Origin of the sequence: Curtobacterium sp. MCBD17_003 (assembly GCF_003234885.2) — a bacterium.
Taxonomy (GTDB): Bacteria; Actinomycetota; Actinomycetes; order Actinomycetales; family Microbacteriaceae; genus Curtobacterium.
In genome coordinates this window covers 3,297,057-3,398,439 of record NZ_CP126275.1, presented here as the reverse complement: position 1 = coordinate 3,398,439, position 101,383 = coordinate 3,297,057, and the positions used below count along the sequence as shown (strand labels likewise).

At 70.8% G+C, this 101,383-nt stretch carries 93 protein-coding genes (1 of these 93 running past the window's edge); 62 read left to right on the top strand and 31 right to left on the bottom strand.

Features of this window, described 5'->3' with window-relative positions; genetic code table 11:
- Window positions 1-417: 417 nt before the first annotated feature.
- The 8 genes from rpmH to DEI88_RS16095 all read left to right on the top strand — a co-directional run bounded on the left by rpmH (window position 418) and on the right by DEI88_RS16095 (window position 5,620).
- Complete coding sequence (gene rpmH / locus DEI88_RS16130; RefSeq protein WP_019181680.1) at window positions 418-555, top strand: 50S ribosomal protein L34; 138 nt, start codon at window positions 418-420, stop codon at window positions 553-555.
- 9 nt (window positions 556-564) lie between these two features.
- A complete protein-coding gene (gene rnpA / locus DEI88_RS16125; RefSeq protein WP_111035756.1) occupies window positions 565-924 on the top strand; it encodes a ribonuclease P protein component in 360 nt (119 codons plus the stop codon).
- The gene (gene yidD / locus DEI88_RS16120; protein ID WP_111035757.1) at window positions 921-1,364 is read left to right on the top strand and encodes a membrane protein insertion efficiency factor YidD; all 444 of its coding nucleotides are present in this window, start codon (window positions 921-923) and stop codon (window positions 1,362-1,364) included. The genes rnpA and yidD overlap by 4 nt, the downstream gene beginning before the upstream one ends.
- Before the next feature lie 9 nt (window positions 1,365-1,373).
- Entirely contained in the window at window positions 1,374-2,348 is a 975-nt protein-coding gene (gene yidC, locus DEI88_RS16115; RefSeq protein ID WP_111010778.1) for a membrane protein insertase YidC, read from the top strand.
- Window positions 2,345-2,884: a Jag family protein gene (locus DEI88_RS16110; RefSeq protein WP_375334607.1), complete on the top strand. Its 540-nt coding sequence runs from the start codon at window positions 2,345-2,347 to the stop codon at window positions 2,882-2,884. Before yidC ends, DEI88_RS16110 begins: the two co-directional genes overlap by 4 nt.
- 58 nt (window positions 2,885-2,942) lie before the next feature.
- Window positions 2,943-3,581, top strand: coding sequence for a 16S rRNA (guanine(527)-N(7))-methyltransferase RsmG (gene rsmG / locus DEI88_RS16105; RefSeq protein ID WP_111035826.1), 639 nt, complete (start codon window positions 2,943-2,945; stop codon window positions 3,579-3,581).
- A gap of 96 nt (window positions 3,582-3,677) precedes the next feature.
- A complete protein-coding gene (locus tag DEI88_RS16100; protein ID WP_111035758.1) occupies window positions 3,678-4,571 on the top strand; it encodes a ParA family protein in 894 nt (297 codons plus the stop codon).
- Window positions 4,571-5,620 carry a ParB/RepB/Spo0J family partition protein gene (locus DEI88_RS16095; RefSeq protein WP_111035759.1) on the top strand — a complete coding sequence of 350 codons (1,050 nt, stop codon included), beginning with the start codon at window positions 4,571-4,573 and terminating at the stop codon, window positions 5,618-5,620. The genes DEI88_RS16100 and DEI88_RS16095 overlap by 1 nt, the downstream gene beginning before the upstream one ends.
- Before the next feature lie 1,170 nt (window positions 5,621-6,790).
- Here DEI88_RS16095 and DEI88_RS16090 read toward each other — a convergent pair.
- The 5 genes from DEI88_RS16090 to murJ all read right to left on the bottom strand — a co-directional run bounded on the left by DEI88_RS16090 (window position 6,791) and on the right by murJ (window position 15,317).
- On the bottom strand, window positions 6,791-7,753 hold the full coding sequence (locus DEI88_RS16090; RefSeq protein ID WP_111035760.1) for a D-alanine--D-alanine ligase family protein: 963 nt from the start codon (window positions 7,751-7,753) through the stop codon (window positions 6,791-6,793).
- Window positions 7,754-7,836: 83 nt separating this feature from the next.
- Window positions 7,837-9,144, bottom strand: coding sequence for an aminotransferase-like domain-containing protein (locus DEI88_RS16085; RefSeq protein WP_111071971.1), 1,308 nt, complete (start codon window positions 9,142-9,144; stop codon window positions 7,837-7,839).
- A gap of 197 nt (window positions 9,145-9,341) precedes the next feature.
- The gene (gene trxA, locus DEI88_RS16080; RefSeq protein WP_111010772.1) at window positions 9,342-9,668 is read right to left on the bottom strand and encodes a thioredoxin; all 327 of its coding nucleotides are present in this window, start codon (window positions 9,666-9,668) and stop codon (window positions 9,342-9,344) included.
- Between the two features lie 96 nt (window positions 9,669-9,764).
- Window positions 9,765-10,772 carry a thioredoxin-disulfide reductase gene (gene trxB / locus DEI88_RS16075; RefSeq protein WP_111010771.1) on the bottom strand — a complete coding sequence of 336 codons (1,008 nt, stop codon included), beginning with the start codon at window positions 10,770-10,772 and terminating at the stop codon, window positions 9,765-9,767.
- A 108-nt stretch (window positions 10,773-10,880) separates the two neighbouring features.
- On the bottom strand, window positions 10,881-15,317 hold the full coding sequence (gene murJ / locus DEI88_RS16070; protein ID WP_220038149.1) for a murein biosynthesis integral membrane protein MurJ: 4,437 nt from the start codon (window positions 15,315-15,317) through the stop codon (window positions 10,881-10,883).
- A gap of 108 nt (window positions 15,318-15,425) precedes the next feature.
- On the opposite strand from murJ, the gene DEI88_RS16065 reads away from it, so the two are divergent.
- The 8 genes from DEI88_RS16065 (at window position 15,426) to DEI88_RS16035 (ending at window position 22,410) form a co-directional block, all read left to right on the top strand.
- Window positions 15,426-16,853, top strand: a complete 1,428-nt coding sequence (locus tag DEI88_RS16065) for a CCA tRNA nucleotidyltransferase (protein ID WP_111071969.1) — start codon at window positions 15,426-15,428, stop codon at window positions 16,851-16,853.
- Window positions 16,854-17,033: 180 nt separating this feature from the next.
- Window positions 17,034-17,405: a 30S ribosomal protein S6 gene (rpsF, locus tag DEI88_RS16060; protein WP_111010769.1), complete on the top strand. Its 372-nt coding sequence runs from the start codon at window positions 17,034-17,036 to the stop codon at window positions 17,403-17,405.
- 3 nt (window positions 17,406-17,408) lie between these two features.
- The gene (locus DEI88_RS16055; RefSeq protein ID WP_111010768.1) at window positions 17,409-17,957 is read left to right on the top strand and encodes a single-stranded DNA-binding protein; all 549 of its coding nucleotides are present in this window, start codon (window positions 17,409-17,411) and stop codon (window positions 17,955-17,957) included.
- Window positions 17,958-18,007: 50 nt separating this feature from the next.
- Complete coding sequence (gene rpsR, locus DEI88_RS16050) at window positions 18,008-18,268, top strand: 30S ribosomal protein S18 (protein WP_066517360.1); 261 nt, start codon at window positions 18,008-18,010, stop codon at window positions 18,266-18,268.
- A 14-nt stretch (window positions 18,269-18,282) separates the two neighbouring features.
- Window positions 18,283-18,735 carry a 50S ribosomal protein L9 gene (gene rplI, locus DEI88_RS16045; RefSeq protein ID WP_111010767.1) on the top strand — a complete coding sequence of 151 codons (453 nt, stop codon included), beginning with the start codon at window positions 18,283-18,285 and terminating at the stop codon, window positions 18,733-18,735.
- Between the two features lie 862 nt (window positions 18,736-19,597).
- Window positions 19,598-20,959: a replicative DNA helicase gene (gene dnaB, locus DEI88_RS16040; RefSeq protein WP_375334608.1), complete on the top strand. Its 1,362-nt coding sequence runs from the start codon at window positions 19,598-19,600 to the stop codon at window positions 20,957-20,959.
- Window positions 20,960-21,277: 318 nt separating this feature from the next.
- Complete coding sequence (locus DEI88_RS16475) at window positions 21,278-21,667, top strand: NUDIX domain-containing protein (RefSeq protein ID WP_375334771.1); 390 nt, start codon at window positions 21,278-21,280, stop codon at window positions 21,665-21,667.
- A gap of 530 nt (window positions 21,668-22,197) precedes the next feature.
- Window positions 22,198-22,410, top strand: coding sequence for a hypothetical protein (locus tag DEI88_RS16035; protein ID WP_181435395.1), 213 nt, complete (start codon window positions 22,198-22,200; stop codon window positions 22,408-22,410).
- A gap of 177 nt (window positions 22,411-22,587) precedes the next feature.
- Here DEI88_RS16035 and DEI88_RS16030 read toward each other — a convergent pair whose 3' ends face one another.
- From DEI88_RS16030 to DEI88_RS16010, 5 genes are all read right to left on the bottom strand, one after another.
- Complete coding sequence (locus DEI88_RS16030; protein WP_111010765.1) at window positions 22,588-24,111, bottom strand: SIR2 family protein; 1,524 nt, start codon at window positions 24,109-24,111, stop codon at window positions 22,588-22,590.
- Window positions 24,112-24,472: 361 nt separating this feature from the next.
- Complete coding sequence (locus DEI88_RS16025; protein ID WP_111010764.1) at window positions 24,473-24,883, bottom strand: ester cyclase; 411 nt, start codon at window positions 24,881-24,883, stop codon at window positions 24,473-24,475.
- A gap of 73 nt (window positions 24,884-24,956) precedes the next feature.
- Complete coding sequence (locus DEI88_RS16020) at window positions 24,957-25,886, bottom strand: VOC family protein (RefSeq protein ID WP_181435394.1); 930 nt, start codon at window positions 25,884-25,886, stop codon at window positions 24,957-24,959.
- 239 nt (window positions 25,887-26,125) lie between these two features.
- Window positions 26,126-26,548, bottom strand: coding sequence for a DUF6069 family protein (locus DEI88_RS16015; RefSeq protein ID WP_111010762.1), 423 nt, complete (start codon window positions 26,546-26,548; stop codon window positions 26,126-26,128).
- Window positions 26,549-26,668: 120 nt separating this feature from the next.
- Window positions 26,669-27,178, bottom strand: coding sequence for a MarR family winged helix-turn-helix transcriptional regulator (locus DEI88_RS16010; protein ID WP_111010761.1), 510 nt, complete (start codon window positions 27,176-27,178; stop codon window positions 26,669-26,671).
- A gap of 91 nt (window positions 27,179-27,269) precedes the next feature.
- Here DEI88_RS16010 and DEI88_RS16005 point away from each other — a divergent pair, with 91 nt between their 5' ends.
- The 11 genes from DEI88_RS16005 (at window position 27,270) to DEI88_RS15955 (ending at window position 40,080) form a co-directional block, all read left to right on the top strand.
- Window positions 27,270-27,632 carry a DoxX family protein gene (locus tag DEI88_RS16005; RefSeq protein WP_111010760.1) on the top strand — a complete coding sequence of 121 codons (363 nt, stop codon included), beginning with the start codon at window positions 27,270-27,272 and terminating at the stop codon, window positions 27,630-27,632.
- A gap of 46 nt (window positions 27,633-27,678) precedes the next feature.
- Entirely contained in the window at window positions 27,679-28,251 is a 573-nt protein-coding gene (locus tag DEI88_RS16000; protein ID WP_111010759.1) for an NADPH-dependent F420 reductase, read from the top strand.
- Window positions 28,248-29,111 carry an SDR family oxidoreductase gene (locus tag DEI88_RS15995; protein ID WP_111010758.1) on the top strand — a complete coding sequence of 288 codons (864 nt, stop codon included), beginning with the start codon at window positions 28,248-28,250 and terminating at the stop codon, window positions 29,109-29,111. The genes DEI88_RS16000 and DEI88_RS15995 overlap by 4 nt, the downstream gene beginning before the upstream one ends.
- 114 nt (window positions 29,112-29,225) lie before the next feature.
- Window positions 29,226-29,927 carry a TetR/AcrR family transcriptional regulator gene (locus DEI88_RS15990; protein ID WP_181435082.1) on the top strand — a complete coding sequence of 234 codons (702 nt, stop codon included), beginning with the start codon at window positions 29,226-29,228 and terminating at the stop codon, window positions 29,925-29,927.
- Window positions 29,924-31,627 (top strand): MDR family MFS transporter, encoded by a 1,704-nt coding sequence (locus tag DEI88_RS15985; RefSeq protein ID WP_111014265.1) that lies wholly within the window; start codon window positions 29,924-29,926, stop codon window positions 31,625-31,627. Before DEI88_RS15990 ends, DEI88_RS15985 begins: the two co-directional genes overlap by 4 nt.
- Window positions 31,628-31,750: 123 nt before the next feature.
- Window positions 31,751-32,671 (top strand): alpha/beta hydrolase, encoded by a 921-nt coding sequence (locus DEI88_RS15980; protein ID WP_111035782.1) that lies wholly within the window; start codon window positions 31,751-31,753, stop codon window positions 32,669-32,671.
- Between the two features lie 26 nt (window positions 32,672-32,697).
- The gene (locus DEI88_RS15975) at window positions 32,698-34,275 is read left to right on the top strand and encodes a sensor histidine kinase (protein ID WP_146242818.1); all 1,578 of its coding nucleotides are present in this window, start codon (window positions 32,698-32,700) and stop codon (window positions 34,273-34,275) included.
- Complete coding sequence (locus tag DEI88_RS15970; protein WP_111035784.1) at window positions 34,272-34,931, top strand: response regulator transcription factor; 660 nt, start codon at window positions 34,272-34,274, stop codon at window positions 34,929-34,931. The genes DEI88_RS15975 and DEI88_RS15970 overlap by 4 nt, the downstream gene beginning before the upstream one ends.
- Window positions 34,932-35,062: 131 nt before the next feature.
- Window positions 35,063-35,707, top strand: a complete 645-nt coding sequence (locus DEI88_RS15965) for a TetR/AcrR family transcriptional regulator (protein ID WP_284183579.1) — start codon at window positions 35,063-35,065, stop codon at window positions 35,705-35,707.
- Between the two features lie 147 nt (window positions 35,708-35,854).
- On the top strand, window positions 35,855-37,672 hold the full coding sequence (locus DEI88_RS15960) for a flavin-containing monooxygenase (protein WP_111071968.1): 1,818 nt from the start codon (window positions 35,855-35,857) through the stop codon (window positions 37,670-37,672).
- Window positions 37,673-37,872: 200 nt separating this feature from the next.
- Window positions 37,873-40,080: an MMPL family transporter gene (locus DEI88_RS15955; protein WP_111071967.1), complete on the top strand. Its 2,208-nt coding sequence runs from the start codon at window positions 37,873-37,875 to the stop codon at window positions 40,078-40,080.
- Window positions 40,081-40,420: 340 nt separating this feature from the next.
- Here the strand turns inward: DEI88_RS15955 and DEI88_RS15950 are convergent, their stop codons facing one another.
- The 3 genes from DEI88_RS15950 to DEI88_RS15940 form a co-directional block, all read right to left on the bottom strand.
- A complete protein-coding gene (locus DEI88_RS15950; protein WP_146242819.1) occupies window positions 40,421-40,612 on the bottom strand; it encodes a hypothetical protein in 192 nt (63 codons plus the stop codon).
- A 168-nt stretch (window positions 40,613-40,780) separates the two neighbouring features.
- Window positions 40,781-41,374: a TetR/AcrR family transcriptional regulator gene (locus DEI88_RS15945; RefSeq protein ID WP_111010748.1), complete on the bottom strand. Its 594-nt coding sequence runs from the start codon at window positions 41,372-41,374 to the stop codon at window positions 40,781-40,783.
- Between the two features lie 55 nt (window positions 41,375-41,429).
- Window positions 41,430-42,380, bottom strand: coding sequence for an SDR family NAD(P)-dependent oxidoreductase (locus tag DEI88_RS15940; RefSeq protein WP_258371934.1), 951 nt, complete (start codon window positions 42,378-42,380; stop codon window positions 41,430-41,432).
- Between the two features lie 109 nt (window positions 42,381-42,489).
- On the opposite strand from DEI88_RS15940, the gene DEI88_RS15935 reads away from it, so the two are divergent.
- Window positions 42,490-43,005 (top strand): AAA family ATPase, encoded by a 516-nt coding sequence (locus tag DEI88_RS15935; RefSeq protein ID WP_111027259.1) that lies wholly within the window; start codon window positions 42,490-42,492, stop codon window positions 43,003-43,005.
- A gap of 79 nt (window positions 43,006-43,084) precedes the next feature.
- Here the strand turns inward: DEI88_RS15935 and DEI88_RS15930 are convergent, their stop codons facing one another.
- Window positions 43,085-43,726: a GrpB family protein gene (locus DEI88_RS15930; RefSeq protein WP_111027258.1), complete on the bottom strand. Its 642-nt coding sequence runs from the start codon at window positions 43,724-43,726 to the stop codon at window positions 43,085-43,087.
- Between the two features lie 371 nt (window positions 43,727-44,097).
- Complete coding sequence (locus tag DEI88_RS15925; RefSeq protein ID WP_111035788.1) at window positions 44,098-45,357, bottom strand: MFS transporter; 1,260 nt, start codon at window positions 45,355-45,357, stop codon at window positions 44,098-44,100.
- 244 nt (window positions 45,358-45,601) lie between these two features.
- On the opposite strand from DEI88_RS15925, the gene DEI88_RS15920 reads away from it, so the two are divergent.
- Complete coding sequence (locus DEI88_RS15920) at window positions 45,602-46,960, top strand: MFS transporter (RefSeq protein ID WP_111010744.1); 1,359 nt, start codon at window positions 45,602-45,604, stop codon at window positions 46,958-46,960.
- A gap of 25 nt (window positions 46,961-46,985) precedes the next feature.
- Window positions 46,986-48,083 carry a zinc-dependent alcohol dehydrogenase gene (locus tag DEI88_RS15915; RefSeq protein WP_111010743.1) on the top strand — a complete coding sequence of 366 codons (1,098 nt, stop codon included), beginning with the start codon at window positions 46,986-46,988 and terminating at the stop codon, window positions 48,081-48,083.
- Between the two features lie 143 nt (window positions 48,084-48,226).
- On the opposite strand, the gene DEI88_RS15910 is transcribed toward DEI88_RS15915, so the two are convergent.
- Window positions 48,227-49,219 (bottom strand): LacI family DNA-binding transcriptional regulator, encoded by a 993-nt coding sequence (locus DEI88_RS15910; RefSeq protein ID WP_111010742.1) that lies wholly within the window; start codon window positions 49,217-49,219, stop codon window positions 48,227-48,229.
- Between the two features lie 167 nt (window positions 49,220-49,386).
- Here DEI88_RS15910 and DEI88_RS15905 point away from each other — a divergent pair, with 167 nt between their 5' ends.
- Genes DEI88_RS15905 through DEI88_RS15890 form a run of 4 tightly spaced genes read left to right on the top strand, consistent with a single transcriptional unit; the run spans window position 49,387 to window position 53,252 of the window.
- The gene (locus DEI88_RS15905) at window positions 49,387-51,126 is read left to right on the top strand and encodes a dihydroxyacetone kinase family protein (RefSeq protein WP_111071966.1); all 1,740 of its coding nucleotides are present in this window, start codon (window positions 49,387-49,389) and stop codon (window positions 51,124-51,126) included.
- Window positions 51,119-51,619, top strand: coding sequence for a ribose-5-phosphate isomerase (locus DEI88_RS15900; RefSeq protein WP_111010740.1), 501 nt, complete (start codon window positions 51,119-51,121; stop codon window positions 51,617-51,619). The genes DEI88_RS15905 and DEI88_RS15900 overlap by 8 nt, the downstream gene beginning before the upstream one ends.
- Complete coding sequence (locus DEI88_RS15895) at window positions 51,619-52,419, top strand: triose-phosphate isomerase family protein (RefSeq protein WP_111071965.1); 801 nt, start codon at window positions 51,619-51,621, stop codon at window positions 52,417-52,419. Before DEI88_RS15900 ends, DEI88_RS15895 begins: the two co-directional genes overlap by 1 nt.
- Window positions 52,416-53,252 (top strand): sugar phosphate isomerase/epimerase family protein, encoded by an 837-nt coding sequence (locus DEI88_RS15890; protein WP_111071964.1) that lies wholly within the window; start codon window positions 52,416-52,418, stop codon window positions 53,250-53,252. Before DEI88_RS15895 ends, DEI88_RS15890 begins: the two co-directional genes overlap by 4 nt.
- Before the next feature lie 116 nt (window positions 53,253-53,368).
- Here the strand turns inward: DEI88_RS15890 and DEI88_RS15885 are convergent, their stop codons facing one another.
- Window positions 53,369-54,781: an MDR family MFS transporter gene (locus tag DEI88_RS15885; RefSeq protein WP_111035792.1), complete on the bottom strand. Its 1,413-nt coding sequence runs from the start codon at window positions 54,779-54,781 to the stop codon at window positions 53,369-53,371.
- 58 nt (window positions 54,782-54,839) lie between these two features.
- Between DEI88_RS15885 and DEI88_RS15880 the strand changes: the two genes are divergently transcribed.
- Window positions 54,840-55,511, top strand: a complete 672-nt coding sequence (locus tag DEI88_RS15880) for a TetR/AcrR family transcriptional regulator (protein ID WP_111035829.1) — start codon at window positions 54,840-54,842, stop codon at window positions 55,509-55,511.
- A gap of 224 nt (window positions 55,512-55,735) precedes the next feature.
- On the opposite strand, the gene DEI88_RS15875 is transcribed toward DEI88_RS15880, so the two are convergent.
- Window positions 55,736-56,380: an NAD(P)-dependent oxidoreductase gene (locus tag DEI88_RS15875; protein ID WP_111035793.1), complete on the bottom strand. Its 645-nt coding sequence runs from the start codon at window positions 56,378-56,380 to the stop codon at window positions 55,736-55,738.
- A 138-nt stretch (window positions 56,381-56,518) separates the two neighbouring features.
- On the opposite strand from DEI88_RS15875, the gene DEI88_RS15870 reads away from it, so the two are divergent.
- Complete coding sequence (locus DEI88_RS15870) at window positions 56,519-57,382, top strand: PhzF family phenazine biosynthesis protein (protein WP_111035794.1); 864 nt, start codon at window positions 56,519-56,521, stop codon at window positions 57,380-57,382.
- Here DEI88_RS15870 and DEI88_RS15865 read toward each other — a convergent pair.
- The 6 genes from DEI88_RS15865 to DEI88_RS15840 all read right to left on the bottom strand — a co-directional run bounded on the left by DEI88_RS15865 (window position 57,379) and on the right by DEI88_RS15840 (window position 62,056).
- Window positions 57,379-57,549, bottom strand: a complete 171-nt coding sequence (locus DEI88_RS15865; protein ID WP_181434976.1) for a hypothetical protein — start codon at window positions 57,547-57,549, stop codon at window positions 57,379-57,381. The two genes, DEI88_RS15870 and DEI88_RS15865, sit on opposite strands and share 4 nt — an antisense overlap.
- 165 nt (window positions 57,550-57,714) lie before the next feature.
- Window positions 57,715-58,389 carry a response regulator gene (locus DEI88_RS15860; RefSeq protein WP_111071963.1) on the bottom strand — a complete coding sequence of 225 codons (675 nt, stop codon included), beginning with the start codon at window positions 58,387-58,389 and terminating at the stop codon, window positions 57,715-57,717.
- The gene (locus tag DEI88_RS15855; protein ID WP_111071962.1) at window positions 58,386-59,732 is read right to left on the bottom strand and encodes a sensor histidine kinase; all 1,347 of its coding nucleotides are present in this window, start codon (window positions 59,730-59,732) and stop codon (window positions 58,386-58,388) included. The genes DEI88_RS15860 and DEI88_RS15855 overlap by 4 nt, the downstream gene beginning before the upstream one ends.
- Window positions 59,719-60,756 carry a type II CAAX endopeptidase family protein gene (locus tag DEI88_RS15850; RefSeq protein WP_111072040.1) on the bottom strand — a complete coding sequence of 346 codons (1,038 nt, stop codon included), beginning with the start codon at window positions 60,754-60,756 and terminating at the stop codon, window positions 59,719-59,721. Before DEI88_RS15850 ends, DEI88_RS15855 begins: the two co-directional genes overlap by 14 nt.
- A 227-nt stretch (window positions 60,757-60,983) precedes the next feature.
- The gene (locus DEI88_RS15845; protein ID WP_111014148.1) at window positions 60,984-61,295 is read right to left on the bottom strand and encodes an AzlD domain-containing protein; all 312 of its coding nucleotides are present in this window, start codon (window positions 61,293-61,295) and stop codon (window positions 60,984-60,986) included.
- A complete protein-coding gene (locus tag DEI88_RS15840; protein ID WP_111071961.1) occupies window positions 61,292-62,056 on the bottom strand; it encodes an AzlC family ABC transporter permease in 765 nt (254 codons plus the stop codon). The genes DEI88_RS15845 and DEI88_RS15840 overlap by 4 nt, the downstream gene beginning before the upstream one ends.
- A 109-nt stretch (window positions 62,057-62,165) precedes the next feature.
- Here DEI88_RS15840 and DEI88_RS15835 point away from each other — a divergent pair, with 109 nt between their 5' ends.
- Window positions 62,166-63,122 carry a helix-turn-helix transcriptional regulator gene (locus DEI88_RS15835; RefSeq protein WP_181441216.1) on the top strand — a complete coding sequence of 319 codons (957 nt, stop codon included), beginning with the start codon at window positions 62,166-62,168 and terminating at the stop codon, window positions 63,120-63,122.
- A 7-nt stretch (window positions 63,123-63,129) separates the two neighbouring features.
- Here the strand turns inward: DEI88_RS15835 and DEI88_RS15830 are convergent, their stop codons facing one another.
- Window positions 63,130-64,416 (bottom strand): permease, encoded by a 1,287-nt coding sequence (locus DEI88_RS15830; RefSeq protein ID WP_111071959.1) that lies wholly within the window; start codon window positions 64,414-64,416, stop codon window positions 63,130-63,132.
- Between the two features lie 134 nt (window positions 64,417-64,550).
- Between DEI88_RS15830 and DEI88_RS15825 the strand changes: the two genes are divergently transcribed.
- The 10 genes from DEI88_RS15825 to DEI88_RS15780 all read left to right on the top strand — a co-directional run bounded on the left by DEI88_RS15825 (window position 64,551) and on the right by DEI88_RS15780 (window position 77,901).
- A complete protein-coding gene (locus DEI88_RS15825; RefSeq protein WP_181435084.1) occupies window positions 64,551-65,195 on the top strand; it encodes a TetR/AcrR family transcriptional regulator in 645 nt (214 codons plus the stop codon).
- Between the two features lie 72 nt (window positions 65,196-65,267).
- Window positions 65,268-67,907, top strand: coding sequence for an MMPL family transporter (locus DEI88_RS15820; protein WP_111071958.1), 2,640 nt, complete (start codon window positions 65,268-65,270; stop codon window positions 67,905-67,907).
- A 258-nt stretch (window positions 67,908-68,165) separates the two neighbouring features.
- Window positions 68,166-70,307 (top strand): MDR family MFS transporter, encoded by a 2,142-nt coding sequence (locus tag DEI88_RS15815; protein ID WP_181435085.1) that lies wholly within the window; start codon window positions 68,166-68,168, stop codon window positions 70,305-70,307.
- A 103-nt stretch (window positions 70,308-70,410) separates the two neighbouring features.
- Window positions 70,411-71,037: a TetR/AcrR family transcriptional regulator gene (locus tag DEI88_RS15810; RefSeq protein ID WP_258368646.1), complete on the top strand. Its 627-nt coding sequence runs from the start codon at window positions 70,411-70,413 to the stop codon at window positions 71,035-71,037.
- Between the two features lie 70 nt (window positions 71,038-71,107).
- Window positions 71,108-72,010 (top strand): SMP-30/gluconolactonase/LRE family protein, encoded by a 903-nt coding sequence (locus tag DEI88_RS15805; RefSeq protein ID WP_349775206.1) that lies wholly within the window; start codon window positions 71,108-71,110, stop codon window positions 72,008-72,010.
- Between the two features lie 86 nt (window positions 72,011-72,096).
- Window positions 72,097-72,660, top strand: coding sequence for a YdeI/OmpD-associated family protein (locus DEI88_RS15800; protein WP_111027238.1), 564 nt, complete (start codon window positions 72,097-72,099; stop codon window positions 72,658-72,660).
- Window positions 72,661-72,845: 185 nt separating this feature from the next.
- A complete protein-coding gene (locus DEI88_RS15795) occupies window positions 72,846-73,802 on the top strand; it encodes an ABC transporter ATP-binding protein (RefSeq protein ID WP_284183578.1) in 957 nt (318 codons plus the stop codon).
- Window positions 73,799-74,776 (top strand): ABC transporter substrate-binding protein, encoded by a 978-nt coding sequence (locus DEI88_RS15790; protein ID WP_111071957.1) that lies wholly within the window; start codon window positions 73,799-73,801, stop codon window positions 74,774-74,776. The genes DEI88_RS15795 and DEI88_RS15790 overlap by 4 nt, the downstream gene beginning before the upstream one ends.
- Window positions 74,773-76,815 (top strand): iron ABC transporter permease, encoded by a 2,043-nt coding sequence (locus tag DEI88_RS15785; RefSeq protein WP_111035803.1) that lies wholly within the window; start codon window positions 74,773-74,775, stop codon window positions 76,813-76,815. Before DEI88_RS15790 ends, DEI88_RS15785 begins: the two co-directional genes overlap by 4 nt.
- Before the next feature lie 147 nt (window positions 76,816-76,962).
- Window positions 76,963-77,901, top strand: coding sequence for an NAD(P)-dependent oxidoreductase (locus tag DEI88_RS15780; RefSeq protein ID WP_181435086.1), 939 nt, complete (start codon window positions 76,963-76,965; stop codon window positions 77,899-77,901).
- A gap of 586 nt (window positions 77,902-78,487) precedes the next feature.
- Here the strand turns inward: DEI88_RS15780 and DEI88_RS15775 are convergent.
- The 3 genes from DEI88_RS15775 to DEI88_RS15765 are packed head-to-tail and all read right to left on the bottom strand — an operon-like array spanning window position 78,488 to window position 79,337.
- Window positions 78,488-78,742 carry a type II toxin-antitoxin system RelE family toxin gene (locus DEI88_RS15775; RefSeq protein ID WP_111035806.1) on the bottom strand — a complete coding sequence of 85 codons (255 nt, stop codon included), beginning with the start codon at window positions 78,740-78,742 and terminating at the stop codon, window positions 78,488-78,490.
- Complete coding sequence (locus DEI88_RS15770) at window positions 78,739-78,987, bottom strand: type II toxin-antitoxin system Phd/YefM family antitoxin (protein ID WP_111011679.1); 249 nt, start codon at window positions 78,985-78,987, stop codon at window positions 78,739-78,741. The genes DEI88_RS15775 and DEI88_RS15770 overlap by 4 nt, the downstream gene beginning before the upstream one ends.
- Window positions 78,988-79,034: 47 nt before the next feature.
- Complete coding sequence (locus DEI88_RS15765) at window positions 79,035-79,337, bottom strand: hypothetical protein (RefSeq protein ID WP_111035807.1); 303 nt, start codon at window positions 79,335-79,337, stop codon at window positions 79,035-79,037.
- A gap of 75 nt (window positions 79,338-79,412) precedes the next feature.
- On the opposite strand from DEI88_RS15765, the gene DEI88_RS15760 reads away from it, so the two are divergent.
- Complete coding sequence (locus tag DEI88_RS15760) at window positions 79,413-79,793, top strand: nuclear transport factor 2 family protein (RefSeq protein ID WP_111035808.1); 381 nt, start codon at window positions 79,413-79,415, stop codon at window positions 79,791-79,793.
- Window positions 79,794-79,988: 195 nt separating this feature from the next.
- Here DEI88_RS15760 and DEI88_RS15755 read toward each other — a convergent pair whose 3' ends face one another.
- Window positions 79,989-84,029: a family 78 glycoside hydrolase catalytic domain gene (locus DEI88_RS15755; protein WP_284183577.1), complete on the bottom strand. Its 4,041-nt coding sequence runs from the start codon at window positions 84,027-84,029 to the stop codon at window positions 79,989-79,991.
- A gap of 242 nt (window positions 84,030-84,271) precedes the next feature.
- Between DEI88_RS15755 and DEI88_RS15750 the strand changes: the two genes are divergently transcribed.
- Window positions 84,272-85,435, top strand: a complete 1,164-nt coding sequence (locus tag DEI88_RS15750; RefSeq protein WP_111071931.1) for an MFS transporter — start codon at window positions 84,272-84,274, stop codon at window positions 85,433-85,435.
- A gap of 43 nt (window positions 85,436-85,478) precedes the next feature.
- Here the strand turns inward: DEI88_RS15750 and DEI88_RS15745 are convergent, their stop codons facing one another.
- Window positions 85,479-85,922 carry a MarR family winged helix-turn-helix transcriptional regulator gene (locus tag DEI88_RS15745; RefSeq protein WP_111037576.1) on the bottom strand — a complete coding sequence of 148 codons (444 nt, stop codon included), beginning with the start codon at window positions 85,920-85,922 and terminating at the stop codon, window positions 85,479-85,481.
- Between the two features lie 59 nt (window positions 85,923-85,981).
- Between DEI88_RS15745 and DEI88_RS15740 the strand changes: the two genes are divergently transcribed.
- From DEI88_RS15740 to DEI88_RS15695, 10 genes are all read left to right on the top strand, one after another.
- Entirely contained in the window at window positions 85,982-86,347 is a 366-nt protein-coding gene (locus DEI88_RS15740; RefSeq protein ID WP_111014221.1) for a VOC family protein, read from the top strand.
- 147 nt (window positions 86,348-86,494) lie between these two features.
- Window positions 86,495-87,007 carry a hypothetical protein gene (locus DEI88_RS15735; protein ID WP_220038145.1) on the top strand — a complete coding sequence of 171 codons (513 nt, stop codon included), beginning with the start codon at window positions 86,495-86,497 and terminating at the stop codon, window positions 87,005-87,007.
- Window positions 87,008-87,165: 158 nt separating this feature from the next.
- Window positions 87,166-87,987, top strand: coding sequence for an ABC transporter ATP-binding protein (locus DEI88_RS15730; protein WP_111014220.1), 822 nt, complete (start codon window positions 87,166-87,168; stop codon window positions 87,985-87,987).
- A 10-nt stretch (window positions 87,988-87,997) separates the two neighbouring features.
- The gene (locus DEI88_RS15725; protein WP_111071930.1) at window positions 87,998-88,918 is read left to right on the top strand and encodes an ABC transporter permease; all 921 of its coding nucleotides are present in this window, start codon (window positions 87,998-88,000) and stop codon (window positions 88,916-88,918) included.
- Window positions 88,919-89,200: 282 nt separating this feature from the next.
- The gene (locus tag DEI88_RS15720) at window positions 89,201-90,313 is read left to right on the top strand and encodes an ABC transporter substrate-binding protein (protein ID WP_111071929.1); all 1,113 of its coding nucleotides are present in this window, start codon (window positions 89,201-89,203) and stop codon (window positions 90,311-90,313) included.
- A gap of 86 nt (window positions 90,314-90,399) precedes the next feature.
- Entirely contained in the window at window positions 90,400-91,461 is a 1,062-nt protein-coding gene (locus DEI88_RS15715; protein ID WP_111037409.1) for an LLM class flavin-dependent oxidoreductase, read from the top strand.
- Entirely contained in the window at window positions 91,461-92,132 is a 672-nt protein-coding gene (locus DEI88_RS15710) for a cysteine hydrolase family protein (RefSeq protein WP_111071928.1), read from the top strand. The genes DEI88_RS15715 and DEI88_RS15710 overlap by 1 nt, the downstream gene beginning before the upstream one ends.
- Window positions 92,129-93,463: an NtaA/DmoA family FMN-dependent monooxygenase gene (locus tag DEI88_RS15705; protein WP_111071927.1), complete on the top strand. Its 1,335-nt coding sequence runs from the start codon at window positions 92,129-92,131 to the stop codon at window positions 93,461-93,463. Before DEI88_RS15710 ends, DEI88_RS15705 begins: the two co-directional genes overlap by 4 nt.
- 10 nt (window positions 93,464-93,473) lie before the next feature.
- Window positions 93,474-95,381, top strand: coding sequence for an MDR family MFS transporter (locus DEI88_RS15700; protein ID WP_258375021.1), 1,908 nt, complete (start codon window positions 93,474-93,476; stop codon window positions 95,379-95,381).
- A complete protein-coding gene (locus DEI88_RS15695) occupies window positions 95,381-95,881 on the top strand; it encodes a flavin reductase family protein (protein ID WP_111071926.1) in 501 nt (166 codons plus the stop codon). The genes DEI88_RS15700 and DEI88_RS15695 overlap by 1 nt, the downstream gene beginning before the upstream one ends.
- Before the next feature lie 112 nt (window positions 95,882-95,993).
- On the opposite strand, the gene DEI88_RS15690 is transcribed toward DEI88_RS15695, so the two are convergent.
- Entirely contained in the window at window positions 95,994-96,254 is a 261-nt protein-coding gene (locus DEI88_RS15690) for a zinc-ribbon domain-containing protein (protein WP_111011482.1), read from the bottom strand.
- Window positions 96,255-96,376: 122 nt separating this feature from the next.
- On the opposite strand from DEI88_RS15690, the gene DEI88_RS15685 reads away from it, so the two are divergent.
- The 3 genes in view from DEI88_RS15685 to DEI88_RS15675 are tightly spaced (each overlapping or abutting the next) and all read left to right on the top strand, a layout consistent with a single transcriptional unit that may run on beyond the window.
- The gene (locus tag DEI88_RS15685) at window positions 96,377-99,121 is read left to right on the top strand and encodes a hypothetical protein (protein ID WP_111071925.1); all 2,745 of its coding nucleotides are present in this window, start codon (window positions 96,377-96,379) and stop codon (window positions 99,119-99,121) included.
- Window positions 99,118-101,331 (top strand): FtsX-like permease family protein, encoded by a 2,214-nt coding sequence (locus DEI88_RS15680; protein ID WP_111071924.1) that lies wholly within the window; start codon window positions 99,118-99,120, stop codon window positions 101,329-101,331. The genes DEI88_RS15685 and DEI88_RS15680 overlap by 4 nt, the downstream gene beginning before the upstream one ends.
- Window positions 101,328-101,383, top strand: partial view of an ABC transporter ATP-binding protein gene (locus DEI88_RS15675; protein WP_111037402.1) — the 5' portion only. 829 nt of this gene lie beyond the right edge of the window; only the first 56 of its 885 coding nucleotides appear in the window; its start codon is at window positions 101,328-101,330; the stop codon falls past the right edge of the window. Before DEI88_RS15680 ends, DEI88_RS15675 begins: the two co-directional genes overlap by 4 nt.

Genomic DNA, 101,383 nt, shown 5'->3' with positions numbered 1-101,383 from the left:
GGCGCGCTCGTCTCCTCTGGTCGGTCGACGTGGACCGACGGTCGCTCCGGCCGGCTCCCGCACAGCGCCGACGTCGCCCGCGAGTCGTGGGCGGACCACTCGGCCGTACACAGGGTTGTCCACAGTGTTCTCCACGAGTCGCGGATCGTGCTCGTGCCCGGTCCCGCCGGGTGATCACGGGCCGCGCGCCCCTGGATCAACCCACTGTAATTGCTCGCGGCGCGTCGGACGCAACCGGAGTTGTCCCCAATGTGGAGAATGAGCGGTTGGTCCCGTTCGTTTGACCCAGGGCCCGTCCTCACGTACCGTTGAACGGTTGACTGCGGCCAATCGGTCGCGCCCAGAGCGTCCGTTCCCATCGCGTCAACGGACCCAACGTGACCGGACCGCCGCGAGCGTCCGTGTGGAGACGAGATCATGAGCAAGCGCACCTTCCAGCCGAACAACCGCCGCCGCGCCAAGAAGCACGGCTTCCGCGCTCGTATGCGGACCCGCGCCGGCCGTGCCATCCTGGCCGCCCGCCGCAGCAAGGGCCGCACCGAGCTCTCGGCCTAACCCCCGGGGTTGTTGGCCCGAGCCAACCGGATCGTCCGAGGTGACGACTACCGAACCGTCGTGCGTCGTGGTCGCAGGAGCGCCACGGCGCACGCCGTCGTATCGGTGGTCGTCCGTGCCGATGCCGATCCCACCCGGTTCGGGTTCATCGTCTCGAAGGCAGTGGGGAACGCGGTGACCCGGAACCTCGTCCGCCGCAGGCTCAAGGCCGTCGCCCACGAACTCGTCGTCGATCACCCTTCGGGGCTCGATGTGGTCGTCCGCGCACTGCCAGCCGCCGCGCAGGCCGGCTGGCCTACCCTCATCGCAGATGTCAGGCAGTGCTTCAGTCGGAGCACGAGCCAGAGCAAGGGTGTGAACAAGGCATGAGACGAGCACTGTCGGCCGTCGCGTTGCTCCCGCGCAACGTGTGCGTGGTGGTGCTGCGCGCGTACCGCGCGGTCGTCTCCCCGCTGTACGGCGAGGTCTGCCGGTACCACCCGTCGTGCTCGCGGTACGCACTCGAGGCCATCCAGCAGTACGGCGTCGTCGTCGGCTCCAGCATGGGCGCCTGGCGTATCGCCCGGTGCAATCCGTGGGCGGCCGGTGGCATCGACGACGTCCGGGCTCGGACCGCGCCCTATCCCGTGACCCGCTTCGGGTTCGTGCTGCCCCGCCCAGCCGGCGACACCCGCGCGCTCGGCACCCGCCGGCTCGACGGCACCCCCGTCCTGGAGACCCGCCCCGTGGACGGCACCCACCGTTCGGCCCCGCAGGCCGCCCCGACCTCCCGGCGTCGCCGGTTGACACCGCACCCCCGAAAGGCGTGACCGCTTCTCATGGAGTTCCTCGAAAACACGATCCTCTGGCCACTCAAATGGGTGGTCTCCGCGATCCTCGTCGGTTTCCATTCGTTGTTCGCGGCCATCGGCATGGACCCGAACGCCGGGATCACCTGGGTGATCTCGATCATCGGTCTGACCCTCGTGGTGCGGGCGGCGCTGATCCCGATCTTCGTCCGGCAGATCAAGAGCCAGCGGCGGATGCTCGAGGTCGCGCCGCAGCTCAAGAAGATCCAGGACAAGTACAAGGGCAAGAAGGACCAGTTCTCGCGTGAGGCCATGTCCCGCGAGACGATGGCGCTGTACAAGGAGACCGGGACGAACCCGCTGAGCTCCTGCCTGCCGCTCATCATCCAGATGCCGGTGTTCCTGAGCCTGTACTCGACGCTCCACACCGCTCAGATCGACAAGACCGGTATCGGCCTGCTGACCACGCCACTGGCCCATTCGTTCGGTGTCGCGAAGCTGTTCGGCGCTCCCCTGCACGAGACGTTCCTCAGCGCCACGGGCTGGGAGGTCCGCCTCATCGCCGCCGCGATGGTCATCATCATGACCGTCTCGCAGTTCGTCACGCAGCTGCAGATCGTGGCCAAGAACATGTCGCCGGAGACCAAGGCGAGCCCGATGTACCGGCAGCAGCGGATGATGCTCTACGTCCTCCCGCTCGTGTTCGTGTTCTCGGGTCTGAGCTTCCCGCTCGGCGTCATGTTCTACTGGCTCGCCTCGAACGTCTGGACGATGGGGCAGCAGTACGTCGTGATCCGGCGCATGCCGACGCCGGGGTCCGAGGCGGCGCTCGCCCGTGAAGCCCGGCTCGCCCGGAAAGCGCAGCGACGTGGCGCGACCGCCGGTGGCGCTCTCGCCGCCGTGAACGACATCCGCGTGACCGAGATCGAGCGTCCTCGCCCGACGACCCAGCGGCAGCAGCCGGTGGGCAAGAACCGCGCCAAGAAGAACGGGAAGAAGTCGTGACCGACGACGAGCTGCTGACCGAGGACGCGCCCGTGTCCGACGAGCCGACCACCGAGGCACCGGTCGACGACGTGGAGGGCGTCGACGACGAGGTCCGTGATGAGGGCGACATCGCTGCCGACTACATCGAGGAACTGCTCGATATCTGCGATCTCGACGGTGACATCGAGATCGAGGAGCGCGGCGGCCGCGTCTACCTCTCGGTGACCGATCAGGGTGGCGCGCTGCGGGTGCTCTCGAAGCCCGACACGGTGTCGGCGCTGCAGGAACTCACCAGGATCGCCGTACAGGCCGAGACCGGCGAATTCAGCCGTCTGATCCTCGACGTCGGTGGCTCGCGCGATGCTCGGGCGTCGGAGCTCGGTCGGCTCGTGGACACGGCCATCGAGCGGATCGAGGCCGGGTCCCCGAGCGCGGCGCTCCCGCCGATGTCGTCGTACGAGCGCAAGCTCGTGCACGATCTCGTGGCCGAGCGCGGCTTCCACTCGGAGTCCGAGGGCGAGGGCCGCGACCGGCACACGGTCGTCACGCGCTGACGTGGCTGACAGCACGGACGAGCGTTCCGCGTCTGCTGAGGGCGACGTGGAGGTCGCCGTGACCGAGAGCTTGCCGGTCGAGCCAGAGCCGGACGCTGCTTCGGCGGTGTTCGGCGACCACCTCGAGCAGGTCCGGTCCTTCACGCAGGAACTCGCGCGACGTGGCGAGGAGCTCGGGTTGATCGGACCCCTGGAACTCCCACGGCTCTGGACGCGACATATCCTCAACTCGGGTGTGGTCGGACCGCTGCTCCTCGAGGGAGCGAAGGTCGGTGACGTCGGATCGGGCGCGGGACTGCCGGGCCTCGTGCTCGCCATCATGCGGCCTGACGTCGAGATGACCCTCATCGAGCCGATGGAGCGGCGCGTCGAGTGGTTGCGTGGTGAAGCGGACCGGCTCGACCTGCAGAACGTGCGGGTGCTACGCGCCCGAGCCGAGGACGTCGCGGACGACCTCGTGCTCGATCAGGTGACGGCCCGCGCGGTCAGCGCCCTGAGCAAGCTCATTCCGATCACCGTCCCACTCGTCCGCTCGGGCGGGCAGTTGCTGCTCATGAAGGGGGCCCGGGTCGATGCCGAAGTCGATGCGGCGCGGAAGGTGATCCTCCGGAAGCGCCTGACGGATGTCGAGGTCATCGAGCTCGGTGCGGGCGTGGTGGAGGAAACGACCCGGGTCTTCCGGGCTACAGTTGACTGACGTTCCCGTGCGGAGCGTTTGGTCGAGCATCGGACGGCTGCTCGCCGCAGCCGCACCAACGTTTCACGTGGAACATCGAGGCGGGGAAGTGCATTCGTGAGTTCATCTACTGACTTCGACGCGACCACGCCACTCGCGCGCGAGATCGCCGACCTCAATCGGCGGCGACGCGCGCTCGCGACGCAGCAGTTCCCCTTGCCCGAGCAGACGCGCGTGTTCACCGTGTCGAACCAGAAGGGCGGCGTCGGCAAGACGACAACGACGGTCAATCTCGCGGCCGCGCTGGCCCGTGGCGGCGCTCGCGTACTCGTCATCGACCTCGACCCGCAGGGGAATGCCTCGACGGCGCTTGGCGTGGACCACCGCGCGGAGGTCGCCAGCATCTACGACGTGATCGTGGATGAAGCGCCACTCGCCGGCACCATGCAGCAGAGCCCTGAGTCGGAGAACCTGTTCTGCGTGCCGGCGACCATTCACCTGGCGGGCGCAGAGATCGAGCTGGTGTCCCTCGTGGCGCGTGAACAGCGCCTCCGGACCGCGCTGCAGCAGTTCCTCGACGGCGTTGACGAGCCGTTCCACTACGTGTTCATCGACTGCCCGCCGTCGCTGGGTCTGCTGACGATCAACGCGTTCGTGGCGGCCCGTGAGGTGCTCATCCCGATCCAGTGTGAGTACTACGCGCTCGAGGGACTGAGCCAGCTGCTCCGGAACATCGAGCTGATCGAGCGGCATCTCAACCCGGCGTTGCGGGTGTCAACGATCCTGCTGACCATGTACGACGGCCGGACCAATCTGGCGAACCAGGTCGCGAACGAGGTCCGCGAGCACTTCGGCGACCAGGTCCTCGCCACGCTGATCCCCCGGTCCGTGCGCATCAGTGAGGCTCCGAGCTACGGGCAGAGCGTCGTCAGCTATGACACGAATTCACCAGGGTCGCTCTCGTACTTCGAGGCGGCCGCAGAGATCGCAGCACGAGGAGCGAAGCACTGATGGCACCGAAGCGGACCGGACTCGGCAGGGGCATCGGCGCGCTCATCCCGACGAGCCCCGAGCAACAGGAGCGTCCGGTTGACGTCTTCTTCCCCACGAACACGAGTGCTGCGACCAGGGAACCCGCGACGACCGCGACGGATGCCGTCGCTGCGATCCTTGCCGACGGAGCGTCGCCGAACAGCGTCGGCCAGACCGCCGATGACTTGGTTGCCGTGCCCGGCGCTCGCCTGGCCAATCTCAACCCCCTGGACATCGTGCCGAACGCCCAGCAGCCACGCTCGGAGTTCCGCGAGGAAGAGCTCCAGGAGCTGGTCCACTCGATCCGCGAGATCGGCGTCCTGCAACCGATCGTCGTTCGTCCCATTGCGGGCGCGGCCGGAACCGAGCCGCGGTACGAGCTCATCATGGGTGAGCGACGGCTGCGGGCCACGAAGGAACTCGGCCTCGCCACCATCCCGGCGATCATCAAGGAGACGCCTGATGACGCCATGCTGCGCGATGCGCTCCTCGAGAACCTGCACCGTGCGAACCTCAACCCGCTCGAGGAGGCATCGGCCTACCAGCAGCTCCTGGCGGACTTCGGGATCACGCAGGAGCAGCTCGCCGCACGTATCGGGCGTTCGCGGCCACAGATCACGAACACCATCCGCCTGCTCCGACTGCCGTCACCGGTGCAGCGGCGCGTCGCAGCCGGTGTCCTGAGCGCTGGCCATGCTCGCGCGATCCTCTCGGCGCCCGACGCAGAGGCGATGGAGTACCTCGCCGAGAAGATCGTGAACGAGGACCTGTCTGTCCGGGCCGCTGAGGCGGCCGCAGCGGCACTCTCGGCCAAGACGCCCTCGGGGCGGCCGCGGACGGAGCCGTCCAAGCGGCAAGCTCATCTCAATGACCTCGCGGAACGCCTCGGTGACCGCCTCAACACGCGCGTGAAGATCCAGTTGGGGTCGCGCAAGGGCACGCTGCGCATCGACTTCGCAACGATCGAGGATCTCAATCGGATCCTCGAGGACCTGCGGAACGAGGCAGTCGCCGACGCAGCGTCCTGACGTTTCACGTGGAACATCGTGGGGCGCGTCGGCAGGTGGCGTCCGAAGGGGGTCTGCGGCGCTGACCACGATCGGCACGTTGCGTGGCTCGCGCCCTGATCGTGATCCTGCGCACGCCGTCCTTGGACCAGTCGAGCCGCTGGTGGGACCGATCCGGTGTGGCAACGCGGGCGCTGATGGTCGTGCGACGGCCGGGGTCGAGAGACCGGCGTGGCGGTCATGTTGCACGTGAAACCACGGCCGCCCTCCTGCTGGTCGCGCCGCAGCCGGTGCGCGTGACGCCGCGGCGTTGCGGGCGGACCGCGAACAAAGCGCGACGCGATGCAGGCGGAGGATGACTTGACGGCCGTCGCGGGGATGGAACTACGAGCACTGGGGGTCGGGTCCCCCCCGCAGATGGCAACGCCACGGCACGACGAGCGGCTTGGCCTGCGGTGTCCCGACGACGACGGACGGCAGGCCGGAGATCGCTGCAAGAGGTTGACCGCGGCGCTGGTGGCTCGCGCTCGGATGAGCGCGGGGGATCGCGCCGGGACGTTGATCGGGTCCGCCAGGATGGCAGCGAGACGGGCGGCGGTTGGGCCGTCAGGTGGGCGGCGAGTCGGGTGACGCGTGAGGCGGAGCGCGAGGCGTCGGATGGGCGGCGATCCGGGCAGCCATCCGGGCGGCGCGTGAGGGGACCACGATGGGTGATCCTCGCTGCCACCGCGGGCGTAGGCGGCCGTCGCGAGGCCGGGTGTGCGGATCGTGATCGGTGCGCCTCGGCGCGCCTCGTCGCCCAGGTGGGCCGTCCTCGGCACCCGGGCGGCGATCAGGCTACGCTCGGTGGACGCGGAGCCGGGCCACCGCAGCGCACGATCGCACAGTCGTGTCCGGCGTCCTCGCTCTGCTGTTGTTCGGCCGCCACGCAGATCGTGCTGCCGCTGGGCGCCCGGTACGCCGATCAGCTTGCTCCTGCGGGGACTACGGGGCCTCGACCGCACGCCGATCAGGACGACCGGTGGCCAACTCCGGCCGGTGCGTTCACCCTCGCCAAGCCACAGAACCGGGTCGTCTCCAACTGCGCCTGGAGCAGCCGAATGTTTCACGTGGAACGCGCGTGCACTGCGCTGCCCGGGACCGGACCGCGCTGCTCGGGACCGGGCTGATCCTTCGTGGGACAGACGACCGCTACCGGCGATGGTCGCGGATGGCCTGCTCGGCGAGCTCGGCGTAGACCCACCCGAGGTCATGACCGGAGGCCAGGAGGGCCTGCGGCACGAGCGACGTCTCGGTGAGTCCGGGAAGGACGTTCACCTCGAGGAACCACGGTGTCTCGACCGCGTCGACGATCATGTCGACGCGCGAGATGTGCCGGAGGCCGAGCGCGACGTGTGCTGCGACTGCTGCGTCGGCCGCCGCCGTTGCGGCTGCGGCCGACAAGCGCGCCGGGGTGTAGAAGGTCGTCTCACCAGCGTTGTACCGCGCCTCGTACCCGTACACGCCGGATCGCGGGACGATCTCGACGGGAGCGAGGGGCACCGGGCCATCACCGGTGTCGACCACCCCGACGGCGATCTCGGTCCCGGTGATGAGCTGCTCGACGATGACGTCGTCGCAGTAGGTGTACGCCGTGACCATCGCTCGCGGCAGATCGGCCGTGTCGTGGACCAGGGTGACGCCCTGCGCGCTCCCACCACGGGCGGGCTTGACCACGAGGGGGACCGGGTGCTCGTCCGCGATGGCCGCGAGCACGCTGACGGCGCCGAGTTCGCGGAAGACGTCGTGCGACAGGGTGACCGATCGCGGCGTGCGGACGCCCGCCCGAGCGGCGAGTGCCGATGCGGTCGGTTTGTCCCAGGCGAGGCGAGCCGAGGTGGCGCGCGAACCGACGAACGGCACGTCGAGCGCCTCGAGGATGCCGCGGAGCGCGCCGTCCTCACCGCTGGCGCCGTGGAGCGCGGGCCAGACGACGTCGGGCTGGAGTTCGCGCAGCGCGGGGAGCAGCGTCGCGTCGGCGTCCCGGAGATCGACCTGCCAGCCGTAGCCAATGAGCGAGTCGGCCACGCGTCGTCCCGAACGGAGCGAGATGTCCCGCTCGTGCGAGATGCCCCCCGCGACGACGACGACGTGACGACGGGCGAACTCCACCATGATGCGTTCCTCGAGTGCGGCCGCGCGGCGCGTGGCGTGATGAATCCCTGGTCAGGAGCGGTCGGCCGAAACGGCGACGCGGGTCAGGACATGTTCGGCGGCGGTGCCGAGACCGTCTGGGCGGCGTCGGGGACCGGCGCTGGCCGGGCGGCGGTGCCGAAGGTCTCGATGAGCTCGAGTTCGTCGTTCACGACGGTCGCGAGCCGCTTCACGCCGGTGCGGATCTGCTCCGGCGTGGGGTAGCAGAAGGAGAGACGCATCTGTCCGCCCCCGCGGCCGTCGGCGAAGAACGCGGTACCCGGCGTGTAGGCGACGAGTTCCTTGACCGCGCGGGGCAGCATCGCCTTGGAGTCGAGCTGGTCCGGCAGCGTGAGCCACACGAAGAACCCGCCGTTCGGCGTGGTCCACTGCAAGTCGGGGAGGAACTCGGCGAGAGCGGCGAGCATGGCGTCGCGGCGCTCCGCGTAGAGGCCGCGGAAGGTGGTGATCTGGGCCTTCCAGTCCGCGGCATCGAGGTACGCGTTCACGACGTACTGTCCGAACGAGTTCGGTGCGAGCACAGCGGATTCGTTCGCGAGCACGAGTTTCTCGCGGATGGCGTGCGGCGCGAGGGCCCAGCCGACGCGGAATCCCGGGGCGAGGGTCTTCGAGAAGGAGCCGAGGTACACGACGCCGTCCTCGTCGATCGAGCGGATGGCCTGCGGCGCCGGCTCGTCGAACCAGAGGAGACCGTAGGGGTTGTCCTCGAGCACGAGGATCTGGTTCGACCGGCAGATGTCGAGGATCTCGATGCGGCGTTCGCGGCTCATCGTGACGCCCGCGGGGTTGTGGAAGTTCGGGATGGTGTACAGGAACTTCATGCGCTTGCCAGCGGCCCTGAGGCGGGCGATGGTCTCGCGCAGGGCCTCGGGGACCAGGCCCTGGTCGTCCATGGCCACGTGCACGGTCTCGGCCTGGTACGAGCGGAACACACCGATCGCACCGACGTACGACGGCGACTCCGCCAGGACGACGTCGCCCGGATCGATGAACAGCCGCGTGACGAGGTCGAGGGCGTGCTGTGAACCCGTGGTGACGACGACGTCCTCGGCGCTCGCACGGACGCCCTCGAGCGCCATGATGTCGACGATGTGCTCACGGAGGGTCCGGAGACCCTGGCCGCCGCCGTACTGCAGCGCCATGGCGGCGTCGTGCTCCATGACCCGGTCGATGGACCCGGTGACGAGCTCGCGGGGGAGCGCGGACACGAACGGCATGCCGCCGGCCAGGGAGACGACCTCGGGGCGGGATGCGACGGCGAACAGTGCTCGGACCTCGGATGCGCTCAGCCCTGCGGTGCGCTGGGCGTAGGAGTCGTACCACGGGTCGAGGCTGGTTCCCCGGTCGGTCATCGCATGGTCTCCGATCACTCGGGCGCCGATCGCGGACGCCGACGCCGACGGACGGCGTTCCGGCCACGATACGGCATGCCCGTGCACGCCCGTCGGTCCCCGCGCAGGCCAGTTCCGGACGCGTGGTTCCGCGTGGACGACGGAAGCCCCGCCTCCCGGATCGGGAGACGGGGCTTCAGGAGCCGTCGGGGCTGGTGTCAGACCAGGAACTCGGCCAGGTCGGCCTCGAGCGCCGGCTTCGGCTTCGCACCGATCACGGTCTTGACGACCTCACCGCCGCGGAAGACCTTCATCGCGGGGATCGAGGTGATCTGGTACTGCATGGCGGACTGGGGGTTCTCGTCCACGTTGAGCTTGACGATCTCGATCTTGTCGCTGTGCTCCGACGCGATCTGGTCGAGGATCGGGGAGACCGCACGACACGGCCCGCACCACTCGGCCCAGAAGTCGACGAGGATCGTCTTGTCGGACTGCAGCACGTCGCTCGAGAACGACGCGTCGGTCACTGCCTTGGCGTTGGACATGGTTCCTGCTTCCTTGGGTTGGTCGTTGTGGACAACATCGGCGTCCGTGTCGCTATTCCGTCGGCCGGGAGGCACGGCGCGGCCGGGCGCGCCCGCTCAGCTGCCGACCGTGGCCGGCTCGACCGGCGAGATCGTGACGGGCTCGACCGGGACCGGACCGTCCGCCAGGGCGGCGAGCTCGGGCTCGAGGTCGGCGAGGAACTTCTCGGCGTCGAGGGCCGCCACCGTGCCGGAACCGGCCGCGGTGATCGCCTGCCGGTAGGTCGGGTCGATGACGTCACCGGCCGCGAACACGCCGGACAGGTTCGTGCGCGACGAGCGTCCGTCGACGGCGATGGTGCCCTCGGGGGCGAGGTCGACCTGGCCGTGGATGAGGTGCGTACGCGGGTCGTTGCCGATCGCGATGAACAGACCGTCGAGGGGCAGCTGCGACTCCTCGCCGGTGGTGGTGTCGCGGAGCGTGACGCCCTCCACCGAGGTCTCACCGTGGATGGCGACGACCTCCTTGTTCCACGCGAACACGATCTTCGGGTCGTTGAACGCGCGGTCCTGCATGATCTTCGACGCGCGCAGGACGTCCTTCCGGTGGATCACCGTCACCGTGTCGGCGAAGCGGGTGAGGAACGTGGCTTCCTCCATCGCGGAGTCGCCACCGCCGACGACGGCGATGTTCTTCTGGCGGAAGAAGAAGCCGTCGCAGGTCGCGCACCACGACACGCCGTGGCCCGACAGGCGCTGCTCGTCCGGGAGGCCCAGGTTGCGGTAGGCGGAGCCGGTCGCGTAGATCACGGCGAGCGACTCGTAGGTCTGGCCGCCACCGACGGTGACCTTCTTGACGTCGCCCGTGAGGTCGACGGACACGGCGTCGTCGTACAGGATCTCCGCGCCGAACTTCTCGGCCTGCTCCTGCATCTTCATCATGAGGTCGGGGCCCTGGATGCCCTCCGGGAAGCCGGGGAAGTTCTCGACCTCGGTGGTCTTGGTGAGCTCGCCGCCGGTCTCGACGCTGGACGCGACCACGAGGGGCTTCAGCTCGGCGCGCGCGCTGTAGATCGCGGCGGTCAGCGCGGCGGGACCGGAGCCGATGATGATGAGCTGGCGCATGCCTGGTGCCCTTTCGTCGTGGACGTCCTGGAGGACCGGACCGGTGCCTCCCGGTCCGATCGGATCAACACATGGTACCGGCGGCGCATTCCGCCGCTCGGCCCGCGTTCAGCGTCCGAGACGGGCCCGGAGGAGGCCCACCGCGCTTCGGATCTCGCCGTTGCGCGTGAGGACGAGCACGGCCACGTACACGACCACCATGGCGGCCGCGGTGAGCGCGAGGGTGATGAGCGCACTCGTGACGTCCGTCATCGCGAACCCGCCGGCTCGGAACGCCCCGAAGAACGCGGCGACGGCGACCCCGGCGGCCCCGGCGACGATCGCGGCGACGACGAACTGCACGTGCGAGCGCGTCACGGCGCCGCCCTCGATGCCGGCGAGGCGTCGGCGGACGATGACGAGCGCGACGACGGTCTGGGCGCTCCCGGCGAGGGTGGTCGTGATCGCGACGCCGACACCGATGGCCGAGCCGGGCAGGGCCGCGACGGCGTAGGCGCCGATGACGAACAGCCCGGACTGCACGAGCTGCATGAAGAACGGCGTGCGGTGGTCGTGGAGGGCCCAGAACACCCGCTGGATGATGAACAACATGCTGAACAGCACCAGGCCGGGCATGTAGGCGACGAGCACGAAGGCCATCGACCGGACGTCCGTGAAGGCGTGCTCGTAGATCCGGGCGAACGGGAACGCCAGGACGATGAGGGCGACCGACGCGAACACGGTGAACAGACCGACGATCCGCAGCGACTGCGACAGGTTCCGGCGGACCGCGGCGATGTCACCCCGTTCCGCGTCGTGGCTCATCCGGGTGAAGTAGGCGGTGGCGATCGACACGGTGATGATCGAGTGCGGCAGCATGAACAGCAGCCACGAGTTCTGCAGCGTCGCGTTGCCCGCGCCCGTGCCGAGGGATGCCACCCGCGACTGCACGATGCCCGCGAGCTGCGTCACCAGGATCATGAGGAACAGCCAGCCGGCCGCGGTGCCCGTCGCCTTGAGGCCCACCCCGCGCCACCGGAAGTCGGGACGGAACCCCAGGCCGGCACGACGCCAGAAGAGCAGCAGGAACGCCGCCTGCACCGCGACGCCCAGAGTGGCGCTCCCCGCGAGCACGGCGATCTTCGTCGGCGTCCAGTCGCCTGCGTCGCTGTTGAGCCCGCGCGTGCCGAAGAGGGCGATGAACACGACGAGCCCGGCGATCGCGATGACGTTGTTGAGGAGCGGCGCCCACGTGAAGGGCCCGAACACCTGGCGGGCGTTGAGGACCTCGCCGAGCAGCGAGTACAGCGCGTAGAAGAGGATCTGCGGCAGGCACCAGAACGCGAACGCGACCGCCAGTGCGGTGGTGTCGTCCGCGAAGCCCTTGCCGCCGCTGCCCGCGGACTGGCTGTACAGGTGGACGAGCAGGGGCGCGATCGCGGTGGCGACGACGGTGACGCCGAGGAACACGATGCCCCCGAGCGTGACGATCCGGTTGATGTACGCCTGACCGGCGTCGGCGTGCTGCTTCATCGAGCGGACGATCTGCGGGATGAGGACCGCGCTGAGCAGGCCGCCCGCGATGAGCGCGTAGATGTTGTTCGGCAGCTGGTTCGAGACGGCGAAGGCGTTGGCGGCGGCGCTGCCGGACTGGCCGATCGCGGCCGCGAGGACGAACGTCTTGGCGAACCCGAGGACGCGCGACACCATCGTGCCGATCGCGAGCAGGGCGCTGGCCCGGCCGAGGCCGCGTTCCGCCGGGGCGGTCGGGGTCGCGCCGCCGGTCGGGGTCGCGCCGCCGGTCGGGGTCGCGCCGCCGGTCGGAGCCGCACCGTCGATCGGGCCCGCTGCCGCGACCGCGCCCGCCCCGACGGCCGCGTCCGTCGTGCCCGGGGTGCCGGCGGTGGGTGCCGCGGCACCGATGGGGGTCCCGGCGAGTGGAGCCGTGCCTCCCGGCCGAGCGGTCTGGAGGTCGTCGGTCACGTCGTTCCGTTCTCGTGCGCCCGTCGGGCGTGCAGCGGCGACGGCGGCGGGTGTGGCGACGGCGGCGGGTGCGGCGACGGCCGTGGATACGGTGGCCGCGGGGGCGGCGGCCGACGCGGCTACCGGCTGGTCGTCGAGCGGACGGTTGGGGTCGTCGTCGTCCTCAGGAGGCGCGCCACCGGACCGGCGACGGAGGCGTCGGCGGATGTTGCGCAGGATCCCGAGGCCGAAGATCACCACGACCGCGGCTCCGGCGAGGCCGGTGATGATCGTCTCCCACTGGGCCTGCACGTTGATCTCGACCGCGCTCGGCTGCGCGACGCGCGTCCCGGTGGAACTCGTCAGGCTGAGCTGGAGCTGCACCTTGCCGTTCGCGACGGACTGCACGGGGAACGTGATGCGCGACTGCGACTCGGGCTGGACGGTGACCTGGAGCGCGTTCTTCTCGACCCGGAGGAACGAGTTCGACGGCGTGACCGTCAGGTAGACGGTCACGGGGAACTCGGACTTGTTGCGGACGGAGATCGGCAGGGACGACCGGTCGCCGAGCAGGGTGATGGAGCTCGAGTCGACGATCCCGACGGAGTCGACGACGGCGTTCGCCCGTTTCACCCGGACGGCCACGGCACGCTGCAGTCCCGCGAGGTCGGTCGTCCACGCGGTCGAGGCGAGGGCGAGCGTGTGGAGCCGGGTCGGCGCCGTGAGGTCGGTGGGGGTGGTCAGGGCGGTCGAGAACGCGGTGACGGCACTCTCGGACTGGACGAGCTGGCGGAGCTGCGCGAGGCGGTCGTCGGGCTCGGCGTGGTTGCTCACCGAGACGCTCGTCGGCGCAGTGCCGATGGTCGTCGAGAGGTCCGTGGGCGAGACCCACGGCATCGACTCGAGCGCGTCGAGCGTGTCGGACATGCGGGTCGGGTCGGTCGGCCATGAACGGTCGAACGTCAGGAGGATCGGAGCGGACGTGCTCGCCTGCCGCGTCGTCGTCGCGAGGGTGGCGGTGAGCGCCGCCATCGCGCTCTGCCACGACGCCTGATCGGGTGCGTCCGCGGCGTCGTCGAGGAGCGCGCTCAGCCGTTCGTCGGACACGAGGAGGTCGGCGGTCCCGGCCTTGGCGGAGGCGGCGACCGTGGTGTCCGCGCCGGCCGTGGTGTTCCCGTTCGCGACGATGGTGTGCTGGTAACCCCCCTTGGCGAGTACCGGGAGGTCGTCCGACGTGACGGTGTCCTCGTCCGGCCAGGCGATCGAGGGCAGCGTGTACGGGAAGTCGAGCAGGGTCTGCATCGTCGGCAGCGTGGGCGCGGCGGGTGTCGGCTCGTCGCCCGGCTGGCCCGTGCCGGGCGCCGGGGTTGCGTCGGTGCCGGCGGTCGTTCCGGTTCCGGCCGCCGTTCCGGTCTCAGCCCCGGTGCTGGTTCCGGCGCCGGCGCTCGTCCCCGTGCCTCCACCGGCCGCCGTGGACGGGCCCGCACCGGCGGTCGGCGTCGCGCTCGCGGCGGCCGCGCCGGCGCCGCTCGCACCGTCCGTCGTCCCGGTCGCGGTGGCGGTCGGCGTCGGCGTGACCGCACCGGGGAAGTGGCGTGGGTCCACGTCCTGGTCGAACGAGATCGGCGTGAAGACGCCCGGCGCTCCCGCCTGCCGGAGGCCCGTCAGGTCGGCGTCGGCGTAGGGCAGCGCGAACGTCTCGTTCCGGGCGGCGGTCAGACGGTCGAGCCAGGTCACCGCGGACTCGGGGGCGTCCTGGCCCAGGAGCCGGATCGAGACGATGATCCGCGGGTCGATGCCGATCGCGACGTTGTGGTCGATGGCGGCGTCGAGCTGCGCCGTGAGCGTGCCGTCGACGGCGGTGTCCGCGGCGAGCTCCGACGCCGACAGCGTGGTCGAGGTCGTCGCGGGCACGGTGATCGGCATCACGACGGAGACGTCCGTGGGCTGCTGCGTCAGCGACGGGTACCAGGTGATGGCCGAACGGCCGACGACGTCGACCGAGCCCGACGCGTACGAGACCGCGAGGCGGCGCGCGCCGAACGAGTAGCCGTCGAGGCCGACCGTGGCCGACGGGATCGTGATGTCGGTCATCGTGACCGTCTGGTGCGCGGGGACCACCGGGACGTCGAAACTCGACAGGTAGGAGCCGAGGTAACCGTCTGAACTGGTGTCCTCGAGCCAGTCCTCGAGGTCGGACCGGTCCCCGGTCACGCTCCGCGACAGGGAGACGTCCGCGGTGGTCGCGGCGAGGTCCGTGTCGGTGCCGTTCGTCACGGTGACCGTGAGGGTGAGGTCCTGGTCCGGCTTGAGCACGCCCTGGTCCGTCGCCGCCACCGACAGGGAGGCCGTGGTCGCCGTGGTGGGCGCCGCTGCGTTCTTCTGCGCGGGGTGGGTGGGCGCGGGGGTCGCGGTGCTGGCGTTCGTGCCGGTGGGACCGGGGGTCGCGACCGCGCGCGCACTGCTCGTGGCCGACGCGGCGTGGTTGCTGCTGGCCGGTGCATGGCTGCTGCTCGCCGCCTCCGCGACTCCGGGCACGCCGACGACGCCGAGGGCGACCAGCGCGGTCACCGCGGCGGCGAGTGGCGTTCGGAGGATGTGCATGGAAGAGGCGCCCGGGACCGTCCGGGCCTCGGACGAGTGTAGGAGGCCCAGCCGGAGACGCAGCCGAGGAGGCACGGCACGGCCGGGTTCTGGGATGATCGACGGGTCATGCCCTCCGTCGCACACGCCGTGGAACGCCTCGGTCACCTCGCCGAGTCCGCACCCGTCGCCACCCTGGCCGCCGCCTTCGGCGAGGCCGGCCACGAACTCGCGCTCGTCGGCGGTCCCGTCCGCGACGCCTTCCTCGGCCGGCCCGTGACCGACCTCGACTTCACGACGGACGCCCGGCCCGACGAGATCCTCCGGATCGTGGAACCGATCGCGAGCGCGACCTGGGACGTCGGGCGACAGTTCGGCACCATCGCGGCCCGCGTGCGTGGCGAGCAGGTCGAGATCACGACGTACCGCAGCGACGTGTACGACGGCGAGACCCGGAAGCCCGAGGTCGAGTTCGGATCGGCCATCACCGAGGACCTGGTCCGCCGGGACTTCACCGTCAACGCGATGGCCCTGCGACTCCCCCAGCGCGAGCTCGTCGACGTGGCCGACGGCGTCGAGGACCTGCTCGCCGGTCGCCTGCGCACCCCGCAGAGCGCCGTCGTGTCCTTCCGCGACGACCCGCTCCGCATGATGCGTGCGGCACGGTTCACGGGCCAGCTCGGGTTCACCGTGAGCGACGACGTCCGCGCCGCGATGACCGAGCTCGCCGGCTCGATCGCAATCGTCTCCGCCGAGCGCGTGCGCGACGAGTTCGTCAAGCTGCTCGCCACGGACGACCCCGTGCCCGGGCTGCGCCTCCTCGTCGACACGGGCATCGCCGAGCGGGTGCTGCCGGAACTCCCGGCGATGCAGCTCGAGATCGACGAGCACCACCACCACAAGGACGTCTACGAGCACTCGCTCACCGTGCTCACGCAGGCGATCGGCTACGAGCACGAACGGCACGCCGGCGACGCGCCCGACATCGTCCTCCGCGTCGCCGCATTGCTCCACGACATCGGCAAGCCCGCCACCCGCCGCCTGGAGCCCGGCGGCGTCGTGAGCTTCCACCACCACGACCTCGTCGGTGCCAAGCTCGCCCGCAAGCGGCTCCGCGCGCTGCGGTTCGACAACGAGACCGTCGCCGCCGTCACGAAGCTCATCGAGCTGCACCTGCGGTTCTTCGGCTACACGGACGGCGCGTGGACGGACTCGGCCGTGCGCCGCTACGTCCGCGACGCCGGCGACCAGCTCGAGCGGCTCCACGAGCTCACCCGATCGGACGTCACGACGCGCAACCGCCGCAAGGCCGACCGGCTCGGGTTCGCGTACGACGACCTGGAGGACCGGATCGCCGCCCTGCGCGACCGGGAGGAACTCGACGCCATGCGTCCCGACCTGACGGGCGACGACATCATGCGGATCCTCGGCATCCGCCCCGGGCGCGAGGTCGGCGAGGCCTACCGGTTCCTGCTCGAGGCCCGCATGGACGAGGGGCCCCTCGGACCCGACGAGGCGGAGCGTCGCCTGCGCGCCTGGTGGGCCGAGCGGGGCTGATCCGCACCACCCGACCACGGTGCGGGCGGTCGGGCTGTGGAGAACCCTTGCCGGGCCTCCCGGCCGTCGGCTAGTCTTGTCAGGTTGTGCCCACCGTGTTCGTGGTGGTCGCACACATGCATCAACCCTCCTGCTCCGGAAAGACCGGAGCCGTTCTAGACCAAGGGAGGTGGGTTCCGCATGCACCAGTACGAACTGATGGTCATCCTCGACCCCGAGATCGACGAGCGCACGGTCGCTCCGTCGCTCGACCGGTTCCTCGCAGTCATCCGCAACGACGGTGGCACCGTCGACAACGTGGACGTCTGGGGCCGTCGTCGTCTCGCGTACGAGATCAACAAGAAGTCCGAGGGCATCTACGCCGTCGTCAACATGACGGCGAACGCCGACGCCGCCAAGGAGCTCGACCGCCAGCTCGGTCTCTCCGAGGCCGTGCTCCGCACCAAGGTCCTCCGCGCCGAGGAAGCGATCGCCCAGGTCGCCGCCGCCAAGAAGCTCTCCGACGAGCGCGCCGCCCGCAAGGCCGCGGCCGCCACGAAGAGCGCCGAGTAGCCCGTGGCCGGCGAGACCGTCATCACGGTGGTGGGCAACCTCACCAGCGATCCCGAGCTGCGGTACACGCAGAACGGCCTCGCGGTGGCGAACTTCACCATCGCGTCGACACCGCGCACGTTCGACCGTCAGGCGAACGAGTGGAAGGACGGCGACGCGCTGTTCCTCCGTGCGAGTGTCTGGCGTGAGTTCGCCGAGCACGTCGCGGGATCGCTGACCAAGGGCTCGCGCGTCATCGCGCAGGGTCGTCTGCGTCAGCGCTCCTACCAGGACCGCGAAGGCCAGCAGCGCACGAGCATCGAGCTCGAGGTCGACGAGATCGGCCCCTCGCTCCGCTACGCGACCGCCCAGGTCACCCGCGCCTCCGGTGGTGGTGGCGGCGGTGGCCGCGGCCAGGTCGGTGGCGGCAACGGTGGCGGTGGCGGCGGCTACAACGGTGGCGCGCAGTCCGACGAACCGTGGTCCCCGCAGGGCAACCAGGGTGGCAACACGTCCTCGTCGGACGTGTGGAACACCCCAGGCGGCACCTACGACGACGAAACCCCGTTCTGATCAGTCGGCTCCCCCGCTGATCCGGAAACAGAACTAGAAGGAATCCCCCAATGGCTGGAAAGAGCAGCGGCGACCGCCGCAAGCCTCGCGGAGGCAAGGGCGGCAAGAACGCCGCCCCCGCGAAGTCGATCAAGGTCGGCGTCATCGACTACAAGGACGTCGCGACCCTGCGCAAGTTCATCTCCGAGCGCGGCAAGATCCGTGCCCGCCGTATCACCGGCGTCTCCGTGCAGGAGCAGCGCCTCATCGCCCGTGCCGTGAAGAACGCCCGCGAGATGGCGCTCCTCCCCTACGCCGGCTCCGGCCGCTGATCGGAGGATCACCCATGTCGAAGCTCATCCTCACCCACGAGGTCTCCGGCCTCGGTTCCGCCGGTGACGTCGTCGACGTCAAGAACGGCTACGCCCGCAACTACCTGATCCCGCAGGGCTTCGCCGTCGCGTGGTCGCGTGGTGGTCAGAAGCAGGTCGAGTCGATCCAGGCCGCTCGCGCCGCGCGCGAGCTCGCCACGATCGAAGAGGCCCAGGACCTCAAGCTCAAGCTGCAGAACGCCGTTGTCACGCTGACCGTCAAGGCCGGCAAGGACGGCCGCCTGTTCGGCTCGGTCCGCCCGGGCGACGTCGCCGACGCCGTGCAGGCGCAGGGCATCGGCTCGCTCGACAAGCGCAAGATCGAGGTCCCCGGGTCGATCAAGTCCGTCGGCGAGCACGAGGCCACGGTCCGGCTCCGCGAGGACATCGTCGCGACCATCGCGCTGAAGGTCGTCGCCGCCAAGTAGTTCCGTCCGGACCGGCGCTGCCGGTCCGACCGCCGAGGGCGGGTCTCCCAGTCGGGAGGCCCGCCCTTCGTCGTCCCCGCAGCCTCCTCCGGCTTCGCTGCTCTTCGACAGTCCGGCGGTCGTCCGACATCGGATCGGCGGTCGTCGGATGCACACGCACCAGATGCGGTTGGATGCGACGACCCGACTGCTGTCGGACGACAACGGTCATGTCGATTCCGGCCCCCTGCCGGGAGGCGCGGTGGCCGTCCGTCCCGCCGGCCGGGACCGGGGCGAGGCCGGTGGGGTACGCGTGTCCTCCTGGTTGCGGACAGCAACTCCGCGTGGTTCCGGCGCGCGCCCAGCGACACCCGTCGCGCTGTTGACCCGGGGACCGTTCCGGGGGACAAGCGCGCATGTGGTGGGGCTGGGAGCGCGGGACGTGGTACTCCACATCAGGCCGCCCTGTCCAGGTTCTATGCACAGGCAGGACGTCAAGTCGGGAACCTTCAACCGGCACTCTAAACAACGTTGTGCACACATGGTGTGCAACCAGAAACGCCAGGTCAGAAGCGGTTTATTTCGCCCCGGTCCCCGCTCCTCCACAGGAGTTTCCACAGTTGTCACCACCGCTTTCCGGCGTGTTCCCCGTGTCATCCACAAAGTTATCCACAGGACCTCTTGCTGGGGATAACTTCGCTCCCCTAGCCTGCGGGAGCGACTCGGGCAGGGGGCATGGAACGGGTCGTCACGGGACCGGAACGACCGTCGCGCTCGAGCCGCGAGGGTGGTGTCGGGGGGTGGCGGTACCAATGGTGGGACGGGCCTCCCGGATCATGCTCGAACGGCCCGGACGGGCCGACCAGGACAGTGAGGAGTCTGCGTGTCGATCGCGCATCTCGGTGCACCACCGGACATGGCCGAACGGGGCATGGAGCGGACGCCGCCCCACGATCTGCTCGCCGAGCAGTCGACCATCGGCGGCATGCTGCTGTCGAAGGACGCCGTCGCCGACGTGATCGAGACCGCGCGGGGCGTGGACTTCTACATCCCCAAGCACGAGGTCATCTTCGACGCGATCCTGTCGCTGTACTCGCACGGTGAGCCGACCGACGTCATCGCGGTGACCGACGAGCTCACCAAGACGGCCATGCTGTCCCGGGCCGGTGGCGCCGAGTACCTGCACTCCCTGACCTCGCTCGTGCCCACGGCGGCCAACGCGGGCTACTACGCCGCGATCGTCGCCGAGAAGGCCGTGCTCCGTCGCCTGGTCGAGGCCGGCACGCGCATCGTGCAGATGGGCTACGCGTCCGAGGGTGAGGTCACCGACCTCGTCAACAACGCCCAGGCCGAGGTCTACAACGTCGCGGGTGGCGTGCAGACCGAGGACTACGTGCCGCTGACCGAGGCCATCGGCTCCGCCATCGACGAGATCGAGGCCGCCAAGGGCCGCGACGGGCAGATGACCGGCGTGCCGACCGGGTTCGCCGGGCTCGACGCCCTGACGAACGGGTTCCACCCCGGCCAGCTCATCATCGTCGCGGCGCGCCCGGCGCTCGGCAAGTCGACGCTCGCCCTCGACCTCGCACGCGCTGCCGCCGTCAAGCACAACCAGACCGCGGCGTTCTTCTCGCTCGAGATGGGCCGCTCCGAGATCGCCATGCGCCTGCTGTCCGCCGAGTCGAGCGTGCCGCTCCAGAACATGCGCAAGGGCACCGTCGACGCCCGCGACTGGACGACCATCGCCCAGACCCGCGGTCGCATCAACGACGCCCCGTTCTTCATCGACGACTCCCCCAACATGACGCTCGTCGAGATCCGAGCCAAGTGCCGGCGGCTCAAGCAGCAGCACGACCTCAAGCTCGTCGTCATCGACTACCTGCAGCTCATGACGAGCGGCAAGCGCGTCGAGAGTCGCCAGCAAGAGGTCTCGGAGTTCTCGCGTGCGCTCAAGCTCATGGCCAAGGAGCTCCAAGTCCCGGTCATCGCGCTCTCGCAGCTCAACCGTGGCCCCGAGCAGCGCGCGGACAAGAAGCCCCAGATCTCGGACCTGCGCGAGTCGGGCTCGATCGAGCAGGACGCCGACATGGTGATCCTGCTGCACCGCGAGTCCGCCTACGAGAAGGACAACCCGCGGCAGGGCGAGGCGGACTTCATCGTCGCGAAGCACCGCAACGGGCCGACGGACACGATCACGGTGGCGTTCCACGGGATGTTCTCGCGGTTCGTGGACATGCCGCAGTAGGGGAACGTGTCGTCCGCCAGCTAACTTGTCCGACTGCCGCACAACGTGTCCGAAATACCGATAAGGACAGGTTGTTTGGCAGCGACGACGGGTCCAGTCGCACTCGCGGGCCGTGCCGAGTATCCCGGGCTGCACGACCGGTCGGCTTCCGTCGCCCGCGACCAATCCGCCATCGACCCGCGGGACCACGAGAGGCGACTTCGACCTGTAGCACTTAGGGCACCTTCACCGGGCATTCTCGCGAGACAGGTATACGGGAATCCCCAGCTCAAGCAGCACACGGGCAAGTTGTGACTAAGCGGGTGAGAATGTCTGGAAGTGTTTCAGACTGTCTGTTCCGGCATCAGTTTGTCTCGTATCGGCGTTGACCGCCAGCTTGACTGCTTAGCGGCAGTCGTCGTGCACGACGAGCAGGTGCTCGTGATCCGACGGTTCAAAAACGGCCGGAGCTGCTGCGTGCTCCCCGGAGGCGGCGTCGAAGAGAGCGGGAACCTACGTGAGGCCTGCCGTCGCGAACCTGCGAAGAGACCGGGCTTGATGCGACGTGGGCGAGCTGCTCGACGTCCCCGTAGACAGCGATGTGCCTGCGGCGTACTTCGTCGTGCGGATGACCTTCACGGATGTGTCGCTCGGAGGACCGGAGCTACACCGAGCATCCGACTCCAACGAGTACGCCCCCAGCTGGGTCGCCGCGACCTCGCTCGATGATGAACAGCTCGTCCCAGACGAAGCGAAACAGGCGGTACGCCTCGTCCTGAGCACTGCACGGCCGCCATCTGAGCCGTCTCGATAGCCGATCGGCTACCGGACATGACGGCGCGCACTGACGGGGCCCTGACGCCACGGCAAAATCCCGGAGCGCCCCGCTCTGCGTGAGGGGCAGCTGCTCATGCAGGTTCCACGTGCCGCGCGGGAACGGGGCTCGAGTACACGACGTTCGTGGTGATCCCTTCGAGCGTGGCGAGCCGTCCAGTGATCCGCGCCAGGTCCCGCATCGACCGGGCGAGCACCTTGATGATGAAGCAGTCTGCGCCCTGACGTGGTGCGCCTCGATGACTTCGGGCACGTCGGCAACGACGTTGTGGAAGGGCTAGCCACCGCTGACTCGCCGTTCATGCTCGCCATCGACGCCCCGATGGTCGTCGTCGGTGCCGGTCAAGGCCTCGCGTTCGCCCCTCCTCTCCAGCTTCGGCATCGCTGGCGCAAACAGCGCCTACGCCGGAGCCGCCTCAGGCCTGGTGAACACTGCCCACCAGCTCCGCAGTTCCCTCGGCCTCGCAGTCCTCGTCGCCGTCTCCACCGCACTGACCAGCGGCACCGGCGTTGCGGGAGCCGTCGGACGCACCCACAGCGCACTCACCCTCGCAAGCCTCTTCATCGCCGCGGCGTTCATCCTCTGCGCCTCCGTCATCGCGCCCACCGTCGGACGGCAGCGCCGCACCGTCCGCTAGGAAGCATCCGGCTGCCGGTCGGCCCTTCGGACGGTCCGCTGGTCGCTGGGGGTCGTCTCCGCCGTCCTCTTCGGCGTCCTCTAAGCGACCGACTGTCGATCAGCGACACAAGCTACCGCTAGCGGTGACTCACCCTAAATGCGGGGAGCTGAAGAGCAGCTCTCGATAGAAGGCGCCTCACGCGCTTCCGAAGCGCATCCAGTCATACGCCACGACCGCTTTCGCGTACTGCGTGGACCACCACGGTTCAGAGCGTTTTTCACGATACTTCACCAGAAACTCCCGCAAACCAGCAACGTCGTTCGTCAGTGTGGGCAACTGCATCGCACTGTTCAAAACACGATCCCAGCCCATCTTTGCCTCGAGGTCAGGCACCGACAACAGAACGCCCGGCTCCTCGAGCTTCGCGAACAGCTCCGCATATCTCTCTGCCCGCCTCTTGGCGGCCGTCTCTAGTGCAGAGCCTCCTTGCCATGAGCCAGCCGTCCATAGACCAGCCTCGACGAGATACTTAAAGACAGGCACGTACGTCGTGATTGGCAGCTTGGGATACACCTTGGAGATGACCAGATCCGCAGGCAAATCTCGAGCAGGGCTCTGTAGAACGTCGTCGAAAAGGTCCTGACGGGTGAGTCCGACGATGCCAACTGCCGTCATCTTCGCTCCGACGCCAAAAACGACGTCCAACCCGCTGGCGCTAGAGTCGTCTATGTCGGAGACGGCAACAAGCCGCCCGTCTGGATCATTGCTCTGCACAAGCTCGAACACTTGCTCCTTGAGCAGCCGAAGGATGCGCGCTGGCATAGCTCGCTCGCGATGCCCGAGGGCGCTGAACACTTCCAGGAAGTCTGGCACCGTTGCGCGGATGATCGGGAGAGACACCCCGTTCACGTTCATCACGGTGGAGCTCACGTCTGCCGGCTGGTCGGGCACCCACTCGACGAAAATGAGTCGATCCTGCAACTTCGAGACGTTCTCCGGGCGAAGACCAGTGATCAGTGAATCCAACAACGACTGAATGTTCGAATCACCTAGACTGTACCCAAGGAATATAACGGGATGCTCGACGAATATAGTTGCTAGCTTCGCAGCTAAATACGCGTTCCGCGCGTTGTAATCCTCGTAATCCTCCGCAGTAAGCACCAATGAATCGGGGTGCTTTTCGCCTCCATGAATGTAGTAGATCTCCGCAATACCTTGCGTGTCAGAGAACACAAGTTCATCTTGACCGATGTATGGCCGGAAGTCTGGAAATACTCGCTCGAGTAGGGAGTCGAAGTTCGTCGTGATCACACCGTCGACAACGGAGTCTTTGAATAGCTCGAACTCGTGAAGAAGGTCTACGGGCGGCGCGAAGTCTTCGAGCGCCGACCTCACGTATTTGGCTACTTCAAACTTGAGTGGCGAAGCACGGGTCGTTACCGAATCTCGCCACTCATCGACGGACGATGCGAACGCGGCGTCAGACCACCAGGAGTCATAGAAGGCGTCCGCGATGAGCGTCGCTGCCGTCGGGAAATCTCCGCCCGCGGCACCAAGGTAGTAGGCGAAGGGATGACCAGTGAGCTCGGAAAAGTGCGTCAATAGCCCTTTCCAGTCCCCAAGGCCCGCATACCGCCTAGAAAGGCCTGCGCCGACGAAGAGGTAGGGACCGGCAAGACCGTGAAGGTGCTCGCTCAAGAAGTCGTCAACCTTGCCCATGTGCAGACCCTAAGGCAACACCACTCGGCACCTCCGGTAGGGCGCGCGGGCGCAAATCGCGCACAGTTGTCCGAACCCCATGAAGAGACGCGTGTCCAGCCTGGGAGCGGGTGGCGGTGAGCGGCCCGTCCATCGGAACCTGATGAGTCGCGGTGCTCTGCATGCCCCGTCAGCGTAGAGGGGACCAAGGATGCCTCGGAGAAGCATCGGCTACTGAAACAGCTAGCGGAGTCGAAGGTGGCCGGATGAGCCGGGGGAGCTGCACGCGACCCCGGCCCATCCGGTGCGATCCCGCCGGCGAGTCTTTCGCTTTCGCCGACTGTGGAGTGATTCGGCTATTGCATCAGCTCGTGGGCGGTGCTTACTGAGCGGTGAGCTGGCTCATGAAAGCGGTGAAGTCGCCGATGGCGTTGTGCTCGACGATCTGGCCGTCGCGAATGACGTCGACGGCGACGGCTTCGAGGCGGGTCGCATTGCCGTTGGCGGGGATGCCGAACAGGTCACCGTTGCTGAAGGTGCCCTCGAGGACCCAGTGGGTGTAGACGGTGTCGCCGTCGGCAGCCTGGCCGAGGATCGTCATGGTCTGGTCGGGGACCGCGGTCTTCGCGGCGAGGTCGGAACCCATCCACATGTCACGGTTCATCGCGCCGCCGTTGGTGTGGTTGAGGAGATCCTGGGCGATGTAGGTGTCGAACGCGCCCTGCAGGTCGCCGCCGTTGTAGGCGTCGTAGAAGGTGCGGGCGATGGTCTTGTTGTCGTCGGTGGTGCTCATGGACTTGTCCTTCGGCTGAAAGTGGCCGCTCACGGAACGTGAGTGGGGTTGTGTGCCCGGGTTGGGGCGGTGGTTAGTTGGCGGAGAGCAGCAGCGTGTTCAGGCTGGGGTCTCGGACGAGGAAGCCGGCGTCGGATTCCTCGATGGGTCCGTCGACGGTGCCGAGGACATGGTCGAGGCGCTCGTGGGTGTCGAGGCGGAGGGTGAAGGCGCGCATGCGGGCGGTCCCTGCGGGGGATTGTGGTGCGCCGATGCCTTGCCAGGTGTTCACCGCGATGCGGTGGTTGAACGCGCCGCCTCCACCGAGGTCGCCCATGTGGAAGCGGGGTGCCCAGACAGCCTGGTTGAACCCGAACGTGCGGTAGAAGCCGTAGGCGGCTTCGAGGTCCCCGACGTACAGGTGGACGTGGCCGATCTTCGTGCCCTCCGGCATGGGGAGGGTCGTGTCGTCGTCGGGCAGAGCGTTCAGGACGGTGCGAACGTCGAGCGGTTCGCGACCGTTGGAGCGGCTGCCGTCTTGGCGGAGCACGTACGGGCCGTTGTCGTCGAAGTGGAATCCGCGGAGACGTTCCGGCGTCTCGAGGGTGATCTCGACGGTGATGCCGTCCGGGTCGAGGAGGTAGATCGCCTTCGACATGATGTGGTCGGTGGGGGAGATCTGCCAGCCGACCCGGATGAGGCGGAGCAGGATCCGTGCGAAGTCGGCTTCTGTCGGCGGGTGCACGGCGAGGTGGTAGAGCCCGCTGTGGCCCTGCAGGAACCCGGTCTGGGCGCCCGGGTGCAGGGTGACGAGCGTCCGTGCCTTCGTACCGAGCTCGACCTGGTCCTGGGACTCGGACCGCAGGACGAGACCGATGACATCGGTCCAGAACGCGGTGGAACGACCGAGGTCGGTGACCTCGAGGTGCACGGCGCCGAACTCCGCGACCTCACGGTCCGGCGTGCCGGGCGCGGCCGCGTTCGGGGCGGGGCGCGGGTCCGAAGAAGTGTCGAGGGGATTCATTGCTGCTCCTGCAGAGTTCGACGTCGGCGTGGATCCTGGCCGCACGAGCTGCTGCTGCCGGAACCAGGGATTACTTGAACTATCAAGTAACGAGGACCACTGTACGCCGTTTGGTTGAACTGTCAACAACTCGCTGCACATCGTTCTTGAAGGCTCGACGCGGCAGGAGCGGGCCTGGATGCAGAACGCCCGCCAGCTGGGCGACGAAAGCGTCGTCAGCTGGCGGGCGGGAGGAGGACTCAGCGTGCGATCGGGAGGAACACGCGGTAGATCGGCACCGCAATCGCAGTGGTCACGAGGTGCATGATGCCGAGCGCCACTCCCGCGGTCATCGCAGCGGAGCCACCACTGACGGCGAGGAGCACGTCGGGGATGAGGGACAGCACCAGTACGACAGGGACGAGGATCGCGAGCACGCGGCCAGCCGAACGCGCGCGGCTGATAAGCGCCCACCCAATCGCGCCGATCAGGACCCCGACGACGGTGAAGGTGATGTAGGCCGGCGGCGTCAGGCCCTGCACTGCAGGGTCAGCACCGGCCGCGAGGGCGCTGACGGCGATGATCGCGTTGGCGATGCTGCCGATGACGGCGGCGAGGACAGTCGCGACGAGCACCCCGCGGAGGCGGCTCGGGCGGCGGGTTGTCGTGTCGATCGTGCTCATGGGAGTTTCCGTTCTGAGAGGCGGCCGCATCGGATGAGCGGGCACGGCGGAGCGACGGACTGACGGGTGCCAGTCCGAGCGGTCGGGGTCTGTGGAGTCTTCGGTCTGGAGAGCCGACGGTCAGTCGTGAGCCGCCGGCGCAGCGGCGCGCACCGTCGACCCGCAGTCGGCGTCCGGCGTCAAGAGGTTCGCGGCGATCGGCCGCAGGATCTCGGCGAGATCGCCGACCCGCTCAGGCGAGATCGCGTCGAAGAACGCACGTCGAGCCTCCTCGACGTGATGCGGAGCCGCTCGCTCGATGAGCGCTCGTCCGTCCGCCGTCAGGGTGGCCACGAGCGAGCGCTTGTCCGTCTCGGACGGCACGCGACGCACCCACCCACGCTTCTCGAGCTTCGTCACCGCGTGCGACAGACGGGAGAGTGAGCCGTTGGTGAGGAAGGCGAGGCTGCTCATCGGGGCGCTGTCATCGGGCGACTCGCTCAGCATCGAGAGAACGTTGTACTCGAAGCGGGTCATCCCGAAGTCACGCTTGAGCTGAGCGTCGAGGGCCGAAGGCAGCAGCTCGATGATCGCAAGGAGATCCATCCAGGCTGCCGCCTCGGTCTTGTTGAGCCAGCGCGGTTCGTCCATGCACACATCGTCGCAGAAAAAACTTGACTGTTCAACAAAATGGTGTGTACTGTCGCTCTCGTTACTTCAACGTTCAAGCACAAGGAAGATCATGCTCATCGCACTCTGGATCATCAATGGCCTCCTGGCGCTCGCGTTCCTCGGAGCCGGCCTGATGAAGCTGGCACGCCCGACCGAGGCCCTCGCCAGCAGCGGGATGGGTTGGGCGGCCGACTTCGCCAGCAGCCACGTCAAGCTCATCGGGCTCGCCGAGGTTCTCGGAGCGATCGGTCTGATCCTGCCGCTGCTGCTCGACATCGCGCCGATCCTCACCCCGATCGCTGCGATCCTCCTCGCGGTCCTCATGCTCGGCGCCGTGGTCGTCCACCTGCGCCGCAAGGAATCTCCGGCGGCGCCGATCGTCCTGATGATCCTCTCGATCGTCAGCGCGATCCTCGGCTTCATCGCCCTCTGAACTCACCCTCTCCAACCGCACCACCTCTGAAACAGGAGCACACATCATGACCAGCATCAGCATCCTCGGTACCGGCAACATGGGCACCGCGATCGCCTCCGTCTTCTCCGACGGCGGCGCCACCGTCGAGTCCATCAAGCACTCCGACGAGCCCACCTCCTTCGCCGGCGACATCGTCGTCCTCGCCGTCCCGTACGCGGCCCTCCCCGAGATCGCCGACAAGTACAAGGCCGCCCTCGGCGGCAAGACCGTCGTCGACATCACCAACACCGTCGACTTCGCCACCTTCCAGCCCGTCGCCTTCGACGCCGGCAGCGGCGCCGCGGACCTCGCCGCCCGCCTGCCCGAGTCCCACGTCGTCAAGGCGTTCAACACCAACTTCGCCGGCGCGCTGGCCGCGAAGAGCGTCGGCGGCAAGAAGACCGCCGTGCTCATCGCCGGCGACGACGCCGACGCGAAGGCCGCCCTCCGCGAAGCGATCACCGCCGGTGGCCTCGACGCGTACGACGCCGGCCCCCTCGCCCGCGCCCACGAGCTCGAGGGCATCGGCTACCTTCAGATGGGCCTGGCCGTCTCCGAGCAGATCGGATGGACCGACGGTCTCGGGGTCATCAAGTGACGATCGCCGTCACTGGCGCGACCGGTCAACTCGGCCGCCTGATCGTCGAGCACCTCCTCGCCCGCGGCCTCGCTGCCGATGACGTCGTCGCGGTCGGCCGCAACGCCGACCGCCTCTCGACACTGTTCCTCGACCACGATGTCCGCACCGCAGTCGCCGACTACACCGACCCGGACGCCCTCCAGGCCGCGTTCCACGGCATCGATACCCTGGTGCTCGTCTCCGGCAGCGAGGTGGGCCAGCGTGTCCCGCAGCACACCAACGCCATCCGCGCCGCGGAACAGGCCGGCGTGCAGCACATCGTCTACACCAGCGCTCCCCGCGCCGACACGTCGACGCTGTTCGTCGCACCCGAGCACAAGGCCACCGAGGACCTCCTCGCGGCCTCACCCGTCACCGCGACCGTGCTCCGGAACAACTGGTACAACGAGAACTACGAGCAGGCGTTCGCCCAGATCGCCGCGACCAGCCAGTGGCTCGCCAGCAGCGGCACCGGCCGGATCGCCTCGGCCTCCCGCTCCGACTACGCCGAAGCGGCAGCCGTCGTCGCCGCAACGGACGCGCATCGCGGCGAGACACTCGAGCTCGCCGGCGACACCGCCTGGGACGGCGCCGAGTTCGCCGCCACCGCCAGCCGTGTCCTCGGACGCGACGTCGCGTACGCCGGCGTCTCGTCGGAGGAGCACCAGGAGGCACTCGTCGCTGCAGGTCTCGACGAAGGCACGATCGGGTTCCTCGTCGGCCTCGACGCCGCCGTCGCCGACGGCGCGCTCGACGGACCCTCGACGGTCCTCTCCACGCTGATCGGTCACCCGACCGAGACGCTCGAGGAAGCCTTCCGCCGCTTCCACACGGCCTGATCCACCCGCGGATCCACGACGCTCCGTGGTGCCGGATACTTCCGTCCGTACCACGGAGCGTTGTCGCATCCATGCCGCACGGCCAGCGAAGTCTGCACCTCCAACTTCAAGTAGTTGCACTGTGCCTCGCAAAGTGCAAAGCTGCAGAGTGTGAACACATCTGAGCGCACGCGACTGCTTCGCCGTCGCATGATCGCCACGGCCCGTCGCCGGACGATCGCGGACGGCCTGAACGGGTTCACCATTGAGCAGCTCTGCGAAGAAGTTGGTGTGTCCCGCCGGACGTTCTTCAACCACTTCGCGTCGAAGGAAGACGTCGTGCTCGGGATCGAGCTCGGCGTCGAAGACGACCTGCTTGCCACCTTCGCTGCGGGAGCGGCGGTCGACCCCGACCTCGCTCCCTTCGAAGCGGCGGTCGCACTGGCGATCGAACATCTCCATGTCGTCGGCCTCGACCGCGGCGAAGAAGCCCTCATGCGGGACGTCCTGGAACGCGAGCCCTCCCTCGTGGCGCGATTCGTCACCGCGACCGACCGGCAGATGAACCTCGTCGGCGACGCCATGCGCTCCCGATTCGGATGGACAGACCCGGCCGACGACCGCGGGCGGCTCGTTGCCGAGATCATCGGCGCACTGCTCAAAGCGACCGCGTGGCGGTTCTTCGCCGATGACGACGGGCCGCCCTTCGAGGACATCCTCCGCGCCAACTTCCGCCTTGTCACAGCGATGGCGAACTCGGACAGCCCCGCTGTCCCGGCCAGCAGTGCGCCGCTCTCGGCGGCACACTCGATCAACGAACTGGAGCACACCCCATGAGCTCGACCAAGAGCGCGAAACGGGCAGGACGGTCCGACGGGCCACTCCTGCTCACCCAGCGCCGCATCTGGACCATCTTCTCGGCGCTCATCGCGGGCATGCTGCTGTCGAGCCTCGACCAGACCATCGTGTCCACGGCGATGCCCACCATCGTGGGCGAGCTCGGCGGTGTCGCGCACCAGGCGTGGCTGACCACGGGCTACCTGCTGGCCTCCACGATCGTGATGCCGATCTACGGCAAGTTCGGCGACGTCCTGGGTCGGCGGAACCTGTTCCTCATCGCCATCGCGCTGTTCACCATCGCATCGGCCGGCTGCGCGTTCGCCGGTGACTTCACGCAGCTGATCGTGTGGCGTGCGGTGCAGGGCCTCGGCGGTGGCGGTCTGATGATCCTGTCGCAGGCGATCATTGCCGACATCGTGCCCGCGTCGCAGCGCGGCAAGTACCTCGGCCCGCTCGGTGCGATCTTCGGCCTCTCGGCGATCGGCGGCCCGCTGCTCGGTGGGTTCTTCGTCGACCACCTCACCTGGAACTGGGCCTTCTACATCAACATCCCCGTCGGGATCGCCGCGTTCTTCATCGCCTGGTTCGCACTCACCCTGCCCACCAAGAAGGCCGAGAAGAAGATCGACGTCCTCGGCGTGCTCCTCATGTCCGCCGCCACCACCTGCCTGGTGTTCTTCTCCGAGTTCGGCGGCAACAAGGACCACGGCTGGGACGCCCCCGAGACCTGGGCCTGGTTCGCCGGCCTCGTCGTCGCCGCGGCCCTCCTCGTGCTCGTCGAGTCCCGCGTCGAGGACCCGGTGCTCCCGATGTCGTTCTTCCGCAACCGTACCTTCCTGCTCGCGACCGGCATCGGCCTCGTGCTCGGCATCGGCATGTTCGCCGCCATCGGGTTCGTCCCCACGTTCCTGCAGATGGCATCCGGCACCTCGGCCGCAGTCTCGGGGCTTCTCATGCTCCCGATGATGGTCGGCCTCATCGGCACCTCCGTCGTATCCGGCAACCTCATCACGAAGACCGGCCGCTACCGGATGTTCCCGATCGTCGGCACGATCCTCGTCGCCGCCGCGATGCTGTGCTTGACGCAGCTGGCTGCGGACACCCCGATCTGGCTGATCTGCGTCTACCTGTTCGTCTTCGGCGCCGGCCTCGGCCTCATCATGCAGGTCGTGGTCCTCGTCGCACAGAACGCCGTACCCGCCGAGCAGGTCGGCACCGCCACCTCGACGAACAACTACTTCCGCGAGGTCGGCGCCTCCCTCGGCACCGCCGTCTTCGGTGCACTGTTCACCGCACGTTTGACCACCTCGCTGACGGACGTGTTCCGCGGCGCCGGCGGTTCCGCGACGGATGCGGCGTCCTCGGCGGGCAGCATCGACCCCGCGACCGTGGCGAAGCTCCCCGAGGCGGTGCAGAACGGCATCGTGAACGCGTACGCCGACTCCCTCGCGCCGGTGTTCTGGTACCTGCTGCCGTTCATCGCCGCCGCGTTCCTCCTCGCGCTGTTCCTGCCGCAGATCAAGCTCTCCGACACGGCCGGCATGGTGGCCCGCGGCGAAGCGATCGGCGGCGCAGAAGCCGACGAACTCGAGAAGGCGCGACAGGACGCCGCTGCAGCCGGCCAGCCGGCTGCAGCCGCAGCCGCAGCCGCCTCAGGCTCGGACACCGTTCGAGCCGGGACCCGTCGCGACAAGTAGCCGGACAGAAGGAGGGGCCGTCAGCGGCGGCTCCTCCCTCCATCCCCGGCCCGCGATAGGCACCGACGAACACGCTCGACCCGCACGCCTGCACCAGTAGCCACGCCACAGAAAGAGACCATCATGGCCGCCCCTCTCGGCATGCGCGTCCGCACCTGGGCGATGTCAACGCTCGTCACACGAATCATCCGGGCGCCGAAGGTGGAGTTGACCTCCCGAGCGGTTCCGGACAACGAGATCGTGCACATCCCCACCCGTCACGGGTCAGTCCGCTGCTACATCACACGGCCTCCCGCGGACGCCCCGCTCGCCGCCAACGGTGCCACCCCGCCGGTGGTCATCAACACCCACGGTGGTGGGTTCGTGATCGGGAACCCGCTGCAGGACAACCACCTCGCTCGAGGGATCGCGGGCGAAGTCGGCACAGTCGTCGTCAACGTCGACTACAGCACAGCTCCCAAAGCCCGGTTCCCACAGGCGTTGGGGGAGTGCTTCGACGTGCTCAGGTGGGTCGCCCGCTCTGGGGACACCATGGGATGGGACGGCACCCGGATCGCGGTGACTGGCAGCAGCGCCGGGGGGAACCTCGCCCTCGGCACCCTCACGCAGACCACCCGCGAGCACGGCCCCGCTGTTCGCGCTGCCGCCCTCATCGTGCCCGCCGTGGACCTGTCGATCCCGCCCGCCGAAGCGACCTTGCTGATCGAGAAGCCGTTCGTGAACGCCGGGATGCTCGAGATGGTCGACACGGCCTACCCGCTGGAGGACACCGACCGGAAAAATCCCCTGGTCTCGCCCAGCTTCCTCTCCGACGCCGAGCTCCGGGCACTGCCACCGACCCTGGTCGTCACCGCGGAGCACGACACGCTGCGCCCCTCCATCGAGGAGTTCAGCGCGCGAGCGGTAGCCGTCGGCGCGCCGGTCGAGACCCGACGGTTCGACGACGTCGACCACGACTTCTACTACGCAAGCTCCACGCCGAAAGCGACCCTCGACACGCTCATGGCCGCGTTCACCGCGCACCTACTCGAACACCTCCGCTGAACCGCGTTGCACGCCGTGCAGCGTCGGTGGATCCGTCACCGGGAGATCATGCCCCACGCTGCACTTTGGAGGAGCATCGAAGCGGCCAGCACCATGAAGCCGGCAAACCGCAACACGGCGCTCGTGGCGGCGACCGCTGCCCACACCGGCAGCAACGGGACCCGTGCAATCGTCCCAGCACGAGAGGTGTGGTTCCGCTGGTCAGATTCGTCGTCGAGCTCCGCCGGCGTCGAGATGAACATCGCCGTCCGGGCGGGGCGAGCGGGAAGAAGCGTGGTCGTGAGGTGTCCTTCCATCGGTGCGGCTATGGGGACCAGCATCACCGCAGCGACACCCGTCGGCGTCGTTCCCCAGAACCGAGGAACCTGATGCAGATGGAGTACAAGACCGGCACCGGCCTACCCCAGACTCAGGGGATGACCGTTCCGACGCCCGGCGGGCCCGCGACGCCGCGCCCGCTGTGGCTGCGCACGCAACCCGTGCTCGAGCGCCTCCCGCTCTGGGTGAGCGTGACCGCGATGATCGTGGAACTGGTCGTCATCGTCACCAACGGCGACGGTCTGCTCGCCGGCATCGGCGCACTCGTGACCCTCGCCGGCGCGCTCGTCGCCGCCCGTCTACCGCAGGTCGGACTCACGTTGACGATGGCGGGCGTCGTCGTGGTGATCGTCGGAGGGCGGGAGCCGATCGGCGAGTGCACCGTCGTGGTGTTCGTCCTGTTCGCACTCACCTTGCGCGGCTTGCCGCCGACGCGCAGCATCGGGATCACAGCGCTGGCGATGGCCGTCATCTTCGGACTCGCCAGCTTCCTCTCCGCGGGCCGCGCGGTCGGTCTCGACGCCGTCGCGGTCATCGTCGCCGTCGTCGCCGGTGGTGCCGTGGGCGCGGCACTTCGGCTGCAGCGACAGTACTGGGAGTCCCTCGAGCAGCGCACCCGCGACGCGATCGCGACACGGGAGGCTGAAGCCGAACGGCGAGTGGCCGAAGAGCGGGTCCGCATCGCCCGCGACCTGCACGACATCGTCGGCCACCAGGTCGCCGTCGTGAGCATGCACATCGGCGCGGTCGAAGTCACCGCCGGCCGCGACGACGCCGCGACCCAGCGATCGCTGGTCGCGGCGCGCACCGCCGTGCAGTCGATCCTCAGCGACACGCAACGCACGCTGGCGATGCTCCGCAGCGACGACGCCGACCACGACGACGCGCGCCGACCGACACCCGGCCTGTCGACGATCGACGAGCTCGCCGCCTCGTTCCAGGACGCTGGCCTATCGATCGACGCGCAAATCACCGACCAAGCTCGCCGGGTGCACGAGGCCGTCGGGGTGACGGTGTTCCGCGTGGCGCAAGAAGCGTTGACGAACGCCCACCGGTACGGGACCGGTGAGGCCGCGCTGACGGTGCTGACGGACGAGGCTGATGTGGTGATCAGCGTCACGAACCCGGTCGCGTCCACGCCGCCGACCGCACACGGCAGCGGATATGGACTCATCGGTATGCGCGAACGCGTTGAGTCCGCCGGCGGAACCCTTCAGCTTGGCACCGACGAGGATGTCTTCACCGTCACAGCACGAATCCCATGGAACGAAGGAGCCAGCTCGTGACACACGTGCTGTTGGTCGATGACCAAGAGATGATCCGGCTCGGACTGCGCACCATCATCGACGCGCACCCGGACTTCACCGTCGTCGGTGAAGCAGCGGACGGGTTCGCCGCCCTCACCTTCCTCAACGATCACGACGTCGATCTCATCCTCATGGACGTCCGCATGCCCGGGATCGACGGCGTCGAAACGACGCGACGGATCCGGGAGCGGATCCCGTCCGAGCAGACCCGCATCGTCGTGCTGACCACCTTCGAGCACGACGACACCGTCCTCGCCGCGCTCCGGGCCGGCGCGAACGGGTTCCTCGGCAAGGGCGTCGGACCAGCCGAGCTCATCGTCAGTCTGCAGGAAGTCATCGCCGGGGGAGGTGCCCTGTCCGCAGCAGCCTCTGCCGCGCTCATCGGGCACGTCACCGACAGCCCGGGCCGCGTCATCGACGCTGACCTCGCCGACCGGTTCCTCGCTTTGACCGCCCGCGAGCGCGACGTGGTCCTCAGCATCGCGGCGGGGCACGACAACGACACCATCGCCTCAGAGCTGTTCGTCTCACCGTTCACGGTGAAGACCCACGCGAGCCGTGCGATGGCGAAGGTCGGCGCCCGTGACCGGGCCCAACTGGTCGCGTACGCCTACCAGGCCGGCCTTCTCGCCTGACCCGGCCGCGCGCATCACGCGGACGCAATGACCGTTCGGGAAGCCCTTCGGGAACATGGACGGTCGTTAGGCTCCTGGGAACGGGAGGAGCCGCCATGACTGATGCCCAGCAGAGGACCCGAGCGTCACGTGTGGCTGCAACCCGGGACGCGATCCTCACGGCGGCCGAGCAGCTCTTCGGTGAGTACGGCATCGCACACGTGTCAGGACGGCAGATCGGAGAGGCCGCCGGGCAGGGGAACACCGCGGCGGTCGGGTACCACTTCGGAGGCAAAGCAGATCTCATCCGCGCGATCCTCGCCCGGCACCAGCACGCCATCAACGCGCTCCGACTTGCCGAACTGCAGCGAGTCGAGGGGCGGAACGACATCCGCGACTGGATCGCCTGTTTCGTGCGTCCGACGACCACCCATCTCGAGTCCCTGGGATCACCGACCTGGTACGGCCGGTTCAGCGCGCAGGTCGCGACGGATCCCGCCTGGGCTGACATCGCGATGGACGAAGCTCGAGAAGCACCGGGGCTCATGCGCATCGCGCAGGGTATCCAGCGCTGCCTCCCGGACCTCCCAGCGCCGGTGCGTGTTGAGCGGATGACGATGGGCCGAATCCTCCTGACGCAGGTGATCGCGGAACACGAACGCGCGCTGGAGCGAGGCGGTGCCCGCATCTGGGCGAACTGGTCCGCCGTGGCGGACTCTCTGATCGACGTCGTGTCGTCCTTGTGGCTGGCCGAGGCGGTGACGTCTCCGCGCGCTGCCGGGCAGTCGCCATCCTGAGCGGGGTCCACCCTTCGGGGGACCCCCTTCCCAGTAGGTGGAAATCTCCCGGGAGTGTAAATCAAGCGATTGAGTTAAAAAGGGTACGGCGATTGACTCGCTGGGGCGGCAACAGCTGTTGCCGCCCCGCCCATCTCAAGGAGCACGATGACGGACATCGCCACGGACAGCAGCATGCGCGAAGCGGACCTGGAGGCGTTGCGCGCCCGGTACCGGGTCGAACGCGACCGACGCATCCGTCCTGACGGGCTCCGGCAGTACCAGGGCATGCGCGGCGCGTACGGGTACTGGGCGACGGACCCGTACACGCGCCGTTCGGATCGTCCGGCGAAGACCGACCGCGTCGAGGTGCTCATCGTGGGCGGCGGGTTCGGCGGACTCCTGACCGGGGCGCGGCTGCGCCAGGCGGGCTTCACGGACATCCGCATGACCGAGGAGGGCGGCGACTTCGGCGGTACCTGGTACTGGAACCGGTACCCGGGCATCCACTGCGACATTGAAGCCTCCGTGTACATGCCGCTGCTCGAGGAAGTCGGAACCGTCCCCACTCGCCGGTACGCGCCCGGCGAGGAGATCCGCCGGCACGCGATGGCGATGGCGAAGCACTTTGACCTGTACGACGACGTGCTCTTCCACACCCGGGTCACCGACCTCCGCTGGGACGACGACACCGCGGACTGGGCAGTCCGGACCGACCGCGGCGACACGATGCGCGCACGGTACGTCATCGTCTCCTCCGGGTCGCTATCTCAGCCCAAGCTCCCCGCGATCCCCGGGATGGAGAACTTCAGGGGACACACGTTCCACACGAGTCGGTGGGACTACGGCTACACCGGTGGTGACCAGGCCGGGGGGATGACCGGCCTTGCCGACAAGCGCGTCGCGGTGGTCGGGACCGGTGCGACGGGCATCCAGGTGATCCCCCTCGTCGCCGAGGACGCTGCGCACCTCACCGTTTTCCAGCGGACCCCGTCGAGTGTGGACGTCCGCGACAATCGCGATCTGCCCGCGGACTGGACCACGGGCCTCCCGACCGGATGGCAGCAGGAACGCATGGAGAAGTTCCTCGCGGTCGTCTCCGGCGAAGAGACCGAGGTGGACCTGATTCAGGACGGCTGGACCTCCACCGCAGCGCTGCAACGCACGATGCTGACCGGGCAGACGGAGGACACGCTCGACCCGGAGGAACGCGACCGGCTGATCGAGATCGCGGACGCCCGCAAGATGGACCAGATCCGTGCACGCGTCGATGCCGTCGTCACGGATCCGGCGACCGCAGAGATCCTCAAGCCCTGGTACCGGTACATGTGCAAGCGGCCGACGTTCAGTGACAAGTACCTGCAGGCCTTCAACCGGCCGAACGTGAGCCTGGTCGACACCGCCGACACCGGAGGAATCACCGCCATGACCGAGACCGGTGTGGTGGTCGGCGACACGGAGTACGAGGTCGACGCCGTCGTTTTCGCCACCGGGTTCGAGACCGGCGTCTCGGGCGTCATCTCCGGAACACTGCCGGTGCACGGCCGGGACGGAACGCAACTGCTCGAAGCGTGGGCACGAGGCCCCCGGACACTGCACGGATTCGTGTCGCACGGCTTCCCGAACCTCTTCCACCTCGGAGCGCTGCAGAACGCGAACTCTGTGAACTTCGTGCACATCCTGCAGGAGCAGGCCACGCACATCGCCGCGATCCTGGAGCACGCTCGCGACGAGGGCGCACGGCAGGTCGAGCCCACCGTCGAAGCCGAAGACCGGTGGTTGGCGACGATCCACGAGGTGGAGGTGGACAACGCGGCGTTCCTGGCGGAGTGCACGCCCGGTTACTACAACGGCGAGGGCACCCGGAAGCGTGGGGGCGGCGGGTACAGCCCCGGGCCCGTCCGGTTCCACCGCCTGCTCCGGGAATGGCGGCAGACCTCGATCGACGAAGTCCTCGTGCCCGAGCTCGCCGTCACCAACTCCTGACCCGATCACTCCACCCAGATGGCCGCCGCTCAATGAGCGTCGGCCCGCCGATGTCGCGCCTACTGGTTGTGCAAGGAAAGGGCGGGATCTACTGCAAATGGAGTAGCCCGAACGGTGCGAAAGGAGGCCGTGTCGAAGCGCTCGGATCGGGATCGTTGACGTTGTTCGCACATCGCAACCACGACGACGAAGGAAACCGCATGTCCACGTTCCTGTCCCACCTCGGGCGCTTCAGCGCCCGGTTCCGATGGCTGGTGATCGGAGCGTGGCTCCTGATCATGGCCGTGCTGATCGGCATCTTCATCGTCGGTAGCGGCATCGACAAGGGTGCCGCGACCACGAGCATCCCCGACACCAAGGCCTCCCAGGCGTTGGAGCGGATGAACAAGGAATTCCCTTCCAAGACTGCCTCGGACACCGCGTCCCTGCAGCTGGTGTTCCAACCGAAGTCCGGCAACGTCACGGACGCGACGACTGCGAAGCAGCTCGAGTCGTTCCTCGCGAAGGCTCGGACGGTCGACGGCGTCAAGTCCGTCAGCGACCCACTGAACGCAGAACAGCCCTACATCTCCAAGGACCGCACGGTGGCCGTCGCCATGATCACCTACGGCGACCTGACGAAGAAGCAGGAGACGAAGTACTACGACGCAGCTCTCGAGCTGCAGGAGAACGCCCCTCCTGGGCTCGGTGTCGAGCTCGGCGGGAACCTCGTGCCCCTCGGCGCCCCGGCCACCAGCCCGAGTGAAGGCGCCGGCGTCATCATCGCGTTCGTCATCCTCGCGATCACGTTCGGATCGCTGCTCGCTGCGGGCATCAATCTCCTCGTCGCTGTCTTCGGCGTCGGTGTCGGCCTCATCGGTGTCCTCGCCTACGGCGCAGTCACCCCGATCGGTGACAACGCGATCATCCTCGCAACCATGCTCGGCCTGGCAGTCGGTATCGACTACAGCCTGTTCATCCTGTCCCGCTTCAAGACCGAGCTCCGTTCCGGTCGGAGGGTCGACGACGCGATCGCTCGCGCAACCGGTACGGCCGGCACCGCTGTGGTCTTCGCTGGCATGACCGTCGTCGTCGCGCTCGTCGCGCTCATGGTCGCAAACCTCAGCTACATCACCGAGATGGGTGTCGCCGCAGCGTTCGCGGTCACCGTCGCCGTCCTGCTCTCGCTCACCCTGCTGCCGGCACTGATGCGGTTCATGGGCGTCAAGGCGCTGTCGAAAAAGCAGCGCGCAGCGCTGCAACGCGGGGAACTCTTCACCGACGACGGCCCGCAGAAGCGCGGCGTCCTCCGCTCGTGGGGCAGCTTCGTCGTGAAGCGCCCGATCGTGTCTCTCCTGGGCGGCGTCCTCGTCCTGGTCGTCGTCGCGCTCCCCATGCTCAGCATGAAGACCGCCTCCAACGTCCCTGGCGGGTCCGACCCGGAGTCCACCGAACGCACCGCCTACAACCTCATCGTCGACAAGTTCGGCGGCATCCAGAGCCCCCTGATCGTCCTGGCTGAGGGTGACAACATCACCTCGAAGACCGCCGCGATCGAGAACGAACTCACCGGTCTCGACGGCGTGCAGCAGGTCGTTCCCGCTCAGGTCAGTTCCGACGGGGACTACGCACGTGTCACCGTCATTCCGACCGAGGGACCGATCGACGACTCCACCAAGGACCTGGTGCACCAGATCCGCGACGACGCTGACACCATCAGCGGAACGCACCTCGAAGTCACCGGTGAAACCGCGATCGGCATCGACTCCGACGACCAGCTCGCACGTGCGCTGGTGAAGTACGTCGTCGTCATCGTCGTCATCTCGATCATCCTGCTCATCGTCCTGTTCCGGTCGCTGCTCATCCCCGTGATCGCGACCCTCGGATACCTGCTCTCCGTCGGCGCGTCGTTCGGGGCGAGCGTCGCAGTGTTCCAGTGGGGGTGGCTGGACTTCCTGCCAGCACCGCAGGGCGACCCGATGCTGAGCATCCTGCCGCTGCTGCTCGTCGGAGTGCTCTTCGGACTCGCGATGGACTACCAGGTGTTCCTCGTCTCACGTATCCAGGAGATGTACCGCAAGGGCCGTGACCCCAAGCAGGCGATCCGCGAGGGCTTCTCCCGATCCGGTCCCGTCCTCGTCGCTGCGGCGAGCATCATGATCGTCGTCTTCGGCGGGTTCGCCACCGGGGAGTTCGCGATCGGCGCCTCGATCGCGTTCGGGCTCCTCGTCGGCGTCGCCGCGGACGCGTTCATCGTCCGCATGGTCCTGATGCCGGCTGCGTTGTCCCTCCTGGGTCGCTCCGCTTGGTGGATCCCGAAGTGGCTGGACAAGGTCCTCCCCGACGTCGACGTCGAAGGCCACGCCCTCGACAAGCACGACGCCGCGACACCCGCCGCGCAGGACCAGCCACGAGTCCTCGTCGGCTGACACTCCGAAGGGCCCCGGTGAGCACACCGGGGCCCTTCGTCCTCTGCTCGTAGAACGAAAGTGACAGCTGATGCAGCACCCCGTCCGCCCCGAAGACATCCATCTCCCCCCGACTCAGCCCATCGACATCACCGCCTACCTTGCAGCGGAAGCAGATCGTGCGTTCGCCGAGAAAGGCTCCGCACCAGAGCTGAACGTTCAGGATCCCGAACCGCCTTGCTGAGCGCGATATCAGCAGACCCGCTGCTCGAGCGGTGCGCGGTCAACGATCGTGGGTGAAGTAGCCAGACGAGAAACCCCGTCGCAGGGCAACGCGGGCAGACGTTCGGTAGTTCGTCGGCTATCGGGACGCAGGCCGGTCGTACTTGGCGACGATTTCTCGCCTCGCCTGGTCTCGAGAGAGCGCTCCTTGCAGCACCCGGCGGACTCGCTCGATGGCGTCTGCATCGACCTGTAGGCCCCGTGCTCGCAGCGCCAACTCGATGAAGGCCACTTCACCTTCGACGTCGATACGGCTCTCGTTGCTCGCCATGGACCAACTGTGCCCCCGACTCCGATACACGATGCTCAGCCGTGGCGCGCAGTACGAGCCGCAGTAGCCTGATCCAAGACCTTCATACAAGACTCTCGAAGGCGGAGCTCTCCTCACAGCGTGGGGGGATTGGCCTTCTGAACCGGCGGCTCCCAGAGATTGCTCAGGCTAAGTGAGTGCGTACCCGTCGGGAGGCACCGGCAACGTTGCCGCGACGAGATCTTCGACGAGGGTTCCATCGAGCGGGCGGCGGGTGACGAGGCACCATAGGACCATCGCCAGGAAGACCTGCGTGACCGTGTCGATCCTGAGGTCCGGGGGGAGCGCACCGGCCTCCACCGCCAGTCGCAGTCGTTCCGCGAGCCGCGTGCGGGCGGCAGTCGTGATCCGTTCGTCGTAGTTCGCGGAGAGGTCAGCATCTTCGGCAACAGCCGCGATGATGGCCTGGAGTACGGCGGCTGCATCGGGGTCGTCGTAAACACGCGCGACGGCCAGCATCCACGCAGTGACGTCGGCGTGGACGTCATCGGAGACGGCAACGGGACCTACCGGGAGGATGCCGCCCGCGGTGACCATCTCCGAAACCAGCGCCGCTTTCGTCGGCCACCATCGATACAGGGTTTGTTTGCCGACGCCAGCTACCGCGGCGATTCGCTCGAACGACAGCGTGTCCCATCCACGGCTGGCCAGCTCCGAGCGTGTCGCGTCGAGGATCGCCAAGCGTGTCTCTTCATTGCGGAGTCGTCCTGTGCTCTTGGCCATACAGCCATCCTCGCGGCATCACGACTCCGGCCGGCGCGGCCAGCCGTGGTGCGGACTACTGAACGGAGACGCCGCCGTCGCTGGAGAGGACGGCACCGTTGATGTTCACACCGTCCTTGCTGAGCAAGAACGTGATCGAGGCAGCGAGCTCGGCGGGCGCCGCGATGCTCGGTAGCAGTGCGAAGAACGGCGCCAACCGCTCCTGGCCCTTCTCCGAGAGCTTCGAGGAGGAGCCGATGTTCGTGGCGACCGCGCCCGGAGCGACAGCGTTGACACGCAGTCCTCGCTGCGCATACATGAACGCTGCGGAGCGGGTCAGGCCCAGGACCGCGTGCTTGGACGCGGTGTAGGCCGCTCCTGAACCGCTACCGAGGAGCGCGGCGCCGCTGATGATGTTGACGACGGAGCCCCTGCCGGCTTCGAGCATGACGGGCAGCACGGCTCGGGTGAGCTTGAAAGTGCCGGTGACGTTGACGCCCATCACGCGCTCCCAGACGGCGTCGCTCGTCTCGTCGATGGGGGAGAAGTCGTCGGCGATGCCGGCGACGTTGGCGAGAGCGTCGATCTGGCCACCGGCGGCTGCGACGATCGCGTCGACGTCTGCCTGCGAGGTGATGTCGCCACCCACCGGCACGATGTCGGCGTCGGGCAGTTCCGCAAGCAGATCTGAGAGGCGGTCGGCGGTGATGTCGACGGCCACGACCCGCCCGCCTTCGCGTGCAACGCGTGACGCCGTGGCACGACCGATGCCGGACGCGGCCCCGGTGACGATGACGGTCTGGCCGGAGAAACGACCCGGAGTGATCTGCTCAGTCCAGGTGGAAGCCTGCGTGGACTGCGGAACCACGTTCGTGTGGCTGTCGGGTGCGGTGGAATCGGACATGGAGGTCTCCTGTCGACAGTGACGAGGGTGAGCTAGGTGGTGATCACCAGGCTTGTCGAGACAAATCGTCTCGACTTCAAGAAATCGTACGCCTGGCGTCGACGCCCTTCCGACACGTTCCACCCTGGGGCTCAACGCGCTCCGGACACCTGTACGAGCATCCGGCCACCCTCCGGTGTGTCCAGTAGCCGATGGGCTTCAGAGATCCATCGCCGAGGGCTACCGTGCCCTCATGGGGAAGCGGAACTACCTCGTCGAAGGCGTCTCCGGAACAGGGAAGACGTCGGTGTGCCACGAACTGCGTCGCCGTGGTTTCCCAGCGATCGACGGCGATCGAGAACTCGCCTACCAGGGGGACCCGAAGACAGGGGCGCCTGTCGATGGTGTGACCGGGACAGCCGTTCACCACCACCACATCTGGCAGGTAGACAGGGTCCGCTCGATCGCGGCGGACCAGTCAGATCCGGTCACCTTCTTCTGCGGAGGATCGCGCAACGTCGAATCGTTCATCGACGTCTTCGACGACGTCTTCGTCCTGATGATCGATCGGGCAACGCTCGAGCGACGCCTGGAGGCGCGGGGCGATGACGAATGGGCCGGGACGGGCCGGCTGGAAGAGCGGGCCCTCGTTCACGCACTCCATGCGACCGGCACCGTGCCGCGCGATGGCGTGCACGTCGATGCCAGTCAGCCGCTCGATGTCGTCGTGGACGAGGTGCTCCGCCGGTGTGGCCTGTCCGAGTGGTGAGCGCGTCCTGCGTGATCACGACGCGTCATCCGCTTCCGCGCACCGCCGTGAGAGCGCTTGCCAGCGTGGCCAGGTCTCTCTAGTCGCCTTCGATGAAGCCGGCGGCCGCGAGGGCGCGCTCGTAGATCTCTCGGATGACTGCGGCCTTGCGGGCGTTGTAGTCCGACATGCGTTGCGCTGGCTGCTGTGCGGCCTGACGCTTGACGGTCGCGTAGCGTTCGCGATCCGCGGTGTCGTGTCGGAGCCAGTTCCGGAACACCACGTGCTTGACCAGCTCCGGACTGTCCGGCCCGAAGACGTGCAGGTTCACGGGGATCCCGGGAACCGGCGCTGCCGCCCGGTTGCTTGCAGGGGCTCCCTGGAGGAGGCGATGCTCGTGCCACCAGGGCTCGCGCACCGTGAGGACGAAGCCCGCTGCTTCCAACCGCGGCAGCCAGACACGTTCGTCGGAGGGATCTGCGACCGTCAGGTCCAGGTCGAGTACCGGTTTCGCCGCGAGCCCAGGAACAGACGTGGACCCGACGTGCTCGACACGGAGCGCGCGAACGTCGAGAGCATCGATGATCAGGTTGCTCACCGTCGATGCGAGCTGCGGCCATTCAGGGTCCGGGTCGACGACACTGATGACGGTGGCCTTCGGCGGGACCACCCACGGGCTGGCTCCCGCCGGCACGGGCGGCTCGTCGAAGTCGAGAATCTCAGCGGTCGTCGGCACGCCCATAGTCAACCCGATTGGTCGGCGCATCGGTTGATGACCGGGTCGCCAAGGGACGATCCGTGCCGTGCGGAGGCCGACGGCCGAGATCGACGGCGGCACAAGCGGTGATGAGCAGGCCTGACGTGACGAAGATCACCCGTGATCCCGGGTCCACCCGCGCTGGACGGCCCTCCATTCCCGCGCCAATGGTGGGGATCGGCGACGCGCGGTCCGACACCGGTCGGGAGGCCCGGTGGCAGCAGAGCCGTGTGTCCATCAGGCGCACACCGCGATGAACGCACCCGTCTTCGCCGGCGCGGCATCGCTCCTCGTACCAGCGAGGACGGCAGACGGCGCGCCGATGGCCCAGCTGGCGCCGCCTGGTGGCGGATCGATCATGCCGACGCATCCGACGCGCTCCGGGTCCGGGCGTACCGGAACGACAGCGCGGCGGACGCCACCGCGGCCAGCACGAGGACCACGAGCGGCATGGTCGCGGCTCGAACTCCGCTGTGCGTGATCAGCGCTCCGGTGAGCGATGCGCTCATCGCGATGCCGATCGCGGAGGCGGAGTTGATCCATGTGAACCCCTGCGTCAGTGCTGATCCGGCGACCGTCGCCTGCACGATCTGGGAGGACGACGCGAGCAGCGGGGCGATCGCTGTTCCGCCGATGGTCAGCATGATCGCCAGCCCGAGCAGCGTGGGCCAGGCGACGCCGACGAGCACGGCGACCGTGAGCACGAGCGTCGCGACCAGCTGCGCCGCCTGGGGACGCGGGGTCGCCCGCATCGACCCGTACACGAGGCCCGCGATGATGCTCGCGGCGCTGGGGACGGCGAGGACGAGACCGGTGAGGGACAGCATCCCGCGAGCGCTCGCCGCGGCGGTGACGAGGAGCGGAACAGCGCCGAAGAAGCACCCGAGCCCGAGGTTGACGCCGAGTGCGGCGAGGAAGTCCGGAGCGAGGAGTGAGGTCCGGGTCCTGTTCCGGCCGCGTCTCCGACCTCGACGCGGCGCTGGTGCGGTGCGCGGTTGCAGCGACAGCGTGCCGCAGCCGAGGGCGACGAGTGTCGCGGCCGCGGCCGAACCCGCCCACGGGACGAGGGAAGTACTGGCGAGGGTCACGAGGATCGGACCGGACAGGAACACGACGTCGTTGACGTTCGCCTCGAGGGAGAAGGCGACGCGGAGCGCCGGCCCATCCGTCAGGAGGTGCGACCACCGCGCCGCCGACAGGGCTCCGGGCTGGGGCGTCACGGCACCGGCGACCATCACGGCCGCGAGCGTGACCGGGACCGGTGCGCTCCCCGCGGTGGTGATGGCCGCAGCGACCGCGGCAGCGTGAGCGGCGACGATGACCGGGACCGTCACCGCCTGCCCCCACCGGTCCACGAGGCGAGCGACCTGCGGACCCGCCACGGCCTCCGCGATCGAGAAACCGGCCGTGGAAGCGCCTGCGACCGCGAACGATCCCGACGCGTGCTGGATCGAGAACAGCAGCCCGAGCCCGGTCATCGCGACGCCGAGACGCGCAACGGCCGCGGGGAGGAAGAACGCCAGCGCCCCGGGGTGGTCGAGGACACGGCCGTACCGGGCACCGGTCGACCGGAACGGTCCGAGGACCGAGGACAGGAGCGAGCGCGCAGTCGTCATGGACGATGCCTCCGACGCGGTGCCGGTGATCGGTCGGCAGACAAGTCGGCCTGGGCTTCGACGATCATCACGGCACAGCGGTACCTCCGGCATCCTGCTCCGCAGGGGAGCGCTGGCGCAAGGAGCACACGTCGTGGTGCTTCTGCGCCGAGCGATGTCGCGGCTTGCGGGCGTCACTTGGTTACGTATACAGTCGCTCGGAGCATCCCCGTGAATACGTACCCATTCTTCGAAGGAGAAGACGATGGCCCTCACTGAAGTCCAGCGCCAGCGCGCCGTCCACGGAACGCGGGACAAGAAGTCCGCGGCGATCGGCGCAGCGGTCGGCACCTGCGTCGAGAACTACGACTTCCTCGCGTACGGCACCGCGTCGGCGCTGTACTTCGGCACCGCGTTCTTCCCCGGCGCCGATCCGCTGGTCGGGACGCTGCTCTCGTTCGCCACGCTCGGCGTCGGGTTCGCGATGCGCCCGCTCGGCGGCATCATCGGTGGCTACCTCGGGGACAAGATCGGCCGCAAGCCGGTGCTCGTCGCGGCGTTGCTGGTGATGGGACTCGCGACGTTCGCGATCGGACTGCTGCCGACGTACCAGACCGTCGGCGTCCTGGCCCCGATCCTCCTGGTCGCGGTGCGCGTCATCCAGGGCGTCGCGTTCGGCGCCGAGTGGGGCGGCGCGATCCTCATGGCCTACGAGCACGCGCCGTGGCGACACCGTGGCCGCTACTCCGCGATCCCGACCGCGGGGAACCCGGCCGGGGTGTTCCTGGCGAACATCGTCTTCCTGTTCTCCGTGCACCTCGGCGGTGAGTGGGCGTGGCGGGTGCCGTTCCTCGCCAGCGCCGTCCTCGTCATCGCGGGCCTCATCATCCGGGCGAGGGTCTCGGAGTCCCCGGAGTTCGAAGACGTCAAGGACCGCGGCGAGACCGCGAAGAACCCGCTGCTCAAGGTGCTCAAGGACGACTGGCGGAACCTGCTCCGCGTCATCGGCCTGCGCCTGGTCGAGTCCGCGGGCTTCTACGTCGTCGTCACCTACATCCTCAGCTACATCTCCGGTCTCGACGCGGACCTCCGTGAGGTCGGCCTCGTCGGGCTCTGCATCGCGACCGCGATCGGCGTCGGCTCCTCCCTGTTCTGGGGCGACCTCACCGACAAGTTCGGGCGGAAGCCGATCTACCTGGTCGGGTCGATCCTCTCGATCGCGTTCGGGTTCCCGATGTTCCTGATGCTCAACTCGCAGGTGCCGGTCCTGATCGTGTTCGTCTACGTCATCGGCCTGCCGCTCATCCACGACATGCTCGCCGGCACCCAGGGCGCCTGGTTCAGCGAGCTGTTCAGCACGGACACGCGCTCCTCGGGCGCCTCGATCGGCTACCAGCTCGCCGCCGCGATCTCCGGCTTCATCCCGTTCATCGCCACCGCCCTCGCGGCAGCGATCGGTTGGGGCGGCGTCTCGCTCCTCTACGTCGCTGCCGGCGTCGTCGGCGTCGTCACGGTGCTCCTCACCCGTGAGACGTGGAGCCGGAAGGAGCGGGCCTACGTCGACGAGGTCACCTCCGCCGTGCCGACCGCCGTGGTGGACCCGCGCGTCGCGAACCAGTCCTGAGCCACCGAAGGAAGAAGCAAGCACCATGAAGGCAATCGTCAAGACCACCGCGGCGCCGGGCGTCGAGTTCGTCGAGGACCACCCCGAGCCCACGGTCGGCCCCCGTGACGTCCTGCTCCACGTCGGCGCGGTGTCGATCTGCGGCACCGACCGCGAGATGTACGAGTGGACACCGTCGGCGGTGGCGTTCAACCTCGACCTGCCGGTCGTCCTGGGGCACGAGGTCTCCGGCACGGTGATCGAGGTGGGCTCCGACGTCAGTCGACTCGCGGTGGGGGACCGGGTGGCGCTCGAGACGCACATCCCGTGCGAGCAGTGCTTCATGTGCCGCACCGGCAACGGGCACAACTGCCTGAACATGAAGATCATCGCGATGCACGCCGACGGCGCGTTCGCCGAGCGCGTCGCGGTGCCGGAGAACATCTGCTTCCCGCTGCCGGAGGGCATGCCGCTCGAGGTCGGTGCGCTCCTCGAGCCCGCCGGCGTCGCTTGGCATGCGCTGCAGCGGGCGGACCTCGATGTCGCCGGGCACTCGGTGTTGGTGTCCGGCTGCGGCCCGGTCGGGCTGCTCATCGTGCAGTTCGCGCTGCACCTCGGCGCCACCGAGGTGATCGCCGTCGAACCCAACCCGTACCGACGCGGCTGGGCCGAGAAGCTCGGCGCGACCGTGTTCGAGCCCGGCCCCGGCGTCGTCGAGTACGTCGAGGAGCACTATGCCCACCGCAGCGGCGTCGACGTCGCCTTCGAGGTCAGCGCGGCCGCCGCGGCGTACCCGACCATCTTCGAGTCGGTCCGCCGCGAGGGCACGATCGTCACGATCGGACACCCCGGCAACCCGGTGCCGGTCGACATCGCCAAGTACATCAACAAGAACGGGATCACCCTGCGCGGCACGTTCGGGCGCCGACTCTGGGACACCTGGGAGGACCTCGTCGAGGTCCTCACCCGTGGCGGCGTGGACATCTCGTGGCTCATCACCCACCGGTTCCCGCTCGGCGACCTCGGCCCCGCGATCGACCTCCTCACCGGCGACGCCAACAAGGTCCTCATCCTGCCGAACGGGCCCGTCGACGGCGCGGCAACCGTCGGGGGAGCCGAGACGGTCGCCGCAACGGCGCACTGATCCGACGCGACGACCGACGAGTCCGAGGAGAGCGCATGGCCCAGACCCACGACCGGGGTGCTCCACACCTCGGCGCGCACCCCACGCTCGTCGCGCCCACGCCGCCGACACCCGGCGGACCGGGCGGACACCGTGCCTCCCGGTCAGCGGGCCCCGGTCGACCCGCGCTCGACGAGCCGAGCGGGCACCAGCGTGTGCACCGGCTCCGACGTGTCCCCGGCGATGCGGTCCAGGAGTCGTTGCACGGACGCGCGCGCGATGCTCGTGATGTCCTGTTCGAACGTCGTGAGGTCGAACGCACCCCACGCCGACATCGGGAGCCCGTCGATGCCGAGCACCCACGTCCGCTCGGGGACGGCGACCTCGGCCGTGCGGAGGGCGTCCATCGCGCCGTACGCGATGATGTCCGAGGAGCAGAAGACCGCGTCCGGAACGCCGTGCGCGAGCAACTCGCGCGCCGCGCGGTTCCCCGTGTCGTACGTGGTCGTGCCCCTCGTGGTCTGCTCGGCCCGGATCTCCACCCCGGCGGCCCGCAACGCCTGTCGGAACCCGGCCTCACGCGCCGGGCTCGCGAACGTGTCCGACGGGCCGAAGATCGCGGCGATGTGCGACCGACCGCGTTCGAGCAGGAACTCCGCGGCACGGACGCCCGTCCCGAAGTGATCCGTCATGACGATGTCGGCGGTCGACTCGAGGTCGGCCCGGTTGCAGAGCAGCACCGGAACGCCGCGTTCCACCAGGCGGTCGATGCCGAGCGTCTGCTGCTTCGCGGCGGTGAAGAGCACGCCGTCGACGGTGCCGGCGCCGACGCCGGCGGTCGCGAGCGGCATCGCCGGATCGTCGTCGTTCCACACCACGACGTTGACGTTCATCTCGCGCGCGACCCGCGTCAACTCGTCGAGCAGGTACGGCAGGTACGGGTTCTGGATCTCACTGGTGACGATCCCGATCGCGCCCGCCCGGGCCGTGCGCATCGCCTTGGCCTGCGCGTTGGGCACGTAGCCGACGTCGCGCATGGCACCGAGGACGCGCTCACGGGTCTGGTCCGAGACGCTCGGGCTGCCGTTGAGCACCCGCGACACGGTCGCCTGCGACACGCCCGCGGCCCGCGCGATGTCACGGCTCGTCAGCGCCACGACGCCCCCTCTCCTCGAACCCGATGCAACGACGCTACAGCGGAGTCGACCTCGGCCTCACCGCCGCGACCTGCCCGCCGCGTGCCGGTGCACGGCCCCTCCAACGTCCACGCCGGTCGCGCGACCGTGACCGGCCAGCCGCACCACCCGATCGAAGGAGCGACACCATGACCCGCCTGTTCAACGACCCGGCGGACTTCGCGGACGAGATGGTCGACGGGTTCGTCGCGGCGAACCGGCGGTGGGTCCGGAAGGTCCGCGGCGGGGTCACTCGTGCGACCACCAGCCCTGAGGGCACGGTGGCCCTGGTGATCGGTGGCGGCTCGGGGCACTACCCGGCGTTCGGCGGACTCGTCGGGCACGGCCTCGCGGCCGGCGCGGCGATGGGCAACCTGTTCGCGTCGCCGTCGGCACAGCAGGTCACCGCGGTCGCCACGGCGGCGCACCACCGTGGCGGGGTGCTGCTGTCCTACGGCAACTACGCCGGTGACGCGCTCAACTTCGATGCCGCGGCGCGCGCCCTGACCGAGGCTGGCATCGACGTCCGCACGGTCCGCGTGACGGACGACATCGCCTCCGCGTCGGCCGACGAGCAGCACAAGCGTCGCGGCATCGCGGGGGACCTGTGCGTGTTCAAGGTCGCCGGTGCCGCCGCCGAGCGGGGCGACTCGCTGGACCACGTGGCAGCGATCGCGGAGCGGGCGAACGACCGGACGCGGAGTTTCGGCGTCGCGTTCAGCGGCTGCTCGCTGCCCGGCGCCGACGAGCCGCTGTTCACGGTCCCCGAGGGGCGGATGGCGATCGGGATGGGCATCCACGGTGAGCGGGGCATCGACGAGGCCGACGTCCCCACCGCCGCCGAGCTCGCCGACCTGCTCGTCGGCCGCCTGCTCCAGGAGCTCCCGGACGGTGTCTCCGTCGACGGCGCCCGCGTCGTCCCCATCCTCAACGGACTCGGCTCGGTGAAGTACGAGGAGCTGTTCGTCGTCTACGGCACCGTGCAGCGCCTGCTGACGGACGTCGGCGCGATCGTCGTGGAGCCCGAGGTCGGCGAGCTGGTCACGTCGTTCGACATGGCCGGGGTGTCGCTGACGCTGTTCTGGGTGGACGAGGAGCTCGAGCAGCTGTGGGCGGCGCCGGCCGACAGCCCCGCGTACCGGAAGGGCGGAGCGGTGCCGCAGGAGCGCGTGTCCGACGAACTCCTCGAGGCCGGCGAGCAGGTCCAGGTCACGCCCGGCAGCGAGGAGTCACAGATGTCGGCCGCGGTCGTCACGGACGGGATCACCGCGATCCGCGCGACGATCGACGAGCACGCCGTCCGGCTCGGCGAGATCGACTCGGTCGCCGGCGACGGCGACCACGGCATCGGCATGCGGCGCGGTTCACACGCCGCGCACGTGGCCGCGCAGGACGCCGCCGCGCGCGGTGCCGGCGCCGGATCCGTCCTCCGGATCGCCGGGGACGCCTGGTCCGACGAGGCCGGCGGGACCTCCGGTGCGATCTGGGGTGCCGCCCTGGAGGCGCTGGGTCGCGTGCTCGGGGACGAGTCGCGTCCGTCGGCCGCCGACGTCGCTGCGGCGGTGCACGCGGCGAACGAGGCGGTCCTCGCCTTCGGCGCCGTCGTCGGCGACAAGACCATGGTCGACGCGCTCGTGCCGTTCGACACGGTGCTCACCGGACGGGTCGACGCCGGCGACGACCTGGTGACCGCGTGGACCGCCGCGTCCGCCGCCGCGCAGGAGGCCGCCGACGGCACCGCCGCGCTGCTCCCGAAGATGGGTCGCGCCCGCACCCACGCCGAGCACGCCGTCGGCACCCCCGACGCCGGCGCGATCTCGTTCGCCCTGATCACCGCCGCGGTCCTCGCGGTGCTCCCCACGAAGCAGAAGGAAGGTCACCATGGCTGAGCAGCAGTTCCGCCTCGTCGTCGGCTCCGACGACGCCGGGTTCGACTACAAGGAGATCATCAAGAAGGACCTGGAGGCCGACGACCGGGTGGCGTCCGTCGTGGACGTCGGTGTCGATGCCGAGGGGCACACCGCCTACCCGCACATCGCGGTCGACGCGGCCCGCATGGTCGCGAACGGCGAGGCCGACCGGGCCATCCTCATCTGCGGCACCGGCCTCGGCGTCGCGATCTCGGCGAACAAGGTCCCCGGCATCCGCGCCGTCACCGCTCACGACTCCTTCAGCGTCGAACGCTCGGTCCTGTCCAACGACGCCCAGGTGCTCTGCATGGGCCAGCGCGTCATCGGCGTCGAGCTCGCCCGCCGACTCGCGGGGGAGTGGCTCGGCTACAGCTTCGACACCTCCTCGGCCTCCGCCGAGAAGGTCGCCGCGATCTGCCAGTACGACGGCAGCGCGCCGGAGGGCATCGACACGGAGTCGGTGGACGCCTGATGCTGACCGCCGCGGCAGCACCCGCGCTGACGATCGGTGTGTCGCTGAAGATGTACTTCGGTCACGCCCGGACGCTGGCGTGGGCGTCCGCCGTCGCGGACATCGCCAGGGACCACCCCGCCGTCACCGCCGGGGCCGTCGACCTGTTCGTCATCCCGACGTTCCCCTCGCTCGTCCCCGTCAAGGGCCTGCTCGAGGGCACCCGCGTCCACCTCGGGGCGCAGGACCTGGCCTGGGCCGACCAGGGCGCGTTCACCGGTGAGGTGTCCGGCACCGAGCTCGCCGAGATCGGCTGCGACCTCGTCGAGATCGCGCACGCCGAGCGCCGCTGTCTGTTCCACGAGACGGACGACGAGATCGCCGGCAAGGTGCACGCCGCGTTCCGCAACCACCTCACCCCCCTGATCTGCGTCGGCGAGGTGGAGCGGGCCTCCAGGCAGGATGCGATCGCGGAGGTGACCGGTCAGCTCGGCCGGTTCCTCGCCACCGCCACCGCGGACCACCTGGCCGGACCCGTCATCGTGGCCTACGAGCCGGTGTGGGCGATCGGCGCCACGGCGCCCGCCCCCGACGAGCACATCGTCGCCGTGCTCGCCGGGATCGAGGCGTACCTCGCGTCGCGTCCCGAGCTCGCCGGCTCGCGTGCGATCTACGGCGGCAGCGCCGGACCGGGGCTGCTCAGCCGCGGGCAGGGTCGCATCGGCGGGCTCTTCCTCGGCCGCTTCGCCCACGACCCCGCCGCGATCGCGACCATCCTCGACGAAGTCCTCACCACCAGCGTCTCGGAGCGGACCCCATGACCTCCCTGCTCGGCCTGTCCACCTACGCGTACTTCTGGCGCATGTCGGATCGGGTGCCGTCGCCGATGTCCCTCGACGACGCACTCCGCGACGCCGCCACGCACGACGGTGTCGACCTGTTCCAGATCTGCGACCACGCACCGCTCGACACGGCGTCGGACGAGCGGCTCGCCGGGATCCGCTCGCTCGCGGACGAGCTCGGGCTGACGCTCGAGGTCGGCACGCGCGGGACCGACCCGGAGCACCTCGCCCGGTACCTGCACGTCGCACAGCGGCTCGACGCGGTGCTCGTCCGGTCGATGTGGAGTGCCGGCGACGACGAGCCGGACGCCGTCGAGACCGACCGGCGCCTGCGAGCCGCGCTGCCGGCGTACGAGGAGGCCGGGGTCACCCTCGCCCTCGAGACCTACGAACGTGTCAGCTCGGTCGAGCTCGTCGCGGTCGTGTCCGCGATCGGGTCGCCGAACCTGCGGATCTGCCTCGATCCCGCGAACACCGTCGCGAACCTCGAGCACCCGGCCGACGTCGTCGCCCGGTGCGCTCCGTACACGGCGAACTGGCACGTGAAGGACTTCGACTTCACCCGTTCGCCGGGCTGGGTCGGGTTCCAGTACACCGGCGTCCCGTTGGGCACCGGTCGGCTCGACTACGACGGCATCCGGGCGGCGATCGAGCCCGACGCCCGGGGCATCAACCGTGTCATCGAGTTCTGGCTCCCGTGGCAGGCCGACTCGGCGGATGACTCCACCGGGGACGCCGCGTCGAGGAGCATCGCCGTGGAGACGGACTGGGTCGCCTCCGCGGTGGCCGCCCTCTCCGCAGCCCGCGCCTGACCGACCTGAGCATGACCGGAGCGTCCCGGACGTCCGCCGGCTGGTCCACGCGATCCGCACGAGCGGCTTCGCGACCGCCAGCGCGCTGAACAGGGGCGTTGCGGAGTGCACCACGGTCAGCGCGACGCCCTCGGGAGGAACGCAGCCAGCACCAACGGCACCGCACTGAGCCCGAGCACCCACCAGAACGTCGCCCCGAAGGCACCGGCCGCGGCGGCCGGCGACCCCGCGGAAGCCAGGAAGTGCTCGAGGACCACCGCGACCACGGTGACGCCGAAGGGCGCCCCGACGCGCTGCACGATGCTGAAGGCGGCACTGCCGCGCGGGGTCTCGTCGTGGCTCAGGCTCGCGAACGCCAGGGTCATCACCGGGAGGGACGCGGCGCCCATCCCGACACCCTGGACGAACTGCGCGACGAGCAGCAGGACGGAGTGACCATCGACGCCGGCGAGGGCGAAGGGGACGATCCCGAGCATGAGGAGCACCACGCCACCGCCGACGACCAGGCGGCCGTCGAGCTTCGCAGTGAGTCGGCGGCTGAGCACGATGAAGAGCATCGTGCCGAGGCCCTGCGGGATGAGCAGCAGGCCGGTGTGCAGGACGGAAGCACCGCGGACCTGTTGGTAGAACAGCGGCAGGAGGAACATCAGGGCGTACATCGAGAAGCCGCCGACGAACGTGATGACGCTCGACAGGCCGAAGCTCCGACGTGCGAAGACGCGGACGTCGACGAGCGCATGGGTCCGGTTACGGAGTGCGGAGGCGACGAAGCCGACCAGGAGCGCGCCTCCGGTTCCGAGCGGGAGCCAGACGTCGGTCGCGGCGAACCCGTGGTCCCCGGTGAGCCGGCTGACGCCGTACGCGATGAGCGCGACCGCGGGGGTGAGGAGCACGAACCCGAGCACGTCGAACCGGCTCCCGCGCTGCGCGGGTGCGGACGGCAGGAACAGCGGGCCGAGCACGAGAGCGGCCAGGCAGATCGGGATGTTGACGAAGAACAGCCAGTGCCAGCTGACGGATTGCACGATGGACCCACCGATGATCGGTCCGAGGATCGGCGCGAGCTGCCCGATGAGCCCGATGGTGGCGATGGCGCGGCCGATGCGCTCGCGGCCGGCCGCGCGGGTCAGGATCGTGATCGTCACCGGGAGCACCAGACCGCCCCCGACGCCCTGCAGCACCCGGAACACGACGAGTGACGGGAGGGACCACGCGAGTCCGCAGAGCAGGGAACCGACCATGAAGGTCGCGACCGCGACGATCCACGCGGTGCGGGCACCGAGGCGTTCGGACACCCAGCCGGACACCGGGATCACCGACACGAAGGCCAGGAGGTACGCGGTCGCGACCCACTGCGTGCGGGCGACCGACTCGTGGAACGTCCGGTGCAAGTGGTCGAGCGCGATGTTGACGATGGTCGTGTCGAGCAGCGTCGTCAGGGCGCCGAGGACGAGCACGAGGCTGATCAGGGTGAGCCGCCGGTCCGTGACCGGGCCGGGAACGGCCGGAGCCGTGAGGGAAGTGGTCATACCGCGTAAACTACACTGTGCAGTGTAGGAAGTACACCCGTCGGTGTAATGTGGCGTGGTGGCTGCCGCGACCCCTCAGGACCCGACGTCGAAATCGACATCGAAGACCATCCGTGCCGGGCAGGCGCACAAACGGAGCGCGATCCTCGCGGCAGCGCGGGACCTCTTCGTCCTGGACGGTGTCGAGCGCACGAGCATGGACGCCGTCGCCGCGCGCGCGAGCGTCTCGAAGCGGACCGTGTACGACTACTACGGCGACAAACGCGGGCTCCTCCTCGGTGTCGTCGTGGCTGCGGGGGAGTCGCTCGTCGAGACGCTCCGGCGGGCCATCGCGGACCACCTGGCCGATGACGCTCCCATCGCCGACCAGGCCGCGCTCGAACGCGCGCTCGTCGGGTTCGCCGTGCAGATCGGCGAGACCATGCTCGGCTCTGCCGACTACGGGAGCACCATCAAGCTCATCGGTGACAACCGCGCGGTCCTCCCCGAGCTCGCGCACCACCCCCTCAACTCGGCACCGGAAGCGGCGCTCGCCGAGCGGATCGCACACTTCGCGGACGTCGGTCTGCTCGACGTGGACGACGCGTTCTTGGCGGCCGACCACTTCAACGCCCTGACCACCCTGCTGGCCATGAACATCCGGTTCCCGGATCAGCTGTCCACGGACGCGACCCGCAGGACGATGGCCGACGGTGTGCACGCCTTCATGCGGGCGTACGGCGCGCGCTGAGCCCCGGCGGCAGCACGGCGTGCTCGTGGTGACGTCGTCGTGGTCGTCGAACACCGGTCGTCCGGTCGAACACCGCGATCCCGGTGTTCGACCGGACGCGAGGTGTGCAACACGGTGGGGCCGCGGGTGCAGCGCCTCCCGTCCGATGCACGGCCCGGCGACGACGCGCTTCCGCCGAGTTCAATGGGACGCCGAGCGCCGCCGGATGCCAGGCGTGGCCGGCGTCAGTTGGCGAGGTTCACCTGCGTGCGGTGCAGGTCCGTCCGCTCGATCTGGTCGACGAACCCGATGGCGTAGTCCTGCGCGGAGATCGCGCCGCCCTCGGCGACCACGGCGACGTCGGTGCCGACCCGGTACGAGCCGGTGCGCTCGCCGGGGGCGAAGGAGCCGAACTGGAGGGGCGGGCTGACGAACACCCAGTCGAGCGCCTCGGGGGCGGCGGGGAGGTCCTCGAGGACGAGGGCCGCGCCGCTCTGGACCTCGTGGTGCAGCTCGGCCGGGACGGCGCTGAGGTCCTCGACGTAGCGGGGCGCCCCGGGCGCGGGACGGAGCGACGAGAACCCGCCGACCACGAACAGCCGAGCACCGGCGGACGCGGCCCGTCGCGCGATGGTGCGGTTGACCTCCCGGAAGGTGTCGGTGAGGTCGCCGCGTGGGGCGAGCGCGGCGACGACGACGTCGGCGTCCTCGATGACCGGGGTGAGGACGGCTTCGTCCGAGGCGTCGCCCTGCACGTACCGGACACCCGGGACCTGGTCGGTCGGGAGCGAACGGCTGAGCGAGGTGACCTCGTGACCACGGGACGCAGCCTCGGCGACGATCGCCGATCCTGCGTAGCCGGTGCCGCCGATGACGGAGATGCGGGACATGGGAGCCTTTCGGACGGAGGAGTGCACGGGCGCGACGAGTCGGCCCGATTCCACGGTAGGAGCGCCCGTGAGAGAGCGGAAGTAGGCACTTCAGGGTGCCTGTCGCGCCCCGCTCGCCGGGCCCGGTAGACATACGGCATGAGCACGGCACCCAGGACGCTGCAGTTCCGCGCCTTCACGACGACGAGCGACGACCCGCGGTCCGGCAATCCGGCGGGGGTCGTGCTGCACGCCGAGACGTTGACCGACGCGGACATGCTCGCGATCGCCGGCGAGCTCGGACACAGTGAGACCGCGTTCCTCACCGCCGTGACGCCCAACTCGGCGCGGATCCGCTACTTCACGCCGCGGGCGGAGATCGCGTTCTGCGGCCACGCGACCATCGCGTCGGGCGTGGCGCTGGCGCGGAACGGCGCCGCGGGCGTGGTCGACCTGACCACGAACGCCGGCGTCGTGCCGGTCGCGGTCCGTCCGGACGGCGCCACCCTCACCGCCGTCGCGACGACCGTCGCACCGCTCCCCGACGCGGTGCTCGGCGAGCTGCTCGACGCGCTCCGTCTGTCGTCGACGGACCTCGACCCGGCGCTGCCACCGGCGTTCCTGTCCGGGGGCAACCCGCACCCGCTCGTGCCCGTCCGCGACGGCGTCCTCGCCCGGCTCGACCACGACGGCGACGCGGTGCTCCGCCTGCAGGACCGGGAGGGATGGGACGGCACGATCGCGGTCGTGCACCGGGTCGACGCCACGCGGTTCGTGAGCCGTCACCCGTTCCCGCGCGGCGGTGTCCGCGAGGACCCGGCCACGGGGTCGGCTGCCGCCGCGCTCGGTGCCTACCTGCGGGACGGCGGCCACGTGGCGGTCCCGGCGGTGCTCACCGTCGAGCAGGGTGCGGAGACCGGACACCCCTCACGCATCACCGTCGAGGTCCCCGCGACGGGTCGCGTCCGGGTGAGCGGGACGGTGGAGGAGCTGGCGGGGCCCGGTCTCCGGCCGACTGCCTAGACCCGCGACGCGCCGCCCCGCACGAGTCGGATGACGAGCAGGATCGCGGCGACGACCAGGACGATGATCCCGACCGTGATCAGGAACTTCAGGGTCGCGACGAACGCGCCGATCAGCAGCAGGATGATGCCGATGATGGCGAGGGTGACCCACAGGGCGTGGTTCATGATGTGTCCTTTCGAAGGGGTGACGTGCCCTTCTCGGCCGGACGGTACGCGTTCCCCGACGTCGGCGACCGCCGTCCGCGCGAAGTCGGTCCGACCTGATCGATCCCGCGCGCGTCTTCGTGGATCCTGGGTCCCGCAGCCGCACACTGGTGCGTCCTGCTCCGGTCACCGCTCCGCGTCGGGCACCGTCACGACGCGGTTCTGGTACGCCCAGACGACGGCCTGCAGCCGCGATCGCACGCCGAGCTTCGGCAGCATCCGGGCCAAGTGGGACTTCACCGTCGAGACCTCGACGACGAGCGCGGCCGCGATTTCCTCGTTCGACATGCCCTGCGCCAGGAGCATGAGCACGTCGCGCTCCCGCTCGGTCAGCAGCTCGGTCCCTCGCCCGCGTGTCACGGGCTGGAGCGCGCGCCGTTCGACGAACTCGCGCAGCACCCGGCGGGTGAGCGCCTGGTCGAGCGTGCCGTTGCCGGCGGCCACCTGCCGGACGGCGGCGACGATGGTGTCGGGGTCCGCGTCTTTGAGCAGGAAGCCCGACGCACCGGCCTCGAGCGCGCCGAACACGTAGTCGTCGAGGTCGAACGTCGTCAGCATGAGGACCGGGATCGGGGGATCCGCCTCGGGACCGCACAGGGCCCGTGCGACCTCGATGCCGTCCACGACGGGCATGCGGATGTCGAGGCACGCGACGTCCGGGTGCTCCGACCGTGCGAGGGCGAGTGCCTCGCCACCGTCCGTCGCGACGGCGACGACCGCGATGTCGGGTTCGGCGTCGAGCAACGCGGACAGACCGGCGCGGACGAGGGGCTGGTCGTCCGCGACGAGGACCCGGATCACGACGGCACCTCCGCTCCGACGGCCGGGGCGTCAGGACCGCTCGCCGCCCGCGGGACGACGAGGCGGACCTCCCACCCGCCGTCCTCCGTGGGACCGTACCGCAGGTCGGCGCCGACGAGGTCGGCTCGTTCGCGCATGCCGACGAGCCCGTGACCGCCCGAGGAGGACCGTGGTGCGGCCTCGCGTGCCGGTCCGTTCCGCACGACGACGGTGACGTGGGTGTGCTCGCGGTCGTCGAGCTCGACGGTGGTGGCGGCACCCGGGGCGTGCAGGGCGGCGTTCGCCAGGGCCTCCTGGACGGTTCGGTACGCCGCGAGCTGCGCGAGCGGACCGACGTCCGAGCCGACCGAGGGGCTGGCCTCGGGCTCGCCCCGCAGCACCCGCAGCGTGACCCGCCCGTGCCGCTGCGCCCGCGCGACGAGGTCCGGGACCGCCGCCAGGGTCTCGACGGACCGCTCGGCCAGGGTGTCGTCGCGGAGCAGCCCGACGAGCCGCCGGAGGTCGTCGAGCACCGCCGTGCTCTGCTCCCGGACCTGGCGGACGGCGGCGTGGGCACGCTCGGGGTCGCTGTCGATCTGCCGGTCGATCACGGCGGCCATGAGCGCGATCCCGGACAGGTGGTGCGCGGCGATGTCGTGGAGCTCCCGCGCCATGGCGGCTCGCTCCCGGGATACGGCCGCCTCGACGCGCGCGTCCTGCTCGCGGACCACCGCGTCCCGCTCCCGGAGCACGGCGTCCTGCTCCCGGACGACCGCGTCCCGCTCGCGGACGACCGCGTCCCGCTCGCGCGCCCGCGCCGCGCGGACGTCCAGGCGCGACCGGACGACCAGGGTCACGAGCAGTGGCAGGCCGATCACGGCTCCCGCCTGGCCCAGCCCCTGCGTGATCGCCTGCACCGGTGTCGCGCCGTAGCCGGTGAGCTGCCAGACGGCCTCCTCGATCCCGACGCCCACCGCCGCTGTGACGAGGGCGGGCCACAGCCACGCGAGGGGCTGCCGGAGCACCGCGAGCACGACCGCCACCATCACCGCGAGCGTCGACAGACCGTGCAGCACGGACGGGGCCACCAGCACGAGGACGGCTGCGAGCACCGCGACGGCCACGAGCGTCGTCCGCGGTCGGTTCCGCGCCCACAGCAGCACGCACGCCTGGGCCGTGAGCACGGCGGCGACGACCCACCAGGACGGGTCGGCGGGCGAGGCGAACTGGATCTGGGCCGAGTCCGGATCCCCCGCCGCCATCGCGGGTGCGCCGAGCAGGAGCGCGATCGCCGCGACCGCGTCGGCCGCGGCGACCAGGACGTCCACCCGCCGCACCCGCGGGCGGGCCTCAGCGGTGACCATCGCTCGAGTCTACGAGTGGCGACGCGGAGGGCGTCGGGGCAGCAGCGGGTGCGGTGCCGGCCACGACGGCGGAGGCGGGGTCCTCCGCCGGACCGGTGCCGGGCCTCCCGGCCGTGCCGGCGACAGGACCGCGGTAGCCGAGCCGGCCCCGCGTCGCGACCACGATGACGACCGCGCCGATGGTCGAGGTGATGAGCAGCGCGAGCAGCATCGTCTCGGCACCGATGCCCGGGAACATGTCGCTCCACAGGACCGACGCCGTGGTGTTGACGCTGACGTGGAGGAGCACCGCGAGCGGCAGGCTCTCACCCGACCGGTTGAACACCCACGACATCACGACGGTGAACGCCATGCAGAACCCCACGAACACGAGCGGCTGCGTCCAGTGCGCGGTCGGCCATCCACCCCAGTCCGTCAGGAACAGCGGCAGGTGCCACAGCCCCCAGAGCGGCCCGAGCACGAGCGCGGCCCGCATCGGGCCGAACCGGCCCTGGAGGCGCGGCAGGGCGAAGTCCCGCCAGCCCGGCTCCTCCGCCAGTCCGGTCGTCACGACCTGGAGGAGCAGCGCCGGCACGTAGGCCGCCAACGCCAGCGCGGAGGGTGCGTGGACGACCCCGCCGGCGAACGGCAGCCCCGACAGCACGATGAGCACCGGAACGCCGAGCAGCACCGTCACGTACCACTGCCACCGGACCCGCCACCGCCACAGCCGGCCGGCCCACACCCGGAGGCCCGCACGACCGTCCGCCGCGGCCGTCACGACGAACGCCGCGGTGACCGGTCCGAGGAGTGCGCCCGGCAGGACACCCGACAGCTGCGCGGTGCCGAGGACCTCGGGGAAGTGGAGGTCCCACACCCCGAGACCGTGGGGCGACAGGATGTAGGGCAGCCACACCAGCCAGCTCGTCCCGAGGGCGAGCACGGCGAACGTGCGGAGCGAGTTGCGGGCGACGACGCCGCGGAGCCCGCCCGGAGCGGGCCTCGTGCTCCTGCGGTCCGTCCCCGGTGCGCTGATGGTGGTCATGGTGCCTCCGTCGGTCAGGTGGCCGCGGTTCGACCACATCCCGACGGTAGGAATGGCGGGTGCCCGGCCTCGACGGGCGGAGGGACGCAGCTCGCGATCTCCATCGGAGGATGCAAGGGGCCGGTCTGCGCCCCTCCGTCGATCCTGCGCACGCCGACGACGAGTGCGGATGCGCCCCCATGTCCCGTTGTCGTCCGCGTGAGCACATGGCGCGAGCAGACCCCGCTTCAGGACCAGCCGAGCGCCCGCAGTACCGCGGCGGTCACGGCGGCCAGCGCGACCACGACGATGAACGGCGCCCGCAGCACGAGCGCGACGATCGCCACGACGAGCCCGGCCGCGCGCGCGTCGAGCACCAGGTGCGTCGCGGTCGAGAACGTCTGCAGGACGACGAGCGAGGCGAGCAGGGCGGCCGGGAGCATCTCGCTGATGCGGGCGACCCGGGGCTCCTCGAGCACGGCCGGGGGGACGGTGTAGCCGGAGAACTTGAACCCGTACGCGATCGCCGACGCCACGATGACCGCGATCCACGCGGTCACGACGCGGCCCCGGTCGCATCCGGCCGGGAGGGCCGCCACCGGTCGGGCCACCACCACGCGATCACCGCGCCCACGCACGCGGCGGCGAGGACCGGGAGGCCCTGTGGGATCACCGGGATGAGTGCGGTCGTCACGATCCCGGCGACGATCGCGATGGCGACCGGTTGCCGTGCCCGCAGCCGCGGCCAGAGGAGTGCGATGAACGCGGCCGAGGCGGCGGCGTCGAGCCCGTAGCGCTTCGGATCGCCGAGCGCGGACCCCGCGAGGGCCCCGAGGAGCGTCATGACGTTCCATCCGATGTACACGCCGAGGCCGGTCACCCAGAACCCCAGGCGACCGAGCGGCCGCGAGGACTGCGCGACCGCGACCGCCGTGGACTCGTCGATCGTGAGCTGGGGGACCACGATGCGACGCCACCCGCGGGGGAGCATCGTCGGACCGAGTTGGAGCCCGTAGAGCGCGTTCCGGATGCCGAGCAGGGAGGCGGCCGCGATCGCCGCCCCCGCGGTGCCGCCGCCGCCGAGGATCCCGACGAGCGCGAACTGCGACCCGCCGCTGAACAGGAGGAGCGACAGCAGGCAGGTCTGCACGACGCTGAGGCCGCTCGCCACGCTCAGTGCGCCGAAGCTCACGCCGTACAGTCCGGTCGCGACGGCGACCGAGACGCCCTGGCGGACGACGGCCCGCCGAGCGGTCGTGACGTCCGCCGCTCGCTCGGGGCCGTCGTGCTCGTCGGCGGGGGTGGGGGAGCCGTCGGTCATGCCCTCAGGATGCCGCAGGCCGGCTGCGCCCGGGCGCGCCCGCGTGTCCCAGACGCGCAATTCTCTGTCAACCCCGGCGTCCGGGCGCCACGGCTGCGATCCTTGGATGATGGCAGAGGACGTGGTGCGACGCTCAGTGGTCGCCGGGCAGGACATCGACGATGCCCGTGCCATGTACGAGGCCGCGTACAACGGACGGCAGTTCCACATCGAGCCGACCGAGCGCGAGTTCGGGTACCGATACACGATCGCCGGGGACGACGACGTCACGCTGCGGGGGAACCGGTTCACGGGGTCGGTCGAAGGCACCGTCCAGGTGCAGGGCGAGTACGTGGTCACGTGGATCACCGCGGGGACCGGCGCGATGGACCTCGAGGGGACCGGCGACCTCACGCCGCTCGAACCCGGGCAGCCCGTCCTGTTCACCACCGGTGGCCAGAACCGATTCGCGTTCGCCGACTACAAGCAGAACCTCGTCCACCTCGACGGCCGGTACCTCGAGCGGGTCGCGGCGGAGGTCGAGGGCCACGACGGCGGGCCCCTGCGGTTCCGACACGGTGGCCGACTCGAGGACCACGCGCTCCAGCGGTGGACGGCGGCGGTGCGGACGGTGAACGCCGTGGGCGCGAGCGGGGACGCCAGTGCCCTGCTGCGGAGCGAGGTGAACCGCCTCGCCGCGGTGTCGCTCCTGTCGACGTTCCCGCACGAGGCGACCTCCCTGCCGCCCGAGCTGCTGCTCCCGCGCCACCGACGGGTCCGCACGGCCGTCGAGTTCATCCACGCGAACGCCCATCTGCCGATCACGCTCACGGACGTCGCCGCGGCGGCGAACGTGAGCTCCCGCTCCCTGCAGCAGGCGTTCGAGCGTGCCCTGGCCACGTCGCCCACGCGGTACCTGCGGCAGGTGCGCCTGGAGCGGGTGCGGGCCGAACTGCTCGAGCAGCACCCCGAGGACGTGTCCGTCGGCGACGTCGCACGCCGTTGGGGCTTCGTGCACCTCGGCCGGTTCTCGGGGGCGTACGCAGCGGCCTTCGGGGAGTACCCGCGCGAGACGCTGTACCGCTGACGGGCGGTCAGTGGTGCGGGTGGTGCCCGCCCACGTCGTGGTGCGCGTGCGCTTCGTCGTGCCCGTGCCCGTGCCCGTGCTCGTGCCCATGCCCATGCCCATGCTCGTGCTCGTGCTCGTTCGTTTCGTGGTGCTCGTGCGCGTGGCTCCCGTCGTCCGGGCCGCCGCCCATCATCCGCAGCATCGACCACGAGCCGCTGCGGACGAAGACGACGAGCAGGACCGCCGCCACGACCAGGAACAGGATGTCCAACCAGGTGGTGTAGTTCCACGTGATCCCGGTCTCGGCGATCGCCAGGTGCCGACCGGTGGGGACGAGGCCGAGCGGCGTGAAGACGAGCTCGACGACGTACCCGGCGAGGACCATGGCGCCGTAGAGGACGCCGGTGATCCGGAGGGCGGCCGCCCAGCCGTAGTACTTCCGGTAGATCACGATGATCGGGATGATGAGCAGGTCGGCGAAGACGAAGCTCACGACGCCGCCGAAGCTGATCCCGCCGTTCCAGAGCACCGCCGCGAGCGGGACGTTCCCGACCGAGCACACGAAGCTGACCATGGCGATGACCGGTCCGATGAGCGGGTCGAGGAAGAACGCGACCGTCGGGTCACCGTGCAGGAACACCGCCTGCAGCCATGCCCTCGGGACCCAGGCCTCGAACGCCCCCGCGATGAGGAGCCCGATGACGATGTCCCGGAGCACGGCGGCCCAGTCCATGACGAAGTACTGGGACACCGACGTGATGCCCGGTCGGGAGAACAGGCGTCGCCAGAACCCCTGGTCTCCGGCGACCGACATGTCCATCGCCGCGTGCCCCTCCATCGAGCCGGCGAGGCCCCGGTCGGCCTGCTCCCGTGCGGCGTCGACGATGCGACCCCGCATCCAGAGTCGGAAGCCGAGCGCGACGAGCACGATCATGACGGGGCCGCCGATGAACTCGGCGAGGGTGAACTGCCATCCCATGACGAACGCGAGGACGAGGCCGAGCTCGACGACGAGGTTCGTCGACGCCACCTCGAACGCGATCGCCGCGGTGAGGCTCGCGCCCTTCCGGAACAGTGCCCGGGCGAGCGCGACCGCCGCGTAGGAGCACGAGGAGGACAGTGCTCCGAACCCCGTCGCCACCGCGATGGCACGCGGGGAGTCGTCGTGCATGAGCCGGGTGATGCGTTCGGTCCTGACCGCGGCCTGGATCACACCCGACAGGGCGAACCCGAGCACGAGGGGCCAGAGGATCGTCCACGCCATCGTCCCGGCCGCCGTCAGGGCGGCACCGATCGCCTCCAGGATCATCATGATGACAGGGTACCCCCTGGGGGTAAGCGCGACCAGATGGTTCGCCTGTGACGCGGCTCACCCGGAGGTCACGGACCTGAGTGTCGGATGGACGTCGTTGCACTCCGTGCATCGGTGCACCTAGTGTCTCCGGAGTGACCACGGGGACCAGCATCGACCGACGGGCCGTGCTCAAGGCCCGGCACCGGGCGGCGATCCTCGACGCTGCTCGCGCACTGACCGCCGAACGGGGCGGCCCCCGGTTCAGCGTCGACGAGCTCGCCGCCCGAGCCGACGTCGCGCGCCGCACGGTGTTCAACCACTTCTCGTCGATCGACGAGGTCGTCCTCACGCTCTGCGGCGAGCTGCTCACCGTCGTCCTCGACGACTTCGTGGCGACGGCCACCGCGACGCCCGTCGGCAACGGCGACCGGGCCTCCATGTTCGACGAGATCGCCGAGTGGTTACGCGTCGCGGACCTGCCGACCGCGATCTCGTCGATCGTGCGCGTGCTCGGTGAGCCGCCCGAGGAGGACCGCCGCGGCCGTCTGCTCATCGACGAGGCCTTCGACCGGTCGACCGCCGTCCTCGTCGACGAGGTCCGTCGCCGCAACCCGTCGGCCGACCCCCTCGACGCCGAACTCCTCGTGACCTCGCTCATGAACGGCGTCGTCGTGATCTCGAAGCACTGGGTCCTCCGCACGGGTGCGAGCACTGACGGCGACGGCCGCGCACAGTGGGACGCGTTGCTCGGCCGACTCATCGACAGCGTCCGCAGCGGCTACATGCCCCAGCACTGACCACGAGGGGTCCACCGGCGTACCCCGATCCCAGCAGCACCACCACCGCACAGAAAGGAACGGGGCACCAGCATGGCCGGTCTCCTCTACCGCCTCGGACGCTTCGCCGCGCGCCGACACTGGTCCGTCGTCGTCGCCTGGATCGTGATCCTGGCGCTCGCCGGGGTCGGGTACAGCCTGTTCGCCGGGACGATCTCGTCCTCGATCACCATCCCGGGGACCGCGACGAGCAAGGTGACCGACGAGCTCGCCAAGAAGTTCAAGTCCGCCAGCGGGGGCAGCGGCACGATCGTCTTCCAGACGACGAGCGGTGACGCGTTCACGGCCGACCAGAAGTCCGGTATCAAGTCGTTCCTGTCGACGATCGACGGGTACAAGGGCGTCCGGGCGACCACGAACCCGTTCACGACGCAGCAGCAGCTGGCCGACCAGCGCCAGCAGGTGCAGGACGGCAAGCAGAAGATCGTCACGGGCAAGCAGCAGCTCGCCGACGCGCAGGCGCAGATCGACGCGGGCCAGAAGCAGCTCGCCGCGGGACAGCAGCAGATCGACGCCGCACAGCAGCAGCTCGACCAACAGAAGGCGCAGGCCCAGGCTGCCGGTCAGCTCGCGGCGGTGCAGGCACAGCTCACGGCCGGCCAGGCGCAGATCGACGCGAACCAGCAGAAACTCGACGCGAGCAAGGCGACGCTGGCGACCAACCAGCAGAAGGTCGACGCGAACCGGAAGAAGCTCCAGCAGAACGCGACGAAGCTCGACCTGAGTTCGCAGTTGCTCGACCTGTCGAAGAACATCCGCTTCGTGTCGTCGAACGGCAGTGCCGCGGTGGGCACGGTGTCGTTCCAGAAGGCGACGATCGCGGTGCCGCAGACACTGAAGAACAAGATCGTCGACAAGTCGGAGCACGCCGGCATCGACGGCGTGCGGGTCTACCCGTCGAACGACATCGCGCAGGGTGTTCCGAGCATCCTCGGCCCCGGTGAGGTCGTCGGCATCGTCATCGCCGCGATCGTGCTGCTCGTCATGCTCGGCACGGTCATCGGCGCCGCGCTGCCGCTCGTCAGCGCGATCCTCGGGGTGGGCGTCGCCACGCTCGGTGCGATGTCGTTCTCGGGCCTCGTCGAGTTCATCTCGGTGACGCCGGTACTCGGGGTGATGCTCGGCCTGGCCGTCGGCATCGACTACTCGCTGTTCATCCTCAACCGGCACCGGTCCCAGCTGAAGCAGGGCATGGAGCTGCATCAGTCGATCGGTCTGGCGAACGGCACCTCGGGCAACGCGGTCGTGTTCGCGGGGTCGACGGTGATCGTCGCGCTCCTCGCGCTCAACATCACCGGCATCCCGTTCCTCGGGCTCATGGGCACGGTCGGCGCCGTCGCGGTGGCGGTCGCGATCCTCGTGGCCATCAGCTTCACGCCCGCGATGCTGAGCCTCGTCGGCTTCCGCATCCTCCGTCGGAAGGAGCGCGCGGCGATCGGGCGCACCGGCTCGGTGCGGATCCCGAACAAGCCCATGGCGACCTGGCGCGCGATCGTCACCCTCGTGGCCGGCGTCGCGGTGCTCGGGGTCGTCGCCCTGCCCGCCATGCACATGCGCCTCGGGCTCCCGACGGGTGCCGCCGAGGCCACCGACTCGAGTCAGTACAAGGCGTACAAGGTGCTCGAGCGCGAGTTCGGTGCCGGTCAGAACGGCCCGATCCTCGTCGTCGCCGACCTGCCGCACAAGGCGACCGGGAACGACCTGCTCCGGCAGGAGGTCGCGATCGGGCAGAAGATCGCCGACCAGGGTCACGTGCACGCCGTCGCACCGATCGGGGCGTCGTCGGACGGGACCGTCATCGCGTTCCAGGTGCAGCCCACGGGCGGACCCTCGAGCGTGTCCACGGAGAACCTCGTGCACGACCTCCGCGGCCTGTCGCCGGTCAAGGCCGACGGGGGGAACGTACACCTCGGTGTCGCCGGCAACGCGAGTGCGAACATCGACGTCTCCGAGAAGCTCGCGGACGTCCTGCCGCTCTACCTCGTGGTGGTCGTCGGACTCTCGCTCATCATCCTCATCATCGTGTTCCGGTCGTTCCTCGTGCCGCTCACCGCGACCGCCGGCTTCGTGCTCTCGCTCCTGGCGGCGTTCGGCGGCCTGACCGCGATCTACCAGTGGGGCTGGCTCGGCCAGGTGTTCGGTGTGCACGACCCGGCACCGATCCTGAGCTTCCTGCCGGTGATCGAGGTGGGCGTGCTGTTCGGGCTCGCGATGGACTACCAGTTGTTCCTCGTGTCGGGCATGCGCGAGGCGTACGCCCACGGAGCCCCGGCGAAGATCGCGGTGCAGCGGGGCGTCCACGCGGGCCGGGCGGTCGTCACGGCGGCGGCGATCATCATGATCTCGGTGTTCTCGGGCTTCATCTTCTCGGAGTCCTCGACGATCCGACCGATCGGGTTCGGGCTGGCGTTCGGGGTGCTCGTGGACGCGTTCATCGTCCGCCTGCTGCTCATCCCGGCGTCCATGCACCTGCTCGGGCGCGCGGCCTGGTGGTTCCCGAAGTGGCTCGACCGGATCGTGCCGGACGTCGACGTCGAGGGTGCGAAGCTCGAGCGGGGCATGCCCTCCCGCGGGGACGACACCCACGCGGAGCACGGCCACCACGCGGCGCCGGTGGTCGAGGACGCCGCTCCGGCGGTCGCCCACCACGAGCACCCGGAGCACCGCGCCTGACCGCGTCCGCTCGCGCCTGAGGGGCGCCCGCATCACCAACCCGGGAGGCGGGACCTGCGTCGAGCACGCGGGTCCCGCCTCCCGTCCGTCGCGGCCCGCGAACGCGGGGTGCAGTGCTTGCACTATTGCGGGTTGTGCAAAGCTGCGGCAGGTGTAAAGTTGCATGCACTGCAAGGTTGTATGCCGCCGTCGGCACCCCGACGAGGTCGGCTCCCTGCAGGCGACGCACGCATCTCCACACCCATCCGAAGGACCGCAATGTCAACCGCCTCCGCTCCCGCGCAGGTCCGGCGCAGTGCTCCAGGATCGGCGCCCGCATCGGGCTCGCCGATCATGAGCCACCGCCAGATCCTGCTCGTCATCTACGGCCTCATGGCCGGCATGTTCCTCTCGTCCCTCGACCAGACGATCGTCGGGACCGCCATCCGCACCATCGGTGACGACCTGCACGGTCTCAACGAGCAGGCGTGGGTGACCACCGCGTACCTCATCACCTCGACGATCACCACGCCGATCTACGGCAAGCTCTCGGACCTGTTCGGGCGCCGCCCGCTGTACATCTTCGGCATCTCGGTGTTCGTCGTCGGGTCGCTGCTGTCGTCCTTCTCGACCTCGATGCTCATGCTCGCCGCGTTCCGCGCGTTCCAGGGCATCGGTGCGGGCGCGCTCATGTCGCTGCCCCTCGCGATCATGGGCGACATCCTCGCGCCCCGTGAGCGCGCGAAGTACCAGGGGTACTTCCTGGCCGTGTTCGGCATCTCGTCGGTCATCGGCCCGCTCGTCGGTGGTCTGTTCTCGGGTGCCGCGCAGATCCTGTTCATCACGGGCTGGCGCTGGGTGTTCCTGGTGAACGTCCCGATCGGCATCGCGGCGTTGCTCATGGTCATCGCGTTCCTGCACCTGCCGAAGACCGGCGAGAAGCGCACGCCGCGGATCGACTGGTGGGGTGCCACCTCGGTCATCGTGACCCTCGCGCCGCTCCTGCTCATCGCCGAGGAGGGCCGCGACTGGGGCTGGGGTTCCGCCGGCGCGATCACCTGCTACGCCGTGGGCGTCGCCGGACTGGTCGGGTTCCTGGTCGTCGAGACCCTCATGAAGGACGACGCGATCATCCCGCTCAAGCTGTTCCGCTCGGGCGTGTTCTCGATGGCGACCGTCATGGGCTTCCTCGTCGGGTTCGCGATGTTCGGCGCCATGCTGACCATCCCGTTGTACCTGCAGATCGTCACCGGGCTGTCCCCGACGGCGTCCGGCTTCGCCACGCTGCCGATGATCGGTGGCCTCATGATCGCGTCGATCGTGTCCGGCCAGATCGTGTCCCGCACCGGCAGGTACCGGATTTTCCCGGTCACCGGCACCGCGTTCACCGCCGTCGGCTTCGTCGTCCTGACGTTCATGACGATCGACAAGCCGCTCTGGTTCCTCATGATCGGCATGTTCTTCATCGGTCTCGGCCTCGGCCAGCTCATGCAGACCATCACGCTCGCCAGCCAGAACTCGGTCGAGCCCCGGGACATGGGTGTCGCCACGAGCTCGGCGACGTTCTTCCGGCAGATCGGTGGAACGCTCGGCACGGCCGTGCTCCTGTCGGTGCTGTTCTCCCTCATGCCGACGAACATCGTGACCGCGATGTCGGACAAGACGGACCTGTCGAGTGGCCTGAACGCCGCCCTGACCCCCTCGGTCGCGAACGCGTCGGAGAACAAGGGCGTGATGAAGCAGATCTGGACCCCGATCGTCACCCCGATCAGGAGCAAGCTCCAGGACGCGCTCGACCAGGGGACGACCGCCGCCAAGGCCGCCGCGGACAAGGCCGTCACCCAGCAGGTGACGGCCGCCGTCCAGCAGCAGGTCACCGCCGGCACCGTCCCGGCAGCGGCCGCGCAGACCGTCATCCAGCAGCAGGTCGCCGCCGCCGAACCGGCCGCCGAGCAGCAGGCCCTGGCGGCTGCCGCGAAGCAGGCGCACGCCTCGGTGTCGAACGGTCGGCTGACGATCGACTACAGCGATGCCAGTCAGCGGAAGCACGTCGTGAACGAGGTCGCACCGGCCATCGCGAAGCAGTTGCGGAAGGGCACGTCGGGCTCGAGCAGTTCCGCGAGCGAGACGAGCGACACGTCGTACCTCAACGGCGCGGACGCGCGGCTCACCAAGCCCTTCATGACCGGCTTCAACGCCTCGGCCGTGTCGATCTACTGGGTCGGCCTCGGCGTGATCCTGCTCGCGTTCGTCCTCAGCTGGTTCTTCAAGGTGCCGCCGCTGCGGCAGCGGTCCGCACTGCAGGAGCAGGCCGACAAGGACCAGACGGCCGACGACCTCGAGGTGGAGGCCGTGCGCGCGGCCGACCTCACCGGCTCGTTGACCGCCCCCGCGACCGGATCGATCCCGGTCTCCAAGTAGGGCAGGACCGCGGCGCCGTCGCCGTCCGACAGGACGGGGGCGGCGCCGCACGGATCCGGCGCGACCGCTGCCGGACGACCACGACCACCAGGACGGAGACGACGTGGACACCAGCGCCACGCTCGACACGGCCGCGATCGACATCGCGGGCGTCGACCCCGAGTCATCCACGCTCCGGGCCCGCAAGAAGCGGCAGACCCGCGGGCACATCCAGGACGCAGCACGCCGCCTGACCGCCGAGCACGGCCTCCATGGCGTGACGATCGACGCGATCTGCGCCGAAGCCGGTGTCTCGACCCGCACGTTCTTCAACTACTTCCCGTCGAAGTCCGCCGCCGCACTCGGGCTGCCGGACCTCCGGATCGACGATGCCCAGCGGGCACGGTTCGCCGCTGGGGAACCCGACGCCCTCGTGTCCGACCTCTGCGCTCTCGTCGCGCACGTCGTCGCCGAGACCGGCGCCTCACCGCACGAGAAGGCTGTCATGAAGGACCTCATCACCGAGCAGCCCGAGCTCATGCCGGCCGTGCTCAAGTGGATGGCGGACCTGCGGAAGGACCTCGTCGCGATCGCCGCCGGTCGCGTGCCCGAACGGACCGCTCGACTCGCGGTGACCCTCGTGCTCGGAGCGCTGCTCGAGGCCGTCCACCAGGGCGGCAGCACCACCGATCCGGACTTCGCGGACCGGATCGCCGCGACCGTCGCCGAGATCGGGGCGCTCGCCTCCTGACCGTCGGACCCGACATGCGCCAGCATGGAGCGGACGGGTGCGTCGCGCCCGTGCGTTCGAAGGAGAACCCGTGCCGCTGACCGACCTCGTCCCCGATCCCGGCGCCGTCGAGCGCATCGCCACGGGGAGTACCTGGGCCGAGGGCCCCGTGTGGATCCCGGCGACGCGGACCCTCCGCTGGTCCGACATCCCCGGCGACCGCATCATGCAGTGGCACGCCGACGACGGCACCACGAGCGTGTACGCCGACCGCGTCGAGTTCACGAACGGCCGGACGCTCGACCGGGACGGCAGCGTCGTGCAGTGCTCCCACGGCCGGCGACGCGTCGAGCGGGACCGCGACGGCGTCGTCGAACCGATCGTGGCGAGCTGGGACGGTGTGCGGTTCAACTCCCCGAACGACGTGGTCGTCGCACCCGACGGCACGATCTGGTTCACCGATCCCGACTACGGGATCACGCAGTCGCGTGAGGGCCACGCCGGGTACCTGGAGTACGGGGACCACGCGGTGTTCCGGTTCGACCCCGCGACCGGCCGGGTCCGCCCGGTCGTGCTCGACGTGGAGGAGCCGAACGGGTTGGCGTTCTCACCCGACGGGACGACGCTCTACGTCGCCGATTCGTCCGCATCCGAGGGCTCGGACGTCGGGAACCGGTGGATCCGGGCGTACGACGTCGTGGATGGCATCCGGTGCAACAACGGCCGCGTCTTCGCCCAGTTCGCGGTCGACGAGGGCGTCCCCGACGGCATCCGCGTCGACGAGGACGGGAACGTGTGGAGCTCGAGCGCGCAGGGCGTCATCGTCGTCGCACCCTCGGGGGACCGGATCGGGACCGTGCCCGTCCCCGAGGTCGTCGCGAACCTCTGCTTCGGGGGCGACGACGGCACGACGCTGTTCATCGCGGCGACGACGTCGATCTACCGTGTCGCGACCACGGCGCGGGACGCCCACGGGATCGCCCTCCGCCGGTGAGCGGGAGCGCGGCACCGGGTCCGGCGGCACCGGGCCCGGCGGCACCGGGTCCGGCGGCACCGGGCTCGGCGGCACCGGGCCCGGCGGTGCTCGTCGTCGCCGACGCCGCGGCGTGGCGCGCCTGGCTCGACGCCCACGAGGACGACCCCGACGGCGTGTGGCTCGTGCTCGCGAAGAAGGGCACGGTCGACCCGACCTCGCTGACGTACGACCAGGCCCTCGACGAGGCCCTGTGCAGCGGGTGGATCGACGGGCAGAAGCGGGGGAACGACGCCGCCACGTTCCTCCAGCGGTTCACGCCGCGGCGCCGGACGTCGCTGTGGTCGCAGCGGAACATCGGGCTCGTCGCGGCACTGACGGCGCAGGGGCGGATGCGACCGCGTGGCCAGGCGGAGGTCGACCGTGCCCAGGCCGACGGGCGATGGGCCAGCGCGTACGCCGGGTCGGCGGCGATCGCCGAGCCCGAGGACCTGACGGCGGCGCTCGCGGCATCGCCCGCGGCGGCCGAGCGCTTCGCGACGCTGAACCGGCAGAACCGGTACGCGGTGCTGCACCGGATCACGACGGCGCCGAGTCCGACGGCCCGGGCGAACCGCCTGGCGAAGCTCGTCGCGATGCTCGAGCGCGGGGAGACGCCCTACCCGCAGTGATGCCGGGCGTGCGGACCGGCGAGTGCGGACCGGCGAGTGCGCGCGTGGACGACGAAGGGCGCGCGTGGACGACAGCGCAGTTGTCGTCGGGGCGCGCGGTTCGGAGGTGCAACACGAGGGCGATGCGCGTCATGTGTCGCGGAGCCCTTGCGGAGGAGGGGTGAGGTTAGGCTACCCTCACCTACGTGACCGACGACCGGACCGAGGCGGCCTCACCCGCGCGTGCGGTGCGACGCTCATCCGTCGCCCCCTCCGGGCTCGACGCCACCGGCATCACCGTGGCGTACGACCGCGTCGACGTCGTGCACGCAGCCGATCTGCGGCTCCGCCCGGGTCGTGTCACCGCGCTCGTCGGCCCGAACGGCAGCGGGAAGTCGACGCTGCTCCGCACCCTCGCCCGGCTCCAGCACGCCCGCACGGGCAGCATCACCCTCGGCCCCGACCGCGCCGACCACGCCGACCACGCCGACCGCGCCGACCAGGCCGACCGCACCGACCGCGCGAGCGAGCCCGACCAGGTCGACGCCCTCGCCCTGGCACCGGCCCAGTTCGCCCGCCGCGTCGCGCTCCTGACCCAGGGCCGCCCGACCCCCGGGGGCCTCCGCGTCCACGAGGTCGTCGCGTTCGGCCGGCACCCGCACCGGACCCGGTGGACACGCAGCGATCCGGGAGGCCCGGCCGCCGTCGCGCACGCCATGACGGTCACCGGCGTGGCCGAGCTGGCAGAGCGACCCGTCGACCAGCTCTCGGGTGGCCAACTCCAGCGTGTGTGGCTCGCGAGCTGCCTCGCGCAGGAGACCGGGGTCCTCCTGCTCGACGAGCCGACGACGTACCTAGACCTGCGCTACCAGGTGGAGCTGCTCGACCTCGTCCGCGACCTCGCCGACGAGCACCGGATCGCCGTCGGCATCGTCCTGCACGACCTCGACCAGGCCGCGGCCGTGGCGGACGACGTCGTCCTGCTCGCCGACGGCCGCGTCGTCGCCACGGGCACCCCGGCGGACGTCCTCACCGCGACCACCCTCAGCGCCGTCTACGGCATCCGGATCGAGGTGGACGTCGACCCGGCAACGGGCGCCGTCCGCACCCGGGCCGTCGGCCGACACCACGACCGATCCGGAAGGCTCCACCCCACCCCATGAAGCGCATCATCACCGCCGCGGCCCTCGCCGTCACCGCCGCCGTCGTCCTGACCGGGTGCGGCACCACCGAGGCGACCTCGAGCACGTCCTCGTCCACCGCGGGCGCGATCACGATCACCGACGCGACCGGCACGAAGGTGCACCTCGACGGACCGGCCACGAAGGTCGTCGGCACCGAGTGGAACGTCGTCGAGGACCTCGTCGCGCTCGCCGTGCAGCCGGTCGGCGTCGCGGACCCGAAGGGCTACGGGAACTGGGACACCGCCGCGCCGCTGACGGGCTCACCGAAGGACATCGGGACCCGCGGCGAGCCGAGCACCGACACCATCGCGTCCCTCGCGCCCGACCTCATCGTCGCCACGACGGACCTGTCGGCCGCGACCCTGGAGCAGCTCCGGGCGATCGCGCCCGTCGTGGCCGTGCGGTCCGCCGACGCCTCGCACCAGATCGCGCAGATGACGACCGACCTCGACATGATCGCGAAGGCCACCGGACGGCAGCAGCAGGCGGCGAAGGTCATGGACCGGTTCCACGACGCCGTCGCCGCGGGCAAGGAGGCGATCACGAAGGCGGGGCTCGCGGGCGACGACTTCGCGTTCGCCGACGGCTACGAGGTCTCGAACCAGGTCACCATCCGGCCCTACGCCGACGGCTCCCTCATCGGCGACGTCACCGAGGAGCTGGGACTCCACAACGCCTGGGACGTCACCGGCGACGGGAGCTACGGGCTCGGCAGCACCGACGTCGAGGGGCTGACGAAGCTGCCGTCCGACGTGCAGTTCCTCTACCTCGCGAACGACGCGGACGGCGGCGACGTGTTCACGAGCGCGCTCGGGTCGAACGCCGTGTGGAAGTCCCTGCCGTTCGTCGCCGCGGGTCACGTGCACCGGCTCCACGACGGCATCTGGCTGTTCGGTGGCCCGGCCTCCATGACCGCGTACGTGCACGCCGTCGTGGCGGCGCTCACGAAGTGACGCTCCTGGCGCCGCGGCGGCCGGTCACGGTCACCGCGGTGCTCCTGGCCGGCGCGGTCCTCGTGGCCGCGCTCGCCGTCGTGGACGTCACGCAGGGCTCGGCGGCCGTCGGGCCGGCGGCGGTCTGGAGGGCCGTCACCGGTCATGCGGACCAGGGCGACGCGTCCGTCGTGGTCGCGTCGCGCCTCCCGCGGGCGGTCGGGGGGATCCTGGTGGGCGCCGCGCTCGGCGTGGCCGGGTCGGCCCTCCAGGCCATCAGCCGGAACCCGCTCGCCGCTCCCGACACGCTCGCCGTCGACGCCGGCGCGTACGTCGCGCTCACCGTCGTCGGGGTGACGGGCGTGCACCTGCCGCTCCTGGCCTCCTCGGGCGTCGCGTTCGTCGGCGGGCTCGTCGCGGCGGGCGTCGTGCTCGCGCTCTCCGGCCTCGGGTCGGGCACCGTCCGGCTCGTCCTGGCCGGCAGCGCCTTGGCGCTCGGCGTCGGCTCGGTGACCTCCACCCTCGTGCTGCTGTTCCCCGAACGGACCGAGGGGCTGTACCAGTGGAGCCAGGGGAGCATCGCGCAGAACGGCATGGGCGGTGTCGCGCAGATGGCGCCCGTCGTCGCGGTGGGCATCCTCGGTCTGCTCGTCGTCGGACGGCGCATCGACGTGCTCGGACTCGGGGACGACGCCGCGCGGGGCCTCGGCGTCGGCGTCCGCCGGACGCGCATCGTCAGCGTCGTGCTCGCGGTGCTGCTCGCCGCGGCGTCGGTCACGCTCGCGGGGCCGATCGGGTTCGTCGGACTCTGCGCCCCCGCGCTCGCCAGGCCGCTGACACGAGGCGTGCCCGGACTCACCCGGGCGGTCGTCGCGCTCCCGCTCGCCGGGCTCGTCGGCGCGGTCGTCGTCCTCGGGTCGGACGTGCTGCTCCGCGCGGTGGTCGGTGGGGACGCCGCCGTCGGGGTCCCCACGGGCACCGTCACCACGTTCGTCGGCGCGGTGTTCCTCGTCGGCCTCGCCTTCCGCGCCCGCGCCGCCGGTGACACCACGACCGCGGGGGACCGGCTCCGGATCCCGAGCACCGTCGTGTTCGTGCTCACCGTCGTCGTGCTCGCCGCGGTGCTCGTCGGGACCGTCGTCGCCGCGGTGCTGCTCGGCGACGCGAAGCTCCTGCTCGGCGACGCCGTCAACTGGGCCACCGGGCGAGCCGGGCCGATCGTGTCGTACGTGCTCGACACGCGCGTGCCGAGGGTGCTCGCCGCGCTCCTCGCCGGGGCGGCCCTCGCGCTCGCCGGCACCGCCGTGCAGGCCGTGACGCGGAACCCCCTGGCGGAACCGGGGATACTCGGCGTCTCCGGAGGTGCCGGGCTCGGTGCGGTCCTCCTGCTCACCACCGTGCCGGTCGCGGGGTCGTGGGGCGTCGCGGGGGCGGCGCTCGCCGGGGCCGGGGTGGTCGCGGCGGTCGTGTTCGGGCTCGCCGCGCGCGGGGGCTTCCGGCAGGACCGGCTCGTGCTCATCGGCATCGGGGCCTCGGCGGCGACCACGGCGCTCATCGGGCTGCTCATCGCCCTGACCGACCCGTTCAATGCGACGAAGGCCCTGACCTGGCTGTCCGGATCGACCTACGGGCGGACGATGCCCGACGTCGTCCCGGTCGTCGTCGCGCTGGCACTCGGCCTCGTGGTGGTCGGCCTGCGGCACCGGGCGCTCGACCTCGTGTCGCTCGACGAGGACACCCCGCGTCTGCTCGGGCTCCGGCTGCCCGCGACCCGGTTGCTGTTCCTCGTGACGAGCGTCGTGCTCACGGCGACCGCCGTCGCCGCCGTCGGCACCGTCGGGTTCGTCGGACTCGTCGCCCCGCACGCGGCCCGGGCCCTGGTCGGTCGGCGGCACGCCCGCGTCGTCCCGGTCGCGGTCCTGCTCGGCGCGGTGCTCGTGTGCCTGGCGGACCTGCTCGGGCGCACCGTGATCGCCCCCGCGCAGATCGGGGCGGGGCTGCTCACCGCCGTGATCGGGACACCGTACTTCGTGTGGCTCCTGGCGCGGTCCCGGACCTGAGGTCGTCCGGCCGCTCCGAGCACCCTCATGCCGTCGGTCGAACTCCTTGCTTCCGGTTGCACACCCCGATCGGGGTGTTCAACCGGCAGCGGGGTGTTCGACACGCGGCGGGGCATGCTCAGGGCCGGCGCGTGCGAAGGTGATCGCGTGCACGACGAGCGCCAGCCCGAGCCCACGCCCACGCCCACGACCTCGACGTCGCTCGGGGTCGTCGGGATCGGTCGGATGGGCGCGGCGCTCCTGCCGCACCTGGTCGCGCTCGGGCCGGTCCTCGCGCACGACATCGACCCCGCCCGCGAGCCGCACGTCCTCGCCGCCGGGGCGCGCTGGGCACCGACGCTCGCCGAGCTCCTCGCCCGCGTGGACGTCCTCGTCACGGTGCTCCCCGGACCACCCGAGCTCGGTGCCGTCATGGCGGAGGCGCTGCCGGGCCTCCCGACCGGTGCGCTGTGGATCGACGTGACGTCCGGTGAGCCGCGGGGGACGCGGGCGTTCGCCGGCGACGCGGCCGAGCGCGGCATCGACGTGGTCGGTGCGCCCATGGGTGGGTCGGTCGACGACGCGACGGCGGCAGCGCTCACCCTGTTCGCGAGTGGGAGGCCCGCAGCGGTCGAACGCGCCCGTCCCGTCCTCGACGCCCTCACCGTCCGCGGTACCGTCCGGCACGCTGGTGACCGGTCCGAGGACGGGCAGGTCGTCAAGCTGCTCGCCAACGCGCTGTGGTTCGCCCACGCGTCCGCGGCGACCGAGGCCATGCTCGTCGGGCAGGCGATGGGGCTCGAACCCGAGCACCTGCACGCCCTGCTCCGCACGAGCGCCGGGGGCAGCGTGTTCATGGACCGGCACCTCGACCGCCTGCTCGACGGGGACGACATGACCACGTTCGGCGTCGACCGGGTCGTCGAGGAGCTGGATACCGTCGCGGGGCTCGGGCGCGAGGGCGGGGTCCCGATGCCGGTGCTCGACGCCTCGGCGGACGTGCAGCGTGCAGCGCTCGAGCGGTACGGGCCGGCGCTCGGGGAGCTGCTCGGGGCGCGGTGGCTCGAGGAGCGGGCGGGGCGGCGGTTGCGGCGAGGTGATGCGTGAGCGGAGGCCGGTGGTGGGGAATCACGCGTTGCCGGAGAGCACGTCGAAGTCGCCGCAGATCGAGGGGTTCGGGTCGACTCCCGCGGACGGGGTGTCGCCGGTGTCGATGATGGCGACGTTGGCGAACCCGACTCCGTCGATGGAGGAATGGCCGAGGCAGCTCGCATGATGGTGCGTGTCAGGCAGAGCCCGCGACGAGGGGAGACGTCACGGATCGACATGATCGCGATGTGGGCGCTCATCGCGCTTGACGTCGTCGCGGTGCTCTTGTCCAACCAATGCTGTGTTCGACAGGAATCTCCATCTCTACGGGTCCGGGGTTTGTGGGACGGGTCGGCCCCACGGCGTGTGTTCGAACTCGGGTTTCCTCGTCAGCATGCCGCTGTCCTTCTTCGGCGGGATCGCCTCGGTGCTCGTCGGAGCACGCCTCGGGTTCCGGGCGCGGCGGCGAGGGCGTGCCGGAGCGTGGTTTCCGCTGTGCGCGTTGGGGGCGGTTCTCGCGCTCTCGGGGCTGGCCATCGTCGTCGTCCGGACCGCGACCGGTACGTGGTGATGGTCGTGGATCTGCGCCTGCATGAGCGCGAGGTCAGCGGTACACATCGCGCCGATGCCCGAGTGTGACGACGACCACCAGCAGGACACCGTCGTCGATCGTGTAGACGATGCGGTAGTCGCCGACGCGCACGCGGAAGCCGTCGCGTCCCTGGAGCGCCTTGGCACCCGGTGGGCGAGGATCGTGACCGAGGAGCGCGATCGCACCGCGGACACGGGACCGGTCCTGATGGTCGATCCGCTTCAGCGCTCGAGCGGCGGCGGGACGGAGTTCGACGCGGTAGCTCACTGCCAGCCCAGGTCCGCCTTCACCTCGTCCCAGGGCACGTTCGGTCCTTCTTCTGCCATGGCGCTGTCGAAGGCAGCCACGTCCGCGGCATCCTCGAGGGCCTCCATCATCCGCTCGTAGTGTTCGGGGCTGACGAGGACGGCGGCACGCTTGCCGCGACGCTCGATCACGACATCGTCGTGGAGCGTGCTGGCGATGATCTCGGAGAGGTGGCTTCGTACTTCCGCAACGCTCACGACGGTCATCTGCACAATGTACAACTCGCACCTCGAACTGTACAGGCGGCCCGTGATCAGCCGAGCAGCGCCCGCAGCTGCGGCTCCACGAGCGACGCCGACCCGACGGGCGACAGGATCCCGCGGAACACCCGGAGCTCCTCCGCCCGGGACTCGACCGGCCCGAGCACGGCGGCGTGCGCGGTCGCCACGAGGTCCTCGAGCGCCCGCACGCGCGCGTACCGGACGAGCCGGGTCTCGTGGAGCTCGACCAGCCCGTAGCCGTGCCGGAAGGCGGCGGCCTGCTCGTCGGTGCCGTTCCGCGCGTCCTTCCGCCGGTTGGTCCAGCCCGATCGATCAAAGTCCCGGGGGACGGGCACTGCTCCTTCCCAGGTGCGTGCACCCCGGTTCCGCGCCAGACTGACCGGACACCGATCACCGACCGGAGGACCCCCATGGCCAGCGTCGACGACCTGCTCACCGCCAACCTGCACGCCGTGTTCGGCCAGCGCGACGCGTCCGCCCGCGCTGCCGTCGCCCAGGACGCCTACGCCGACGACGTCGTGTTCACGGACCCCGAGGGCTCGGTCACCGGTCGCGACGCCCTGCTCGGCAAGGCCGCGGGACTGCTCGACGAAGCACCCGCCGAGTTCGTGTTCGCCGAGGACGGCCCGCGCTACGTCAGCGGGACCGCGGGCGCGCTCGCCTGGGCGTTCGGACCCGCCGATGCCCCGGTCGCCCGCGGCATCGACGTCATCACCGTCCAGGAGGGACGCATCGCGACGCTCCTCACGATCCTCACCGACGAGGCACCGCCGCTCACGCCGACCATCTGACGGCGGCAGGGGCGGTGCGGGCCGCCCCGGGCCTCCCGGCCGGCGGCCGGAGCCAGCGGTGTCCTGCCGCCGCTGTCCTGGTCCGTGTTGTCCTGGCGGTGACGCGTCCGAGGGCGACGGCGCCGTTGTCGTTCGACAGCGGTCATGTCGAGAACAGGCGGAGGGAGCCTGGCCGGGGAGCGCGGCGGGCCTGGGTCAGCAGAGGCCGGCCAGGGTCGCGTCCGACCCCGCGCTCGTCGCGGACACGGTCGAGACCAGGTGGCAGCCGGACGGCAGCCCCGACACGACGAGGGAGGAACCCGACCGGGTCGCCGGGGTCGCGACGCCGTCGACCCAGACCGTCGTCCCGGACCCCGCCCCGACGGGCAGGGTGACCGCGCTGGTCGTCGTGGACGGGACGCGCAGGGCCAGGTCGACCGCGCCTCCCGACCGTTGCTGGTAGGCCGCGGCGATGGTGCCGCGCACCGTGGGCTCGGTGACTGAGGCGTGGTCGACGGCGCCGGGCTGCGGCGCCACCGAGAACGACGCGTACCCGGGCGCGGTGGGCACGATGCCGAACAGGCCGGTCGTGACGTCGGAGACCGGCGACGCGGCCCACGGGTGCGAGTAGGTCGTGTTGGCCTTGAGGGACTTGTCCCACGCCTCCATCGTCGAGCCCGCGCCGACGCGCACCATGTTCATCCAGCTCGTCTTGTCCGTCGCCGTGAGCAGCGCGTCCGCGGCCGATCCGGCGCCGGCCGAGTAGAGACCCGGGAGCAGGAACGCGGCGCAGTAGACGCTGCAGGCCATGCCCTTCCCCGTCACGTACGACGCCGCCCGCGGGACGTTCGCGGGATCGACGACGCCGAACGCCAGGGCGAACGCGGTCGCTTGCACGGCCTCGTGCGCGATCGGCTTGTTCGTCCCCGTGGTCAGGCCGTCGCGGTAGGCACCCTTCGTGCCGTCCCAGAGCCGGGCGTTGATCGCGGTCCGGAGGGACGCAGCCTGCGTCCGGTAGGTCGCCGCGTCCGCGGTCTTCCCGATCGCGGTCGCCATGTCCGCGAGGTCGACGAGGTCCCGGTAGGTCAGCGCGTTCACGACCGTGTCGGTGTCGGTCAGCTGGTAGCCGTCCCGCTCACCGGCGGGCCAGTCGACGATGTCATCGGCGTCCGCGTGGTCGACGAGTCCCGTCGCGTGGCTGATCGACCCGGTCAGCGGGATGGTGCGGAGCGTGGCGTAGTCGGCGCGGATCTGGGTCGTGTCGCCGCTGGCCTCCCACGCGTCGTGCACCGCGAGGACGTCGTACAGGCGCCACTCGGTCGGCCAGGTCGGGTGGGCGAGCAGGTAGTCCACCGAGTAGGTGCCGAGCGCTCCGTCCCCGGACAGGGCCTCCTGCGCGGTCTGCTCGATGTACGCGTCGGCCTCGTACGCGCCACGCTCGCGCTCCCAGGAGTCGACGTACAGGTCCAGCGTGTCGTCGATGATCGTGTTCCGCGACAGCTGCCACACCGCGTCGAGCTTGCTCGACGACGACGAGAACGTCGCGGCCGTCGCGTCGATCGGGTAGCGGAGCACCTCGGCCTGCAGGTCGTGCGCCGTCACCGCCTGCGGCACGTTCGACACCTCCACGTACCGGAACACCCGGATCCCCCAGGAGCGCAGGGTCTGGGAGCCGGTCTTGAGGGTCCAGCGGTCCTCCCACTTGTTGCCGGCGGTGGTCTGGTACTGGACGGACCCACCACCGCTGGCGAGGACCTCGCCGTAGCGGATGTCCACCGTCCGCGTGTCCGGGCTCGTCATCGCGAGCCGGAGCCCGCCGATCCGCGTCTGGCCGAAGTCGAGCAGGTAGTGCCCGGTGCCGAGCCGCGTGATCGTCGTCGGGGCGTCGTCCTCCTGGAGCATCGTCGCGGTCGGCGTCGGGGTGAGCGTGCTGGTCGCGAACGCGCTGCGTGCCTGGGCGAGCGTCCACGCGTGGTCGTCGAACCCGACGGTGTCGAAACCCGACGGGTACTGGCGTGCGTCGATGTCCTCGACGGGAGCGGCGTAGTAGGACGTACCCACCGAGCCGGCGGCGGGGAACACGCCCGTGCCGGTGCGCACCCGCCAGGTGGGACCGGTGCCGACGCGGGTCTCGGTGCCGTCGGTGTAGTGCACGACGAGCTCCGCGAGGAACCGGTGGTCCGACGTCGTGTACAGCAGGGCCCCGATCGCGTTGGTCGCCCCCGCGTGCAGCAGGGACGTCACGTCGTAGCTGTCGTAGCGGACCTCCTTGCCGACCGACTGGGTCGGACCGGCTCCGACGAAGCTCCCGTTGACGCTGATCTTGTACACGTACTGGCGGGACGGCGCGGGGGAGGTCGCGGTCGCCGAGAGGGTCGCCCACGCGATCGTCCGGGCCGGCAGCGTCACCTCGTCGCGGGCGAACAGCCAGTCCGACACGGCACCGGAGCGGATCAGGCAGGCCGCCGAGGTCGGGAACGTCGCCTTGCCGCCGGACACCGTGCCGCAGGGGACGTCGGCGTTGCTCGTGAACGTGTTCCGGTACAGGACGCTCGAGCCCGGGCTCGTCACGGTCAGGCCCGAGAACGTCGTCTTCTCCTTCGAGCCGTTCCGGTAGCCGATGACGCCGCGTGTGTCCGTGTGCGAGGTGCGGGTGTCGACCAGTCGGCCGGCGAACCACGTCCGGATGGTCGAACCGGACACCTGGACCTTGATCGCGTACGCGTGCCCCGAGGTGACCTTGATGCCGAGCGGGATCTTCTTCGTCGTGAGCTTGCTGTACTTGCCGGCCACCTGCACCTGCGGGACGAGGCTCGACGTGGCGGTGTCGAACTGCCAGAGGTAGCCGTTCTTCGCGTCCTTCGCCCGGAACACGACGCCGGTCGGCTGCGCCGTCGCGACGTAGGTCTCGGTGAACGTGTAGTTGCTCCACGGGTCGAACAGGCACGAGCGCGAGGTCGACACGGTGAGGACGCCGTGCGACTCCCGCCCGCAGCCGAGGTCGGCGACGGTGCTCGACGACGACTGCGACCAGAGGGTCGCGCCCGTGCGGTCCGCGACGGCGAGCGATCGGAAGGTGGCCGACTCGTGGGTGCCGGTCTGCACGCCGATCCACCCGCTCGCGAACGTCCCGTCGGTCCGGGTGTCCACGGTCGTGCCGCCGATGGTCGTCGTGATCGTGTCGCCGCCGAGCGACACGGTGAACGCGGTGTCCCGGCCCACCGCCAGGTCGACGCCCTCTGCGTGCAGATCGACCGTGCCGAGCACCCGGTAGGCGCCCGCCCGCCGGACCTCGGCGACCAGGCGGTCGCTCGCTGCCTGGAACTGCCAGAGGTAGTAGTCGCTCGCGTCGGTCCCGCGGAGGAGGACCGTCGCGGCGCTCGCCGTGATCGTGAAGTGCCCGGACAGGGTGTAGTTCGACCAGGTGTTCGACGGGGTCTCGGACCAGATCGCCCGGGCTCCACCCCAGTCGCCGCCGAGCGCGGTGCCGAACGTCGCCGGCGTCGCCCACGGTGAGGTCGCGCCCGCGCCGTCGACGACCTGCACCGAGAACCACGAGCGGCTCCCCGCGGTGAGGGTCGGTCCGGTGTAGGACACGTTCTGGCTCGCGCCGGACGTCACCACCCCGCTGTCCCAGATGTCGCCGGTCCCCGCTGCGGCGGCGGCGCTCGAGCCGGCGACGACGATGCGGTAGGACCGCTGGTCGGGCGCGCCCGCCGGGAGGCCCGCGGCGGCACGCTCGAGCACGGCCGGCTGCCAGGAGAACCGGACGGGCACGCTCGGGTCGACGTCCATCGGTGCGCTGAGGCCGTCGACGGTCAGGTGGGTGGGGGCGGTGGGGACGGCGGGGGTGGGGGACGGGTCCGTGACGGGTCCCGGGCCGGGCGTGGCGCCGTCGGTGGGCGTCGTGGGCGTGCTCGTCGGGGTGGTCGTCGGGACGTCGGTCGGCGCCGTCGTCGGGTTCGGCGCGCCGGTCGGCCCGCCGTCGGCGGGACCGCCGCTGGCAGTGCCACCACCGGCGCTGCCGGGATCGGCGGAGGGCGCCCCGGTCGGGACGGCCGTCGGGGAGGAGGTCGCGCCTCCCGTCGGTGCGCCGGGGTCCGCGAGGGCGACCGTGCTGATCCCGGTCCCGGCGGCGGTGAGCGCCGTGACGACGAGCAGCGCGGCGACGAGCCGGGGGAGTCGGTGGTGAGGGCCACGACCGCCGGAGGTGCTGCGGTGGGGGCGCCGACGGGCGTGGCGGGATCGGGTGCGCATGCGGGCTGCCCCTCGGCTCGGGATGGCACCGGTCGACGACCACTGATGTCGACCGGGCACACTCGTACGCCGGATCCCCCCATGTGGCCCGCTCGGTGGGTGCGGACTGCACGTACATCGTACGCACATGTGAACTGTCCCCCGACAGTCCCCCGTTCGCGCGACAACGGTGGTGCCGGGGCGTCCTCCGATCGGCCGGCGAGGGGCAGGCTGGTGGGGTGACCCAGCCCTCCCGGACCGGCATGACAACCGGTCGCACCCTCCTGTTCGCGATCGCGGGCGGCGCCGCCGTCGGCAACCTGTACTGGGCGCAACCGCTCCTCGACTTCATCGCCGGGGACCTGCACGGGTCGACCTCGACCGCCGGGTGGCTCGTCACCGTGACCCAGCTCGGGTACGCCGTCGGGATCCTGCTCGTCGTGCCCCTCGGCGACGTGGTGGACCGACGGAAGCTCGTCCCGCTCATGCTCGTGCTGTCCGCGGTCGCCCTCGCCGCATGTGCGCTCGCCCCGTCCATGGCCGCACTCCTCGTGGCGCTCGCCGCGGTCGGGCTGACCACGGTGGCGGGGCAGGTGCTCACGCCGCTCGCCGGCGACCTCGCCGCCGACGAGCACCGCGGGCGGGTCGTCGGGACGGTGGCGTCGGGCCTCCTGACCGGGATCCTGGTGTCCCGGACCCTGAGCGGGCTCATCGCCGAGGTCGCGGGCTGGCGGACGATCTTCGTCATCGCCGCGGTCGCCGCCGTGGTGCTCGCGTTCCTGCTGTACCGGGCGATCCCGACGCTCGAGCCGAAGGCGCGCATCCGGTACCCGGCGCTCATCCGGTCCGTGTTCCTCGTGGTCGTCCACGAACCCGTCGTCCGGTGGACCCTCGCCCTGAGCGCCACGGGGTTCGGGGCGTTCACGATGTTCTGGACCGCGCTGACGTTCCTGCTCAGCGGGCCACCGTTCCACTACCCCGTGGTCGTCATCGGACTGTTCGGGCTCGCGGGTCTGGCCGGCGCGGTCGCGGCCCAGCGCGGTGGCCGCCTGCACGACCGCGGGTGGAACGTCCCCGCGACGGGCGCACTCTGGGTCCTCGCGCTCGTGGCGTTCGTCGTCGCGGGGCTCGGGGGACGGTCCGTCGTGCTCGTCCTGGTGGCGATCGTCCTGCTCGACATCGCGATCCAGGGGCAGAACATCCTCAACCAGGCGCGGATCTTCGCCGTCTCGCACGAGGCCCGGAGCCGGCTGAACACCGCGTTCGTGACCGGGAACTTCATCGGCGGGGCGATCGGGTCGGCGCTCGCCGGGCTGCTCTGGGACGACTGGGGATGGACCGGGGTGACCGTGGCGGGCGCGGTGCTGGCCGGGTTCGCCCTGACGGTGTGGCTCGTCGGTCGGCGCGGTCCGTTGTGGGTCGGGTGAGGGCCTCCCGTCCGTGGTCGCGGCGCGCCGGTCGGTGCGCCGCCTACGCCTGGAGGCCCGCGATGCACCGCCGGAGCAGCGCCGCGAGTTCCTGGGGTTGCCGTCCCGTGAGCTCCGCGGACATGCGGCGCTCGACGGCGCGGACGGCGGCGCTCGCCACGGCCAGGCGCTCGCGGCCGAGCGGTGTCAGCTCGGTCGGGAGCACCCGTCCCGCGGGGGCGACGGCAGGGCGGGAGACGTGTCCGTCGCGCTCGAGTGCCTGCAGCAGGACGTGCATCGCCTGCCGCGACACGAAGGCCCCGCGCGCCAGCTCCGAGTTCGACAGGCCCGGCCGCTGGGCCAGCAGTTCGAGGCACGAGTAGTGCGTGATGCTCATGCCGAGGGGCCGCAGGACCGCGTCCATCGCGGCGTGCAGCGCACTCGACGCCTGCTTGAGCAGGTACCCCACCGACGTGTCGAGGTCGATGCCCTCGTCCGCTTGACTCATGTCAGTATTCTGACATAGCGTTGTGGTGTCAACTTCCTGACATCGAACGAGGAGAACACATGTCCGTCACCGGCCCCGACTTCATCTCACTGCAGGTCCGCGACCTCGAACGGTCCGCGGAGTTCTACGAGCAGCACCTCGGACTGACCCGACAGCCCGGGCCGCCGCATGCGGTCGTCTTCGCCACCACGCCGATCGCGTTCGCGGTGCGGGAGCGCGTGCCCGGCTCGGGCGTCGCCGATGCGCCCGAGCCGGGTGTCGGCGTCGCGCTGTGGTTCCACGCGCCCGACGCGCAGGCGATCCACGACGAGCTCGTCGCGGCGGGCGTCCGGATCGTGGACGGACCCGTCGACGGCCCGTTCGGTCGTACCTTCACGTTCGAGGACCCCGACGGGTACCGGATCACGCTGCACGATCGGGCGTGACGAGTCTCCCGCGAGGGAGTGCGCGCGTGGACGACGAACTGCGCGCGTGAACGACCGCGCACTTGTCGTCGGCGCGCGCACCCCGGTCGCGGGGAAGGGCCCGCGGCCGGTAACACGGGCGAAACCGACGCTCCCTACACTCGCCGCATGCCCCTGACGACGGCCGACGCCCGCAGCGAGTGGGGTCGGTTCGCCGAGGGGTCCGTCGAGCGGCGCATGCTCGTGGCGCTCGGGGACGACCTGGGGTTGCGCCTCCGGCCGCGGCCGATGCAGCTCGACGAGCGCACCCGGGTCGAGGTCGAGGGCATGGACCCCGACGGCACGGTCGTCGTGCAGCTCATCGGCAACCAGGGCACGTACAAGCCCGCCTACCGGAACAAGGTGCTCGCCGACTGCGCGAAGCTCGCGTGGCTGCTCCGGAGCGTGCCCACGGCCGAGCGCGCCGTGCTCGTCGTCACGGGGCTGGTCGTGCAGGCGTTCGGTGGGTGGGTCGCCACGGCCGCGGCGGACCTGGGCATCGAGGTGGTCGTGTTCGACGGCGACCACGTGGTGCCGCTGGCGGAGCACCGAGCGGCGGCTCCGGGGCCCAGCGCGGCGGTGCCGGACCAGCCCGCGGCGGTGCCGGAGCAGCACCGGCCCCCGCGGCCGCCCGAGCGTTAACACGTCCGCAACACCGAGCGCCGCTCCACGAAACACGTGCTCGGTACGGTCGTCGTCGTAGCAGCGGATCTCCGCGTCGCAGACCTCGAACTCGCGACGCACGCTCTCCGCCATCCGAGAACGAGCATCCGTGCTCGGCGACGGCGTGGAGGGACGACATGACGACTGCGGTCGAGCTGCGGGACGCCCGCAAGGTGTACGGACAGGGACCAAGCGGGATGGTGGCGCTCGCGGGCGTGGACCTGACGATCGAGCCGGGGCGCTTCGTGAGCCTCATCGGCCCGAGCGGCTGCGGCAAGTCGACGCTGCTGCGCCTGGTCGCGGGCCTCGAGCCGGCGGACGACGGCGACGTCCTCGTCCACGGCGTGACCCCCGCCGAGGCGTGTGCCGCCAAGCTCATCGGCCTCGTGCCGCAGACCCCGGCGCTGCTGCCGTGGCTGTCGGTGCTCGGGAACGTGTCGCTGCCACAGCGGATCAACACGGGGGCGACCGCTCGGCGGCAGCGGATCGGGGACCTGGGCGACCGGACGACGACGAGCCCGGACGTGCGCGACCTGCTCCGCAAGGCAGGCCTCGAGGACGCGGTCGACAAGCTCCCCTCGCAGCTGTCGGGCGGGATGCAGCAGCGCGCCGCGATCGTCCGGGCGTTCGGCCTGCAGCCGGACGTGCTGCTCATGGACGAGCCGTTCTCGGCGCTCGACGAGTTCACGCGCGAGAACCTGCAGGACCAGCTCCTCGACATGTGGGACGAGCTCCACACGACCGTCCTGTTCGTCACGCACTCGGTGTCCGAGGCCGTGCGGATGTCCGACGAGGTCGTCGTGATGGCACCGCGCCCGGGGCGGATCGTCGACACGATCGAGATCGACCTGCCACGTCCCCGCAACGAGCGCCTGTTCGCCGAGACCCGGTTCCACGAGTACGAGGACCGCATCCGCGCCGCCCTGCACCAGGCATGGCGCACGACGGACGCGGCGTAGGAGGCGCGGGATGAGCACCGAGACCACGGCCGCCACGACGACGAGCGCCGCCGCCGACGCGGCCGCGACCGGAGCAGGGGTCGACGGCACCACGGCCGCCGTCGTGACGGACCCGCCGGGGCCGGGTCGGACCTCCCAGCCGAACGGACGTGCGGCGGGGTCGCGCCGCGCCGCGTGGCTGCACCCCCGCGTGTGGCTGCCGCTCGTCGTCATGCTCGCGGTCCTCGCCGCGCTGTGGCAGTGGGGCGCGGCCGCGATGCCGTACCTGCTGCCGCCGCTGCCGGCGATCGGCGCGTCGCTCGCGACGCAGTTCCCGTACTACGTGCAGAACGCCGGGATCACCCTGCTCGAGGCGGTGATCGGCCTGGCGATCGGGTTCGTCGCCGCGTTCGTGCTCGCGGTCCTGACGAGCGAGCTCCCGGTGGTCCGTCGGGCGGTGATGCCCATCGCCGTCGTCCTCAACGTGACACCGCTCGTCGCGATCGCCCCGGCGCTCGTGGTGGCGTTCGGGTTCGGTCCGGCCCCGAAGCTCGTCATCACGGCGCTCATCTGCTTTTTCCCGATCCTCATCAACACCGCGGTCGGGCTCCGGTCGGTGCCGCAGCCGGTGTTGCAGGTGTACCGGACGATGAACGCGTCGCGGCTCGAACTGCTCGTGCACCTGCGGGTCCCGAACGCCATGCCGTACGTGTTCGCGGCGCTCCGGATCGTGTTCCCGCTGTCGATCATCGGTGCCGTCGTCGCCGAGCTGTCGGCGTCGGGGTCGACCGGTGGCCTCGGCACCGTGATCAGCACGGCGTCGTCGATGAACCAGCTCGCCGTGGTCTACGCCGCGATCGCGATCCTCGCCGTGATCGGGGTCCTGCTCCTGGCGGTCATCACCCTGGTGGAGCGGCGCGCGCTCCGCTGGCACGCCGGGTCGGCCGGCTGACCGCGGCCGACTGACCCCGGCCGGGGACCTCCAGCCGGGAGGCCCAGCCCCCGCCGCATCGCCCCGCACGTCCCACAGACCCTCTCGCGCTCGACGCGACCGCCCGCCCGCCGCACCCCGGCGGCGCCGGCCGCGCCGTGCCTCCCGTCCCACCGCACCAGACGCACCGCCGCACCAGACGCACCGCCCCACCGATTCAGACGCTCCGCCGCACCAGACGCACCGCCCGTCCCGTCGCACCACCCCGCACCCACCCCACCCCACCCACGCAAGGAGTGACCCATGCAGCACCGCCGCCTCGTCGCCGGTCTCGCCGCACTCGCCGCCACCGCGTTGAGCCTCGGGCTCGCCGGATGCAGCACGAGCAGCGCCGCCGACACCACGTCGTCCTCGACCTCGGCGATCTCGTCGAAGCGCTGTGCCGAGAACAAGGCCGCCGGCCCGATCACCTACCTGTCCGGCTACCAGTACCAGTCCTCGGCATCGATCCTCGAGTACATCGCCGCGAGCAAGCTCGGGTACTTCAAGGACCTGTGCCTCGACGTGCGCCTCAAGCCCGGCAGCGGCGACACCGCCCAGAACACGAAGCTGCTCGCGAGCGGTCAGGCGAGCATCTCCGCGATCGCCGAGCAGGACCTCATCCAGGCGCGGGCGAACGGCATCGACATCACCGGTGTCTCGTCGTACTCGAACGCCGGACTCGACATCCTCATGACGAACAAGGACATCACGAAGCTCACGCAGCTCGACGGCAAGGTCGTCGGCAACAAGGGCTTCGTCCCCGCGGCCGTCGAGGCGATGATGATCAAGGCCGGCGTGGACTGGAAGTCCCTGCAGCAGGTCAAGGAGGGCTACGACCCGACCGTGCTGCCCCGCAAGCAGGGCGGTCTGGAGGCCCTCACCGGCTTCATCTCGAACGAGCCGAACCTGCTCCGGGCAGCGGGCGACCCGGTGACGGTGTGGCAGCCCGTCAAGTACGGCATCCCGTCGTCGATCGGCGCCATGGCCGCGAACCCCGCGTTCGCGAAGGCGCACCCGACCGCGGTCGAGGACGTCCTCCGCGCCGCGATCCACGCGTACCAGTACTGCTCGTCGAGCGACGCCCACGTCACGCAGTGCGTCGGGTACGCCGCCGACCTGTCCGGCGCGACGTACGACAAGGCCCAGAACGCCAAGATCTGGAAGACCGAGGTGAAGACCATCGCGGACAACCCGACCCCCGGACAGCCCCTCGGCGGGATCGACCCGGCCAACGTCACCAAGCTCGTCGCGATGCTCCACCAGTACGACATCGTCCCCGGGTCGGTCACGGCCTCGGACGCGAAGGGCTGGTTCGACGACCGGTACGTCGACGCCATCTACCAGGGCGGCAAGCTGGTCTGGCCGGCACCGTAGCCGGTCGCCGCGCACCGATCAGCACCCATCACGCACCGATCAGCACCCACCACGCACCACAGCACGAACGGAAGGCGGTCGCAGCGATGCCCGCGAAAGAGTACGGGATCTTCCTGCCCATCGGGAACGGCGGCTGGATGCTCTCCACCACCGCTCCCCACCCCGAGGCGACCTACGCGTGGAACAAGCGCGCCGCGGTGCACGCCGAGGACATCGGACTCGACTTCGTCATGTCCATGGCGAAGTGGCGCGGCTTCGGCGGCACCACCGACCACTGGGGTCGCTCGCTCGAGTCCATGACGATGATGGCCGCGATCGCCGAGGCCACGAGCCGCGTCGGGATCTGGGCGACCATGCACGCGAACGTCCACAACCCGGCCGTCGCGGCGAAGATGTACGCGACGCTCCAGGACGTCTCGGGCGGTCGGGTGGGCATGAACATCGTGAACGGCGCCTACGCGGACGAGTTCGTGCAGTTCGGCGAGTGGGACCCGTCGCTGAGCCACGCCGACCGGTACCGGATGACCGAGGCGTGGACCGAGGCCGTCACCCGGCTGTGGTCCGAGGACGCCGTGACGATGCACACGCCGTGGTTCGACCTCGACGACTGCAGCTCGCGTCCGCACCCCGTGACGCGGCCCCGGATCATCAGCGCGGGCCGCTCGGCCGACGCGCGGGCGTTCCAGGCGAAGTACGCCGACGGCGCGTTCCTGTCGGCCGACGACCTCGACGAGATGCGCGACCTGTCGCGGGACGTGCACGATCGCGCCGCCGCCGAGGGCCGGACGTGCCGGACCTACTCGATGCTCACGGTCGTGCAGGACGAGACCGACGCGCTCGCCGAGCAGAAGGTGCGGGCCTGGGGCGCCGGCCTCGACCGCGAGGCACTCGCGCGGATGCAGGCGTCCTGGGGCATCCCCGCCGACCAGGCGCGCGCGTGGGCGGACGGTGCCGTCGGCGAGGCGGCGTTCCAGACGCCGTACGTCGCGGGCTCGGCGGCGACCGTCACGGAGCACATCGAGTACGTCGTCGAGCAGGGCGAACTCGACGGCCTCATGCTGATCTTCCCCGAGTACGACCAGGACATGGTGCTGTTCGGCGAGACGGTCCTCCCGGCACTCCGTGCGCACGACGGGGCCCTCGTCTGATGGCCGCCACCGACGCCCCGGCGCGCTCCGGGCCCCTCGACCGCCTCCGGGCACCGGGGCAGCGACCGGCCCTCGTCGTCGTCGACGTCCAGCGCGACTTCGGCGACCCGGACCGCATCGGCGCGTACGGCTGCACGCCGCAGACCCTCGCCGCGATCGACGCGACGGTCACGCGGATCGGGGCGCTCGTGGACCGGGCCCGCGCCGTCGGCGTGCCCGTCGTCTGGGTCGAGCTCGGCAGCGATCCGGCACGCCCCTGGCGGGCGAGCACCTGGCTCCGCGGCGGCGACTACGACGGCCCGATGGGGCTCGACGAGCCGTGCGTCATCGGGTCCGAGGGGGCCGCCTGGTACCGGATGGGACCCGCGCCCGGCGAGGACCGCGTCGTCAAACGCGGGTACAGCGGGTTCCTCGGCACCGACCTGGAGGCGCGGCTCCGCTCCGCCGGGATCGACTGGCTCACCGTCGTCGGCCTGACGAGCGAGTGCTGCGTCGCCGCGACCGCGCAGGACGCGTTCCAGCTCGACTGGCCCGTGGTCGTGCCCGCGGACGCGACCGCCGCCTACGACGACGCCGTGCACGCGGCCGCGCTGGTGCAACTCGGCCTCAACGTGGCCGTCGTCACCGACGTCGACACCGTGACCGCCGTCTGGGACGAGGCCGTGGCGTGAGCGGCATCCACATCGCCTACGACCTGTCGTTCGCCCACACCGAGGGACGCTGGGCCCGTGCCGGCAGCTGGATCGGGCAGGAGTTCCCCGACGTCCGGATGTACGCCGAACTCGCCCGGACCGCGGAACGCGCCGGTGTGGACATGCTGTTCTTCGGGGACGGCTCGGGCATCCCGAACACCTGGCGGGGCAGCATGGACGCCGCGGTCGAGTGGGGCATCCAGTGGCCGCGGCACGACATGGCGCCGGTCATCGCCGCGATGTCGACCGCGACCGAGCACATCGGCTTCGGGCTGACGTACTCGTCGACGTTCATGCACCCGTTCACCGTCGCGCGCCTGCTCAACTCGCTCGACCACGTCACGAACGGCCGGATCGCGTTCAACGTCGTGGCCTCGACCCGCGGTGCCGACGCCGAGAACTACGGGTCCGCGGAGCTCATGGACCACGACCTCCGGTACGAGCGGATGGAGGAGTTCATCGCGGTGTGTCGTGCGCTCTGGGACTCCGTGTCGCCCGACGCGATCGTGCGCGACCGGACGACGGGACGCTTCGCCGACCCCGCCGGGGTGCACCCGATCGACCACGAAGGCCGGTTCTTCCGGGTCCGCGGGCCGCTCGCGAGCGTGCCCAGCCCGCAGGTCCACCCCGTGGTCGTGCAGGCCGGCAACTCCCCGCGGGGCATCGCGGCGTCGGCCTCGTTCGCGGACCTCGTGTTCGGCTTCGGCGGCGGGGTCGCGGGGCAGCGCCGGCACCGCGCGATGCTCGACGACGCCCTGCGCGCCCAGGGCCGGGACCCCGCCTCGGTCGGGATCCTGTGGGCGACACAGGTGATCGTCGGGCGCACCCGGCGCGAGGCGACCACGCGACGGGACGAGGTCCTGCGCGCTTGGGACCACGAGGCCGTCGGCGCGTTCCTGTCGCACAACGCCGGGTACGACTTCTCGACCCTGCCGACCACGTTCCGGCTGGGGGAACTCCAGGACGCCATCGTCGCGGCGCAGGCCAGTCCCGGCGGACTCGTCGGCACCCTCGTCGCGGAGCACGGGGCGGACCACACGATGTCCCGCGACGAGTTCTTCGACCACGGATGGGCCTCCGCGACCGGACTCGACCACACGCTGCTCGGGGATCCGGCCGAGGTCGCCGACGCCCTCGAGGAGAACCACGCCACGACCGGAGCCCGCGGGGGCTACATGCTCTCGACCCCGCTCGGCATGCCGTCGGGGTTCGCGGAGCTGAGCGAGCTGCTCGTGCCCGAGCTCCGGGCCCGCGGCGCGCTCGCCCCCCGCTATCCCGGTCGCACGCTCCGCGAGAACCTGGCGGTGTGAGGTGACCGCGGTGGCGACGGCGCCGGTCGGGGCGGGCGGGGGTCGGGCCTCCCGTCCGTGGCTCGCGCTCGCCGGCCTGTGCACCGGGTTCTTCGTGCTCATGCTCGACAGCACCGTCACCTCGGTGGCGTTGCCGGCGCTCGTCGACGACCTGCGCGTCGACGCGACGGCCGCGCTCTGGGTGAACAGCGGCTACCTGCTCGCGTTCGCGGTGCCCCTCGTGGTGGCCGGGCGGCTCGGCGACCGGTTCGGCGGCCGCCGGGTGTACCTCGTCGGGCTCGGGGCCTTCGTCGTCGGATCCGTGTTCGCCGCGCTCGCGCCCGCGATCGGCCTGCTCGTCGCCTGGCGGGTGGTGCAGGGCGTCGGGGCAGCGCTCATGACGCCCCAGTGCCTGCCCGCCATCCGCGCGCTGTTCCGGCCACCGCGGCTCGCCGTCGCACTCACCGTCTGGAGCGCCGGCGGCGGCGCGGCCACGGTCGCCGGCCCGCTCGTCGGCGGGTTCCTCGTCGCGGCCTGGGGATGGCCCGCCGTGTTCTGGGTCAACGTGCCGGTCGGGGTCCTGGCGGGTGCCGCCGTGCTCCGGTGGGTCCCGCGGTCGCCGCGGTCGCACGCCCGGGTGCCCGCGTGGGCGATGGGCGGCGTCGCGCTCGGGGTGCTGGCGTTCGTGCTCGGGGTGCAGGGGACGGGGGACGGCACCGGGTCGGTCGCGGGCCTCCCGCGGTGGGCGCTCGTCGTCGCCGGAGTCGTGCTCGTCGGGGTCGTCCTGGGGCTCCAGCGTCACGACCAGGCGGCCGCGCTGCTGCCCGGGGCGCTGTTCCGTTCGCACTCGTTCCGCGCCGGGGCCTCGGGCGCCGCCGCCGCGTCGTGGTGCGTGGGGTCGGCGCCGATCCCGCTCATGCTCCACCTGCAGGACGATCGCGGGCTCGACGTCGTGTCCGCGGCCCTGACCCTCGTGCCGATGGGCGTCGCCGCGCTCGCCGCCGCACCCGTGGCCGCCAGGGTCACCAACCGGGCGGGAGCACGGACCGGGGCGGTCGTGGGCGCGGCCTGCCTGGTCGTCGCCCTCACCGCGACGGCCGTGCTCGTGGAGGTCGACGCCGGACCCGTGGCGCTCGCCGCGGCGTTCGCGTTGTTCGGCGTCGCGAACGCGTTCGTCTGGGCACCGTTCTCGCTCGCCGCCGTCACGGGCGTGGCACCGGGATCGCTCGGTGCGGCCTCCGGTGCGTTCAACGGCGTCAAGCAGCTCGGTGCGGTGCTCGGGAGCGCGGTGACCGCCGTCGTGCTCGCCGGTGCCGGTGGTGCCGCTGCGGCGCTCGGGGTGCTCGCCGTCGTGGCGGTGGGCGCGGTGGTCGCGGCGTCGCGGCTGCCGGTGGCCCCCGCCGAGGAGGGACGGGGGCCCGAGGACGCCGCCGGGGCCGCGCGGGTGCCGGACGCCGCCGGAACCGCGCGGGTGCCGGACGCCGCCGGGGGCCAGTGGGTGCCGGACGCCGCCGGGGCCCCGCCGCCGCTGACGGGCGTCGTCGTGCACGGTGTGGCGACCGGCCGCGTGCTCGGCTACCCGACGGCGAACCTCGCGCTCGACGACCCCGACGCCCTGCCACCCGACGGCGTGTACCTCGGCCGGTTCCGTGCCGCGTCGTGGGCGACCCCGCGACCAGCGCTCGTGTCCGTGGGCGGCAACGAGACGTTCCAAGGCCGCGACCACACGGTCGAGGCGCACGTGCTGGACTTCGACGGCGACCTGTACGGCGAGCGGGTCGACCTCGTCGTCGAGCAGCTGCTCCGCCAGCAGCGCGCCTTCCCCGACGTCGACGCACTGGTCGCGGCGATGCGGGACGACGAACGGGAGGCCCGGCACCGGTCCGGCACGCCGGCCTCCGACCGGACCGTCCTGCCCGGGACGGAGGTCACCCGGTGATGCGCCCGGTCGTCGGTCCGGGGGTCAGCCCCGAGGCCGTCCGCGACGCGTTCGCGGAACACCCGAGCGGGGTCGCGGCGATCGGCGCCGTCGCGGGCGAGCTCCCCGTCGTGATGGTCGTGTCGTCGTTCAGCGTCGGGGTGTCGTACGAGCCGCCGATGGTGTCGTTCGCGGTCCAGCACACCTCGACGACGTGGCCCGACCTGCTCGACGCGCCTGTGCTGGGGATCTCGGTGCTCGGGACGGGGCACGTGGAGCGGACGCGGCAACTGGCGTCCCGTGACCGCTCGAGCCGGTTACGGGACCTGCCGTTCACGATCACCACGACCGGAGCACTCCTGCTCGACGGCGCGCCCGTGTGGCTCGAGTGCGTCGTCGCCGACGTGCTGCGGACGGGTGACCACGACCTGGTGGTGCTCCGCGTGCTCGCCGTGGCCGCGGACGACGAGGCCGAGCCGCTCGTGTGGCACCGGCGGACGGCGCGCGTGCTGGCGGATTGAGGGCGGCGTGCGGGAGTGCGCGCGTGGACGACGAAGTGCGCGCGTCAACGACCGCGCAGTTGTCGTTGGCGCGCGCCGCCTCTCGCGCCTCCGGGCCGCGGCCGCGGCCCGGTCAGCGGACGCTGCGCGCCTGCTCCGCGCTCCACGTGAGGGAGTGCCGCGCCTGGGCCGCCGTGATCCGCGTCACGGCACCGCAGTTCGTGCACTCGTTGACGTACGAGGTCGAGATCGGGAACAGCGGCACGAAGAACAGCGTCAGCTTCGTCGAGCGCTTGACCACTCGCTGCTGGGCGTGGACGCCGCAGTACCCGCACACGAACGCCACGAGGTTGAGGACGGCCTGGGTGGTGCGGGAGCCGAGGAGGAGGAACACCCCACGCAGCGTACGCCGTGGTCAGTGATCCCACGTATGACTGGACAACGAGGTGGTCGTGCGTCCGTCGGTGCCGCTAGGTTGACCGGAACGCCGGGAGACACCGGCACGAGGGGAGACCGGTGGGGGAACCGAGCGCGCTCCGGCCCTGGTGGCGCCGAGCCGTCCGCCGTCGTTCCGTGCTCGGGGTCACCGCGCTGACCGTCGCCGTCCTCGCACTCCTCGCCACGCTCGCGGTCGGGCTCGCGGTACGCGCCCCCACCACCGTCGCGCGGGAGGCCCTGCGCGCGACCCCGGACCGGCTCGCGTCCGTGACCATCGCGGTCGACGGCGACCCGGTCCGCCAGGACGCCGCGTTCCGGGCGCTCGTGCACCGGACCTTCGGCGCCGCACCGGTCGAGGTCGAGCACCACGCCTCCGGCCGACACTCGTCTTGGATCGTCCGGCCGCGCGTCGACGCCGTCCGCGCCGGCGACCTCCGGGCCCTCGCCGAGGGGTTCGCCACCCTGCCCGACGCCGCGGCGCGCCGGTTCGCCGCCGCGGGCGGGACCACGACGCACGGCAGCGCCGCCCGGACCACGACGACGACCGCCGACGCCGTGGTCGCCCTGCACGAGGCCGTGCCCGTGCCGGTCACCGTGCTCGCCGTGGCCGGCGGTGTCGCCCTCACGATGCTCGCGCGGCTCCTCGTCGCGGCCCGCGTCGACGAGGACCGGCTCGTCCGTGCCCGCGGCGGCACCCCCGGCCTGCTCGTCCGGCTCGCGGCACTCGAGGCGCTCGCCGTCGCCGTGCCCGCCGCCCTCGTCGGCGCCGCCGCGGGCCAGGTGCTCCTCGCCGCCCGGTACGGGCCGCCGGCCGCCGTCGCCGAGGTCCTCGTCCCGGTGCTCGGCGTGGTCGCGCTCGCCGTCGGTGCGGCGACGCCGAGTGCGCTGGTGGGCACGGCCTCCCGGCCGATCGTGCGGACGCCGCTCGTCGTCGCGGTCCCGGCGCTCGTGCTCCTCGTCGCGGTGGCCGCGGTCGCCGTCTGGCGGTTCCGGACCGTCGCCAGCCGCCCGGACGGCGTCGACCCGATCGCGGTGGTCGCTCCCGCGGCCGCGGTCACGGCACTCGCCGCCGTCGCCGCGCTCGCGCTCGGGGGGCTCCTCACGCTCGCCGCGCACCTGGCCGCACGTCGGCGCGGCCTCGGCGTGGTGCTCGCCGGGCGACTCGCCGCGCGGGACCTCCGGGTGCACACGCCGGCGGCGACGCTCCTCGTGCTCGCCGTCGCGACCGGGGTGCTCGCGGCGGGCGTCGGAGGCACGTCGGCGGCGTTCCTGACGGCCTCGACCCGCATCGCGCAGGGCGGCGCGCTCCGGGCCACCGTCGGCGGCGGTGTCGCCCTCGACGACCCCGGCGATCTCGTGCCGGCACCGCTGCGCACCACGGCGGCGCTCCGACGCGGGACCGTCCCGGTGCTGCGGTTCACGGGCGGCACCCCGACCGGATCCGCGGCCGTGATCGGCGTGGCGGCCCCGGCGTTGCCCCGGCTCCTCCCGGTCGCGCGCACGGCCTTCGACGCCCCGGGCGCAGCGACGGCGCTCCGGAGCACCCCGGCCGGCGTCGCGCTCGGGCGGGGACGGGTCACCCTCCGGCTGGTGTCGACGTCGGCGGCGCTCGGGCCCCTCGCGACGACCACGGGCGAGTTCGGCGTCCCCGTGAGCACGCCCGTCACAGCGGCCGACCGCGCCGTCCCGATCGCCGTCACCGCCTGGGTCGCGGACGCCCAGGGCGACCTCGCCCCGGTGTCCCTGCACGGCGGGGTCCTGCGGGTCGGCACGACGTCGACCTCGACCGCGGCGGGGTCCCTGCCGACGGGCGGCCCGTGGCACCTCGTCGCGGTCGACCTCGTCGCCCGCCCGACCGCCGACGTGCAGGACGTCCGGATCGCGATCGGGACGCTGCGGGTCGGACCACGGGTCGTGCCGTTGCCCGCGCGGTCGTGGACCACGGCCCCGGCGGCGTTCGGCCAGGGCGTCCTCGCGCGCACGACCGACCCCGGCCGGATCGCCGTCACGGCCCGCGACCTGTCGAGCAGCGTCGCCGGCGGTGACGGCATCCGCCTCATGCCGTCGGCCGGACGACGGGTGCCCGTCGTCGTCAGCGCGCGGCTCGCCCGCGCGGTCGGGCTCCACGTCGGCAGCGCGATGCAGATCACGGGGCCCTGGGCCGGGCTCGACGCCCGCGTCGTCGGCACGGTCCCCGTCGTGCCCGGCACCGACGGCGGTCCGGCCGTGCTCGCCGACCTCGACGCGCTCGACCAGGGCATGCTCGCCCAGGCCCGGCAACCGCAGCGCGTCCAGGAGGTCTGGGCCGCCGACGCCGGACAGCGCGACACCCTCCGCCGCGCGTTCGACGGCCACGTCACGCTCACCACCCCCGCGAGCGACGTGCAGCGCCGGTTCCTCGCGCTCGACACCGACGTGCTCCTGCTCGGGGCGGCCGGAGGGCTCGCGTTCGCGCTCCTCACCCTGGTCGCGGCCGTCGCCGTGTCCGCCCGGGACCGCGTCGGCGAGACGATCGCCCTCCGTGCCGTCGGCGTCCGAGCCGGGACGCAGGGGGCCGTGCGCGCGGCGGCGCCCGCCGTGGTCGTCGTGCACGGACTCGTCGCGGGCGTGCTCGCGGGCGCGCTGACCGCCGCGCTCGTGGTGGCCGGGAGTGCCCGCACGAGCGTGCCGGGTGCGCCGCCCGCGCTGCCGGTCGCGGTCGCGGTCGCGCCGGGACCGATCGCGCTGACGGTCGGCGTCGTGCTCGTCGTCGGGGCCCTCGTCGTGCTCGGGCACGGCGTCGCCGTCACCCGCGGTGCCCGTCGGTCGGGAGGCCGGGGATGAGCGGCCCTCGCGCGATCGGTCGTCCGCACGGGCAGCTGGCACAGCCGTCGCGGCGGCACCTGGTGCTCCGGGGCCTGATCGGTCAGTGGGCCGCACTCGTCGCGGTCGCGGTGCTCGTGGCGGTCGTCACCGCCGCCGGGGCCGCCGCGCCGCGCCTGACGACCGCCCTGCTCGACGCGGACCTCGTGCACACGGTCGACAGCGCGAGTCCGGCCTACCGCGACCTCTCCGGCGCCGTGCAGCCCGACCCCCTGTCGGCGCTCGCACAGCTCGACGCCCAGACGGCGTCCTTCGCGCAGACGTGGACCAGCGTGCCGAGCCTGCTGCAGCGCGTGCGCACGGACGCCCCGCGCGCCGTGCGACGGGTGCTCGACCGGGGGCACGTCGCGGCCTCGGCGGCCGGCGTCGCGCCACCCGGGCGACCGACCCCGAACGGCTTCGCCGCGACCGGCCCCCGCGGCGGCGTGCACGAGCAGACGGCGTACCGGATCCAGACGTCCCCGGAGTTGCGGGCCGCCGGGCGCCTCGTCGCCGGCCACTGGCCACACGTGCAGACGGGCATCGGCGACGGGACCGTCCTGCAGGTCGTCGCGTCCCGCGCCACCGTCCGGGCCATGCACTGGCGCGTCGGCCGGCGCCAGGACCTCGTCGACGTCGGCGGCGACCGGTACCCCGTCCGGCTCGTCGGCGTGTTCGTGCCCCGGCACCCCGGCAGCGGCCTGTGGTCCCAGGACCCGAACCGCCGCACCCCGTCGACCATGTTCCTGCCGGACGGCACCCCGGTCCTCCACGGGTCGGTGTTCGTCGACGCGGCGACCTGGCCGGCGATCGCGCCGGCGATCGGCGGCACGACCGTCCAGGTGTGGTTCGGGTTGCACGTCGACCGCCTCGACGAGGCCTCGGTGCCGGCCGTGCGCCAGGCGCTGACCCGCATGCTCGCCGACCCCACGCCCGTCGACGCGACGAGCGGCGACCAACGCACACTCCTCCTCGGCACGTTCCTGCCGCAGCTCCTCGCCCTGCACGAGGAGCGGGCCGCCGCCTCGGCCGCGGTGCTCGCCCTGAGCGCGACCGGACCGCTCGGCGTCGCCGGGGTCACCCTGCTCCTCGCCGTCACCGGACTGCTGGCGCGACGGCGGGCGGTGCGGGCACTCCTCCGCGACCGCGGGGCGGGTGCCGGCGCCCTGGCCGGCGGTGTGGCCCGGGACCTCGCGGTCGCGAGCGTCCCCGGTGCGGCGCTCGGCGCGCTCGCCGCGGTCCTCGCGATCCCCGTCGGCGGGTGGGACTGGACGCCCGCCGCGCTCGCCGCTGCGGCCGCCCCGCCGGCGCTCGCCGCGGTCGTGGCGCTCGCCGAGGTCCTCGGGCAGCGTCGGCGTCGACCGCTCCTGCCCCGGTTCCGGTGGGTCGCCGAGGCGCTCGTGGTCGCCATGGCCGTCGGGGCGACCGCGGTCGTCGCACAGCGCGCGGCGGCACCGACGGGAGGCGCGCGGCCGGTGGACGCGTTCGTCACGGTCACGCCCCTGCTGCTGGCGGCCGCGCTCGTCGTGCTGCTGCTCCGCGTCCGCCCGCGGTTGGCACGACTGGTGGTCGGGTTGGTCCGACGACGCGGTGCCGCCGCCTTCGTCGGAACGGCCGAGGACGTCCGGAGCGGCCCGACCGCCGGCTGGGTCCTCGCGACGATCGTCGGGGCGACGAGCATCGCGGTGACCGCCGGGGTGGTCGTGACGAGTGCGGCCGCGGTGGACCTCCCGGTCGACGGCCGCACGCGCGGCGTCGACACGCATCCGCTCGTCGGTGGACTCGTGGTGGTCGTGGTCGCCGGCCTCGTGCTGTCCGCGGCGATGACGGCGGCCGCGATCGCCCTGACGGTCGTGAGCGCGGCCCCCGTGCGGCAGCGCCGCGGGGCCATGCTCCGCACGCTCGGGCTCACCGGACGCCAGCGCACGGCCGTGACGCTCTGGGAGCTCGGCCCCCGGGTGTTGCTCGGGCTCGTCGCCGGGGTCGTCCTCGGGCTCGCCGCCGTGGTGGCCGTGGTGCCCGCGATCGTGCCGCGGACTGCCGACCACGCCGTGGCGGTCCTCACGGTGGACCCGCTCGCCACCACCGCGACGGTCGGGCTGCTCGCACTCGCGGCGGTCCTCGCCACGCTCGCCGCGGTCGTCGTCGACCGACGGCGGTCCGGGGTCACCGACGGAAGGGACGACACATGACGATTCGATGCCGCGACCTGGTCCGCGTGTACACGACCGAGGGCGTGGAGGT

Bases quoted from the DNA above. Each gene is read 5' to 3' on its own strand.
- DEI88_RS16065 (WP_111071969.1), top strand. From the start codon at position 15,426: ATGCCCTCCGTCGCACACGCCGTGGAACGCCTCGGTCACCTCGCCGAG.
- DEI88_RS15875 (WP_111035793.1), bottom strand. From the start codon at position 56,380: ATGTCCCGCATCTCCGTCATCGGCGGCACCGGCTACGCAGGATCGGCG.
- rpmH (WP_019181680.1), top strand. From the start codon at position 418: ATGAGCAAGCGCACCTTCCAGCCGAACAACCGCCGCCGCGCCAAGAAG.
- trxB (WP_111010771.1), bottom strand. From the start codon at position 10,772: ATGCGCCAGCTCATCATCATCGGCTCCGGTCCCGCCGCGCTGACCGCC.
- DEI88_RS15885 (WP_111035792.1), bottom strand. From the start codon at position 54,781: ATGACCACTTCCCTCACGGCTCCGGCCGTTCCCGGCCCGGTCACGGAC.
- DEI88_RS15950 (WP_146242819.1), bottom strand. From the start codon at position 40,612: ATGGCGAGCAACGAGAGCCGTATCGACGTCGAAGGTGAAGTGGCCTTC.
- DEI88_RS15980 (WP_111035782.1), top strand. From the start codon at position 31,751: ATGGCCGCCCCTCTCGGCATGCGCGTCCGCACCTGGGCGATGTCAACG.
- DEI88_RS15715 (WP_111037409.1), top strand. From the start codon at position 90,400: ATGCCCGCGAAAGAGTACGGGATCTTCCTGCCCATCGGGAACGGCGGC.
- DEI88_RS15740 (WP_111014221.1), top strand. From the start codon at position 85,982: ATGTCCGTCACCGGCCCCGACTTCATCTCACTGCAGGTCCGCGACCTC.
- DEI88_RS16025 (WP_111010764.1), bottom strand. From the start codon at position 24,883: ATGAGCACCACCGACGACAACAAGACCATCGCCCGCACCTTCTACGAC.
- DEI88_RS16085 (WP_111071971.1), bottom strand. From the start codon at position 9,144: ATGACCGACCGGGGAACCAGCCTCGACCCGTGGTACGACTCCTACGCC.
- DEI88_RS15695 (WP_111071926.1), top strand. From the start codon at position 95,381: ATGCGCCCGGTCGTCGGTCCGGGGGTCAGCCCCGAGGCCGTCCGCGAC.
- DEI88_RS15870 (WP_111035794.1), top strand. From the start codon at position 56,519: ATGAGCACGGCACCCAGGACGCTGCAGTTCCGCGCCTTCACGACGACG.
- DEI88_RS15890 (WP_111071964.1), top strand. From the start codon at position 52,416: ATGACCTCCCTGCTCGGCCTGTCCACCTACGCGTACTTCTGGCGCATG.
- DEI88_RS15865 (WP_181434976.1), bottom strand. From the start codon at position 57,549: ATGAACCACGCCCTGTGGGTCACCCTCGCCATCATCGGCATCATCCTG.
- yidC (WP_111010778.1), top strand. From the start codon at position 1,374: ATGGAGTTCCTCGAAAACACGATCCTCTGGCCACTCAAATGGGTGGTC.
- DEI88_RS15815 (WP_181435085.1), top strand. From the start codon at position 68,166: ATGTCAACCGCCTCCGCTCCCGCGCAGGTCCGGCGCAGTGCTCCAGGA.
- DEI88_RS15915 (WP_111010743.1), top strand. From the start codon at position 46,986: ATGAAGGCAATCGTCAAGACCACCGCGGCGCCGGGCGTCGAGTTCGTC.
- DEI88_RS15735 (WP_220038145.1), top strand. From the start codon at position 86,495: ATGCCCCTGACGACGGCCGACGCCCGCAGCGAGTGGGGTCGGTTCGCC.
- DEI88_RS15750 (WP_111071931.1), top strand. From the start codon at position 84,272: ATGACAACCGGTCGCACCCTCCTGTTCGCGATCGCGGGCGGCGCCGCC.
- DEI88_RS15855 (WP_111071962.1), bottom strand. From the start codon at position 59,732: ATGGTCACCGCTGAGGCCCGCCCGCGGGTGCGGCGGGTGGACGTCCTG.
- DEI88_RS16005 (WP_111010760.1), top strand. From the start codon at position 27,270: ATGCTCATCGCACTCTGGATCATCAATGGCCTCCTGGCGCTCGCGTTC.
- DEI88_RS16010 (WP_111010761.1), bottom strand. From the start codon at position 27,178: ATGGACGAACCGCGCTGGCTCAACAAGACCGAGGCGGCAGCCTGGATG.
- yidD (WP_111035757.1), top strand. From the start codon at position 921: ATGAGACGAGCACTGTCGGCCGTCGCGTTGCTCCCGCGCAACGTGTGC.
- DEI88_RS16000 (WP_111010759.1), top strand. From the start codon at position 27,679: ATGACCAGCATCAGCATCCTCGGTACCGGCAACATGGGCACCGCGATC.
- DEI88_RS15730 (WP_111014220.1), top strand. From the start codon at position 87,166: ATGACGACTGCGGTCGAGCTGCGGGACGCCCGCAAGGTGTACGGACAG.
- DEI88_RS15925 (WP_111035788.1), bottom strand. From the start codon at position 45,357: ATGACGACTGCGCGCTCGCTCCTGTCCTCGGTCCTCGGACCGTTCCGG.
- DEI88_RS15770 (WP_111011679.1), bottom strand. From the start codon at position 78,987: ATGACCGTCGTGAGCGTTGCGGAAGTACGAAGCCACCTCTCCGAGATC.
- rplI (WP_111010767.1), top strand. From the start codon at position 18,283: ATGTCGAAGCTCATCCTCACCCACGAGGTCTCCGGCCTCGGTTCCGCC.
- DEI88_RS15895 (WP_111071965.1), top strand. From the start codon at position 51,619: ATGCTGACCGCCGCGGCAGCACCCGCGCTGACGATCGGTGTGTCGCTG.
- DEI88_RS15830 (WP_111071959.1), bottom strand. From the start codon at position 64,416: ATGATGATCCTGGAGGCGATCGGTGCCGCCCTGACGGCGGCCGGGACG.
- DEI88_RS15900 (WP_111010740.1), top strand. From the start codon at position 51,119: ATGGCTGAGCAGCAGTTCCGCCTCGTCGTCGGCTCCGACGACGCCGGG.
- DEI88_RS15760 (WP_111035808.1), top strand. From the start codon at position 79,413: ATGGCCAGCGTCGACGACCTGCTCACCGCCAACCTGCACGCCGTGTTC.
- DEI88_RS15955 (WP_111071967.1), top strand. From the start codon at position 37,873: ATGTCCACGTTCCTGTCCCACCTCGGGCGCTTCAGCGCCCGGTTCCGA.
- DEI88_RS15725 (WP_111071930.1), top strand. From the start codon at position 87,998: ATGAGCACCGAGACCACGGCCGCCACGACGACGAGCGCCGCCGCCGAC.
- DEI88_RS15745 (WP_111037576.1), bottom strand. From the start codon at position 85,922: ATGAGTCAAGCGGACGAGGGCATCGACCTCGACACGTCGGTGGGGTAC.
- DEI88_RS15960 (WP_111071968.1), top strand. From the start codon at position 35,855: ATGACGGACATCGCCACGGACAGCAGCATGCGCGAAGCGGACCTGGAG.
- DEI88_RS16020 (WP_181435394.1), bottom strand. From the start codon at position 25,886: ATGAATCCCCTCGACACTTCTTCGGACCCGCGCCCCGCCCCGAACGCG.
- DEI88_RS16095 (WP_111035759.1), top strand. From the start codon at position 4,571: ATGGCACCGAAGCGGACCGGACTCGGCAGGGGCATCGGCGCGCTCATC.
- DEI88_RS15755 (WP_284183577.1), bottom strand. From the start codon at position 84,029: ATGCGCACCCGATCCCGCCACGCCCGTCGGCGCCCCCACCGCAGCACC.
- DEI88_RS16030 (WP_111010765.1), bottom strand. From the start codon at position 24,111: ATGGGCAAGGTTGACGACTTCTTGAGCGAGCACCTTCACGGTCTTGCC.
- DEI88_RS15835 (WP_181441216.1), top strand. From the start codon at position 62,166: ATGGCAGAGGACGTGGTGCGACGCTCAGTGGTCGCCGGGCAGGACATC.
- DEI88_RS15905 (WP_111071966.1), top strand. From the start codon at position 49,387: ATGACCCGCCTGTTCAACGACCCGGCGGACTTCGCGGACGAGATGGTC.
- DEI88_RS15985 (WP_111014265.1), top strand. From the start codon at position 29,924: ATGAGCTCGACCAAGAGCGCGAAACGGGCAGGACGGTCCGACGGGCCA.
- DEI88_RS15930 (WP_111027258.1), bottom strand. From the start codon at position 43,726: ATGGGCGTGCCGACGACCGCTGAGATTCTCGACTTCGACGAGCCGCCC.
- DEI88_RS15820 (WP_111071958.1), top strand. From the start codon at position 65,268: ATGGCCGGTCTCCTCTACCGCCTCGGACGCTTCGCCGCGCGCCGACAC.
- murJ (WP_220038149.1), bottom strand. From the start codon at position 15,317: ATGCACATCCTCCGAACGCCACTCGCCGCCGCGGTGACCGCGCTGGTC.
- DEI88_RS15720 (WP_111071929.1), top strand. From the start codon at position 89,201: ATGCAGCACCGCCGCCTCGTCGCCGGTCTCGCCGCACTCGCCGCCACC.
- DEI88_RS15850 (WP_111072040.1), bottom strand. From the start codon at position 60,756: ATGACCACCATCAGCGCACCGGGGACGGACCGCAGGAGCACGAGGCCC.
- DEI88_RS15710 (WP_111071928.1), top strand. From the start codon at position 91,461: ATGGCCGCCACCGACGCCCCGGCGCGCTCCGGGCCCCTCGACCGCCTC.
- DEI88_RS15935 (WP_111027259.1), top strand. From the start codon at position 42,490: ATGGGGAAGCGGAACTACCTCGTCGAAGGCGTCTCCGGAACAGGGAAG.
- DEI88_RS15840 (WP_111071961.1), bottom strand. From the start codon at position 62,056: ATGACCGACGGCTCCCCCACCCCCGCCGACGAGCACGACGGCCCCGAG.
- DEI88_RS16015 (WP_111010762.1), bottom strand. From the start codon at position 26,548: ATGAGCACGATCGACACGACAACCCGCCGCCCGAGCCGCCTCCGCGGG.
- DEI88_RS15945 (WP_111010748.1), bottom strand. From the start codon at position 41,374: ATGGCCAAGAGCACAGGACGACTCCGCAATGAAGAGACACGCTTGGCG.
- DEI88_RS15790 (WP_111071957.1), top strand. From the start codon at position 73,799: ATGAAGCGCATCATCACCGCCGCGGCCCTCGCCGTCACCGCCGCCGTC.
- rpsR (WP_066517360.1), top strand. From the start codon at position 18,008: ATGGCTGGAAAGAGCAGCGGCGACCGCCGCAAGCCTCGCGGAGGCAAG.
- DEI88_RS16090 (WP_111035760.1), bottom strand. From the start codon at position 7,753: ATGGTGGAGTTCGCCCGTCGTCACGTCGTCGTCGTCGCGGGGGGCATC.
- rpsF (WP_111010769.1), top strand. From the start codon at position 17,034: ATGCACCAGTACGAACTGATGGTCATCCTCGACCCCGAGATCGACGAG.
- trxA (WP_111010772.1), bottom strand. From the start codon at position 9,668: ATGTCCAACGCCAAGGCAGTGACCGACGCGTCGTTCTCGAGCGACGTG.
- DEI88_RS15920 (WP_111010744.1), top strand. From the start codon at position 45,602: ATGGCCCTCACTGAAGTCCAGCGCCAGCGCGCCGTCCACGGAACGCGG.
- DEI88_RS15680 (WP_111071924.1), top strand. From the start codon at position 99,118: ATGAGCGGCCCTCGCGCGATCGGTCGTCCGCACGGGCAGCTGGCACAG.